The sequence below is a fragment of the Thalassolituus sp. UBA675 genome (genome assembly GCF_002297765.1).
Classification (GTDB): Bacteria; Pseudomonadota; Gammaproteobacteria; order Pseudomonadales; family Oceanobacteraceae; genus Thalassolituus.
Window position 1 is genome coordinate 57672 of record NZ_DBNJ01000008.1, and the last position, 115343, is coordinate 173014.

General features: G+C 51.9%; 103 protein-coding genes, 1 tRNA gene and 1 pseudogene (2 of these 105 cut by a window edge). 57 read left to right on the forward strand and 48 right to left on the reverse strand.

Annotation, left to right across the window (positions count from 1 at the left end):
- The 6 genes from nusA to pnp form a co-directional block, all read left to right on the forward strand.
- A protein-coding gene (gene nusA, locus B3007_RS03255; RefSeq protein ID WP_068443176.1) for a transcription termination factor NusA crosses the window boundary here: on the forward strand, positions 1 to 1340 show its 3' portion. The gene continues 157 nt to the left of window position 1, outside the view; only the last 1340 of its 1497 coding nucleotides appear in the window; its start codon lies off the left edge, out of view; its stop codon occupies positions 1338 to 1340.
- Between the two features lie 26 nt (positions 1341 to 1366).
- A complete protein-coding gene (gene infB, locus B3007_RS03260; RefSeq protein ID WP_301377102.1) occupies positions 1367 to 3895 on the forward strand; it encodes a translation initiation factor IF-2 in 2529 nt (842 codons plus the stop codon).
- Between the two features lie 114 nt (positions 3896 to 4009).
- A complete protein-coding gene (rbfA, locus tag B3007_RS03265) occupies positions 4010 to 4429 on the forward strand; it encodes a 30S ribosome-binding factor RbfA (RefSeq protein ID WP_301377101.1) in 420 nt (139 codons plus the stop codon).
- Position 4430: 1 nt separating this feature from the next.
- Positions 4431 to 5396: a tRNA pseudouridine(55) synthase TruB gene (truB, locus tag B3007_RS03270; RefSeq protein ID WP_301377099.1), complete on the forward strand. Its 966-nt coding sequence runs from the start codon at positions 4431 to 4433 to the stop codon at positions 5394 to 5396.
- A gap of 93 nt (positions 5397 to 5489) precedes the next feature.
- Positions 5490 to 5759: a 30S ribosomal protein S15 gene (gene rpsO / locus B3007_RS03275; RefSeq protein ID WP_076513482.1), complete on the forward strand. Its 270-nt coding sequence runs from the start codon at positions 5490 to 5492 to the stop codon at positions 5757 to 5759.
- A gap of 229 nt (positions 5760 to 5988) precedes the next feature.
- Positions 5989 to 8091, forward strand: coding sequence for a polyribonucleotide nucleotidyltransferase (gene pnp, locus B3007_RS03280; RefSeq protein ID WP_297530386.1), 2103 nt, complete (start codon positions 5989 to 5991; stop codon positions 8089 to 8091).
- Positions 8092 to 8156: 65 nt separating this feature from the next.
- Here pnp and B3007_RS03285 read toward each other — a convergent pair whose 3' ends face one another.
- Positions 8157 to 9863, reverse strand: a complete 1707-nt coding sequence (locus tag B3007_RS03285) for a S8 family serine peptidase (RefSeq protein ID WP_297530384.1) — start codon at positions 9861 to 9863, stop codon at positions 8157 to 8159.
- Positions 9864 to 10148: 285 nt separating this feature from the next.
- Between B3007_RS03285 and B3007_RS03290 the strand changes: the two genes are divergently transcribed.
- Positions 10149 to 11057, forward strand: a complete 909-nt coding sequence (locus tag B3007_RS03290; RefSeq protein WP_297530382.1) for a hypothetical protein — start codon at positions 10149 to 10151, stop codon at positions 11055 to 11057.
- 7 nt (positions 11058 to 11064) lie between these two features.
- Here B3007_RS03290 and B3007_RS03295 read toward each other — a convergent pair whose 3' ends face one another.
- From B3007_RS03295 to B3007_RS03315, 5 genes are all read right to left on the reverse strand, one after another.
- Entirely contained in the window at positions 11065 to 11346 is a 282-nt protein-coding gene (locus tag B3007_RS03295) for a hypothetical protein (protein ID WP_301392212.1), read from the reverse strand.
- 44 nt (positions 11347 to 11390) lie between these two features.
- Positions 11391 to 12215 (reverse strand): PhzF family phenazine biosynthesis protein, encoded by an 825-nt coding sequence (locus tag B3007_RS03300; RefSeq protein WP_301377096.1) that lies wholly within the window; start codon positions 12213 to 12215, stop codon positions 11391 to 11393.
- A gap of 118 nt (positions 12216 to 12333) precedes the next feature.
- Positions 12334 to 13071, reverse strand: a complete 738-nt coding sequence (locus B3007_RS03305; RefSeq protein ID WP_068443201.1) for an MBL fold metallo-hydrolase — start codon at positions 13069 to 13071, stop codon at positions 12334 to 12336.
- Entirely contained in the window at positions 13065 to 13673 is a 609-nt protein-coding gene (locus tag B3007_RS03310) for a hypothetical protein (protein ID WP_076513501.1), read from the reverse strand. The genes B3007_RS03305 and B3007_RS03310 overlap by 7 nt, the downstream gene beginning before the upstream one ends.
- A gap of 52 nt (positions 13674 to 13725) precedes the next feature.
- Positions 13726 to 14889 (reverse strand): DUF3530 family protein, encoded by a 1164-nt coding sequence (locus B3007_RS03315; protein WP_301377092.1) that lies wholly within the window; start codon positions 14887 to 14889, stop codon positions 13726 to 13728.
- Between the two features lie 141 nt (positions 14890 to 15030).
- Here B3007_RS03315 and rpe point away from each other — a divergent pair, with 141 nt between their 5' ends.
- Genes rpe through cmoB form a run of 5 tightly spaced genes read left to right on the forward strand, consistent with a single transcriptional unit; the run spans position 15031 to position 19799 of the window.
- Entirely contained in the window at positions 15031 to 15705 is a 675-nt protein-coding gene (gene rpe, locus B3007_RS03320; RefSeq protein ID WP_301377090.1) for a ribulose-phosphate 3-epimerase, read from the forward strand.
- Between the two features lie 3 nt (positions 15706 to 15708).
- A complete protein-coding gene (locus B3007_RS03325) occupies positions 15709 to 16398 on the forward strand; it encodes a phosphoglycolate phosphatase (RefSeq protein ID WP_301377088.1) in 690 nt (229 codons plus the stop codon).
- Positions 16399 to 16405: 7 nt separating this feature from the next.
- The gene (gene rmuC / locus B3007_RS03330) at positions 16406 to 18037 is read left to right on the forward strand and encodes a DNA recombination protein RmuC (RefSeq protein ID WP_301377086.1); all 1632 of its coding nucleotides are present in this window, start codon (positions 16406 to 16408) and stop codon (positions 18035 to 18037) included.
- Positions 18034 to 18759, forward strand: a complete 726-nt coding sequence (cmoA, locus tag B3007_RS03335) for a carboxy-S-adenosyl-L-methionine synthase CmoA (RefSeq protein ID WP_076513515.1) — start codon at positions 18034 to 18036, stop codon at positions 18757 to 18759. Before rmuC ends, cmoA begins: the two co-directional genes overlap by 4 nt.
- A gap of 35 nt (positions 18760 to 18794) precedes the next feature.
- Entirely contained in the window at positions 18795 to 19799 is a 1005-nt protein-coding gene (gene cmoB / locus B3007_RS03340; RefSeq protein WP_301377084.1) for a tRNA 5-methoxyuridine(34)/uridine 5-oxyacetic acid(34) synthase CmoB, read from the forward strand.
- A 15-nt stretch (positions 19800 to 19814) separates the two neighbouring features.
- On the opposite strand, the gene B3007_RS03345 is transcribed toward cmoB, so the two are convergent.
- Both B3007_RS03345 and B3007_RS03350 read right to left on the reverse strand, forming a co-directional pair.
- Positions 19815 to 20297, reverse strand: a complete 483-nt coding sequence (locus B3007_RS03345) for an NYN domain-containing protein (protein WP_301377082.1) — start codon at positions 20295 to 20297, stop codon at positions 19815 to 19817.
- Positions 20298 to 20335: 38 nt separating this feature from the next.
- Complete coding sequence (locus B3007_RS03350) at positions 20336 to 20620, reverse strand: DUF2061 domain-containing protein (RefSeq protein ID WP_348655034.1); 285 nt, start codon at positions 20618 to 20620, stop codon at positions 20336 to 20338.
- Positions 20621 to 20738: 118 nt separating this feature from the next.
- Between B3007_RS03350 and B3007_RS03355 the strand changes: the two genes are divergently transcribed.
- From B3007_RS03355 to B3007_RS03370, 4 genes are read left to right on the forward strand one after another with little or no spacing between them, the layout of a single operon-like run.
- Positions 20739 to 21203 carry a hypothetical protein gene (locus B3007_RS03355; RefSeq protein ID WP_301377081.1) on the forward strand — a complete coding sequence of 155 codons (465 nt, stop codon included), beginning with the start codon at positions 20739 to 20741 and terminating at the stop codon, positions 21201 to 21203.
- A 26-nt stretch (positions 21204 to 21229) separates the two neighbouring features.
- The gene (locus tag B3007_RS03360) at positions 21230 to 21883 is read left to right on the forward strand and encodes a PspA/IM30 family protein (RefSeq protein ID WP_301377079.1); all 654 of its coding nucleotides are present in this window, start codon (positions 21230 to 21232) and stop codon (positions 21881 to 21883) included.
- Positions 21884 to 22537 carry a YqiJ family protein gene (locus B3007_RS03365; protein WP_301377078.1) on the forward strand — a complete coding sequence of 218 codons (654 nt, stop codon included), beginning with the start codon at positions 21884 to 21886 and terminating at the stop codon, positions 22535 to 22537.
- Between the two features lie 35 nt (positions 22538 to 22572).
- Positions 22573 to 24255, forward strand: coding sequence for a flotillin domain-containing protein (locus B3007_RS03370; protein ID WP_301377077.1), 1683 nt, complete (start codon positions 22573 to 22575; stop codon positions 24253 to 24255).
- A gap of 90 nt (positions 24256 to 24345) precedes the next feature.
- Here the strand turns inward: B3007_RS03370 and B3007_RS03375 are convergent, their stop codons facing one another.
- Positions 24346 to 25329, reverse strand: a complete 984-nt coding sequence (locus B3007_RS03375) for a tRNA dihydrouridine synthase (protein ID WP_301377075.1) — start codon at positions 25327 to 25329, stop codon at positions 24346 to 24348.
- Between the two features lie 230 nt (positions 25330 to 25559).
- On the opposite strand from B3007_RS03375, the gene B3007_RS03380 reads away from it, so the two are divergent.
- The 4 genes from B3007_RS03380 (at position 25560) to B3007_RS03395 (ending at position 29611) form a co-directional block, all read left to right on the forward strand.
- Positions 25560 to 25808 carry an OadG family protein gene (locus B3007_RS03380; RefSeq protein WP_076513536.1) on the forward strand — a complete coding sequence of 83 codons (249 nt, stop codon included), beginning with the start codon at positions 25560 to 25562 and terminating at the stop codon, positions 25806 to 25808.
- 63 nt (positions 25809 to 25871) lie between these two features.
- Complete coding sequence (oadA, locus tag B3007_RS03385; protein ID WP_068443227.1) at positions 25872 to 27653, forward strand: sodium-extruding oxaloacetate decarboxylase subunit alpha; 1782 nt, start codon at positions 25872 to 25874, stop codon at positions 27651 to 27653.
- 13 nt (positions 27654 to 27666) lie between these two features.
- Positions 27667 to 28968, forward strand: a complete 1302-nt coding sequence (locus B3007_RS03390) for a sodium ion-translocating decarboxylase subunit beta (protein WP_301377073.1) — start codon at positions 27667 to 27669, stop codon at positions 28966 to 28968.
- Between the two features lie 151 nt (positions 28969 to 29119).
- Entirely contained in the window at positions 29120 to 29611 is a 492-nt protein-coding gene (locus tag B3007_RS03395; RefSeq protein WP_301377071.1) for an MgtC/SapB family protein, read from the forward strand.
- A gap of 97 nt (positions 29612 to 29708) precedes the next feature.
- Here the strand turns inward: B3007_RS03395 and mqo are convergent, their stop codons facing one another.
- Positions 29709 to 31190, reverse strand: a complete 1482-nt coding sequence (mqo, locus tag B3007_RS03400) for a malate dehydrogenase (quinone) (RefSeq protein ID WP_301377069.1) — start codon at positions 31188 to 31190, stop codon at positions 29709 to 29711.
- A gap of 451 nt (positions 31191 to 31641) precedes the next feature.
- Here mqo and gtfA point away from each other — a divergent pair, with 451 nt between their 5' ends.
- The 3 genes from gtfA (at position 31642) to ggpS (ending at position 36913) form a co-directional block, all read left to right on the forward strand.
- Positions 31642 to 33084, forward strand: a complete 1443-nt coding sequence (gtfA, locus tag B3007_RS03405) for a sucrose phosphorylase (RefSeq protein ID WP_301377068.1) — start codon at positions 31642 to 31644, stop codon at positions 33082 to 33084.
- 36 nt (positions 33085 to 33120) lie between these two features.
- Positions 33121 to 34452 (forward strand): MFS transporter, encoded by a 1332-nt coding sequence (locus tag B3007_RS03410; protein ID WP_068443239.1) that lies wholly within the window; start codon positions 33121 to 33123, stop codon positions 34450 to 34452.
- A 181-nt stretch (positions 34453 to 34633) separates the two neighbouring features.
- On the forward strand, positions 34634 to 36913 hold the full coding sequence (gene ggpS, locus B3007_RS03415) for a glucosylglycerol-phosphate synthase (protein WP_301377065.1): 2280 nt from the start codon (positions 34634 to 34636) through the stop codon (positions 36911 to 36913).
- A 314-nt stretch (positions 36914 to 37227) separates the two neighbouring features.
- On the opposite strand, the gene B3007_RS03420 is transcribed toward ggpS, so the two are convergent.
- The 5 genes from B3007_RS03420 to doeB2 form a co-directional block, all read right to left on the reverse strand.
- A complete protein-coding gene (locus B3007_RS03420; protein ID WP_301377063.1) occupies positions 37228 to 37389 on the reverse strand; it encodes a hypothetical protein in 162 nt (53 codons plus the stop codon).
- Between the two features lie 183 nt (positions 37390 to 37572).
- Positions 37573 to 38931: an NAD-dependent succinate-semialdehyde dehydrogenase gene (locus B3007_RS03425; protein ID WP_301377061.1), complete on the reverse strand. Its 1359-nt coding sequence runs from the start codon at positions 38929 to 38931 to the stop codon at positions 37573 to 37575.
- Positions 38932 to 38943: 12 nt separating this feature from the next.
- On the reverse strand, positions 38944 to 40230 hold the full coding sequence (gene doeA, locus B3007_RS03430; RefSeq protein ID WP_301377060.1) for an ectoine hydrolase: 1287 nt from the start codon (positions 40228 to 40230) through the stop codon (positions 38944 to 38946).
- On the reverse strand, positions 40227 to 41501 hold the full coding sequence (locus tag B3007_RS03435; protein WP_301377058.1) for an aspartate aminotransferase family protein: 1275 nt from the start codon (positions 41499 to 41501) through the stop codon (positions 40227 to 40229). Before B3007_RS03435 ends, doeA begins: the two co-directional genes overlap by 4 nt.
- A gap of 49 nt (positions 41502 to 41550) precedes the next feature.
- A complete protein-coding gene (gene doeB2, locus B3007_RS03440) occupies positions 41551 to 42711 on the reverse strand; it encodes a N(2)-acetyl-L-2,4-diaminobutanoate deacetylase DoeB2 (protein WP_301377056.1) in 1161 nt (386 codons plus the stop codon).
- Positions 42712 to 43198: 487 nt separating this feature from the next.
- Between doeB2 and B3007_RS03445 the strand changes: the two genes are divergently transcribed.
- A complete protein-coding gene (locus B3007_RS03445; RefSeq protein ID WP_301377054.1) occupies positions 43199 to 44497 on the forward strand; it encodes a YncE family protein in 1299 nt (432 codons plus the stop codon).
- A 93-nt stretch (positions 44498 to 44590) separates the two neighbouring features.
- Here B3007_RS03445 and bfr read toward each other — a convergent pair whose 3' ends face one another.
- Together bfr and B3007_RS03455 are read right to left on the reverse strand one after the other, a co-directional pair.
- Positions 44591 to 45070, reverse strand: coding sequence for a bacterioferritin (gene bfr, locus B3007_RS03450; RefSeq protein WP_068435257.1), 480 nt, complete (start codon positions 45068 to 45070; stop codon positions 44591 to 44593).
- Between the two features lie 215 nt (positions 45071 to 45285).
- Positions 45286 to 45486 carry a (2Fe-2S)-binding protein gene (locus B3007_RS03455; RefSeq protein WP_068435260.1) on the reverse strand — a complete coding sequence of 67 codons (201 nt, stop codon included), beginning with the start codon at positions 45484 to 45486 and terminating at the stop codon, positions 45286 to 45288.
- 430 nt (positions 45487 to 45916) lie between these two features.
- On the opposite strand from B3007_RS03455, the gene B3007_RS03460 reads away from it, so the two are divergent.
- Positions 45917 to 48511, forward strand: a complete 2595-nt coding sequence (locus B3007_RS03460) for a putative bifunctional diguanylate cyclase/phosphodiesterase (RefSeq protein ID WP_301377052.1) — start codon at positions 45917 to 45919, stop codon at positions 48509 to 48511.
- Positions 48512 to 48553: 42 nt separating this feature from the next.
- Here the strand turns inward: B3007_RS03460 and gcvP are convergent, their stop codons facing one another.
- The 11 genes from gcvP to bioF all read right to left on the reverse strand — a co-directional run bounded on the left by gcvP (position 48554) and on the right by bioF (position 61713).
- A complete protein-coding gene (gene gcvP / locus B3007_RS03465; protein ID WP_068435264.1) occupies positions 48554 to 51469 on the reverse strand; it encodes an aminomethyl-transferring glycine dehydrogenase in 2916 nt (971 codons plus the stop codon).
- Positions 51470 to 51588: 119 nt separating this feature from the next.
- The gene (gene gcvH / locus B3007_RS03470; RefSeq protein WP_068435266.1) at positions 51589 to 51972 is read right to left on the reverse strand and encodes a glycine cleavage system protein GcvH; all 384 of its coding nucleotides are present in this window, start codon (positions 51970 to 51972) and stop codon (positions 51589 to 51591) included.
- Between the two features lie 33 nt (positions 51973 to 52005).
- A complete protein-coding gene (gene gcvT, locus B3007_RS03475) occupies positions 52006 to 53085 on the reverse strand; it encodes a glycine cleavage system aminomethyltransferase GcvT (RefSeq protein ID WP_068435268.1) in 1080 nt (359 codons plus the stop codon).
- Positions 53086 to 53233: 148 nt separating this feature from the next.
- Positions 53234 to 54298 (reverse strand): helix-turn-helix transcriptional regulator, encoded by a 1065-nt coding sequence (locus tag B3007_RS03480; RefSeq protein ID WP_301377050.1) that lies wholly within the window; start codon positions 54296 to 54298, stop codon positions 53234 to 53236.
- A 196-nt stretch (positions 54299 to 54494) separates the two neighbouring features.
- Complete coding sequence (locus tag B3007_RS03485) at positions 54495 to 56327, reverse strand: cation:proton antiporter (RefSeq protein ID WP_068435272.1); 1833 nt, start codon at positions 56325 to 56327, stop codon at positions 54495 to 54497.
- Between the two features lie 82 nt (positions 56328 to 56409).
- Complete coding sequence (locus tag B3007_RS03490; RefSeq protein WP_068435274.1) at positions 56410 to 57228, reverse strand: TonB family protein; 819 nt, start codon at positions 57226 to 57228, stop codon at positions 56410 to 56412.
- Positions 57225 to 58229 (reverse strand): cyclic nucleotide-binding domain-containing protein, encoded by a 1005-nt coding sequence (locus B3007_RS03495; RefSeq protein ID WP_068435277.1) that lies wholly within the window; start codon positions 58227 to 58229, stop codon positions 57225 to 57227. The genes B3007_RS03490 and B3007_RS03495 overlap by 4 nt, the downstream gene beginning before the upstream one ends.
- 73 nt (positions 58230 to 58302) lie before the next feature.
- On the reverse strand, positions 58303 to 59001 hold the full coding sequence (gene bioD / locus B3007_RS03500; RefSeq protein WP_068435279.1) for a dethiobiotin synthase: 699 nt from the start codon (positions 58999 to 59001) through the stop codon (positions 58303 to 58305).
- The gene (locus tag B3007_RS03505) at positions 58998 to 59804 is read right to left on the reverse strand and encodes a methyltransferase domain-containing protein (protein WP_068435281.1); all 807 of its coding nucleotides are present in this window, start codon (positions 59802 to 59804) and stop codon (positions 58998 to 59000) included. The genes bioD and B3007_RS03505 overlap by 4 nt, the downstream gene beginning before the upstream one ends.
- Complete coding sequence (locus B3007_RS03510; protein ID WP_068435283.1) at positions 59801 to 60556, reverse strand: hypothetical protein; 756 nt, start codon at positions 60554 to 60556, stop codon at positions 59801 to 59803. The genes B3007_RS03505 and B3007_RS03510 overlap by 4 nt, the downstream gene beginning before the upstream one ends.
- Positions 60553 to 61713 carry an 8-amino-7-oxononanoate synthase gene (bioF, locus tag B3007_RS03515; protein ID WP_068435299.1) on the reverse strand — a complete coding sequence of 387 codons (1161 nt, stop codon included), beginning with the start codon at positions 61711 to 61713 and terminating at the stop codon, positions 60553 to 60555. The genes B3007_RS03510 and bioF overlap by 4 nt, the downstream gene beginning before the upstream one ends.
- Before the next feature lie 143 nt (positions 61714 to 61856).
- On the opposite strand from bioF, the gene bioA reads away from it, so the two are divergent.
- Positions 61857 to 63155: an adenosylmethionine--8-amino-7-oxononanoate transaminase gene (bioA, locus tag B3007_RS03520; protein WP_068435285.1), complete on the forward strand. Its 1299-nt coding sequence runs from the start codon at positions 61857 to 61859 to the stop codon at positions 63153 to 63155.
- Positions 63156 to 63209: 54 nt separating this feature from the next.
- Here the strand turns inward: bioA and B3007_RS03525 are convergent, their stop codons facing one another.
- Entirely contained in the window at positions 63210 to 63902 is a 693-nt protein-coding gene (locus B3007_RS03525) for a DUF502 domain-containing protein (RefSeq protein ID WP_068435287.1), read from the reverse strand.
- A 467-nt stretch (positions 63903 to 64369) separates the two neighbouring features.
- Between B3007_RS03525 and mraZ the strand changes: the two genes are divergently transcribed.
- From mraZ to B3007_RS03650, 25 genes are all read left to right on the forward strand, one after another.
- Positions 64370 to 64825, forward strand: coding sequence for a division/cell wall cluster transcriptional repressor MraZ (gene mraZ / locus B3007_RS03530; RefSeq protein ID WP_068435289.1), 456 nt, complete (start codon positions 64370 to 64372; stop codon positions 64823 to 64825).
- Positions 64826 to 64827: 2 nt separating this feature from the next.
- Complete coding sequence (gene rsmH, locus B3007_RS03535) at positions 64828 to 65760, forward strand: 16S rRNA (cytosine(1402)-N(4))-methyltransferase RsmH (protein ID WP_301377173.1); 933 nt, start codon at positions 64828 to 64830, stop codon at positions 65758 to 65760.
- Positions 65757 to 66008: a cell division protein FtsL gene (gene ftsL, locus B3007_RS03540; protein WP_068435293.1), complete on the forward strand. Its 252-nt coding sequence runs from the start codon at positions 65757 to 65759 to the stop codon at positions 66006 to 66008. The genes rsmH and ftsL overlap by 4 nt, the downstream gene beginning before the upstream one ends.
- Positions 66008 to 67726, forward strand: coding sequence for a peptidoglycan D,D-transpeptidase FtsI family protein (locus tag B3007_RS03545; protein ID WP_068435295.1), 1719 nt, complete (start codon positions 66008 to 66010; stop codon positions 67724 to 67726). Before ftsL ends, B3007_RS03545 begins: the two co-directional genes overlap by 1 nt.
- Positions 67723 to 69195, forward strand: coding sequence for a UDP-N-acetylmuramoyl-L-alanyl-D-glutamate--2,6-diaminopimelate ligase (locus B3007_RS03550; protein ID WP_068435297.1), 1473 nt, complete (start codon positions 67723 to 67725; stop codon positions 69193 to 69195). The genes B3007_RS03545 and B3007_RS03550 overlap by 4 nt, the downstream gene beginning before the upstream one ends.
- A complete protein-coding gene (locus tag B3007_RS03555; protein WP_301377042.1) occupies positions 69185 to 70546 on the forward strand; it encodes a UDP-N-acetylmuramoyl-tripeptide--D-alanyl-D-alanine ligase in 1362 nt (453 codons plus the stop codon). The genes B3007_RS03550 and B3007_RS03555 overlap by 11 nt, the downstream gene beginning before the upstream one ends.
- A 2-nt stretch (positions 70547 to 70548) precedes the next feature.
- Positions 70549 to 71631 carry a phospho-N-acetylmuramoyl-pentapeptide-transferase gene (gene mraY / locus B3007_RS03560; RefSeq protein ID WP_068439669.1) on the forward strand — a complete coding sequence of 361 codons (1083 nt, stop codon included), beginning with the start codon at positions 70549 to 70551 and terminating at the stop codon, positions 71629 to 71631.
- A gap of 20 nt (positions 71632 to 71651) precedes the next feature.
- Positions 71652 to 73019: a UDP-N-acetylmuramoyl-L-alanine--D-glutamate ligase gene (gene murD, locus B3007_RS03565; RefSeq protein ID WP_068439671.1), complete on the forward strand. Its 1368-nt coding sequence runs from the start codon at positions 71652 to 71654 to the stop codon at positions 73017 to 73019.
- Entirely contained in the window at positions 73016 to 74179 is a 1164-nt protein-coding gene (gene ftsW / locus B3007_RS03570) for a putative lipid II flippase FtsW (protein ID WP_068439673.1), read from the forward strand. The genes murD and ftsW overlap by 4 nt, the downstream gene beginning before the upstream one ends.
- Positions 74172 to 75242 carry an undecaprenyldiphospho-muramoylpentapeptide beta-N-acetylglucosaminyltransferase gene (murG, locus tag B3007_RS03575; RefSeq protein ID WP_301377037.1) on the forward strand — a complete coding sequence of 357 codons (1071 nt, stop codon included), beginning with the start codon at positions 74172 to 74174 and terminating at the stop codon, positions 75240 to 75242. Before ftsW ends, murG begins: the two co-directional genes overlap by 8 nt.
- Positions 75243 to 75264: 22 nt before the next feature.
- Positions 75265 to 76686, forward strand: coding sequence for a UDP-N-acetylmuramate--L-alanine ligase (murC, locus tag B3007_RS03580; protein ID WP_273092257.1), 1422 nt, complete (start codon positions 75265 to 75267; stop codon positions 76684 to 76686).
- A complete protein-coding gene (locus B3007_RS03585) occupies positions 76683 to 77609 on the forward strand; it encodes a D-alanine--D-alanine ligase (protein ID WP_076513636.1) in 927 nt (308 codons plus the stop codon). Before murC ends, B3007_RS03585 begins: the two co-directional genes overlap by 4 nt.
- Positions 77610 to 77691: 82 nt before the next feature.
- A complete protein-coding gene (locus B3007_RS03590) occupies positions 77692 to 78378 on the forward strand; it encodes a cell division protein FtsQ/DivIB (protein WP_301377036.1) in 687 nt (228 codons plus the stop codon).
- Positions 78378 to 79613, forward strand: a complete 1236-nt coding sequence (ftsA, locus tag B3007_RS03595) for a cell division protein FtsA (protein WP_297532440.1) — start codon at positions 78378 to 78380, stop codon at positions 79611 to 79613. Before B3007_RS03590 ends, ftsA begins: the two co-directional genes overlap by 1 nt.
- A 62-nt stretch (positions 79614 to 79675) precedes the next feature.
- A complete protein-coding gene (ftsZ, locus tag B3007_RS03600) occupies positions 79676 to 80839 on the forward strand; it encodes a cell division protein FtsZ (RefSeq protein ID WP_068439466.1) in 1164 nt (387 codons plus the stop codon).
- Positions 80840 to 80924: 85 nt separating this feature from the next.
- On the forward strand, positions 80925 to 81833 hold the full coding sequence (gene lpxC / locus B3007_RS03605) for a UDP-3-O-acyl-N-acetylglucosamine deacetylase (RefSeq protein WP_068436112.1): 909 nt from the start codon (positions 80925 to 80927) through the stop codon (positions 81831 to 81833).
- 173 nt (positions 81834 to 82006) lie between these two features.
- Positions 82007 to 82936 carry a peptidoglycan DD-metalloendopeptidase family protein gene (locus B3007_RS03610; protein ID WP_301377034.1) on the forward strand — a complete coding sequence of 310 codons (930 nt, stop codon included), beginning with the start codon at positions 82007 to 82009 and terminating at the stop codon, positions 82934 to 82936.
- Positions 82937 to 83052: 116 nt separating this feature from the next.
- A complete protein-coding gene (gene secA, locus B3007_RS03615) occupies positions 83053 to 85791 on the forward strand; it encodes a preprotein translocase subunit SecA (protein ID WP_301377032.1) in 2739 nt (912 codons plus the stop codon).
- A 17-nt stretch (positions 85792 to 85808) separates the two neighbouring features.
- Positions 85809 to 87032 carry a bifunctional glutamate N-acetyltransferase/amino-acid acetyltransferase ArgJ gene (gene argJ / locus B3007_RS03620; protein WP_301377030.1) on the forward strand — a complete coding sequence of 408 codons (1224 nt, stop codon included), beginning with the start codon at positions 85809 to 85811 and terminating at the stop codon, positions 87030 to 87032.
- 16 nt (positions 87033 to 87048) lie between these two features.
- Positions 87049 to 87456: an NUDIX domain-containing protein gene (locus tag B3007_RS03625; protein WP_301377028.1), complete on the forward strand. Its 408-nt coding sequence runs from the start codon at positions 87049 to 87051 to the stop codon at positions 87454 to 87456.
- 141 nt (positions 87457 to 87597) lie between these two features.
- Positions 87598 to 88743: a hypothetical protein gene (locus tag B3007_RS03630; RefSeq protein WP_301377027.1), complete on the forward strand. Its 1146-nt coding sequence runs from the start codon at positions 87598 to 87600 to the stop codon at positions 88741 to 88743.
- Complete coding sequence (locus tag B3007_RS03635; protein ID WP_297532435.1) at positions 88740 to 89666, forward strand: hypothetical protein; 927 nt, start codon at positions 88740 to 88742, stop codon at positions 89664 to 89666. Before B3007_RS03630 ends, B3007_RS03635 begins: the two co-directional genes overlap by 4 nt.
- Positions 89667 to 89724: 58 nt before the next feature.
- Positions 89725 to 90063 carry a DUF2834 domain-containing protein gene (locus tag B3007_RS03640; protein ID WP_068436523.1) on the forward strand — a complete coding sequence of 113 codons (339 nt, stop codon included), beginning with the start codon at positions 89725 to 89727 and terminating at the stop codon, positions 90061 to 90063.
- A 25-nt stretch (positions 90064 to 90088) separates the two neighbouring features.
- The gene (locus B3007_RS03645) at positions 90089 to 90487 is read left to right on the forward strand and encodes a GNAT family N-acetyltransferase (protein WP_068436525.1); all 399 of its coding nucleotides are present in this window, start codon (positions 90089 to 90091) and stop codon (positions 90485 to 90487) included.
- A 109-nt stretch (positions 90488 to 90596) separates the two neighbouring features.
- Complete coding sequence (locus tag B3007_RS03650; RefSeq protein WP_068436527.1) at positions 90597 to 92219, forward strand: acetolactate synthase large subunit; 1623 nt, start codon at positions 90597 to 90599, stop codon at positions 92217 to 92219.
- 16 nt (positions 92220 to 92235) lie between these two features.
- Here the strand turns inward: B3007_RS03650 and B3007_RS03655 are convergent, their stop codons facing one another.
- The 7 genes from B3007_RS03655 to B3007_RS03685 form a co-directional block, all read right to left on the reverse strand.
- The gene (locus tag B3007_RS03655) at positions 92236 to 92580 is read right to left on the reverse strand and encodes a DUF6164 family protein (RefSeq protein WP_301377025.1); all 345 of its coding nucleotides are present in this window, start codon (positions 92578 to 92580) and stop codon (positions 92236 to 92238) included.
- Positions 92561 to 94078: an apolipoprotein N-acyltransferase gene (gene lnt, locus B3007_RS03660; RefSeq protein WP_301377024.1), complete on the reverse strand. Its 1518-nt coding sequence runs from the start codon at positions 94076 to 94078 to the stop codon at positions 92561 to 92563. The genes B3007_RS03655 and lnt overlap by 20 nt, the downstream gene beginning before the upstream one ends.
- A gap of 8 nt (positions 94079 to 94086) precedes the next feature.
- The gene (locus B3007_RS03665) at positions 94087 to 94923 is read right to left on the reverse strand and encodes an HlyC/CorC family transporter (RefSeq protein ID WP_301377023.1); all 837 of its coding nucleotides are present in this window, start codon (positions 94921 to 94923) and stop codon (positions 94087 to 94089) included.
- A gap of 62 nt (positions 94924 to 94985) precedes the next feature.
- A complete protein-coding gene (gene ybeY / locus B3007_RS03670) occupies positions 94986 to 95462 on the reverse strand; it encodes an rRNA maturation RNase YbeY (protein ID WP_301377022.1) in 477 nt (158 codons plus the stop codon).
- Entirely contained in the window at positions 95459 to 96502 is a 1044-nt protein-coding gene (locus tag B3007_RS03675; RefSeq protein ID WP_273087894.1) for a PhoH family protein, read from the reverse strand. The genes ybeY and B3007_RS03675 overlap by 4 nt, the downstream gene beginning before the upstream one ends.
- 80 nt (positions 96503 to 96582) lie before the next feature.
- Entirely contained in the window at positions 96583 to 97932 is a 1350-nt protein-coding gene (gene miaB, locus B3007_RS03680; protein ID WP_273087835.1) for a tRNA (N6-isopentenyl adenosine(37)-C2)-methylthiotransferase MiaB, read from the reverse strand.
- 112 nt (positions 97933 to 98044) lie between these two features.
- Complete coding sequence (locus B3007_RS03685; protein ID WP_301377021.1) at positions 98045 to 98986, reverse strand: hypothetical protein; 942 nt, start codon at positions 98984 to 98986, stop codon at positions 98045 to 98047.
- Positions 98987 to 99293: 307 nt separating this feature from the next.
- Between B3007_RS03685 and B3007_RS03690 the strand changes: the two genes are divergently transcribed.
- Positions 99294 to 99896: a hypothetical protein gene (locus B3007_RS03690; RefSeq protein ID WP_297532418.1), complete on the forward strand. Its 603-nt coding sequence runs from the start codon at positions 99294 to 99296 to the stop codon at positions 99894 to 99896.
- Between the two features lie 36 nt (positions 99897 to 99932).
- On the opposite strand, the gene B3007_RS03695 is transcribed toward B3007_RS03690, so the two are convergent.
- From B3007_RS03695 to B3007_RS03745, 11 genes and pseudogenes are all read right to left on the reverse strand, one after another.
- Positions 99933 to 100109, reverse strand: a complete 177-nt coding sequence (locus tag B3007_RS03695) for a hypothetical protein (protein ID WP_301377020.1) — start codon at positions 100107 to 100109, stop codon at positions 99933 to 99935.
- 16 nt (positions 100110 to 100125) lie between these two features.
- Complete coding sequence (locus tag B3007_RS03700; RefSeq protein WP_301377019.1) at positions 100126 to 100695, reverse strand: TetR/AcrR family transcriptional regulator; 570 nt, start codon at positions 100693 to 100695, stop codon at positions 100126 to 100128.
- 79 nt (positions 100696 to 100774) lie between these two features.
- A pseudogene (locus B3007_RS03705) lies at positions 100775 to 101995 on the reverse strand (multidrug effflux MFS transporter).
- A 143-nt stretch (positions 101996 to 102138) separates the two neighbouring features.
- Positions 102139 to 103230 (reverse strand): redox-regulated ATPase YchF, encoded by a 1092-nt coding sequence (ychF, locus tag B3007_RS03710; protein WP_297532411.1) that lies wholly within the window; start codon positions 103228 to 103230, stop codon positions 102139 to 102141.
- A gap of 56 nt (positions 103231 to 103286) precedes the next feature.
- Positions 103287 to 103874, reverse strand: coding sequence for an aminoacyl-tRNA hydrolase (gene pth / locus B3007_RS03715; RefSeq protein ID WP_297532408.1), 588 nt, complete (start codon positions 103872 to 103874; stop codon positions 103287 to 103289).
- Between the two features lie 83 nt (positions 103875 to 103957).
- Positions 103958 to 104602 carry a 50S ribosomal protein L25/general stress protein Ctc gene (locus tag B3007_RS03720; RefSeq protein WP_297532407.1) on the reverse strand — a complete coding sequence of 215 codons (645 nt, stop codon included), beginning with the start codon at positions 104600 to 104602 and terminating at the stop codon, positions 103958 to 103960.
- A gap of 119 nt (positions 104603 to 104721) precedes the next feature.
- Positions 104722 to 105663, reverse strand: a complete 942-nt coding sequence (locus B3007_RS03725; RefSeq protein ID WP_068442327.1) for a ribose-phosphate pyrophosphokinase — start codon at positions 105661 to 105663, stop codon at positions 104722 to 104724.
- 46 nt (positions 105664 to 105709) lie between these two features.
- Positions 105710 to 105784: transfer RNA gene (locus B3007_RS03730), tRNA-Gln, on the reverse strand.
- A 4-nt stretch (positions 105785 to 105788) separates the two neighbouring features.
- Positions 105789 to 106658: a 4-(cytidine 5'-diphospho)-2-C-methyl-D-erythritol kinase gene (gene ispE / locus B3007_RS03735; protein WP_297532405.1), complete on the reverse strand. Its 870-nt coding sequence runs from the start codon at positions 106656 to 106658 to the stop codon at positions 105789 to 105791.
- On the reverse strand, positions 106651 to 107241 hold the full coding sequence (lolB, locus tag B3007_RS03740) for a lipoprotein insertase outer membrane protein LolB (protein ID WP_076513701.1): 591 nt from the start codon (positions 107239 to 107241) through the stop codon (positions 106651 to 106653). The genes ispE and lolB overlap by 8 nt, the downstream gene beginning before the upstream one ends.
- Position 107242: 1 nt before the next feature.
- Positions 107243 to 108985, reverse strand: coding sequence for a tetratricopeptide repeat protein (locus B3007_RS03745; RefSeq protein ID WP_301377016.1), 1743 nt, complete (start codon positions 108983 to 108985; stop codon positions 107243 to 107245).
- Between the two features lie 141 nt (positions 108986 to 109126).
- Here B3007_RS03745 and hemA point away from each other — a divergent pair, with 141 nt between their 5' ends.
- From hemA to B3007_RS03770, 5 genes are all read left to right on the forward strand, one after another.
- A complete protein-coding gene (gene hemA, locus B3007_RS03750; protein WP_068439434.1) occupies positions 109127 to 110389 on the forward strand; it encodes a glutamyl-tRNA reductase in 1263 nt (420 codons plus the stop codon).
- Positions 110386 to 111471, forward strand: coding sequence for a peptide chain release factor 1 (gene prfA, locus B3007_RS03755; protein ID WP_297532400.1), 1086 nt, complete (start codon positions 110386 to 110388; stop codon positions 111469 to 111471). The genes hemA and prfA overlap by 4 nt, the downstream gene beginning before the upstream one ends.
- Positions 111468 to 112307, forward strand: a complete 840-nt coding sequence (prmC, locus tag B3007_RS03760; protein WP_301377014.1) for a peptide chain release factor N(5)-glutamine methyltransferase — start codon at positions 111468 to 111470, stop codon at positions 112305 to 112307. Before prfA ends, prmC begins: the two co-directional genes overlap by 4 nt.
- The gene (locus B3007_RS03765; protein WP_301377012.1) at positions 112304 to 113098 is read left to right on the forward strand and encodes a HesA/MoeB/ThiF family protein; all 795 of its coding nucleotides are present in this window, start codon (positions 112304 to 112306) and stop codon (positions 113096 to 113098) included. The genes prmC and B3007_RS03765 overlap by 4 nt, the downstream gene beginning before the upstream one ends.
- A 126-nt stretch (positions 113099 to 113224) precedes the next feature.
- Positions 113225 to 114499 carry an NAD(P)/FAD-dependent oxidoreductase gene (locus B3007_RS03770; RefSeq protein ID WP_301377010.1) on the forward strand — a complete coding sequence of 425 codons (1275 nt, stop codon included), beginning with the start codon at positions 113225 to 113227 and terminating at the stop codon, positions 114497 to 114499.
- Positions 114500 to 114633: 134 nt separating this feature from the next.
- Here the strand turns inward: B3007_RS03770 and B3007_RS03775 are convergent, their stop codons facing one another.
- Positions 114634 to 115343, reverse strand: the 3' portion of a protein-coding gene (locus B3007_RS03775) for a phytase (protein WP_301377008.1). 1174 nt of this gene lie beyond the right edge of the window; only the last 710 of its 1884 coding nucleotides appear in the window; its start codon lies beyond the right edge, outside the window; it ends in the stop codon at positions 114634 to 114636.

Below are 115343 nucleotides of genomic sequence, written 5' to 3' on the forward strand. Positions count from 1 at the left end.
AAACTGGCGACTACGAAACTTTCCGTAGCTGGCTGGTTGTAAGCAATGACGTGGTACCAGGTCTTGGTGATGAGCTGACCCTGGAAGAAGCACACGAAATTGATACCAACCTGCAGCCGGGTGATACCTACGAAATTCAGGTAGAAAACCCTGACTTCGGTCGTATTGCCGCACAGGCCGCAAAACAGATCATCGTACAGAAAGTTCGTGAAGCTGAGCGTGCTCAGGTCGTTGAACAGTACGAACACCGTGTCGGCGAGCTGATCGGCGGCACTGTGAAGAAAGTTACTCGTGACAACGTTATTGTCGATCTCGGTAATAACGCTGAAGCATTGATGCCTAAAGATCAGTTGATTGGTCGTGAAATCATGCGTATGGGCGATCGTATACGCGCCATTCTGTTTGATATCCGTCCGGAAAATCGTGGTCCTCAGCTGATGCTGAGCCGTACTGTGCCAGCCATGCTGATTGAGCTGTTCCGTATCGAAGTACCTGAAATTTCAGAAGAAGTGATTGAAATTAAAGGTGCTGCACGTGATCCGGGTTCGCGCGCTAAAATCGCTGTGAAATCTAACGATAAGCGAATCGACCCTGTTGGTGCTTGTGTGGGTATGCGTGGTGCGCGTGTTCAGGCAGTAACCAACGAACTGGGTGGTAACGAGCGTATCGACATTGTTCTGTGGGACGACAACCCAGCGCAGTTGGTAATCAATGCAATGGCTCCGGCTGAAGTTGCGTCGATTGTTGTTGATGAAGAAACCAACTCAATGGATGTTGCCGTTGCAGAAGACAATCTCGCTCAGGCTATTGGCCGGGGTGGTCAGAATGTTCGTCTGGCTTCTGAACTGACGGGTTGGGAAATCAACGTCATGACGGAAGAAGACGCCATCGAGAAACAGAACGAAGAAGCGTCCGGCTTTATTGAAGGCTTTATGAACAGCCTCGATATCGACGAAGACTTCGCGACACTTCTGGTGGAAGAGGGCTTTACGACCCTCGAAGAAATCGCCTACGTACCTATGGAAGAGATGCTCCAGATTGATGGCCTCGATGAGGACATCGTGACAGAGCTGCGTAATCGCGCCAAAGATGTGTTGCTGACCCAGGCGATTGCGTCTGAAGAAGTGCTCGAATCAGCACAGCCGGCGGAAGACCTTCTTAATATGGAAGGCATGGACAAGCATCTGGCATTGGTTCTCGCCAGCAAAGGTATCTGCACGATGGAAGACCTTGCTGAGCAAGCAATTGATGACCTGCTGGATGTCGAAGGGATGACCGAAGAAAAAGCGGGCGAGCTGATCATGACTGCCCGTAAGCCTTGGTTTGAAGGCACTGAATAATCACTCGCCCGGTATAGGAGAAACGTATGGCAGATGTAACAGTTAAAGAGCTAGCCGACGTGGTAGGGACGAGCACAGACCGCCTGCTCTCCCAAATGAAAGAAGCGGGCCTGCCTCAGAGCGCTGAGACTGACACTGTAAATGACGAGCAGAAGCAAAGCCTGCTCGCATTTCTGAAAAAAAGTCACGGCGAAGCTGACGCTGAGCCAAAAAAAATCACTCTGAAGCGTAAAGTTACTACGACTTTAAAAACAGGTCAGGGTGGTAAGAAAGCGGTTAATATCGAAGTGCGTAAGAAGCGTACTTATGTGAAACGCGAAGAAGTTGATGTCGCGGCTGAGAAAGCCCGTCAGGAAGAAGAAGCGCGTATCGCTGCAGAAAAAGAAGCGGCCCTGAAGGCTCAGGCTGAAGCTGAGAAAGCGGCAGCAGAGGAAGCGGAGCGAGCCAAGGCGGCTGCAAGCAAAGCTGAATCAGCGCCAGCGGCAAGCGAGCCTGCACCTAAAGTTGAAGCGAAAGAAGCGCCTAAGAAGAAGGCGGAAGCAAAACCAGCTCCAACGCCTGAAGAAGATGCAGCGCAGAAACGTGCGGCAGCAGAAGCAGCTCAGCAGCGTGACGATCATCGTAAGAAGGCTAAAACGCCAGAGCGTAAGCGCACTGACAAAGATAGCCGCTTCGATAACGAAGACAATAATGGCGGGCGTAATCAGCGTCGACCAAAAGCTAAGCTGAAGACTAAAGGTCGCAGCAGTAATCGTAATGCGAATAACGAGCATGCGTTTACTAAACCGACTGCGCCAGTGGTCCGTGAAGTTGAGCTGCCTGAAACCATTACGGTTGGTGACCTGGCATCCAAGATGTCTGTGAAAGCCGGTGAAGTGATCAAAGAGCTGATGAAAATGGGTGTTATGGCAACCATTAACCAGCCTCTGGATCAGGACACTGCGACTCTGGTCGTCGAAGAAATGGGTCATAAAGTATCTAAGCTGATCGCAGACAACCAGCTTGAGCAGGATGTCACTGAAGCCGTCAACTATGACGGTGACCAGACGACCCGTGCACCGGTTGTTACCGTGATGGGTCACGTTGACCACGGTAAAACGTCACTGCTGGATTACATCCGTAGCTCACGCGTAGCGTCAGGCGAAGCGGGCGGTATTACCCAGCACATTGGTGCATACCACGTTGAAACAGATCACGGCATGGTGTCTTTCCTGGATACACCGGGACACGCAGCGTTTACCTCAATGCGTGCCCGTGGTGCTCAGGCAACAGACGTCGTAATTCTGGTGGTTGCAGCCGATGATGGCGTGATGCCGCAGACCGAAGAAGCCGTTCAGCACGCTAAGTCAGCGGGTGTACCTCTGGTTGTTGCTGTTAACAAGATGGATAAAGAAGGTGTTGATCCGGATCGTGTTAAAAACGAACTGTCAGCACGCGATGTTATTCCGGAAGACTGGGGCGGTGACGTGCCGTTTATCCCTGTCTCTGCAAAAACGGGTATGGGCATCGAGACACTCCTCGAAGCGGTACTTCTACAAGCTGAACTGCTTGAGCTGAAAGCGCACTTCGATGGCCCGGGTCAGGGTGTAGTGGTTGAGTCACGTCTGGATAAAGGTCGTGGTCCGGTTGCAACTCTGCTCGTTCAGAACGGTACTCTGAAGAAGGGCGACGTTGTTCTGGCTGGTACCTGTTACGGTCGCGCTCGTGCGCTGCTGGATGAAAACGGTAAGCAGACTGACTCTGCAGGTCCGTCTATTCCAGTAGAGATCCTCGGCTTGAATGGCACCCCGGATGCTGGTGACAACTTCATGGTTGTCGAGAACGAGAAGAAAGCGCGTGAAGTTGCTGAGTTCCGTGAAACCAAGCTGAAAGAACAGCTTCAGCAGCGTCAGCAGGCCGCGAAACTGGATGCACTGTTTGCCGGTATGGCAGAGGGTGAAGTCGCTGCTCTGAACGTGGTTGTTAAGACTGATGTACGTGGTTCGCTCGAAGCTATCGTGTCTTCACTGCAGAAACTCGCAACTGACGAAGTGAAAGTAAACGTTGTTGCCTCAGGTGTTGGTGGTATCACCGAAACTGACGCCACCCTGGCCGTTGCGGCGGGTGCGGTACTGTTCGGCTTCAACGTCCGTGCCGATAACGCAGCGAAGAAAGTTGTCGAGAACAACGATGTGGATATGCGCTACTACAGCGTTATTTACGATCTGATTGATGACGTGAAACAGGCAATGGCTGGTCTGCTGGCGCCTGAGCTGCGTGAAGAGATCGTCGGTATTGCTGAAGTACGTGACGTATTCAAGTCGCCTAAGTTTGGTCAAATTGCTGGCTGTATGGTGACCGAAGGTACGATTTACCGTAACAAGAAGATCCGCGTACTGCGTGAAAACGTGGTGATCTATGAAGGTGAACTTGAATCCCTGCGTCGCTTCAAAGACGACGTTCAGGAAGTTCGCCAGAGCACAGAGTGCGGTATCGGTGTGAAGAACTATCAGGACGTTCGCCCAGGCGATCAGATTGAAGTCTTCGATGTGAAAGAGGTTGCACGTACTCTGTAATCACGAGTGTGTGAACCATAGACCAGAGCCCGGCCATGCCGGGCTTTGGTGTCTCTGGGCGATGCCCGGAACCCGCATTTACCAGGCCGGAAAGCTGGCCTCAGAGAGATAAAAATGCCTAAAGATTTCAGCCGTACTTCCCGTCTTGGGGAGCAGATCCAGCGCGAAGTTGCGCAGATGATCCAGTTTGAAATGAAAAATCCGAAGCTGGGTATGGTGACCCTGAATTCGGTCAAGGTCGCGAAAGACCTCGGTTATGCCGACATCTACTTCACCGTGATGGGTGCAAAGGGCGAAACCGACGCCGAGATTCGTGCCAACACCAGCAAGATTCTGAACGAAGCCGCAGGCTACCTGCGTTCTCAGCTGGCCAGAATTCTGACCACACGTGTTACGCCACAGCTGCGTTTCCATTACGACGAGACGCTAGAACGTGGTCATCACCTGACGGGCCTGATTAAACAGGCACGTGCAGCAGATGACGCGCGTCATCCAGGCGATGCTGCGAATGACGGGGACGACCGTCAGGACTGATATGGCGCGTAGAAAGAAGGGCCGGGATATTTCCGGCATCCTGGTGGTGAATAAACCGCTTGGGCTCAGTTCCAATCAGGTTCTGCAACGCGTAAAGCGCCTGTATAACGCCAACAAAGCAGGGCACACGGGGGCGCTGGACCCTGAGGCCACCGGTGTCCTACCCATCTGCTTAGGTGAAGCCACCAAGTTCTCACAGTTACTGCTCGATTCAGATAAAGGCTACGACACTCGCGGAGTGCTGGGGCAGGTGCGCAGTACCGGGGATAAAGAAGGCGAGATTCTGCAGGAGCGTCCGGTCCCCGAGCTGAATACTGAAACAATCGAAACTGTGCTCAGCCGGTTTCGTGGTGACGTCGAACAGGTGCCGCCGATGTTTTCCGCGCTCAAGATGGATGGTAAGCCGCTCTATGAGCTGGCACGTCAGGGGATGTCGCAGGAAGAAATGCGCGCTGTCGCTGAAAAGAAGCGTCGCGTTATCCGTATCCACGAATTGACCCTCAGCAGCTACACTCCGGATTCACTTAGCTTGAGTGTGCGTTGTTCCAAGGGCACCTATATCCGCACTTTAGTGGAAGATATCGGCGAAGCTCTGGGTTGTGGTGCCTTCGTTCAGGACCTTCACCGCACGCATTCCGGGCCATACGACGAAGCCATGTCTCATACGCTTGAAGAGCTGGAGCAGATCGTTGAGCAGGGTGGCGAAGACAAAGGTGCCCTGGACGCACTGTTAATGCCTCCTGAAACCGCCTTGCCAGAGACCTGGCCGGAAGTGTCACTAACCCTCGCCGAAGCCGCACGGTTACTGCAAGGACAGGCGATTAAGACTGGCTTAACGGATAACCCTTCTGTACAATTATGGGCCGTTGAATCTGGGGTTCGTATTCTGCTTGGCATTGGCCGGGTTGAGAACGGCGCCATCCGGTCACAGAGACTGATGCAGGTGAGCCTGCCAGATCTGGCCTGAAAAGATTTAACCGTCACATAAGTGACACCGCATACCACTGTAAATGTGCACGGTGGTGATGTGATTTTTTGCACATTAGACGGAGTAAAGAACATGGCACTGTCTGCTGAAAAGAAAGCCGAAATCGTAAAAGAATTCCAGACCGCTGAAGGCGACACTGGTTCTCCTGAAGTTCAGGTTGCACTGCTGACTTACAACATTAATGGTCTGCAGGGTCACTTCAAATCGAACAAGAAGGATCACCATTCACGTCGCGGCCTGATTCGCATGGTTAACCAGCGTCGTAAGCTGCTGGACTACCTGAAAGGCAAAGATGCAAACCGCTACCTTGAGCTGATCAAGAAGCTGGGTCTGCGTCGCTAAGACAGCAAGATAAGGGTCGCCAAGTGCGGCTCTTATTTTTTGTGCTTCTCTGACTCTGTAAATTAAGACCATCCTGCGCAAGCTGTGGTGCCAACCCCGTGTATCAAGTAATCCACGGTGGTGCTTCTAACCATTTATCTTCTTTCGGGTTGTATCGATCGAAGGTCAATGCTTAGAAGCACCGGCAGTGACGTAGGGAATTTACTGTATACATTTAAGGAAAGACTGAATGAGCAATATCCCTGTTGCTAAGACAAAAACCTTCGAATTCGGCGGCCAGACCGTCACTCTCGAAACTGGTCGTATCGCCCGTCAGGCAGACGGCGCTGTGCTGGCCACCATTGGCAAGACTCAGGTGTTGGCGACTGTTGTAGCCGCCAAAACTACTAAGCCGGGCCAGGATTTCTTCCCGCTGTCTGTTCACTACCAGGAAAAAATGTACGCCGCTGGCCGTATCCCTGGTGGTTACCTGAAGCGTGAAGGTCGTCCTTCTGAGAAAGAAACACTGACTTCTCGTCTGATTGACCGTCCTATTCGTCCTCTGTTTCCGGAAGGCTTCCTGAACGAAGTTCAGGTAATTCCAACCGTAATGGCCTCTGAAAAGGGTGTTGATCCGGATATCTGTGCAATGATCGCTGTATCTGCGGCGCTGGCCGTGTCTGGTGTACCTTTCAACGGTCCTATCGGTGCAGCCCGCGTTGGTTTCACTGACGAAGACGGTTACATGCTGAACCCAACTGATGCGCAGCTCGAAGAGTCTCTGCTGGACATGGTTGTGGCGGGTACTAAAGACGCCGTTCTGATGGTTGAATCAGAAGCTGACGAGCTGACCGAAGACGAAATGTTGGGTGCGGTACTGTTCGCACACTCATCTTTCCAGAGCGCGATCACTGCGATCAGCGAGTGGACTGCTGAGCTGGGTGTTGAGCGTTGGGACTGGACTGCGGAAGCCCGTAACGAAGCGCTGTACAACGCTGTTAAAGAAGAAGCTGCGGCTGGCATTGGTGAGGCTTACACCATCTCTGACAAGATGGCTCGTTACGCTAAGCTGGATGAAGTTAAAAAGGCAGCCGTTGAAAAACTGGCAGCGGCTGAAGGCGAAGAAGGCTTCACTGCTGACGAGATCGCCGAGATGGTTGGCGAACTGAAGTACGAAGTGGTTCGTAACCGCGTTATCGAAGGCCAGCCACGTATCGACGGTCGTGACAACGACACCGTACGTCCGCTGACCATCGAAACAGGCGTTCTGAAAACGACTCACGGTTCTGCGATCTTCACCCGTGGTGAAACTCAGGCGATTGTTGCGACTACACTGGGTTCTGCCCGTGACGCACAGATGATCGACTTCCTGCACGGTCTGACAACCGATCCGTTCCTGTTCCACTATAACTTCCCTCCATTCTCTGTGGGTGAAGCGGGTCGTATGGGTTCTCCAGGTCGTCGTGAGATTGGTCACGGTCGTCTGGCCCGCCGCGGTGTTCAGGCAATGATGCCGACTCAGGACGAATTCCCATACACCATCCGTGTTGTATCTGAGATCACTGAATCTAACGGTTCGTCTTCTATGGCGTCTGTGTGTGGCGCATCTCTGGCGCTGATGGATGCAGGTGTGCCGATCAAAGCCCCTGTTGCCGGTATCGCTATGGGTCTGGTTAAAGAAGGCGAGCAGTTCGCTGTACTGACCGACATTCTGGGTGACGAAGATCATCTCGGCGACATGGACTTCAAAGTTGCTGGTACTGACGAAGGTATCACTGCGCTGCAGATGGATATCAAGATCGAAGGTATCACTGAGCAGATCATGGAAATCGCTCTGGAAAAAGCCAAGGCTGCACGTCTGAGCATCCTGAACGACATGAACAAAGTGATCGCAGAGCCTCGTAAAGAGCTGTCTGAGAACGCTCCGACCATGTCTACTATGAAGATCGCCTCTGACAAGATCCGCGACGTGATTGGTAAGGGTGGCGCGACTATTCGTGACATCACCGAGAAGACTGGTGCTTCTGTTGATATCAACGACGACGGTGAGATCAAGATCTTCGCGACTGACAAAGCCAGCGCAGATGCAGCGGTTAACATGATTGAAGGCATCACTGCGGATATCGAAGTTGGCGTTACCTACGAAGGTAAAGTCAGCAAGATCGTTGATTTCGGTGCCTTCATTACCGTACTGCCAGGCAAAGACGGCCTGTTGCACATCTCTCAGATCAGCGAAGAGCGTGTTGAGAACGTCTCTGACTACCTGAGCGAAGGCCAGACCGTTAAGGTTCACGTCATGGACGTTGATCCGAAAGGTCGTGTGAAGCTGACCATGAAAGGTGTTGAGCAGTAAGTTCTGCTGAACGTCTGAAAAAAGCCGCTCAATCGAGCGGCTTTTTTTATGAGAAGATTATGTGATTACTGCACTTCATCCTGAGAAGCAGCGAAGTAATTCAGGCTGCCCCGGTTACCCGGAGTGCGGTCGACGACGGTCAGAGTATAAGTGCCGCTGATACCGTTAGTGGTCGTAGCATACTGCCCGGCAGTGCCAGCCACCGAGGTACGGCTCATGGCTGTTTGCGTACCATCCGGCGCTGTCAGCGTTACACTCAGCTCGTTGTGGTTACTGTGATTGATTACAACGTTTACCTGCCCGTTTTCACCACTATTGCCAACATTCAGGGAGATCCTTGAAACCCCTTCGCGGGTGAAGAACCACCAGTAACGACTTGCGTCATTGAGCGTGACATTGGTAGCACCGCCATAGGTGATTGTTTCAATAATGGGGTCTGGATCTACCGGGTCCGTTGGGTCGGTCGGATCCGTCGGATCGGTAGGTTCACCATCGGTCACGGCCAGTAAGGCCGCATAAGCATCTACCAGACCCGTGCCGCAGCCATCACAGTTTCCAATGAAAGGACGAGCCGTATCCTTCAGAACATCTTCAATGGCCTGAGGCGTGAGGGATGGATTGGCTGAGCGAAGCAGGGCAACAACCCCCGCCACCTGAGGCGCTGCCATTGATGTGCCCTGATATTTTGCGTAAGCCGCGCCTGCACGTCCCTGCGATCCACTATCAACAGTACTGAGGATGCCATCACCGTTGCCACCACCAGGTGCTGCGATATCAACAACATTGCCATAGTTAGAGTAGCTCGCCCGGCTACCGTCGACGCCAACGGAGGCGACGGTGATAACATTATTACAGTTCGCAGGAACTGAACCTGACGCGTCGGTGTTTTCATTACCGGCTGCCACGACCACCACGGCTCCTGCCGCAGTGGCTGCATTAATGGCATCCTGCATAAAGCCCGGGCAGCTGCCCGCACCGCCTAGAGACATATTGATAACATCTGCCGGGTTGTTGTTTGTTGGCAAGCCAGCAACAGGCAGGCCAGCCGCCCACTGCACACCATCGGCGATATCAGAGAGTGATCCGCCACAGGTGCCCAGAACGCGTACCGGAACATGTTTAGCCTGAGGCGCTACGCCAGTGATTCCTAGACCATCATCAGCAGAAGCGTTGGCAATACCGGCGACATGAGATCCATGCCATGATGAGTTGCTGGAATAACCACAGGTCCAGAAAGTGGTGTAGTCTCCTTCGTCAATCGCATTGCTATCACGACCATTGCCATCCCGTGCGCTGCTTGAGCTACTGATCATGTCGTAGCCGGGGAGAAGGTTGTCGTTCAGATCGGGGTGAGGGACATAACCTGTGTCTGCGACCGCGATCACTGCACCGGCACCCAGAGTGATATCCCAGGCGTCCTGGGCATTAATACCTGCCGCAGCACTGAATAGTCCCCATTGCTGACTGAGGTACGGGTCGTTCGGTACCAGGTTGGCCTGAACCTGTATATCCGGCTCTACGGCTTCAATCAGGTTGTAGCGCTGCAGCGCTTCGATCAGGCGGGTGTTGTGGTCAGGAAGATTAATTACCCAGCGGCGACGGTCTGCCATGCGGCGTTTAACGGCCATCTCAGGGAACCACTTCTGAAAGCGTTCCCCGGCATCGTCTTGCGCGACTCTGGTGGTTACGACGTATTGCCCAGCCTGTGCAGGGTTAGCCCCCAGTGCCACTAATGCAGCCAGAGCTGCAGGCACATACTTTTTCATTGTCATTATCGTGTCCTGTTTTTCTTCGTTTTAATTCCATTGCTCAACCCAATATTCCACGCTATTCGAATGCGCATGGCAATGGCATGACGTGCCACGGTTAAGGTGTTAGTGTGTACGCGTGGCGTTCTGGTTTATCCGATGCTGAATGCGAACACAGTGCGACAAGCTTTATAATTGCGTTCGTGATTTTTGCGTTAAGGCCAGATGTGCTACTACACTTATATAGCTGTCTATCATGTCTCTTCGATTGTTCGAAGGCACAACAATAACAATCTGGTTCGTACCGGCATGAAAAACTCGTCAAAACCCTGGTTACTTGGTGGCATCCTGTTGCTACCGGGGGCGCTGATTGCGCTCACTATGCAGTTCCTTTCACCTGAGCTGTTGTCCTCAGATCAACATCAGTCTATTCGTGTCCTGTCTGCATTGCCTCCCTCGGCAGCGGGTGAGGCTGACCTGACGGATATTGGTGGAGATATCTGGTCCAGGGCCTTGAAACCTGTAACGTATACAGAGCGGATTCGTACCGATGAAATGACTGGCAGCCTGACCTTGCAGGTGCTCAAGTACAGGTTCCGCCGGAATCAGCAGATCGCTGCACGGATGCAGTTCGCCCCTGAGTCTGGTGAGCCGCCAAGGGGCTCACACATGTCTTTGGCAGTGACAACCCGTCAGGGAAATTACATCGCTGAGGCAACGCCTGAATGGATCACCACGGGTAACGGCACCGTTGGCAGTGCAATGATTACCCCTGAAGCAGGCTGGCCGGATCAGTTGACCCTCGTTCTGACTCTCAAGGCACCAGAACGTTTACCGATTGAGTCCACGGTCGACATTGAACTCTTCAATCCCAAAGTGCTGATCAAGGGCGTCGGTAATATCTCAAGCGAGGGGGACGAGTGGTTGATCCCTATTATGGCTGAGGTATTCGAGCCTGGGGTGGTTGTCGTATCGGCTCGTTTGCTCGATAAGACAGGTAATCTGGTGACTCATATCCATAGTCGGGGACATTTTGACGAAAGTGGAACTCTTGAGGTCCGGTTGCGCAAAAAGCTTATCGAAGCATCGATGCTGGACGAAGGACTACTGATGACGGATATTTCAGTACGTCATATCGCAGATTCACTTAATGCGGACATGGGCTGGGGAGATTCTGCTCAGGGCAGTTACAGGATTGATCCTGTGTCAGCGCAGTAGTACCGCATCAGATGTACAGGTCGAGCAGTCGGCCTCGATTGTCTTCTACTGACATAGCCGCGACCTCGCCATAGGCTGAGGTTGGTCCAGCTGGTTTTTCACGCTGAAGGCTGTTTGCCATGGCCTCAAGATCGGCTTCATCCGGTATTGCCGGGATATATTCTACCTTTCTGCTATTTTCTCGCTCGTCAATAGTCTGCGTGCTTTGTCTGCGCGCAGAAGTCTCCCCCCGTTCATTATCCTGAACGGGAGGAACAAAGACGGGAGGTAGAATCGTATTTGAAACCATAGCTCAGAGTTTAGCTGGTTTTGACGAGCTGGTGCACTGACTTGTCAGTCGGGTATGCGAATAACGCCCTGCATGTAGTGATAGGTGGTTCCCGTGATCCTGACCCGGCTATCTTTCAGGTCGAGGCTGAGTTGGCCGCCTCGCTGAGATATCTGTCGGGCCTGCAGGCGGTTCTTTCCGAGTTTTTCGGCCCAAAGTGGGGCCAGCGAGCAAAAAGAAGAGCCGGTTACAGGATCTTCGTTAATCCCCTGCCGCGGTGCAAAGAAGCGGCTGACGAAATCAATGCGACCGTGCTGGGCTGGTGCGGTGATGGCCAGAGCAAAGCAATCCAGCTCGGCGAGAGCAGCGAAGTCGGGTGTGCAGTCCTGCACTGCTTTTTCATCCTTCAGAACGGCGATGAGGTCGCGGGACTGCAGGAGCTCAATGACTTCCGTGTTGAGTATTTTACTGACCTTGTTCAGTAATCGTTTGCCCGTGACCGCCTCCGGCGCACGCTCTGGAAACTCAAGACAATAGCGGACAGGAGACTTTTTACTCAGCACGGTGACCGATATATCACCCGCCTGGCAGGTCATGGGAAGTTGTTCTCGTGTATCCCCCAGAATCTGATGGATCACATGGGCTGTCGCCAGCGTTGCGTGCCCACATAAATCGACTTCGCTGGTCGGCGTGAACCAGCGTAAGTGATAGGTGCCGTCTTCCTGTTTAACAAAGAATGTCGTTTCGGAGAGGTTGTTCTCGGTAGCAACTTCCTGCATCTGGCGATCGTCCAGCCAGTCATCAAGCGGAACAACAGCTGCCGGATTGCCACTCAGGGCACTTGAGTTTTTCAGAGTAAAAGCGTCGATCTGAAATATAGGGAGATCCATGCGCGGTGTTCCAGAGAAAATTCGCAGGCATGCTATCACGGCGACTCGTTTAACGGGAGCAGTAACAGAAGAGGTAACGGGAGCGAGTCAGGCTCCCGGGAGTATTATTAATCAGGGATTAGCCTTTGATGGCGACACCGACGGGCAGTTGCTCGAACCAGCGCAGGAAGTCAGCAACGTGTGGTGGCTTGAACAAGCGGCCATGCTGGGGCGCCATGATCTTAATATCGAGTGCACTTACCCGACGGATCCAGTCGTGTTTAGCGGCATCGGAGGGCATCCAGCGCTGGTGAAATTTTTTCATTTTCGGACCGTGCCGCTCCATGCTGTCTACCCACAGCGGGGCTCCGGGTTCTTCGAGGGCGGCACCGACGTCACCGCTCATCAGAATGCCGGCTTTAGCATCCCATACATGAAAATTACCTGAGGAATGCAGGTAGTGCGCGGGAATGAATTGCAGCTGAATACGCCCGAGCGTAATTGTCATGCCTTCATCCGGAATCGCTTTATACGTGATGTTGTTCATACCAAAGTGGCGAATAAAACTTTCCCATAACCATGGAGAATAGAGTTCCGCATTCGGTAGAGCCTGATCCCAGAGCCCGAGAGATGAAATAATGTCAGGATCCTGATGAGAGGCGAACAATTTAGTGATGCCCTCGGCCGGGACGTACTTCAGCACGGAGGACAGCATAGGAGCGAACAGCTCAATACCACCGGGATCAAGGAGAATGGCCTCGTTCCCGCTTTGAATCAGGTATTGGTTGGTATCAATGATGCCATCTGGCTTACCTGGATCACGCGCGAACATAATCCAGCGGTGATCGCCATCTTCATACAAAACGGTGGCTAGCATGCTATTTTCCTTTCCCTGTGGTTCTGGCTGAGCAGACTGTTAGCGCGATTAAGATGGGCTGCAATCCGGTCTGCTGTTTTACGGATGTTGTCGGCAATTACCTCAAGCTGTTCACGGAAATCGCCCGCGGTAGCCGCTTCTACGTGGCTGGAGGTTGCAATCAGGTTTGCAGTTCGAATGTGTTTGTAACTCTCATCGATCTGGCCAATCAGGTCTCTGAGACCGATCTGGAGTTCGTGATTCAGTGCGTCGAGTTGCTTATCGCATTGATTAATATGCGGGCGGATAGAAGCAAGGTGCTCCGGCTTCTGGGCTTCAACCCAGCGAAAATGTGCCATGGCGTTATCCGAATGCCAGGCTGTTACGGCCTGAGTCGATAGTTTCTCAGCGTGATGATTGATCACCCTCGATTGCGAGATAATGGCACTGGCGAGTTCTTCAATAAAATCCGTGATCGCACGGAAGCCAACAGTCTTACTCCCGGCACGAACCGCCAGCGCCCTGGCATTCTTTGCTGTCAGGGCCAGACCTCTGGCTTCTATCATTGCCTGGTGCAACTCGGCGGATACGCTGGCTGCAATTATGAATACTGGCGCGGCCACAATCTCTCTCCATCAGGTGGGTATTCCCACTAAGCTTAGAATAGATTCTGAATTAGGGTAGTTCTGTCCCTGCAGCATTTGTTCGCAGCCAGCCTCTTATCCTTCGAAGTACGGTATTGCTGTCGGCAGAGGCACTGCTGAGGTGAATTTGTTGATAACGGTCGTGATGGCGACGCTTCATTGCGCCCATTCTCTGTTTGTCCTGCCATGAAGAGGACCTCGCCTCTGCGGTAAGGATATCGAGCACGGGAACTTCCAGCGTTTCCAGAACCTGAGAGAGACGCAGAGGGCTCAGAGGGTGTTCTCTCGGATCAACCAGAACCAATACCAGACCGTTTGAGTTTTCAGTCTCACGTTGTCGGGTCTGTACGGCATTCGCAGCCCATACGGCACTGTCACCATGAGCGATAACGACATTGTTCAGCTGGCCGCGGCTGGCCAGATAACCCAGGCCGGAGCGAATGCGCCCGGCAATGCCTTCGGTGTAGGCTTTGCGCTTCTCTTCAGCAGTCAGCCCTGGGGTGGTTTCAGCAGCAGGCGTATCGTCCTGAGAAGTCCCGTCCTGAGAAGGCGCTTGTGATGCGGCTTCTTCCACATCCGTTTCTTCGGTAGCAAGGTTCTCGGCCGGTTCCTGATCTGGCTCAGCATCGGATTCTTGTGCAGTTTCTTCCGTGTTTTCTTCAGTGCTGTCCTCTTCAGAGGGCGGGGCCTCGGGCTCTGTGGGTATACGCACAGGCAGCCGCTCCACTGGTGCGGTTGGCAGTTCAATTGCCAGCGTGGTCCAGCCATAGTCAGTCAGTGCCTCCCGCAGTGGCGCAACCAGTTCGGGCCAGTGAGCATGTTGTTCGATGTCGTGAAGTATCAGTGCGCCACCCTGTGGCCTACCGCTTTGTTCCCGTAGGAATAGTCCATGAAAAGAGTCGGGTCCGGCGACGAGGGTCACAACCTCATCCGAACGTTGAAACAGCGCCAGGTGCTCAATGATGCTCTGGTGTCGTTCTGAGTCGGGGTAAGGGACCGCCCGGACAGGTGCGACGGGGGCAGGACTTCCGGACTCATCCGTTGCCTGTTCTGCCGTTTCCTCCGGCGGAGTACTTTCATTCTCTTCCTCTTCACTGAACGCCGGCAACGAGACGGCAATCAGGAGTAGGCAAGTGGCAAAGCAACAGGCAAACATTGGTTTCATAGCGTCAGAAATATCGCGAATCAAGGACATACATGAACAACAGCAAGAACCGTTCCCCAATACAGAATGGTACGAGGGCCGGATGGCACAGGAAATGGCCTGGTAAATGGCATAGGAGAGGGAGAGCACGTACAATAACGCCAAATTCACTGCCCCCTGGAATCCAAGCCCATGAAGGAATGTCTGATTGCCCCGTCTATCCTGTCCGCCGACTTTGCCCGCTTAGGTGAAGAAGTCGACAACGTTCTGGCAGCCGGTGCCGATGTCGTTCATTTCGATGTGATGGATAACCACTACGTTCCGAATCTTACGATTGGCCCTATGGTGTGTAAGGCTCTGCGTAATCATGGCGTGATCGCGCCCATTGATGTTCACCTGATGGTCAGCCCGGTTGATCGCATGATCGCGGATTTCGCCGAAGCGGGAGCGACCTACATCACCTTCCACCCTGAAGCTTCAGACCATATTGACCGTAGCCTGCAGTTGATTAAATCCGCCGGCTGTAAAGCGGGTCTGGTATTTAACCCGGCAACGCCGTTGCATTACATGGACTACGTCATGGACAAGCTCGATGTTGTCTTGCTGATGTCAGTTAACCCAGGGTTTGGTGGTCAGTCTTTTATTCCTGCGACGCTGGACAAGTTGCGCGAAGCACGTAAAAAGATTGACGAGTCAGGCTACGACATCCGCCTCGAGATCGATGGTGGTGTGAAGGTCGACAATATTGGTGAAATATACGCCGCTGGGGCGGATATGTTCGTTGCCGGTTCTGCGATCTTTAATGCACCAGATTACAAAACCGTCATTGACGACATGCGTGCGGAAATCGCCAAAGCGGGCAGCTGATCCATGTTCAATGCAGACGTCTGCGCTCTGACAGGCGATGGTCAGCCGCAGCTGGTACTGCTTGATCTGGATGGCACTCTGATCGACAGCGTGCCTGATCTGGCAATAGCAACCGACAATATGCTGGTGGCACTGGGTCGTAAGGTGGCGGGTCCTCAACAGGTTGCAGATTGGGTAGGTAACGGTGCGGATATGTTGGTGCGTCGTGCGCTCGCAGAAGGAAACGAAGACGCCGCATTAGCGCTTGATGCTGATCAGGTATCGACCGCGCGACAGTATTTCGATGACGCGTACCTGAAATGTCTTCATCACGCGACCGGCGCGTTTGCCGGTGTGGATAGGTTTCTGCAGACCATTGAATCCAGAAAAGTATTGGTGACGAATAAACCGCGTCTGTTTACTGAGCCCCTGATTCGTTCTCTGGGCTGGCAAACATACTTTGCTTTTCTGCTTTGCGGCGATGACCTCGCTGAAAAGAAGCCATCGCCTGTTCCGGTTCTGCATGCCTGTAAAGAAACGGGCATTAAGCCTTCTCAAACCATCATGATTGGTGACTCCCGCCATGATATTGCCGCAGCGAAAGCGGCAGGCGTTGCGACGGTCGCGGTGACCTACGGGTACAATCATGGCGACGATATCCGTAACAGCGCTCCGGATCTGGTGGTCGACTCATTGAGCGAATTACTTGTTTAGGTAAATCATGACCGAATCTCTCCAATTTCTTTCAGATTCACCGTTACTCGCGGCATTAATAGCGGCTTTTGTTCCTGCTACATTTGCTTTGGGCTGGTTGTTGCGTGAGCGTAAAGCAGCGTCCGACAAAGAAGCGTCAGCGCTGCAGGTTCAGCAACTGACGGCGGACGCAGAGCGCCTGCGCGAAGAAAAGTCCGTGCTGGCTGATCAGCTCAATGCTGAACGGTCGGCTCGTCAGGAAGCAGAAGCCCGTGCCAGTGATTCCGGGCTGGCGCTGGCCAGAGAGCAGGAAAAGCTGTCTGCACTATCGCGTCAGGAACAGCTACTTGAGAAACGACTGGCAGAGCTGGATTCAAAATCGGCACAGCTGCAAGTTCAGCTAAGTGATGTTCAGTCGCGGCTGGCGACCGAACAGGAGGCCCGACAGCAGGAGCAGCGCAGCGCCGATGAAAAGCTTGCGGTTATTAATGAGTCACGTGAGCAGCTGCTAAAAGAGTTTGAAAATCTGTCACAAAAAATCTTTGAGCAGAAAACCAAGCAGTTCAGTGAGCAGAGTCGGCAGGGCATTAATGCCTTGTTGAATCCTTTCCGCGAACAGCTCGAAGGACTGAAGAAAAAAGTAGAGGACGTGTATGTATCCGACGCTAAAGACCGTGCGTCCTTGCAAGCACAGATCGGCGAACTGCATAAGCTGAATCAGCAGATGAGTGCAGAAGCGCACGCTCTGACAACCGCGCTGCGCGGTGAAAAGAAAAAGCAGGGTAACTGGGGCGAGCTTGTACTGGAAACGGTGCTGGAAAAATCCGGATTGCGTGAAGGCGAAGAGTTTGTTCGCGAGCAGTCACTCAATGACGACCAGGGTAAGCGCTATCGCCCGGATGTCATTATTAATCTACCGGACGATAAACACATTATTGTCGATTCTAAAGTCTCGCTGAATGCCTATACCGATATGGTCAATGCCGAAACGGACGCCGAGCGTTCGCAGTATGCGCGCCAGCATGTTGAGGCCATCCGACAGCATATCCGCACTCTGAGCGAAAAAGCTTATCAACAACTCGAAGGTCTGAACTCGCCGGATTTTGTGTTTCTCTTTATGCCGGTAGAGCCTGCGTTTATGGCTGCATTCGAGCAGGACGATACTCTGTTTAATGAAGCGTTTGAGCGTCGGATTGTTGTGGTGACGCCGACAACTCTGCTGGCAACTTTGCGCACGGTAGCCAGTATCTGGGCAATTGAGCGACGTAATAAAAGCACCGAAAAACTCGCCGACCAGGCCGGTAAGATCTATGACAAGCTGGTGATTGTTGCTGAGCGGATGGAAACCATGGGACGTCAGATCAACACAGTTCAGAGTACCTACGACGACACCTGGAAAGCACTCAAAGGCGGACGCGGAAACCTGATTAATCAGGCGGACCAGTTCCGTAAGCTAGGCGTCCGGGCTAAGAAGGAAATGGCAAAATCGCTGGTAGAAGAAGCAAATGCTGAACATGAGTTGCATGAGGCTCAGGCTTTAGAGTCGACTAAACCAGAGTTTAAAGAGTCAGGTCGTCAGTCTGGCTCTGGCTCTGGCGCTGATGAGGATGACTTCTCCCTGACTTCGGCACCTTCAGAGAAAGAGACGTCAGACTCATGAGCGAAAGAGACGATATTTATACCCGGCCGCATGAATCGGTAGCCGACTTTGAGTTTAACAGCGCAGTCGCCCGTGTTTTCCCGGATATGATCAAACGCTCGGTACCCGGATACGCTGAGACCGTGGCGATGTCGGGCATTATTGCAGCCCGCTATGCGCAGCCGGGGACGAACTTATATGACCTGGGCTGTTCTCTGGGGGCGGTGACTCTGGCCATGCGTCATGCACTGAAGAACAGCGATTGCAGAATCATCGGTATTGATAATTCACAGTCTATGCTGGAACGCGCTGGACATTACCTTGCTCTCGACGATGATGGTCCAGAGGTTGACCTGATCTGCGCCGATATTTGTGAACATCCGATAGAAAACGCTTCAGTAACTGCACTAAATTTTGTTCTGCAATTTATAGAACCTGAAAAACGTCTGAGCCTTCTCTCGCGTATTGCAGAGGCTACCTGTGACGGTGGCGCACTTATTCTGTCTGAAAAAATAGCATTTTCAGACAGTGAACAGAGCATTCAGGATACTCTGCACCATGATTTTAAGCGTGCTAACGGCTATTCGGATCTTGAAATAGCACAGAAGCGCAGTGCCATCGAAAACGTACTGATTCCTGAAACTGAAGAAGTGCATCGTGACCGACTGAAAGCAGCTGGTTTCTCTCAGGTGATTCGCTGGTATCAGTGTTTTAATTTTGTTTCTTACCTCGCTGTTAAATAAATAGTTAAATAAAAAGCTAAATAAATCGATAAAAAATGACTGCCGCCGACAACTCTTTGCTGCCATGGTTTGATGATGTTCACGCGTTTCTCTGTGAAGGGAAATTCAGCCCGTGGGGCAATATTCTGCGCGAACAGTTACAGACGTTTCTTCATGATAAAGAACACGGCGACCAGGCGAGATGGCTGGAGGCGCTGGATAGACTCCCAGCAATTACACCAGAAGCGTGTGACCTCACATCCTATGATCTTGCGTTGACCAAAACTCAGCTTGATGATGCACAGCGCGATGCTGTGGAGCAGGGGCTGCGCGGCCTGATGCCGTGGCGTAAAGGCCCATTCCGCTTCTTTGATACCTACGTCGATACTGAATGGCGGTCAGATTGGAAATGGGATCGGGTGGCTCCGCATCTTGCCCCCATAAAAGGGCGCAATATTCTCGATGTCGGCTGTGGTTCTGGCTACCACATGTGGCGCATGCTGGGAGACGGTGCCGGGCGGGTGATTGGTATTGATCCGTCACGCCTGTTTTTAATGCAGTTTCAGGCGTACAAACGCTACGCAGAACGCGCCCATGGGACGTTAAGCATCGATCTCCTGCCGCTACGTATGGAAGACGTGCCACCACGACTACGCGCGTTTGATACCACCTTCTCTATGGGGGTGCTGTATCACCGGAAATCCCCGATTGATCACTTGCAGGAATTACGGGATACATTGCGCCCGGGTGGCCAACTGGTACTCGAAACTCTGGTGATAGATGGTGAGCTGGGTGAAGTACTGATGCCCGAAGATAGGTATGCCATGATGCGTAATGTCTGGTTTTTGCCTTCTGTGGAAACACTGCTTTTATGGTGCCGCCGCGCGGGCTTAAAGAACCCCAGGCTCGTAGATTTGAATCAGACGTCGCTGGAAGAGCAACGCAGCACTGACTGGATGCGCTTTAATTCGCTGCCTGATTTTCTCGATCCGGAAGATCGTAACAAAACGGCGGAAGGCTACCCGGCCCCACTGAGAGTGGTCGTTCTGGCTGAGAGTTAAACCCGGTTTTACTCATTACCCTGAAGGTAACAGGTGCGCCTCTGTAATGGGGATAAACCGGTCTGCGGCGTCGATCAGAGACTTTGCCGTCAGAGCCTCAACGCCGACTACCCAGCATTGCGCACCGTCTCTTCGGGCACGTTTCAGCGCCAGATCAAAATCTCCGTCACCAGATAACAACACGATGATATCTGACGACGGAGCGGCATCCAGCAGGTCGATGGTAATACCGACGTCCCAGTCGCCCTTAGCTGAGCCATCGCGTCTCTGAATATAAGGCTTCAGGCGCACGTGAAAGCCAATGTCTTTCAATATGCGCTGGAAGTTCATCTGCCCGGCATCGCCACGATCAATTGCATACGCGACGGCGGTATGAAGTTCACGGCCCTTTATCAGCTCATCCCACAACGCCCGGTAATTAAAGTGACGCCCGAATTCCTGCCGGCAGGTGTAATAAATGTTCTGTACGTCTGCAAACAGGGAAATTCTGGATGTCATCTGAAGGCCATGGTTAGCGAATATGGGGAGTCAGGATATCAGGCTTTGACCATCGCAGCTCCATTCTGGCTGATATCAAAGGTCTGAGCCGCAACGTGACGGCGGGCCCATATCTTCTCGTGGAAGTAGTACCCGACTGTGTTAATGGCGGGCTCCACGATAGCGATTGCCCCACCAACAATAAAGCTGCCACTCAAGGCGTAAGCCACAGAAAAGGCAATGGCGAAGTGCATAATGGCAAAGCTGATAGTCTTAGTCATGAGGCTGATCTCGCTGTAGGTTGCTTTAAGAACTTTAGAATAGCACTTGAGAATCATTATCATATTTGATCTTATCCATTATCCCGATAGGTGTTCGCTATCACGAAAGTGCTTGACCGATACCTCCAAGGGTGTATACATTTGTATGCAAACAAGGAAAGCCAACCTCAAGGAGAGTAGGGTGCTCAATAAATCCCAATCCATCAGCGTCAGACTGTCTCCGGAAGATTACGCGTATCTTATGCGTATTGAGCAAAATGGTGCTGTCACCCAGAGTGAAAAAGTACGCGAGCTTATTCGTATGGCTCGGGAGCAGGTCGGCTCCGAAAGTTTTGCCCGAGCCTACTTGTCGTCTTCAGAAGTAGCAGCGCCGATCCTTGCAGAATGTAAATCTGACCCTGAATCACGCAGTGATGTTTGTGAAGCCCTGCTCGCTGGGGTAGCAGAGACCGCAGCTTGCGTACAGGCCACGATGCGTGATGATGCCTTTCTGAGAAACCTGGAGCAGAGATTACTCCCTGTAGCTGAGCAATTGGTTAAGCAACTGCTACCTGCTCTGATATCTGAACATGCTAATCGTCTTGAAGACGTCGATGTCGACCGTAAACAGCGGCTTCTTCATTTGATTGAAACTCTGACTGAATAGATTAACGACACACTGAGGAATACATTATGCCGGAAGGATACATCGCAAGAATCGGGCGCCTGGTAGCAGCATCCGCAAATACCCTGATCGATTCGTTGGAGAATGTCGCACCCGTTATGGTAATGGAGCAGACGATCCGCGAAATTGACGAAGCCATTGAAGAAGTCAGGCAGCAGCTAGGCAAGACAGAAGCAGCCCGTTATCTCAGCAGCCAGTCTCTGAATAAAGATAACGCCCGCCATGTTGAGCTTCAGGAGCAGATTGAAATTGCCGTCAACGAAGGTCGCGATGACCTTGCAGAAGCAGCGATCGCTCGTCAGATGGACATAGAGGCCATGCTTCCGGTGGTTGAGAAATCAATTACTGATGCCGATGCTGAAATTGTTGAACTGAATTCTTACATTCAGGCTCTGCAGGCGAAAAAGCGTGAAATGGAAGAAGCGAAGGAAGAGTACCGGAAAGCAGAAGCGCAGGCTTCTGGTGAACCCGGTGTTCCAGGTAGTAGCGAACCCTCCCGCCGTTTAGAGAAAGCTACGGCAGCGTTTAACCGTGTGATGAATAATGCCGGTGCACCGGGCGTCAGTGGAAATCAGGATGCTGCTAAGTTAGCCGAGCTGGAATCACTGTCGCGCAGTAACCGTATTAAAGAACGTCTAGCACGTATTAAGTCGGAATCGTAAATGGAATTTCTGCTCGCCGATAATAATTTCCCGTTCAGTGTCGCTTTGATGCTGATGCTGATTATTGCTCTGACTGAAGGCGTGTTGACGGTCATCGGTGCGGGTATGTCCGAAGCGATAGACAGTCTGCTTCCCGATGTTGAGTTTGATATTGACGGGAATATCAGTTCGGGAGGGGTACTGACCAGTTTTCTTGGCTGGATTCGTTTCGGGCAGGTCCCTGCGTTAGTACTTCTGGTTATCTTTCTCGCTACTTTTGGGCTTGCCGGGTTGGTTCTTCAGTCAGTTCTCGAAAGTATCCTGGGCTTTACGTTACCCGCATTAATTGCTTCGCCCCTGGCAGTCGTTGCTGCGCTACCAATGGTGCGTGGATGCAATGGAGTATTAGCTAAAGTCGTTTTCAAAGACGAGACGGAATCTATTTCCTCCAGCACCTTTGTGGGTCGCGTTGCGGTCATCACCATAGGTGAAGCTCGTCAGAATTCTCCGGCGGAAGCCCGTTTTAAGGATCGTCACGGCACTACCCATTACGTCATGGTCGAGCCAATGGAAGACGTTGTTTTTAAACAGGGCGACAAAGTACTCCTGGTCGAGTCTGCTGGGGCGACGTTTAAAGTGATAGAACCTGCTAACCCGAATCTGGGGCAGGTATAAATATTAGTGAATCCCTCATAAGGAATTGAAGAAAAATGAGTAATCTTGGTTCAATTATTTTTATTTCAGTAGTGTTGTTTGTTGCGCTGCTGGTGGTCGGTATTATTTTTTCCCGGTTATATACCCGAGCGTCTAAAGAACGGTCTTTTGTTCGTACTGGTATGGGCGGACAAAAAGTAATTCTGAATGGTGGGGCAATGGTATTACCGGTACTTCATGAAGTGATTCCGGTAAATATGAATACCTTGCGCCTGGCTGTATCCCGCAAGGAACAGCAGGCACTGATTACTAAAGATCGTATGCGTGTTGATGTTCTGGCTGAATTCTATCTGCGTGTAAAGCCAGAGAATGATGCGATCGCAAACGCCGCTCAGACACTGGGTGCGCGCACGCTTGACCCTGAAGCTCTGAAAGAAATGATCGAGGGTAAATTTGTTGATGCTCTACGCTCCGTAGCGGCTGAAATGGAAATGGCCGAGCTGCACGAGCAGCGCAGCCAGTTCGTTCAGAAAGTGCAGCAGGTCGTGAGTGAAGACCTGTTAAAGAATGGTCTGGAGCTCGAGTCGGTATCGCTCACAGGGCTGGACCAGACTCCGCGTGAATTCTTCCAGCAGGACAATGTGTTCGATGCCGAAGGTCTTTCGAGAATGACCCGCTCCATCGAAGCACGTCGTAAGGAGGTGAACGATGTAGAGCAGGAGACCAGAGTTCAGATTGAAACCAAGAATCTGGAGGCCGAACGCCAGCGTCTCGAAATTCAGCGTGAAGTCCGTTATGCACAAATGGATCAGCAGCGTGAAATTGAAAATCGCGAAGCACAGCAGCAAGCGGATATCGCAAAAGAAAGAGCAGACAAAGAGCGTACTGCATTGCAGGCTGAGATCATTGCAAAACGTGAGGTCGATGAATCCCGTATTGAAGCGGAGCAAACCACTCGTCTGCTGGAAATTGAGAAAGAGCGTCGCCTCCGTGAGCAGGAAATTGAGCGTGAACGCCAACTGGAAGAGCGCGAAATTGAGAAACAGAAATCTCTGGAGATTGCTCAGCAGGAACGTGCCATTGCCGTTGCTCAGAAATCGAAAGAGCAGTCGCTGGCTGATCAGGAAGCTAACGTAGCCCGCTCAGAAGCAGTAAAAGCCGAAGAGAAAGTAACGACTGCGAAGCAGGTAGAAATTGCCGAGCGTGAAAAAGAGATCGAACTGATCGAAGCCAAGAAAGAAGCTGAACGTCAGGCGACGGGTGTGAAAGTATCAGCCGAAGCTGAGAAATTTGCAGCCGAAGACAAAGCCGAGGCGCTGCGCTTGCAGGCACAGGCCGAAGCAGATGCGATTCGCGTCCGGGTTGAAGCTGACCGTGAGAAATACATCGTAGATGCAGAAGGTCAGCGTGCAATGAATGAGGCACTGAACAGCCTCAGCGAAGCACAGATTGCACTGAAGCGTGTATTGAGCCTGCACGAGAGTCTGCCAATGATTATCCGTGAAAGCGTCAAGCCTCTGGAGAATATCGACGGTATGAAGATCGTATCAATCGATGGGCTCAGTGGTTTGGGCGAGGGTGGCCACAAAGGTATTCTGAGTGCAGACAAAGAAGCCGGACTAAGCTTACCTGAGGCTTTGGTCGATAGCGCCCTGAAGCATCGCGCCATGGCACCTTTGGTAGATTCACTGTTAAAAGAAGCCGGTGTGAATGATCTGACGGCAGATCTGAACTCCTGATTTCTATCCTGTTAACTGACCTGCCAACTGGCCTGCACTGCAGGTCAGTTAGCGCGGCAGTTAGACTGGCATTCAGATAAGCAAAGTCCGCTACAGGCTTGAACCGGACGCTTGTTTTATCTTGTTAAAAAATGCTTCCCTCGAGCGTTCGCGCTTTACCGTATCGAAGACGGATTTAATCGTCTCTGAATGCATCGAAAAATAGTGCAGCCATTGTTTCAGCCTGTCCGTGAGCTGCTTATCCGTTAAGTGTTCCAGAGATTCTGATAGTTTCTCCAGCAATCCAAGGTGTTGCTGCCATGTCATGGGCTCATAGCCGGGTTCTTTAATCACCCGCGCCAGATCAGGCGTGGCTACCAGACCCCGTCCAATCATCAAAAGATCAGATTCACTTTCCTGTTGGCATTGTTGTGCCTGCTCAGGCGTCCATATTTCACCATTGGCGAGTACCGGAATATCAACCACTTGCTTGATGTCGGCAATCCATTTCCAGTAAGCCGGTGGCTTATAGCCTTCTGTTTTCGTGCGGGCGTGAACCGTTAACCATTGAATCCCTCCCGAGGCGAGTGCAGATGCATTCTCAAGTGCAAGACTCTTGTCTTTAAAGCCCAGGCGCATTTTAGCACTGACAGGGATGTGCGCTGGCACTGCATCGCGTACCGCACTGGCGATGCGATTCAGGAAGTCCGGGTATTGCAGTAATACAGCGCCGCCCTGGCTGCGGTTGACAGTCTTTGCCGGGCAACCAAAATTCAGGTCAATGGCAAGGGCACCCAGCTCAGCAGCTTTTGCAGCATTGCCTGCCATGAGTTCAGGGTCGCTGCCGAGCAGCTGGACGTGGACTGGTGTGCCTGCGAGGGTGCGCCCGCCGTTGTGTAATTCGGGGCAGAGACGGTAGAACACTTTCGATGGAAACACTTGTTGCGTCACACGGATGAACTCTGTGACGCAATGATCAATGCCGCCTACGGCGGTCAGCAGCTCCCGGAATGTTCCATCCATCAGGCCTTCCATCGGCGCCAGAGCAATATAAGGGCGATGAGTATCTGTGAAAGGCAGGGTTCCGGTAAACATTGATCTGTCTCGGGGAAAGTGTTGTTGAGTGGCGCGCGAGTATACGCGAGCTGTCAGCGCATATGCTACCGCCGACCAGTGCATGAGCGGCCTGTGGCCGTTTTGGGCGGTTGCTTTGGCTGGTCAAGTTAAGTACTCTAGCGCAGCTTGCCGGACTCCGTGGCAGGACGTTTTATGTCTGCCAGACGGATACGGAGAGATCCACAGAGACCAATTTGAGGAGCGCCTGCATGGCTGAGCCAAGCATCGTATCACAAGGTCTGGAGCTGATGATTTTCGGTATGGGCGTCGTATTTGTCTTTCTGACAATGCTGGTGTTCGTTACTGGAGCCATGTCCAGAATTGTGAACAAAATTGCTCCTGAGGTAGAAGTGCCAGCGGCTAAACCAGCCCCAGCGCCACAGACCACAGGGGTGGATCCGCAGTTGTTAAAAGTATTATCTGCGGCAGTAAAAGAGCATCGTGCCCGCCAAAAGTAAGGCGCGATATAAGAAGAACTCAACGTTAATTAACAACGTTTACGGAAGAAAAGGCCATCATCCATGACCGATTCTAAGAAACCATTAGGTATTACCGACGTCGTCCTGCGTGATGCTCACCAGTCTATTCTGGCGACCCGCATGCGTATCGATGACATGCTCCCTATTGCTGAAAAACTCGACCAGGTTGGTTATTGGTCACTTGAGTCCTGGGGCGGCGCAACATTTGACTCCTGCATCCGCTTCCTCGGTGAAGATCCATGGGATCGTATCCGCGAATTCAAGAAAGCAATGCCAAAGACCAAGCATCAGATGCTGCTGCGTGGTCAGAACCTGCTTGGCTACCGTCATTACGCTGACGACGTGGTTGAAAAGTTTGTAGAGCGTGCGGCTACCAATGGCGTAGACGTTTTCCGTGTGTTCGACGCAATGAACGACCCGCGCAACCTTGAGACAGCATTGAAAGCTGTTAAGAAACAAGGCAAGCATGCGCAGGGTACGCTGTCTTACACCACCAGTCCGGTCCACACTCTGGATTCCTGGATTGATCTGGCAAAACAGATCGAAGATATGGGTGCTGATTCCATCGCCATTAAAGATATGGCCGGCATCCTGACGCCGTACCAGGCTTACGAGCTGGTATCTCGTCTGAAGTCACAGACTGACCTTGAAGTTCAGCTGCACGCACACGCGACAGCGGGTATGTCTGACATGACCATTCTGAAAGCGATCGAAGCGGGTATTGACCGCGTTGATACTGCGATCTCTTCTATGTCGATGACCTACGGCCACACGGCAACAGAATCTGTTGTTGCGGCATTGGCGGGTACGGATCGCGACACAGGGCTGGATCTGTTGCTGATCGAAGAAATTGCTGCTTACTTCCGTGACGTCCGTAAGAAGTACGCTAAGTTTGAAGGCGCACTGCGCGGCACTGACAGCCGTATCCTCGTTGCTCAGGTGCCAGGTGGCATGCTGACCAACATGGAAAACCAGCTGCGCGAGCAGGGTGCGTCTGACAAGTTCGACGACGTTCTGAAAGAAATCCCACGCGTTCGTGAAGACCTGGGGCATATCCCTCTGGTGACTCCAACGTCTCAGATTGTTGGTACTCAGGCAGTACTCAACGTTCTGACAGGCGAGCGTTATAAGTCTATCTCGAAAGAGACTCAGGGTATCCTGAAAGGCGAATACGGTGCGGCTCCTGCGGCAATGAACGCTGAGCTTCAGGCTCGTGTTCTGGATGGCAAAGAAGCCATCACCTGTCGTCCGGCTGATCTGATCGAAAACGAACTCGATAAAGTGATCGCTGATGTCGATAAGCTTGCAGCAGAGAAAGGTATCGAGCTGTCTGCCGACAAGATCGACGATGCACTGACCTACGCTATGTTCCCTCAGATTGCGCCTAAGTTCCTTGAGAACCGCAATAACCCAGACGCGTTTGAGCCAGCTCCAAAAGGCGCTGATGAAGACACCTTCACTGTGACTGTTGATGGCAACGAGTACGTTGTTAAAGTTGACGACGGCGGTGACGTGACCGACCTGGCTCCAGTGAATGGCGCGCCGATGTCGTTCGGTGGTGACTCAGGTAACGCTGGTGCTGCGACGTCTTCTCCAGTTGCTGCGGGCGGTGGTGACCCTATCTCTGCTCCACTGGCTGGTAACGTCTGGAAAGTACTGGTTCAGCCAGGCCAGGCTGTGAATGAAGGTGATGTCGTTATCATCCTTGAAGCCATGAAGATGGAAACTGAAGTGCGAGCACCTCGCGCGGGTACCGTCGGCAGTGTGACAGCCACCGAAGGTGCTGCTGTGAAAGTGGGTGACACCCTCTACACACTGGGTTAATGGGAGCTGACTGATGGAAAGTTTACTCCGCCTCTGGAATGACACTGGTATCGCCCACATTGAGGGTGGTCAGGCGTTCATGATGCTGGTTGGCTTCGGTATGCTGTACCTGGCCATCAAGAAAGGTTTTGAACCGCTTCTGCTGCTGCCAATCGCAGTTGGTACTCTGATGGTAAACATCCCGAGTGCTGGCCTGGGTTGGTCTGCGGCTGAAGGTGCAATCCGTTCTGCTGATCCTGCATTGCTTGCTCAGTTCCGAGACCTGTTCGGTCTGGCGGCTGATGCGACTGTGCACAATATACTGGATGCGTATCACAGCGCAGAATCAGCGCTGTACAAGAAGGCGCTCCTGTTGGGTAAAGAAGCTGGTTTTGAAAATGGTATGCTCTACACCTTCTACAGTGTGACAATCGCCAGCGGCGTTGCGCCTCTGTTGATTTTCATGGGTGTTGGCGCAATGACTGACTTTGGTCCGCTTCTGGCTAACCCGAAAACACTGCTGCTCGGTGCTGCTGCTCAGTTTGGTATCTTTGGTACCGTTGCTGGGGCGGTGCTCCTGACCGACGCTGGTCTGATGGACTTTACCGTTCAGCAGGCCGCTGCGATCGGTATTATCGGTGGTGCAGATGGCCCAACCTCGATCTTTATTGCATCTAAGCTGGCTCCTGAGCTGCTCGGTGCGATTGCGGTTGCTGCGTACTCATACATGGCGCTGGTTCCTCTGATTCAGCCTCCGATTATGAAGGCTCTGACCACAGAAGCTGAGCGTAAGATCCAGATGGAACAGCTGCGTACGGTGACAAAAGGCGAGAAAATCGTCTTCCCGATCGCGGTACTGATTCTGGTTGCACTGTTGCTGCCTTCAGCAGCACCGCTGCTGGGGATGTTCTGCTTCGGTAACCTGATGAAAGAATCTGGTGTTGTTGAGCGTCTGAGCGATACCGCACAGAACGCACTGATCAACATCGTGACCATCTTCCTGGGTCTGTCAGTAGGCTACAAAATGAGCTCTGACGCCTTCCTGAATGGCAGCACTCTGGCGATTATCGTTCTGGGTCTGGTTGCGTTCATGGTAGGTACTGCGGCAGGTGTTCTGATGGCTAAGATCATGAATGCTTTGTCCAAAGATCCAATCAACCCACTCATCGGTTCTGCAGGTGTTTCTGCTGTACCTATGGCGGCACGAGTGTCGAACAAAGTGGGTCTGGAAGCCAATGGCCAGAACTTCCTGCTGATGCATGCGATGGGCCCGAACGTTGCGGGTGTTATCGGTTCAGCAGTTGCGGCAGGTGTGATGATCTCGTTCTTCGGATAAGACTCACAACCCTGCAGTTTAAAAAACGGCACCTTTTAAGGTGCCGTTTTTTTTGCCTGTTGTTTGTACTCAGTACGGTCCAGTAGCTACTCAGAGGAACCTCGTAGTGTGCTTTGCGCTCTCAATGGTGAGAGATTAATGGAGTAGTTACATGACAGAGCTTGAATGGACACAAATGTTAAATCACTTTGTGCACCTTGGGATTGCCTTCTTACTGGCCGTACCGGTCGCTGTAAACCGTGAACTCAGAAGCAAAGGTGTTGGCCTGCGCACGTTTCCTCTGGTGTCTGTGGCGTCCTGTGGGTATATGTTGCTGGCGATGCAGGTTTACAACGGTTCCGATGCTGAGGCACGGGTGATGTATGGGCTGATTACCGGGATAGGTTTTATTGGTGGTGGTGCAATACTTAAGAACGGCAGTAATGTGTCAGGTACAGCAACGGCTGCGAGTATCTGGAACACTGGAGCGATTGGTGTCTCCGTGGCGTACAGCTATTACGAAATTGCGATTACCCTGTCGTTGATTAACTTTCTTGTATTGCAGTTTGGTGGTGTGATCAAGCAGGAGACCAGAGCGGTATCCCGAAAGGACGCCGAGCGTGACGTTGAAGAGTCCCAGCGTGCCGCGAAAGAAGGCGAGTAGGGGCGTCGACCAATATCAGGGCTGATCAGTTATTTCGACGGGGTAGCGGAAACAAAAAAGCCAGGCAGGCGCCTGGCTTTTTCAGTTATGCGGGCGTTTACTCGCCGATCTTCAGAGTGCTTAGCACTTCTGAACGGATACGACCAAGGAGTTCTGCATCGTTTTTCAGGGACTCGCCGTAAGAAGGAATCATTTCCTTCAGACGCTTATCCCAGCCTGATGCCATCTTCTCAGGGAAGCAACGCTCCAGCACTTCGATCATCGCCTGTACTGCGACGGATGCGCCCGGAGATGCGCCAAGAAGAGCGGCCAGAGAGCCGTCTTTGGCTGCAACGAGTTCGGTACCGAACTCAAGTTTACCTCGACCGCTGGCGTCTTTCTTGATGATCTGAACGCGTTGACCGGCACGGGCCAGTGTCCAGTCGCCGGCTTTGCAAGCTGGGTAGTAACCGCGCAGAGTACCAACGCGCTCTTTATGTGACTGGCGAACTTCGCTGATCAGATACTTGGTCAGGTCCATATTGTTAAAACCTACATCCATCATAGGCATCAGGTTGCTGACGCTGACAGATTTAAGCAGGTCAAACTTAGAGCCAGACTTCAGGAACTTCATTGTGAAGCCGGCGAATGGGCCAAACAGCAGGGCCGGCTCACCGTTGATAATGCGTGTATCCAGGTGAGGTACTGACATAGGTGGCGCACCAATCGCAGCCTTGCCGTACACCTTAGCGCTGTGCTGAGCAACGATCTCAGGGTCTTTGCAGACCAGCCACTGCCCCGATACTGGGAAACCACCATAGCCATCAGCCTCGTCGATACCTGAAGCCTGCAGGAGTGGAAGAGCACCACCACCGGCGCCGAGGAAGACGAAGTTAGCCTGAATGGTTTTCGATTTGCCTGACTTGCGGTCTTTCACGCGAACGTGCCAGCTTCCGTCTTTAGAATGGTCAAAATCGTTGACTTCATGATTCAGGCAAAGAGTGAAGTTGTCGTCGTTCTGGAGGTTCTTGACCATGTTACGGGCCAGTGAACCGAAGTCGACATCCGTGCCGTGGGCAATGCGGGTTGCAGCAACTTTTTCCGAAGGATCGCGATCCTTCATAACGAGCGGCATCCATTGTTCCAGTACAGCTGGATCTTCGGAGTACTCCATCTCTTTGAACAGATGGTGAGCGCTCAGCTTTTCATGGCGGCGACGCAGGAACTCAACGTTCTCCTCTCCCCAGACAAAGCTGAGGTGTGGCGTTGTATTGATAAAGTTCTTTGGCTCGGGCAGGCCGCCTTCGCGTACCAGATAGCTCCAGAGCTGAAGTGAAATTTCAAAGTTTGCGTTGATCGACAGTGCCCGGTCGATTTCGACATCGCCATCGGCGGTTTGTGGCGTGTAGTTGAGTTCACAGTACCCAGCGTGTCCGGTGCCAGCGTTGTTCCAGCCGTCTGTACTTTCGTGTGCTACGTGGTCGAGGCGTTCAACCAGGGTAATTTGAAGGGATGGGTCCAGTCTGCGTAGCAGTGTGCCCAGGGTTGCGCTCATTGCACCGCCGCCAACCAGCAGTACGTCGACCTTTTCTGTCGTCATTCGGGAATCGCCTTTAATTCAGATACTCTTTCAATGCAGGCAGAAGACCGGGAGCAAGGGGTGTCCTTATTAGCCAGCTTCTGATCCGATACAGAACGGGATATCCGTCTGAACCTGCTCGTCTGTATGAAGAGAATAGACCTGAAAATCAGGCCTGGGCCAGTATCGTGTCTGCACTGGCTCTACATAACATATGTCTTTTCATTCGCTCGCGAAAATACCCGAAAACCCTATACGGGTCAATTGGATAGAGACTTTGTCAGGCTTTGACGACTGGCCCTGAGGCACGCTTCTGAAGCGGGTTTCCGCACCCATTGTCATGCGTTGGAGAGTGTCAGGAACCTTGATCAGCTCCCCCCATCTTAAGAATGACCAGAACGTCGGGCGTAATCGGCCATAGAGGGGTGAATACTCTGTGTCATGCGTTAGGGTGAAATGAGAGGAGGACACTATGTCGTTGAAAAATGCCGTACAACTAATTGCCTATCCAGACCGCATAGGTAAAGACCTGAAAGACCTCGCGGGCTTCATGGAACAATACCTGAGCACTGCGGTGGGTGGCGTCCACATACTGCCGTTTTACCCGTCGAATGCCGATGCTGGCTTTTCACCGTTAACGCACAAAGAGGTTGATCCGGCGTATGGCGGCTGGGCAGACATTGAGCGGATCGCAGCACAGTTCGATATCTGCGCAGACCTGACAGTGAATCACATCTCTGACGAATCGGAAGAATTTAAAGACTTTCTGCAGAAGAAAGACGAGTCGAAGTACTCTGAGCTATTTGTCCGCGTCGATAAAATGGGCGAATTTTCACCGGATGACATGGCGAAAATTCATATTCGCAAAGAGAAAGAACCCTTCCGTGAGGTCACCTTTGCGGACGGCTCAACAGAGCGTGTCTGGTGTACTTTCACCGAGCAACAGATCGATCTTAATTATGAGGCGGATGCTACTTATGAACTGATGGAAGATTACATCGGTTTTCTCGCTTCAAAAGGTGTAAAACTCTTTCGTCTCGATGCCTTTGGCTACACGACTAAACGCGTGGGTAGTACCTGCTTTCTGGTAGAGCCTGATGTTTACCGTAATCTCGATTGGGTGAACTCCGTTGCGCAGAAACACGGAGCGCGCTGTTTACCCGAAGTCCATGACCACAGCAGCTATCAATACGCGATCAGTCGGCGCGATATGCATCCTTACGGCTTTGCTCTGCCTCCTCTGGTGCTCTTCTCGCTGCTTGATGCCAACAGCGTCTATCTCAAGCACTGGCTACGTATGTGTCCGCGCAATATGGTGACCGTGCTGGATACCCACGATGGTATCTGTATTCCGGATGTTGAAGGTGTGCTGCCGGAAGAGAAAATTGCTGCTTTGATCGATAACCTGCAGCAGCGCAGTGCCGATCCGATTATGCGTAAGTCAGCCGCGAATATTCACAGTGTTGGGGCGATTTACCAGATTACCTGTACTTTCTATGACGCACTGATGCAGAACGACGACGCCTACATTGCAGCGCGGGCGATTCAGTTCTTTACGCCGGGTATTCCCCAGGTCTACTACGTTGGCTTGCTGGCCGGTGTTAATGATGAAGAGCTGATGGAAGAAACTGGCGAGCTACGTGATATTAATCGTCATTATTACAGTCTCGAAGAAGCGAAAGAATCACTCACCAGCCCGGTCGTTAAACGCTTACTGAAGCTGATGGAATTCCGCTCTAACTATCCGGCATTTGATGGCCGATTTGAGCTGCATTCAAGTAATGACAGCAGCGTTCATATGGCGTGGCGTCACGGTGAATACTACTGTGAGGTTTTTGTAGATCTTAACTTTAATACTGCAGTATTAAGCTATCTTGATACGGAGACACTGGAAGAAGTGTCTGTCACCTGCTGATCTCTCTGGATCAGAAATTATTCGTTAAGGTATCGCATGCTTAAACAACTCCGACCGGTTCTTTCATTGCTGGCTGGAGTAAGCCTGTTGCTTCTCGGCAGCGGCCTGCTCAACACCTTGCTGGCAGTGCGGGGCAGCGAAGAATCCTTCAGTGATCAGGCCATGGGTTTGATCATGTCGGGTTACTTCGTCGGCTTTTTTGTGGGCACCTTTCTCGCGCTGCCACTGATCCGGCGAGTGGGGCATATCCGTACCTTTGCGATGTGTGCAGCCGTGGGTTCTGTATCTGTACTTCTCCATGATGCGTTTGCCACACCCTGGGCCTGGGGTGGGCTGAGAATCCTGACCGGAACAGCGCTGGTGATTCTCTACACTGTGATTGAGAGCTGGCTGAATGCAACCACACCGCCGCAGAACCGCGGACAGGTGTTTGCCGTCTATATGGTGGTGAACCTCGGGGCATTAGCTGTTTCTCAGCAGTTTATGTCGCTGGCGCCGGCGTCCAGTTATCTGCTTTTCGCACTGGCATCGGTATTGGTGACGCTGTCTCTGGTGCCTGTCACAGGTACACGCTTTGGCCCTCCAGAAGTCCAGCAGGTTAAACGCCTGGGCATACGTTTTCTTTGGCGCATTGCACCTCTGGCGATCAGTGCCGCGTTTCTCTCGGGGCTGGCGATGGGGGCATTCTGGGGGATGAGTGCGCTCTATGCCTCACGGATTGGGTTGCCCACGTCAGAGGTAGCGACCTTCGTTACAGCGGGCATCATCGGTGGTGCTCTACTGCAATATCCGGTGGGGCGCCTGTCCGACAGGTTTGATCGTCGCCGTGTACTGGCGGGGATTGTTGGCGTAGCTGCTGTGTCTGCGTTGCTGATTATCCCGGCGTCGTTTGCCTCGGTGGAATTTCTTTATGGCGCTATCGCTTTGTACGGCGGGTTGGCTTTTGCAGTGTACCCCGTGGCCGTTGCTCATTTGATTGACCATCTGGAAAGCGGGGACATTCTTCCGGGGGGCAGTGCGTTACTCTTGGTGCACGGTATTGGTGCAGCTATTGGACCAGCACTGAGTGGGCAATTGATGTCCATGACCGGCGCAAGTGCACTGCCTGTGTACTTTGCCGCAGTTCAGGGCACTCTGTTCCTGGTGGCGGTATGGAAAATGCATCAACGACAGAAGGACGAGACGACAGGTGAACCAGCTCAGTTCGTACCTATGGTAAGAACGACGCCTACTGCTCTGGAAATGCATCCGGATGACAGTGAGCAATCGCCAGATCTGACTCCAGATGTAACACAGGGAACAAGTGAGGAATCAGACATTCATGAGGAGGATAGGGAACCACCTCCGTCTCAGGCAGCTCAAAGCTGAAAAGCTCCGGCTGTTACTGATTGTACTTCTACAATCGCCCGGTGATACCAGTCGCCCTGACCCGGCGGTACTCCGGAGCATCTCACAATCGCGGTCGCATACTGGTTATTAATTAACCCGCACTGCAGTCGGCAGATCATCGCTGATTGAAATGAGAGCGGTGCGGACAGCGGAGATAATTATGCTACTTGCAACAGATCTTGATGGAACCTTTCTTGGTGGCTCGCAGGAGCAACGTCAGCAGCTTTATCAACTGATTGCTGCGCATCCCGATATTGACCTTATTTTTGTGACTGGCCGGGGGCTGGAATCGGTGATGCCATTGTTGGCAGACCCGACTATTCCACAACCGGAATACATTATCTGTGACGTGGGCTGTACCGTCGTTGATGGCGAGAACCTTCATCCGGTGGTGGAAGTTCAGGGCCGCATTGATGATAAGTGGCCGGGCGAATACACCATTCATGCGGCCGTTGAGCATATTGAAGGTCTGGTGCGTCAGGATGTACCTCAAGAACGTCGTTGCTCTTATTTTGTCGCGCCAGACGTAATGGAAAAGCATCGAGAAGAACTGGAGAAAATCGGCGAATCACTGAATTGCGATGTGCTTTATTCCGCAGATTTGTATCTCGACTTTTTACCGCGCAATGTGAATAAAGGCTCGACGCTGACGGCACTGGTCGAGCACCTGAAGCTGGATAAAGCCGATGTCATGGTCGCAGGTGATACCCTGAATGATCTGTCGATGTATGAATACGATTTCATTGGTGTATGTGTCGGCGAGTCTGAAAAAGGTTTGCTGGAAGCTACCGAAGGCCGTGCTCGTGTTTATCATGCCTCTGCACCGGGAGCTGGCGGTATCCTTGAGGCTATCAGTCATTTTGGCTTCTTAGGTGTTGAGGGGATTGATGCCGAAGGGCGCGATGACATAGAGCCAGGTGCCTCAGATCTGGTGATTGTTTACCACCGCCTACCCTACGAAGAATATATCGAAGATGGCGAAATGAAACGCCGTAATCACCGCTCACCGAATGGCATTATCCCGACGCTTGCCAGTTTCTTTAAAGACGGAAGAAAAGGCGCCTGGGTCGCCTGGTCTATTACCGATCCGTCTTTGAAAGAGTTTGAAGTTCATACCGAAGTCGACAAAGAGCAGTATCCGAATTTAGTTGCGGCGCGTGTTGGGCTGACGAAAGAAGAAGTCGACATTTTTTATAAGCGCTTCTCCAAAGAAGCTTTCTGGCCAACCCTGCATACCTTCTGGGAGCGTGCGACCTTCGTTGAAGATCACTGGAATGTGTTCTGTGAGGTAAACCGTAAGTTCGCTGAGCAGACGGCAAAAGAAGCTGCAGAAGGGGCTACTGTCTGGCTGCATGACTACAACCTCTGGATGGTACCAGCGTATCTGCGCGAAATTCGCCCGGATTTAAATATCGCCTTTTTCCACCATACATACTTCCCCTCGGCTGACGTCTTTAACGTACTGCCATGGAGAAAGGAAATTGTCGGTAGTCTGTTGCAGTGCGATTACATTGGCTTCCACATTCCACGTCAGTCAGAAAACTTTATTGATGTGGCAAAAGGTGTCATGCCGTTTGAAGTGACGGAAAAATCAGGCTGTGCTCCACGTTTCCTGACTTATGGTTGTGCCGTAGGTCTGGATGAAATGACCACAGAAATTAAAGTCAATGATCGTACGATTCGTCTGGGGGCGCATCCCGTTGGGCTGGATCTGAAACGCGTGGATAGCGCGTTAGAAAAACCTGAAATTCAGAATCGCATGAAAGAACTGCGTGAAGAACTACACGGAATTAAATTGGTTCTCTCTGTCGAACGCCTGGATTACACCAAGGGCATACCGGCGAAGCTTGAAGCGTTTGAGCGCTTACTCGAAGATCACCCAGAGCTTCACGGTAAAGTCACTCTGGTGACCGTTTGCGTACCGGCAGCGAAAGAAATGACCGTGTATAACGAATTACAGAATGAGATTGAACAGGCAGTGGGTCGAATTAATGGCCGCTATGCGCATGTCGGTTGGACGCCCGTTCAGTTCTTCTTCCGTGCTGTTCCGTTCGAAGAGCTGGTGGCCTACTACGCAATGGCCGATGTAATGTGGATTACGCCACTTCGTGATGGTCTGAATCTGGTCGCGAAAGAATATGTGGCGACCCAGGGTAAAACTGAAGGCAAGGGCGTGTTGGTGCTGTCTGAATTTGCCGGTGCCGCTGCCGAAGTTAAAGGTGCGGTATTGTGTAACCCGCATGATCCGGCGGAAATGGCAGATACCTGCTACTTTGCATTATCGATGCATCCAGACGATGCGGCGGCACGCATGAATGAAGCCTATGACGTTGTCAGTTACTACGATATTGCTCACTGGGGTCAGGACTTCCTCGACGAGGTAGCCGACAGTGCCCGTAAGAATGGGCGTGGCAGTGCTGACCTGACGGTTGTCGCATGACAACTGTTTTCCGTCACTGCTTCGCAACTCGCCGTGAACACATCCATGTAGGCTCGGTTATGGCATCCATGCCATAAACGGTTGCTCAGCAGAAATGGAAAATAAGATAACCCTGCGCGGATGTCGCGGTGTACCAGAGATCTCTGGAAGGCGTCTCGTGACCGTATGCAGCAGGGATGCTGCATTCGAGACTACAGGGAAGTACTCGTGTCGTGTCATGAGACACATTTCAGTGATCTGGCTTGATTGCGATGTTTATATTGTTTCCCATCACTGCTTTATAACTCGCCGTAAATACATCCATGTAGGCTCGGTTATGGCATCCGTGCCATAAACGGTTGCTCAGCAGCGACGGAAAACAACATACCTTTATGCGGATGTCGCGGTGTATAAAAGATCGCAGGGAAGCGTCGCGTGACCGTATGCAGCAGGGATGCTGCATTCGAGACTACATGGAAGTACTTGTGTCGTGTCACGGGATGCAATCCAGTGATCTGTCTACAATGTGATTTATAACTTGTTTCCCATCACTGCTTCACAACTCGCCGTGAATACATCCCTGTAGGCTCAGTTATGGTATCCACGCCATAAATGGCTGCTCAGCAGTGACGGAAAACAACACATCGATGTCAATGAGCTGAATCTGGTGGGAGCAGCGCTCAGGCTGCCCATATCTGTTTGATATTCACGAACTCGCGAATACCGTGAGGCCCCAGTTCACGTCCGTAACCGGATTTACCTATACCTCCACTAGGAAGTCGGGGATCGGTTTTGACGATCCCATTGATGGCTACCTGGCCTGCGTTTAATTCGCGAGCGGCTCTTTGTGCGCTGGTATCACTGCCGGTCCAGATACTGGACCCAAGGCCATATTCGGTATCGTTGGCAATGACCAGTGCTTCATCGAGGTTCGCTGCTTTGCAGACGGCCAGGACAGGGCCGAAAGTTTCTTCCCGGAAGACTGCCATCTCAGAAGTGACGCCAGCCAGAAGAGTCGGTGGATAGAAGAAGCCCGGCATATCTGGTTTCTCGCCGCCCGTTAAGCACTCAGCGCCATCCTGAATGGAGCGCATCACCTGACTGTGCAATTTGTCGCGTAAGTCTTCGCGCGCTATAGGGCCAATACATTGGTTTTCCTGCGAGGGATCTCCCAGTTCGAGTGCGTCAAAACGTTCGGTTAATTCGCGGCAGACGTCGTCGTAAACGCCAGCTTCAACGATGACACGCTTCGCTGCGATGCACGACTGGCCCGCATTAATCATGCGTGACAGTGTGATGACGTCACAGGCCTTCTGAACATCAGCATCGTTAAGAACAATGCAGGGGTCTGAACCACCCAGTTCAAGAACGGCGGGTTTCAGCCCGGCAGCAGCGCGTGCTGCGACTTTCTGACCGGCGCCACTTGAGCCAGTAAATGAAACGGCTTTAATGCCCGGATGGTCGATGGCATCACCCACGAGTTCGGTTGTGATGGGTAAATTCTGCATAACGCCATCGGGCAGGTTTTTCTGGAAAATTCGCGTTAAACAGGCGGCAGATTCAGGAACGTTTGGGTCGGGTTTCATCACGCAGGTGTTGCCCGCCATTAACGCCGGCGCCAGAAAACGCAGGGCCAGCCAGACTGGTGCGTTCCATGGAAGAATCCCTAACACGGTGCCCAGTGGCTGGTGGCAGACGTAACTGTCGGTGGCGTCGGATGCCAGTGTCTCCGGCTCCAGAAAGGCTTCTCCATTATCGGCGTAATATTCCGCGCAGAAAGCAGATTTTTCCACTTCGCCCAGACCTTCGCGCAACGGCTTGCCCATTTCTTTTGCCATCAGTTGCGCCAGCTCTTCTTTTGACTCGCGCATCTCGGCGGCAATATTGATCAGGCACTTTGCCCGCTCGCTGTAGCTCATCGCCGCCCAGGCTGGAGCTGCTGCAACAGCTTGTCCGACCGTGTCTTCGGCTTCTGCCAGTGTCAGTGTTTCAACTTCAGGCAGGGCAGTGCCGGTTGTAGGATTAATTGGATTAAGCATGGTCATTCCTCCTTAGGCTGTCGCGTCGCTTTTACTGGCTACTTCTTTGCTATTTTCACCGGTGGATGACTTACTTTTTTCTCCTTTTTTTGATCGGGCAGTACCAAGATCAATGGCTGCATTTTTGTGTGTTTCTTCAGGCTTTACAGTAAAATCCCGGTCCAGCGAGAAGAAAGATTCGCAACCGTCTTCTGTGACGTGAATGGTGTCTGAAATACCGCAGGTTTTATCGCCATCTACGCCCCACATCCACGGGATCAGGTGGAAGGTCATACCTTCTTTAAGCACAGTACCGTCACCTTGCTTCAGGCTGACGATATAGCCTTCATCCCAGCTTGGTGGGAAGGCAATACCAATTGAATAGCCTGAGCGGGTTATCAGGCGGGCCCCCACGGTATTATCTGAAATAATATTGCGCACCAGGTTATCAACGTCCGACACTGTCATGCCGGGTTGAACGATGTTGTGCACGGCATCTAGCGCCTTTTTCATGGTCTCCTGTGCCTGGTACATAGAGTCGGGCATATTACCCAGCATGACGGTACGCATCATGGCCGTGTGGTAACGGCGGTAGCAGCCACCCACTTCAAGAAATACATGCTCATCGGGCTGAATAACACGACCTTCCCAGGTCGCATGACCGATCATGGTACGGGGGCCGGACGTCACGTAAGGCATGACCGAGGGAAATTCACCACCGGCGCAGAACATGGCTGCGCTGATGGCAGCACCGACTTCATTCTCGGTGGCACCGGCATGACAGGCTTCGATACCTGCGACCATGCCGGCTTCGGTAGCGACGGCCGCTCGTTTCATGATTTCGATTTCGGCCCGTGATTTACACACCCGTCCTTCTTCAACAATGCCAAAGCAGTCGAGGAGCTTTCCATCTTTAAGTGATGTGTGAATGACATCCTGATGGTAAGCCGGGAAAAAGTAACTGTTACGCTCATAGCCAATACGCTTATTTGCGAGCCCAAATTCGCGCAATGCATCGACCAGCATCTGAATGGCATCACCCGTATCCGGGTACGGTCGTGTGACCTCCACCCAGGTTCGGGCAATAACGTTCGATTCTTCGAGTGCGCGCGTAATCATGAAAGGTTCTTTTTCGAGCGGTACTACCAGGGCCTGAAAAAAGCTGTACCCTGTGGTCTGGTAGTCCGTCAGGTACATGATATTTTCAGGGTCAGAAATAACGACGGCATCCAGGTGTCGTTCCTGAATCCGCTGGCGCAGCTCTTCGATCCGGCGCACGTACTCTTCGTGCGGGAAAGTCATATCATCACGTTCAATCATGCGGCTTTCTCCATAACGCTGCGGACAGATTCAGTCAGAATTTCCAGGCCTGCAATTAAGTCAGATTTTGGGATGGTCAGCGGTGGGATAATTTTCAGGACTTTGCCTCCCGTTCCGCAGGCCGCAATGATTAATCCTTTTTTAAAGCATTCCTGAACCACGGCAGCACTGCGCTCACCGGAACCCATGTCCAACCCGAAGATCATGCCTTTGCCACGTAATTGCAGACTTTTATCCGCGTGGAGCAGTGGCTGCAGGTATTGATCAACCAATACTGATTTATCTTTTACTTCCTTCATGAAGTCGTCATCCCGGAAATAATCGAGGGCAACCTTACCCGCAACGAAGGAGAGGTTCTGGCCTCGGAAAGTCCCTGTGTGCTCACCCGGCGACCAGTGCTTATCCAATTCAGGGTGGACAAGGTTCATCGCCATCGGCGTACCGATACCACCGACCCCTTTTGCCATGCAGACGATATCCGGCATCACGCCCAAATCATCGAAGCTGAAGTAATTACCTGTACGACCGCAGCCGACCTGAATATCGTCAATAATCAGAACCGCACCGAGCTCTTTTGCGAGGGCGGCGACACCTTTCATCCACTCTTTTCCGGCGACATTCACACCACCTTCCGCCTGAATGGTTTCCAGTAAGATGGCCGCAGGCTTGGCCATGCCGCTTGAGGTATTGAGATAACGCGCACGAAGGTGATCGAGAGCTTCAAGGCCACATCCCTGGTTACAACCACTGCAGGGAACTTCGCAGCCAAAGGCTTCGTGGCGGACGTGATTGAGTGGTACGCCAGAGGCGTTACGGAAATACTCGTTTGCTGTAGCAGCCAGCGATCCCAGCGTCATGCCGTGGAAACCCTGGCTGAAGGCCAGAATTTCGGTTCTGCCGGTGGCACGTCGGGCGATTTTCATCGCAGCTTCTACCGCATTGGTTCCGGTTGGCCCCATAAACTGTATGCGGTGCGACATATTGCGCGGCTCAAGAATCAGATCCGTGAAGGTCTGCATAAACTCAGCTTTTGCGCTGGTCTGCATGTCCAGACTATGAAGTACGCCGTCGTTTTTCATATAGTCGATCATGGCGTTAATCATGGCTTCGTTATTGTGGCCAAAATTCAGCACACCTGCGCCAGCAAAGAAGTCGATATATTCCTTGCCAGTATCATCGGTCTGGCGTGCGTTTTTAGCGGTCGTAAAAGTAACAGGGTAAACGCGGCTGTAGCCGCGCACATTTGATTCGCGCTGCTCAAAAATAGTCATGAGTCTGATCCTCTCGTTAATAAATGTTGTTATCGGAGTGGATTGGACCTCAGGGGGGAGTGCGCATCCCAGTTAAACGACAGAACCAACGACAAACATCTTCGATCAGTCGGTCGTTGAAGTCGTAATGTGGGCTATGGCATGGGTAAGGGTTACGGCGACCATCGTCGCTGCCGATCAGTGCAAATGCACCGGGAATTTCCCGTAGATAGTAGCTGAAATCTTCTGAGGCCATGACCGGCATCGGTCGGCCATGATCAAGCGCTTTGTCGCCATAAAGTTCAGTCCAGGCAGCGCGTGCTGCCTGTGCCTGTGCCGGATGATTAATAGTGGCCTGGTAGCGCCCGTGATGTGTTACCTGGCACTCAACACCATAGGCCGCTGCCGTATTTTCTGCGGTCATCGTTATCGACTGATTGATCAGTTCACGGGTTGCTTCGTCAGGCACACGGATGCTGCCAGCGATGGTCGCACTGTCAGCCAATACCGTAGGGGCGCTACCGGCGTTAAACTGGGTAATGCTGACGACGGCGTTTGCCTGGGGCGGTAAGCGGCGGCTGACCACTTGCTGCATGGCGACCACGATGGCAGAGCCGGCTAATACCACATCGTTGCAGACTTCCGGTTGACTGGCGTGTCCACCTTTCCCTGATAAATGGATATCAAACGTACCGTTACCGCACATGACCAGTTCATCAGGGCAGGCCATGGAGCCATAAGGAAATGCGGGCCAGTTGTGCCAGCCATAGATTTCGCTGACGCCTTCGAGTGCGCCCTCGCGAATCATCTCACGGGCACCATGACCGCCTTCTTCGGCGGGTTGAAATAACAGGATAACCTGACGGGATAGTTCGCTCTCGTGCAGTTTTAACCAGCGAGCTGTGGCCAACAGAACAGCGGTATGGCCGTCGTGACCACAGGCGTGCATACAGCCTGAACTGGTCGATGACCAGTCGGCGTCGGTGTCTTCATTGATGGGCAGTGCATCGATATCAGCGCGCAACGCAATGGCAGGGGTTGAACCCTGTTCATTCAGTACGGCTACCGTGCCGGTTGTTGCGCATTTTTTCCAACGTATTCCAAGGTCAGTGAGGACGGTGCGGATTTTTTCTGCTGTCGCATGCTCTTCCCAGCTTAACTCCGGGCGCTGATGCAGTTCGCGACGAATATTTTTCGCGAAGCTTAATGTCTCTTGCCAGTGGTCAGACATAAAGTCTCCTGCCTGTCATGAGAGAGCACTCTTGTACTCTGTCAGCGAATTATCGGCTGATTTTTTTCAATGCCGTAAATTCTTCACTGCAACGTGCAGGCCACTTTTTTAACTGTTTAGGGGGCTAAATTTTTTATCTTTTGAAATCTGAATTTAAAAAAATATTAGTTTTCAATCGCTTGTACTTCAGAAGCTAAAGAAGAATTAAATCAAAGCAGCGGAATCTGTTTAGGCCCCAAAACAGTTCAAACGTCTATCTGGGGCTGCTGATGTAACCTTGTGGTGCATGTGCGCAATATCGGGGCAATGTTTGAGGTGACGGGTAACAGGGGGGATTTTCATTGGTTAACGCCTCTATTCACGCCAGAGTAGACAAGGGATACGTCATATCTGGCCAACCGGTTGAAGGTCTGCAAGCGAAGGAAGTAGCATCATTGATCTGTGTGAAAACACACCATAAAAATAATGATAAATATCTGGGGTTACTATGAACTTCCGTAAAACAGGCCTGACACTGGCGTTTGCGTCAGCGGCGGCCGTATTCTCTGCACCAGCGTCGGCTGGTTGGTTCGACTGGCTCTTTCCTTCGCCTCCTGCTGAAGAGGAAGAAGAGGTCGTTGTTGATCAGCCTGACTACTCTGATGGTTTACGTCCGGCTATTTTCGTAGGTAATAACTGGGACGGTACCATCGATGTAATCGATGGCGACAACTACGAAATCCTGGGCCGCGTTAACGGGATTCCTGATTACGAAGAGCGTATGGAGGAAATCAAAGCTGACTTCTGGCGCTACACGGTATTTCTCGGTATCCGTCAGCTTATTGGTGAAGGTAACGACCAATACGTGGATGACATGTATAGCACTAACGATGGTGAGCTGCTGATCGTATCGCGTCCAAGCTTTGCTGATGTCGTCGCTCTGGATCTGGACAACGGTGAAATCGTCTGGCGTTTCGAAGTTGATGGTGTTCGCTCCGACCACATGGCGCTGTCTCCAGATGGTACTCAGGTAGCGGTATCGGCGTCTACGGGGAGTGTTGTTCATCTTTTGAATGTGTATACGGGTGAAGAAGAAGGTCGCTTCCCCACCGGCAATTCACCGCACGAAAACCTCTATTCGGATGATGGTAAGTATATTTACCACTCGAGTATTGGTTTCGTGTTTATGCCGTTTGATGGCAAGGTTCTGCGCGATACTACGCGTGGTGAGCGTAAGTTCATCGTGTACGACACAGAAGCCGAACAGATCGTTAAAGATATCGACATTAAGGCGAAGCTGGAAGAGGCTGGCCTCGGTGATCTGAGCCCGTCGATTCGCCCGATGGCACACACCAGCGATTATCGCTTCTTCTATTTCCAGTTGTCGTTCCTGCATGGCCTGGTTGAGTTTGATATGGAGACGGAAACCATCACGCGTCTGGCGGAGCTACCGAATATGGTTCCTTACCTGCCTAAGGTTTACTACGTGAATGATTCTGCGCATCACGGACTTGCGATGAGTGCAGATGATTCGGCTCTTTGTGTAGCTGGCACCATGGATGACTACGCGGCGATCGTTGACCGCGAAACGTTCGAGTACACCATTCTGGAAGGTCTGGGTAAGAAGGCCTACTGGGCAGTATCTGACCGCAGTGGTGAGAACTGTCTGATCTCCTGGAGTGAGACTGATCAGGTATCTGTTATCAACTACGCGACTCGTGAAGAGATCAAGCGCATTGATGTGGGTAACCACCCTCAGCGTATCCGTGAAGGTATGTTGAAGGCAGACTGGTTGTCTCTGTACTGATCAGTCAGCCCGGCTCCTCACGGAGCCATTCCTAACATAGAAAAGCCCCGTCAGGTGAACCTGACGGGGCTTTTTTAGTACGCGATAGACTGATCAGTCGTCGTCTTCTTCCAGCTGGGACTGCTGGTAACGCTCGATGCCGATCTTATCGATGAGGCTCAGCTGGGTTTCAAGCCAGTCGACGTGCTCTTCTTCTGATTCAAGGATCTCGTTCAGCATGTCGCGGCTGACGTAGTCTTTGACCTCTTCACAGTAAGCAATTGCATCACGCAGGTCGGGGATGGCCTTCATCTCAAGCTTTAAGTCACACTCGATCATTTCTTTGGTGTTTTCGCCGATCATGAGACGCCCCAGATCCTGAAGATTGGGCAGGCCTTCCAGGAATAGGATGCGCTCGATCAGGACATCTGCGTGTTTCATTTCATCAATTGACTCGTGGTACTCGTGATCTGCAATCTTCTTGAGTCCCCAGTCTTTGTACATGCGCGCATGCAGGAAGTACTGATTGATGGCCACCAGTTCATTGGCCAAAATTGTATTGAGGTGTTCGATAACCTTAGCGTCGCCTTTCATTGCCAGCGTCTCCCTGTGAGTGAGTATGACTCTATTCTGGATACTGATTTGGTCTTGAGTCAAACGATTAGGGAGCTTTGGGGTGAAAAAAATAAGGGACTGAAAACGATTTAGTTTTCAGTCCCTTATTTGGGCTTTCTGCTACCATGAATGAGAGGTATTCATGGCTTAATGTAGGTCGAAATAGTAACGAATCTGGTTACTCAGGCTGACTCTCAGGCAGCCGAGAAAAGGTGACTCATCTGAGCGGCAGTCTGCTTGGCTTCGTTAAAGATGGCCTTGGCATCACGAGCACATTTGCCGCACTGACTTCCGAGACCTGTGCACTCTTTCAATTGGCTCATGCGGGTAGCACCTTGCTCAGCAGCAGCAACGATGTCGCGGTCAGTCACTCCTTTGCAGATACATACGTACATTTAAGCTCACCTGAGTTGTTGTTAAGAAACTGATGCCAGTATAAATACGAATTACTATCAAACGCAAGTTTTTTAGGAGTAAAAGTGCGAATGATTTGTAACAACGAAGCTTCGATTGAAAATTTCAGATCAGGATTCGGAGAGAAGGAGAGATTTACTGACAGCAATGTCAGCCAGACGCCGCTTGCTGAGTAAAGATCAATTAAAAAACGAACAAACGTTAATAGGGTCACATTTTCTGGTGTACACTTGTTTAGAATAAGTGTTGTCAGATGTGGCTCTGATTCATTGGGCTCGCATCCGCGCTCAGGGAAGGCACTGCAAATAATAAAAATACGTTTTGGTGCGCAACAGCATGTTGATGTCGAACTTTTTCCCAAAGAATTTGCGGGCTACTGAAGAGTACGCAGACGAGAGAACTCTTTCGCTGATGAAGAGAGCGATTGCAGGAGCTTTTGTCGCATTGGGCTTCAGCATTGCCGCTCTGTCTATGGTTGCTCTCCGTACGGGTTGGCCCCACTGGGATATCGTATCTGCCCTACTGACTTTCTACCTGGTGCCTGCAGCCTACGCCTACCGTTACATTCGTACGCCGGAAGAGCGGAGGCGCCCAAGGACAGCAAGGCGCAACCTGCTCTACATGTCCATCGCTATGGTTACGCTGTGGAGTATCGTGGGCATGATTATCCTGCCCGGGCTGGATGCCGATACCCGCCTTATTGCGGTGTCTATTTTTATTGTCGTTGTGTATGCGCATTGCCTGCCGTTTGCCCTGTTTCCCTTAATCGGCATGGCGTTGATGGCTCTCAACCTGTTGCCTTTGGCTATCCAGCTGACCTTACTGAATCACGACTCAGTCATAGCCTTCGGACTGTGTGGTGTAATGTTGCTGTTCATGGAGGTGGGGGCTTTCAGCTGGCTCCATCGCAAGGACATGCTCGCATTCAAGAAAAACGAAGTCGACGGCGCTCCTGATCAGGAGCCCGATATGTCAGAGGAGGGCTTTCGTAAGCGCCTCGTCTTCTCTCTGCATGCCAACAGCACCCCCGCAGTAATGATGCAGGCGGTTGCCGCCTTCTTTATGGTCATTACCCTCAGGGTTGAAGCATACGAAAGCCTGCTCTGGTGTTGGTTGCTGGGTTATCTGTCGGTACAGACGTTGCGGACTGCGGGATTCCTGGCACATGTTGAAAACCCACAAAGGCTGCGTCTCCGGGATTGGCGTTTGCTCTTTGGTGCCGGCGTAGTTCTGAATCAGCTTGCCTGGTACAGCTTACTGATACTCTTCCATGACATCATGAGCGGTTTCAGTCTCGGTGTCGTCAGCGGTATGTTCATCGTCATTGCCGTGATCAGTACGGTGGGTATTACCAGCGATCGTCTTCTGCTCTACCTCAACAGTGCTATGTGTCTGGTGCCGCCGGTACTGATCCTGTTCTCAGGTGAAGAGGTCTGGTCGATGGTGTCTCTGGGAATGCTGGCTTCTGTTTCCTTATTGATTGTGGTTGAGAACATCCACCGGTCAGCACTGCATTCACAAAAAGGTCGTCTTCTTCAGCGCCTTACCGAATTTCGTTCCCGTGAAATGGCCGAACTGAACAATGATCTGACGGATGCACGCGAGCGTCTGACTGAGGTTAATGCGAACCTTGAGAAGCAGATCGAGGAGCGCACAGAGGAACTTAACTATCAGGCCACTCACGACATGCTGACCGGCCTCGGCAACCGTTACTATTTCTCACGTAAGGTCAGTGAAGCGCTGAAAGAGCAGAATGATGAGCAGGCAGGTTTTGCTGTGTACCTGCTTGATCTCGACCGCTTTAAAGAGGTGAACGATGGTCTTGGGCATCTTGCTGGTGACCATGTACTGCGCGTCATCGCAGCGCGTATTGCAAACGCTTGTGGCGATCAGGTGATCTGTGCTCGCTGGGGAGGTGATGAGTTTGTCATCCTGGAACGTCGTGATGTCTCTGAAGTTCAGGTTGAAGAGTTCGCTACCCAGCTGGTCGCTGAACTTCGTAAACCTATAGATCTTGATAGTGGCCCGGTGTCTCTCGGTGCCAGTGTCGGTATTGCGCTTTGCCCTGAGCACGGAACCAGTGCAGAGCAGCTCCTCGAACACGCCGATATTGCGGTCTACCGCGCGAAATCACGGAAAACGGGCGTATCTGTTTACGATGATAAGTGGGGCCATGAAGCATCCGAGCGATTGCAGCTGGTGCAGGCCCTTGGCTACGCCATTGATAACGACCAGATCGAAATTGCTATGCAGCCCTTCGTATCCGTAGAAGATGGCAGCCTGACCGGTTTCGAAGCACTGGCGCGTTGGCACGATAATGTTCGCAATGTTGCTATCAGCCCCGGAACCTTTATTCCTCTCGCAGAAGAATCCGGTTTGATGCCTGCAATGGGACGTATGATTCTTCGTAAGGCCTGCCAGACGCTTATGAAAGAGGCGCCTGAGTCTGATTTACGTGTGGCGGTGAACATTTCTGTGATGCAGCTGAGGCAGCACGATTTTGTCGACGATGTTGTGTCTACACTGGCTGAGGCCAATATGCCCGCAAGACGACTGGAGCTCGAACTGACGGAATCTGTGTTTGCTGGTGATGTACTTCAGATCCGCCAGGTTCTGAGCACTCTGCGTAATCTCGGTGTGCGCATCTCTATCGACGATTTTGGTACAGGCTATTCATCAATCAGCTACCTGCGCGATTTCCCGCTGGATACTCTGAAGATTGATCAGTCCTTCGTGGCTGGTCTTAGCAACGGTGGTGAAGGGCTCTTTTCGAGTATTGTCTCGCTGGCGCATGGTTTGAAACTGTCGGTTATTGTCGAGGGTGTTGAGAATCGCCATGACCTCGATAAAGTCCTGTCACTGGGTGGCGAAGAGATACAGGGGTATTTCTTTGCTCATCCTATTGAATCAGACAAGTTGGGTGATTGGTTGGAGAAGCACAGTTCCCGCCCGTTCTCTATGAAACGGCGCCATCTGTCGGTTGCTGTAGATAATCACTCTGGATAATAAAAAAGCCCGCGTACGCGGGCTTTTTTATATCACCGGAACTCAGTCTTCGTAGTTCTCAATCGCAGGGCAAGAGCAGATCAGGTTGCGGTCACCGTATACGTCATCGATACGGCCTACCGTTGGCCAGAACTTATGAGCACCCAGCTCCTTCACAGGGAAAGCAGCGAGCTCCCGTGAGTAAGGGCGCTCCCACTCTCCGGTCACGACTGCCGCGGTATGTGGTGCGTTCTTCAGCGGGTTGTTCTCGGCATCCAGAACGCCGTTCTGCACGGCATCAATTTCAGCTTTGATTGCGATCATAGCGTCAGCGAAGCGATCTATCTCGGCTTTGCTTTCAGATTCCGTAGGTTCGATCATAAAGGTACCCGCTACTGGGAACGACATGGTCGGTGCGTGGAATCCGTAGTCCATCAGACGCTTGGCGATATCCACTTCGGTGATGCCGGTTTCTGCCTTAATCGGGCGCAGATCGACGATACACTCGTGGGCAACACGACCGTTCAGGCCTGAGTACAGAATCGGGTAGTGCGCAGAAAGGCGCTTCGCCAGATAGTTAGCTTTCAGTAGAGCGTTCTGTGTTGCTGTACGCAGGCCTGAACCACCCATCAGGGTGATGTACATCCAGCTGATGGTGAGAATACTGGCAGAGCCATACGGTGCTGCAGAGACTGCACCGTTGCCTTTAGATGCGTCATCAATCGGGCGTACCGCGTGGTTCGCCACGAACGGTGCCAGGTGGGCGGCAACACCAATCGGGCCCATGCCCGGACCACCACCACCGTGCGGGATAGCGAAGGTCTTGTGCAGGTTCATGTGGGAAACGTCTGCACCGATAAAAGCTGGCTGAGTCACACCCACCTGAGCATTCAGGTTAGCGCCGTCCATATACACCTGACCGCCGTGCTGGTGGATCAGGTCGCAGATTTCTTTCACGCCTTTCTCGTACACACCATGTGTCGAAGGGTAGGTCAGCATCAGACACGACAGCTGATCAGACAGCTCTTCCGCTTTCTTCTTCAGGTCGTCGAAATCTACGTTGCCCTGTTCATCACACTCAGTAACAACCACCCGCATCGACGCCATCTGTGCCGATGCCGGGTTAGTACCGTGCGCCGAACGCGGGATCAGACAGACATTACGGTGACCTTCGCCGCGGCTTTCGTGGTATTTCTTGATCGCCAGCAGGCCCGCGTATTCACCCTGTGCACCTGAGTTAGGCTGCATACAGATGGCATCGAAGCCAGTGATATCACGCAGGTAGCCATCCAGTTCAGAAACCAGTTGCTCGTAGCCGGGGGTCTGTTCCTTCGGTGCAAACGGATGGATGTTTGAGAACTCAGGCCAGGTCACCGGGATCATCTCGGTGGTGGCATTCAGCTTCATGGTGCAGGAGCCGAGCGTAATCATCGAGTGATTCATCGCCAGGTCTTTGCTTTCGAGACGCTTCATATAGCGCAGCATCTCGTGTTCGGTGTGGTATTTGTTGAACGTCGGGTGCTCCAGGAAGCTGGTCAGGCGTTGCAGACCTGCGGGCACGCTGTCTGAGCCAGCTTTGACCACGACCTCGTCGAGGTCGTAAACATCAAGTCCGTGGTCAGCGCCGAGGAAAATATCAAAGAGTTCGGCGACATCGCTTGCCGTGGTCTTTTCTCCCAGTGTCACACCCAAGGTGTCATTACCCAAACCGAGTGCTTTATCATCACGGAGATTGACTTCCCGGTCTGTAGCGCGCTTCAGAACATCTTCACGATTGCTGACCTTAAGCGTTAGGGTATCGAACCAGGTTGTGTTGAGAAGTTCGACGTTTTTGCTCTTCAGGCCTGCTGCCAGAATATCGGTCAGTCGATGAATGCGGTTGGCGATGGTCTTCAGACCAGTCGGGCCGTGATATACCGCGTAAAATGAACTGAGGTTTGCGAGCAGCACCTGTGCAGTACAGATGTTGGAGTTCGCCTTTTCACGGCGGATGTGCTGCTCACGGGTTTGCAGAGCCATGCGCAGCGCCTGATTGCCCTGAGCGTCGATAGATACACCGATAATACGGCCCGGAATAGAACGCTTGTAGGCATCCCGGGTCGCAAAGAAAGCAGCGTGTGGTCCGCCAAAGCCCATGGGAACACCAAAGTGCTGAGCGTTACCGAGAACGATGTCCGCACCCATTTCGCCAGGGGCTTTGATCTTGATGAGAGCCATCAGGTCGCTGGCAACCGCGGCCAGAGCGTTCTTTTCATGCAGGGCGCTGATGACATCTGTGAAATCAGTGATTTCCCCCTGACGACCCGGGTACTGGAATAGTGCGCCGAAGACGTCATGGTCTGCCGCTTTCTCAGCAGGGCCAACGATGATGTCCCAGCCGAAGGCTTCTGCGCGAGTACGGACAACGTCGATGGTTTGTGGCAGGCACAGCTCATCAACATAGAAGGTGTTTGATTTGTTCTTGCGGACTGAACGTTTCGCCATGGCCATGGCTTCAGCGGCGGCGGTGCCCTCGTCAAGAAGAGAGGCGTTTGCCAGTTCCATGCCGGTGAAGTCGATGATCATCTGCTGGAAGTTAAGCAGTGCTTCCAGGCGACCTTGAGCGATTTCTGGCTGATACGGAGTGTAAGCCGTGTACCAGCCTGGGTTTTCCAGGACATTGCGCAGGATGACCGGAGGCATGATCACATCGTGATAACCAAGTCCGATATAGCTTTTGAATACTTTATTCTGTGCAGCGACAGACTTCAGGCGGGCCAGAGCCTCGGCTTCGGGGGTGGCTTCTCCGAAGGACAGGAATGCATCGCGCAGAATGTCAGCGGGGACAATTTCGCTGGTTAGTGACTCAAGAGAGTCGGCACCAACGGCAGCCAGCATGTCTGCCTCTTCACGCAGGTCATAGCCTGCACCGTCCGAGGCAATATGGCGACTGACAAAGTTATCGCGCTGTTCCAGTTGTCTGAGAGAAGGAGTACTCATGATTGAACCTGAATGTAAAAGTATCGGCTATATGGGCTGGTGCCCACGCTATATAAGAAGGTAAAACGACAACGCAGAGGAGGCCTCTGCGTTGTTTTAAGCGGGGTCAGAGTAACGTATTACTCACACGCTGCAGCGTAACCGTCCGCATCAAGAAGCTTGTCCAGATCTGCAGCATCCGCCAGCTCCATTTTGAAGAACCAGGCGTCGCCGTATGGGTCTTCGTTTACTTTTTCTGGAGCGTCAGCAAGATCGTCGTTCACAGCGATGATTTTACCGGCCAGAGGAGCGTAGATGTCCGACGCAGCCTTTACTGACTCAACCACGGCAATGTCCTGATCTGCGGTAACTTCGCTGTCTACTTCAGGCAGCTCTACGAAGACGACATCGCCCAGCTGATCCTGAGCAAAGTCGGTGATACCAACAGTGACTGTGCCATCGCTTTCAAGGCGGATCCATTCGTGGGAGGCAACGTATTTCAGATCTGCAGGGATGTTGCTCATGGGGTTTCTCCAGTTAAAAATTTACGATTTATCTCAAAATTGTTTTTGGCCGTTGCGCACGAACGGGAGCTTGATCACACGAACGTCCGTCAGTTTGCCACGCAGGTCTACCTGAGCGGTGTCGCCGGTTGCTGCCGGTACCCGCGCAATTGCAATGGAATACTGTAAGGTTGGCGAAAAAGTGCCGGAAGTAACTTCACCTTCACCGGCGCCTTCCACGACGACTTTCTGGTGAGAACGCATCACGCCACGGGTTTCCAGAACCAGACCCACCTGTTTCATGGCAATACCGGCTGCTTTTTCAGCTTCCAGTGCAGCCCGACCAATAAAGTCGCGACCGGCAGGTTCCCAGGCAACGGTCCAGCCCATACCGGCAATCAGTGGGCTCACAGATTCATCCATATCGTTGCCGTACAGGTTCATCCCCGCTTCAAGGCGGAGGGTGTCGCGGGCACCCAGGCCGCAGGGTTGGACGCCAGCTTCACTCAACTGCTGCCAGAAATCGGCGGCGTCTTCTTTCGGGATCATAATCTCAAGGCCGTCTTCGCCGGTGTAACCTGTGCGGGCATAAAACCAGCCGTGCTGTGGCAGACCCTGGAAGATCTTGAGACCATCGATAAGCTCGGCGGCTTCCGGACGTACCTTCTGAACCATGCCCAGTGCCTCAGGCCCCTGAACAGCGACCATCGCCATTTCAGGGCGTTCGGTGAGGCTGATATCAAAGCCTTTGGTATGGGCCGTCATCCACTCGAGATCTTTCTCACGGGTGGCACAATTGACGACGGTGCGAAACCATCCGTCCATGCGATATACGATCAGGTCGTCGATCACACCGCCGTCGTTGTTCAGCATGCCGGTATAGAGTGCTTTGCCGGTTTCTTTCAGTTTGTCGACATCGTTGGCGAGCAGCTTCTGCAGATAGGCTTTGGCGTCGGGCCCGCGAACGTCGACGATTGTCATGTGCGAAACGTCGAACATGCCAGCGGCTTCGCGCACTGCGTTGTGCTCCTGAATCTGGGAGCCGTAGTGGATGGGCATATCCCAGCCGCCGAAGTCTACGATTTTGCCGCCAGCCTCTAGATGGCAATCATACAAAGGGGTTTTTTTACCCATGTCAGATCCTGATACGTTTGGACGCTCAACGTCCTGAGTTCGGTTGACGACAGAGGTCAACGAAAAGGCGGCAATTATAGCGCTTTAAGAGGCGTGGTTCACACAAAAATGCGATTACGGCACGGGAGCGCCGTAATCCGGGGAGGTATCAGCTGGCGTTGGTGCGATTATCCGGAACAGGCATACCCTGCTTGGCATGGGTAGGCGAGAAGCCGCACCACTTTTTATACGCCTTAGAGAAGTTGGCAACGCTTGAGTAGCCCAGTAATTCAGCGACCTGGCTGACGTTGTACATGCGACGGCTGAGCCAGAAGCTGGCCTGCACCAGGCGCATGTCAGCAAGGAGCTGCTGATAATGGGTTCCTGCTTCCTGAAGGCGACGTTTGCAGGTTCGTTCAGTCAGTCCGAGTTTCTGTGACAACTCATTCAGCGTCGGCGGGTTGGCAAGATCGTTGCGTAACAGGTTTGACGCTTTCTGCGCGACCAGATGCGCTGGGCGAAGTGCGCCCTGCGGCTGAAAATTGGCCGTACGGATAATGAGTGCCTGAGTCAGGAACTGCGAAGGCAGGCGTACCGCGAAGTAAGGAGCACCGAAGGTCACCTTCATTGGCGCGTACTTGGCAAATTCTTCAACGTGCTCAGGCTCAGAATACGGCAGAAATACGGAAAGCTGATCCGTAAGCCCCTGGAGCAGGTTGCTACCAACCGTATAACCGAAGGCAAGCAACAGCTCTGAAAGTTCAGGAGAAGGAACCCGGGTTGGGTCCTGCTTCCAGAAGAACTCGCAGTGACTGACCTGGCCATCATCAAGAATGTGGAGGTCGAACGGTCGCTCTGTAGTACTGATCTGAGCACACATTGACTGGAACAGTTCTAACAGGTTGCCGGCGGTGACCTGGTTCTGCATCGCCATGATCTGACCGTACTCAAGGTAAACTTCGGGCAGCTTTGATGAGAGCTCGCTGTCACTCAGAGTCTTGAGAACCTGAAGAAGGGCGGGTGTACTGCTCTGGAGTCCTTCTCCAGCAGCAGAGAGTTTTGGGGCTGACTTACGCAATTCCTTCTGAGGCATCAACCTGCGCAGGGTCTGTAGAGTCTCTGCGTGCGGTTTTAACGAATACATCTGGAGATTATCTACTACTTTGTTATTAGTGGTGAGTAGCGCCAGAGTGCGCGCAGGTGTCCCATGACACAATGTCATTTTACGCAACATGGTCTCTCTAAAATGGCGCAATATAACTTTTGGTGGTGATGAGGTCAGAAACGACGCGGCTTACCAATATCCTTGTCAGTAAGCATTTAGATTTATAATTGATGGTAAAAAATGCGCCAATGTTGATATTAGGCCCATAATGGCTGTGCTTGGCATTTCAGGCCGGGGCATGATGTGGCCCCTCTGGCAAGAGTGATTAAGTCGTGCGTGAAGCCCCTTGATCATTGGCAGCAACCAGTGCCGGTGTGAAGAGACTGATCACTTTCCAGCCATTTTTAGGCTCAAAATTACTACCAATTTTGCTTGTTAAAACCTTGCCTTCTGGTGTGATTGCGAATAAAGGAATGGCATCTTTGCCGTTTTGCTGTTGAAAATCATTCCAGGTAAATTCGCTGCTCAGTCGGGTGGAATGCAGCTCGGCCCCCTGCGCCAACATGCTGGAAAATTTGCTGTACGTCAGGTCTTTGCTGAACAGATACTGGCCACGGTGCTCTTCACCATCGATATGCATTTCGGACAGTCGCGCATCGACCGATGTGCGCAGTGCATAAATGTTGTGCTGGCCAAATTCATTGCCAAAACGCATCCCTGCAACTGTGTTTATACTGCGCTCCGGTGATAGACCAAGGAGTTTTCCGAGACCAACCAGATCAAGACGCTGCTCTGCGTATTCAGAAACGGGGTTCCCGTAAAAGGTGCGCAGCCCGTCCATGCGTGCCGCACGGATGTTGTCCCAGTTTGAATCCGTGAGAAGCACATCCACTTTGTTCTTTTTAAGTTCCAGTGCAATGGTTCGGGCGATGTTATTTGCCCCAACGATCAGGAAACCGTTGGGTGGTGGCTCGGCAACTCCCAGCCAGCGGGCCATCATGCGCGAGGTAGCACTCTGAAGAACAACCGTGCCAAAAATCACGGAGAAAGTAAGTGGGACGAGTATGGCGGCTTCCGTTTCCCCGGACTGCTCAAGCTTGATGGCGAAGAGAGCGGAAACGGCAGCAGCAACAATACCTCGTGGAGCAATCCAGGACAGCAGAGATTTCTCTTGCCAGCTGAGTGTACTGCCGATGGCTGAAACCCACACAGACAAAGGTCTCGCGACGAACTGCATAATGGCGAGCAGTGCAAACGGCATCCAGCCCAGTGCGATCAGGTCATCGAGTGTCAGGCGAGCGGCCAGAATAATGAAAAGTCCTGAAATCAGTAGAACCGTCAGGTGCTCTTTAAAGTTAAGAATTTCGCCAATGCGGATATCCTTTTGATTTGCCAGCCACATCCCCATCAGCGTGACTGCAAGCAGACCCGATTCGTGAGCAAGCATATTGGCAACGCTGAAGCTCAGAAACACCATAGTAAGGGTGGCCATGTTCTCCAAGTACTCCGGAACCCATCGACGTTTCAGAATAAAACCGAGAATCCAACCCGCAGCGAGGCCGAGTACCGTGCCAGAAGCGATAATTTCAACAAACGCAAGCATCCCGCTTACAGCGCCCTGAGCCTGACCCTGAGCCACGATGAATTCGTATACGACGACCACAAGCAGTGCACCAAGCGGGTCGATCAGGATGCCTTCCCAGCGCAGAATGTTACCAACGTCTGCGTTTGGGCGAACGGTTCTGAGCATGGGTACGATGACGGTCGGGCCGGTGACTACGGTGAGGGCACCAAAGAGGATACTGAGCTCCCAGCTCAGTCCGAACAGGTAATGGGTCGCGATGGCGACGACCGCCCAGGTGATCCCCGCACCTACGGTAATCAACCGCTGTACGACGCCTTTTTGTGAGCGTATTTCTTTCAGGTCGAGGGTGAGACTGCCTTCAAAGAGAATGATCGCGACCGCCAGAGATATCAGCGGAAACAGCAGGTCCCCGAAGAGTGCGTCTGGATTGAACTGTTGAGTCACAGGCCCAATCAGTAAACCGGAGGCCAGTAGAAACAGAATCGCTGGTAACTTTACGCGCCAGGCTAACCACTGACTGGCGAACGAAATCAGACCAATAAACGCAAACGCAATGATGCCACTATCGAACACGGTGTTTCCTTTATATGAAGCGGTGAGAGCGCTTGATTGTAGCGGCGCGCTCTAACCCTGTACAACGCTTATACGTCGTGGCTTAGTCGGTCAGACGTAGGGTGGGGCGGAACAGGTAAGGCTGTGGCAGGTCTGAAGGCACGGCGGGAACTGGGCTGGTGGCCAGAATTGCGCGGCGGGCCCACTCATCGGTTGCTGAATCACCACTGCTGACAATCACGTCAACGGCGGTGATAACGGCTCCGTACTTAATAGTGACCTGTAAGCGGACGTCTCCCTGGATACCCGCCGGATGCGCGGGCAATTTCTGGTTCAGGTGAGCCATGAGGCGCTCATAGTACTTCTGCTCGACCGGATCGCTGAAGCGTTGATCGTCGCCGGCAAACCGGGCTTGTTCAGATGCCGTTGATGAGGTGATGTTGGCAGCAGGTTGTTCTATAGTCCGCACTTGAGAGTCTGGTTTTATTGAATCTGGTGTTGGCGAAGACTTTACCGAGGGAATTGGTTCCGGAGCATCAGGCTTTTGAGTGATTTCAGAGCTGGCCGTTGTGGTGATTGTGTCTGGTGTAGCGGGTGCCTGAGGCTTCACAGGCTTTTGGGTGGCCAGAGGCTCTGTGGCAGTTTCTGGTTCTCTGGCAGGTTCTGGCGTTTCGGCAGGCGCAGGTTCTGGAGGTGTCGATATGGGCTGACTGGGCGTCGATAGCTCACCACGTTGCTCATTTTTGTTTGCGCGTTCAGGGACTTCCGTTCTCAAGGTAGCGAGTATAACCCGAGTGGTTTTTTCGTCTGTTTCCAATCCAAGGTCTGGTAGAAGGATAAGGTGCAGCCCCAGCGACAAAGTGAGCGCCAGCCAGAATCGACGTCGCGCCCAGAGTGACTTCGCTGAGTGTCGGCCCCTCATGCCAGTACGCGAGCGTCGAATCCAGCTTCTGAGAGTATGTACGCTGCTGCTTCAGCGCGCCCACCACCTGTTGTTACGTAGATAAAATCACGCTCCAGCGACTTCAGTGCTTCCCGAAGCTTAGATAGAGGGACATTACGAGCGCGCAACACAGGTGCTGCGCTTGCTTCCTGTGTATGCCTTACATCGAGGATGATTACTCCGGTGTCTGCTTCATCAATCAGGGTCTCGAGTTCGTTTTCACGGATATAACTCAACACTGGCTTTTTCAGTAGGGGGTCAAAGTCTTCTTTTGAGAGTCGAGCGAGTGTTCCGGCCGACGTCATAGTCACGCTGGCATTGCGCGGTAATTCACTCACCAGCGCATCTTCACCGAAAAGATCGCCGGGGCCAAGGGCGGCAAGCGTTTCTTCTGCCTGCTCTGCTTTGCGTGTGACCAGTGCACCGCCTGTTTTGATTACGTAGCAATGTTCACCAATTTCACCTTCACGGATAACGACGTCTCCAAGTGATGCGGGGAGTTCTTCAAAGCGCGAAAGTAGCTTCTGGATATTCGCGGGTGGAATCCGGGTAAAAAGATCTGAGGTGATCAGTCTTTCGAGCCAGTCGCTTTCTTCATCGTGTTGGCTACGGCTTTCTGACTGGCGGAATTCAGACCAGGTTGAAATCAGTTCAAGATACGCACGCTTTACCGATACCAGCTGGCAAGGCGTTCGGGTAATGCCGGTGTAGCGATGCACGACATGTGTGTTATCCAATGCCATGAAGTTTTCATCGCTGTCGGCATCGACACCATTGATATTGAAATCATCGTCGGCGAGGTCGATACCGCCGCTGAGCAGGAAGTGGCATTCGTCGTCAGACTGGCCGCGTTTAAACAGAATTTTTCTCGCGGGAAGCGTGTGCTCGCGGAAGTGAGGCGTCAGTTCTTCAATGATGTCTTCGGACCATTCATCGAAGGGGATGAAATGCTGCAGTCTTTTACTGAGCGGCGTTTCCATGAAATCTCTGTCGATTGTCTCTTTGATATTCTGAAACTATAGCAAGCTGCCGTAACTTCGTCACTGTAACCGGTCAATCCGGCCAGTGCAGACGGTCCGACACCTGTTTCAGTGAGTCCTCATCGAAAGGATCAATACCTCGAATGTGGGGTATGGTTCCCAGATGCTGTATACCGCGCTGGTGGAACCATTGTGTCAGATAGCGCAGATTTTCCTGCTGGGCTTCCATATCCGGATCGACAGAATTAGCGACCCATCCTGCAACCACTAATCCGCGTTGACGAATCGCCTCAACGGTCAGGCAGGCGTGATTGATGCAGCCGAGCTTAAGACCGATGACCAGTATCACCGGCAGGTTCTGGCTGGCAGCAAAGTCGGCCAATGTCTCGGTGTCGTTGAGGGGAACGAGCCAGCCTCCGGCGCCTTCGATCAACTGCAGTTCGGCGGTCTGTGTTAAGCCGTTCTCGCACGCTGCGATCAGTGAGTGGCAATTCAGGCTCAGGCCCGCTTCTTTTGCAGCAATATGAGGCGCAATGGCTGGCTCCAGCGTGATCGGGTTGTGGACCTCATACGCGAGGTTGCCTGACGAGTATTTCTGATGAAGAAGCGCATCCCGATTTCTGAGCCCGTTGTCTGTCTGGTCAGAGCCTGAAGCAATTGGCTTCAGACCGAAGCTGGTGTGTCCGTCGAGAACAGCTCGCTGCAGAAGTGCTGCGCTGATCAGTGTTTTGCCAGCGTCTGTATCGGTACCTGTCAGAAAATAGCGCTTCATGGTTTTGGCTCTGTAGGGTGTTCTGGGTGTGCCGCGGCATAGATCCAGAGCACTTCGTAGCTCAGTGGATAGGCGGTTTGCCCCATGTGTTGGGTAGTCGGATAGTGCCTGCTCAGTGCCTCAATGGCTGCGCGGCCGCCCAGGCCAGTCCGGCGGCCTGCGTTCACATTGGTCGCGCCTATGGCTTTCAGGCTGCGTAGCAAGTCAGGCACGGAATCGTAGTATTCGGTCAGGCAGTCCTGCTCAAAGACAATGTCTGTGAAACCAGCCTGCGTTAACGCATGGTTCAGACGTTCGGGAGCTTCGAATTCATTCACATGAGGGTGATCATCAATCGCTCTCCAGGCCTGCTGTAGCTCTTTCTGAGTGCCCGGGAGTAAGGTTGCTATGGCAATACGGCTCCCCGGTTTCAGTACTCGTCGCCATTCTTTGAGTGTTTTATCCGGTGCTTCGCTCCATTGCAGCATCAGGCTGGAGATCAGGCCGTCTGCCGAGCAGTCGGGTAGAGGAAGGTCGTCCGCATCGGCGAGCAGCAGGTCAGTCTGAGGATCTGTGTGATTGGCGGCGGCTTCTAACATGCCTTCGGCGAGGTCGATTCCGGTAACCTGATTGGCACCTTTTAAGCGCAGGTGCGGCAGGGCGACGCCGGTACCACAACCGATATCGAGCCAGTGTCCTGACAGTGTGGGCAGTTGATTGAGCAACGCCGTGACAGCGCGCTGCTGAATGCTGGCGGCGTGATCATAACTCTGAGCGGCACGACTGAAATGCTGCGCGACCTGACGTTTATCGCGGCGCGTCATGGCATTTCCTCTGGTTTGGCTGATTCATGCTGTAGCTGCTCTGCCAGCTGATGCAGCCTTTCCAGTAAGTGATGCTTACCTTCTGTCGTAAGAAAGAAGGCATGGCTCTCTCCCGGGCTGAGTTCAACAGGGGGCATCTGAGAAGGCTTCAGCGCGTCTGCGTGACCGTACAAATGCAGGCTGCGGGGTGAGGGGGGAAGAACTTCGTACCTTAGCCATTCAAGTGTGCGGTTAAGCTCGCTCTGTACGAGGTGTTGGCTGCTCTTTAACTGCTTGATCAGGGAACGTGCTTCAGAGCTGCCCTGCGCACACAAGCCGGTGAAGCGTTTCAGTGTTGTCTCTGCGTTCGATGTTAAAGACTGAGAAAATGCTTCAAAGTCTTCTCTCAGCATACCCTTGCCGGTCTCATCTGAAAGAAAGCGCTTGCCTGTTGCCAGGGTGACAAGGAACTGACTTTTAGTATCTGCTATGCCACCGAAGGCTGCGGCTGCAAGTGCGCCGCCCAATGACCAGCCTATCCAGATGGCAGATGAGCCTTCGGGGTTGTCTGTACAGGGTGCGGTCGCCGCAAGTTGTGATGCTGCAGCTTCGAAGCTGCAATCATTACTGAGGTAGTCGGCTCCCCAGTGATGCCCGGGCAGTGAGTCGAAGAAGGGCGCGAAAACGTCAGCGCGGAAGCTCCAGCCGGGGAGCCAGAGCCAGTTCAGGTCGCTGCCTTGAATAGACTGGAGCTTTTGCCAGAGCGGTGTCATGACTCATCACCTGCAAATGCTGATTCAAGCGACGTGAGCAGAGTCTCGATATCCTCGGTTGTATGAGCAGCGGTGAGGGTGACACGCAGGCGGGCTTCTCCCTGCGGAACGGTAGGTGGCCGTATCGCGGAGATCCAGATGCCCTGATTTTTAAGTCGGTCACTGATGCGCAGAGCCCTGTCGCTGGCGCCAGTCAGCAGTGGCTGCACCGGGCTTTCTGAGGCCATCAGTGGCAGTCCCCGTGCTTTGGCGCCACTGCGGAACTGCTCGATACGATCGGTCAGAGCCTCGCGCAGCTTGTTGTCTTTCGCCCGCTCAAGATTCCCGAGCATTGCCTGAGCAACGGCTGGTGGCATTGCTGTGGTGTAGATATAGGAGCGCGAGAACTGAATCAGATACTCAATGAGCTCTTCACTACCGGCGACAAAGGCTCCGTATCCTCCTAGCGCCTTACCCAGAGTGCCTATGTACACCGGCAGGACATCCTGTGAGAGGTTGAAGTGCTCTCTGACTCCCTGACCATGCTGCCCGAGAACACCGATGCCGTGCGCATCATCAATCATCAGTAAAGCGTTGTGGTGCCGGCTGAGTTCCGCGAGTCTGGCAACGTCTGCGAGATCGCCATCCATACTGAAAATACTGTCGCTGACGACCAGACAATCACCGGTAGCAGCTTCAAGCAGCTCGTTCAGTTGTTGATAGTCGCAGTGGCGGTAACGGGTCATTTTAGCGCGACTGAGCTGAGCGCCGTCGAGCAGCGAGGCGTGGTTCAGTTTGTCCTGCAGTATCAGGTCACCCCGCTGAGCCAGCGCACTGATGACACCAACGTTGGCCATATAACCTGTGGAGAAGAGTAAGGCTCTTGGGTAACCAGAAAACTCCGCAAGTGCGTCTTCGAGATCATGATGAGCACGCGTGTGGCCGCAAACGAGGTGGGACGCGCCACTGCCAAATTGCCATTCCTGAGCAGCGCGGGCGAGGTCTTCGCCGCCAGTATTGGCCAGGCCAAGATAGTCGTTGCTGCAGAAATTCAGCAATTGAGAACTTCCACATGTCACGTGTGTGCTTTGCGGAGATTGCAGCGTCTGCCGTTGGCGCAACAGGTGTGTCTCTTTTCTTTGCTGAAGAGCAGACGCAAAACGGTCTTGCCAACTCATAGATAACTCCGCCAGTAAGTGCCCGTATCTTATTCCGTCGTGATCAGTGGTCAACTGCGGATCAGTAGTCTGGTTTACAGGTGGCATAAAACTGCGTCATCCTAAGGCCTGACGGGAGTACAGCCAGAATCTCAGGAGAACACATGACCTCTCATTTCATACAACCCGACCTTAATTATGACCGTGAGCATGTCTGGCATCCGTACAGTTCAATGACTGATCCTGGGTATACCTGGCCGGTGGTCAGTGCTTCAGGGGTGCGACTGAAACTTCAGGACGGTCGGGAATTGATTGATGGCATGTCGAGCTGGTGGTGCACGGTTCATGGCTACAATCATCCGGTATTAAATGCGGCGCTGAACGAACAGGCTGAACGGATGAGTCATGTCATGTTCGGCGGTCTTACGCATGGACCGGCGATTGAGCTGGCACGGCGCCTTGTCGCTCTGACGCCCGACGGACTGGAAAAAGTGTTTATTGCGGACTCCGGCTCGGTGTCGGTCGAGATCGCGATTAAAATGGCCATTCAGTACCAGCATGCACGGGGTGAAACGACAAGAACCCGCTTGCTGGCACTGGAGCGCGGTTACCATGGCGACACGCTCGGAGCCATGTCTGTCTGTGATCCCAAGCGGGGAATGCATCACCTCTTCAGCGGTATTCTGCCCGAGCAGTTTTTCGTTCCTGCGCCTCAGACGCGGTTTGAAGAAGAATGGAACCCTGATGACATTGCGCCTTTGAGAGAATCTCTCGAAAAGAATCATAAGAGCATTGCGGCCCTGATTCTTGAACCCGTTGTTCAGGGGGCAGGGGGCATGCGCTTCTATCACCCAGAGTATCTGCGTCAGGCACGCGCCCTATGTGATGAGTTTGGTGTTCTGCTGATCGCTGATGAGATCGCAACGGGCTTTGGACGATCCGGTAAGCTGTTTGCCTGTGAATATGCAGGTATCAGCCCTGACATTATGTGCGTCGGCAAGGCCATTACCGGTGGGTACATGACGCTCGCGGCGACACTGGCGACTACCGAAGTCGCAGAGACCATCAGTCGTGGTGAGGCCGGCTGCTTTATGCATGGGCCAACCTTCATGGCTAATCCGTTGGCGTGCCGTGTTGCCTGTGCCAGTCTTGATCTGCTGATGGAGAACAACTGGAAAGAGCAGGTATCAGGAATTGAGCAGGGACTTAAGACGGGTCTGAGTCGAGCCTCTGAGCTGAATGGTGTCGCGGACGTGCGGGTATTGGGCGCCATCGGCGTAATTGAACTGAAAGATCCGGTCGATGTGAAGCGACTTCAGCCTGCCTGTGTCGATCGTGGTATCTGGGTGCGGCCCTTCGCACACAACTTCTATGTTATGCCGCCATACATCATGCGTGACGGCGATCTTGCTTTCCTGACCAGTAACATGGTTGGCGCACTGGCCCAGACTCTGGGCGAATAACTGGACCAGGGCCAGAAGGTAAGCCTTAGATTTGATTATCCTGGCGCCCCTGGTTCAGACATTGCCTGTCTGGGGGTGTTCTTTTTGTGGTTCAGCTTGATCGTCGGCAGCTGGGGCGTTTTCAGCTGCAGTATTATGGTCATCGTGATGACGATGACGCGCCTGGCTTTGTGAAATACCCGCCGTTACTGCAAAGCGCATGGCATCTTCGACTGACCAGTCAACGTACGTAAGACGGTCTTCCGGTAGAAACAGCGTATATCCACCCACCATATAGCTCATCGGCAGATAAACGGGCAGCAGATTATCGGCATGGACACTTTCTGATACTTGTTCTGGGACGTGATCTGCGGTCACGAAGCCTACAAGCTGACCAATCCCAGGCATTTCGACCAGAACCACCTTTTGTGCTTTTGGCTTGTCGCCGTCAAACATGGCCGCGAAATCTTTAACTGCGCCGTACAGGGTTTTTACCAACGGCAATCGCAGAAATGCGTCTTCTACATACTGATAGACCCAGTTGATTGGATTCAACTGGAAAGCCAGACCCACCGCAAGCAGAGTCACGAGCATAACCACGACACCCATGCCAGGGAAAAGAACCAGATTAGGGTGAAGTAATTCTAATGCACGGATACCGAGGTCATTGAGTGAGGTCAGTGCTGACCATAACAACCAGACGGTTACCAGCAGTGGCAGAAGCACCATGGAACCTTTGATGAAGGGCTTAAACAATAACTGTTTCATTATCAGCGGCACATTCCTTGGGGAGTCAGAGGAGTGTAAAACGTCTAACCCCGCATTGTCCCTATGTTTCCGGCGACTCTGGCGAATTTTCAGCAGAAACATGAATGTTATCTTTCCCAACACTTCTGACAGGCCATAGCAGCCCTAAGAACTTAAGTTTGTTAGTGGTCACTCTCATATAATAAAATTGTCTAAAACCGTGTAAGTGGCTACTAACTTAACAAGTTACTTTAACTATCAAGCGCAGGTGGGGTGCTTCGTTTGGGTTTTATCCCCCACTTACTCCCACCATTTCCCCCACCTTGGCTAAGTCCTTGTGTTTATTAAAAAAAATAGGTGATTTCACACCATTCAAACGCTTGCAAAGGGGCAGTCTGATTCCTATAGTGTCTAATTGTGGAGAATAGTGGGTAATTGTGGGAAATTGGTGATGTTAGTACTTACCCACATGGATTAAGGACGGACGCATGTTTCGCGGTTTAAACACGATCAATCTGGACGCCAAAGGGCGCCTGGCGATCCCGGCTAAGTTCCGGGAACGCCTGGCGGTGCTTTGTGGTGGCCATATGGTTGTGACGATCGATACCGAAGAGCGTTCTCTACTTATCTATCCCGTCAATGAATGGGAAGAAATCGAAGCGAAAATCACCTCCCTGCCAACGTTTGACCCGCGTGCACGTCGTATTCAGCGCTTGCTCGTTGGTCATGCTACGGATGTAGAAATCGACGGCAGTGGCCGGATTCTGCTTCCGGCTGCGTTGCGTGAGTACGCTGGCCTTGAAAAAGAAACAGTTTTGATCGGTCAGGGTAAGAAGCTGGAGCTATGGAGTAAGGACTCCTGGGAAGGTACCCGGGATGAATATCTGGAGCAGGTGAACGACGAGAGTCAGCTGTCCGAGCAAATTATGAGTATTTCCCTGTGACCATTTCGCCTGAGTTAGCACATACCACTGTTCTTCTGCATGAAACGGTGGACGGATGCGTAACCGACCCAGATGGGACTTATGTTGACGGCACATTTGGTCGGGGTGGTCACAGTCGTCAGCTGCTCAGCAAATTGGGTGATCAGGGGCGTCTCATCGGTTTCGATAAAGATCCTCGAGCCATTGAAAGTGGTAATGAACTGGCGGCTGAGGATGGGCGCTTTCAGATAGTGCAGTCCAGTTTTGCTGATATGAAGTCTGCGCTTGCTGCGCTGGGTATTGAGAAAGTGAACGGCATTCTTCTGGATCTGGGGGTTTCGTCCCCACAGTTAGATGATGCTGAACGCGGTTTTAGTTTTATGAAAGACGGCCCACTCGATATGCGCATGAATCCTGACGCTGGAATAAGCGCTGCAGAGTGGGTGGCTACAACGCCCGAGGCTGAGATTGCCCGAGTACTGAAAGAGTACGGTGAAGAACGCTTTGCGAAACGCATGGCAAGAGTGCTCGTTGAAAAGCGTAAGAACGAAGAAATTAATCGCACGCTGCAGCTCGCAGAAATTATTAAACATGCAAATCCCGCATGGGAAAAACACAAACATCCAGCGACCCGTGCTTTTCAGGCGATACGAATCGCGGTGAATAACGAGTTGGGTGATCTGGAAAATGTCCTGGCTGACAGTGTCGATCTTCTCCTGCCTGCTGGGCGTTTGTCAGTGATTAGTTTTCACTCTTTAGAAGATCGCATGGTGAAACGCTTTATCCGTGCGCAGGAAAAGGGAAAGGAATTACCACCGGGCCTGCCTGTAATGGAAGATCAGCTCGGCAAAACAATGAAAAAAATCGGCAAGGCAATTATGCCGGACAGGGATGAAATAGATCGTAATCCACGCGCTCGCAGTGCGGTATTGAGAATCGCTGAGCGCCTGGCATGACATGGGGAAGTGCAGTGCTCTGGGGCGCGGTGCTTATATCTGCAATATCGCAGTTAAGTGTCGTTACCTGGAACCGGGATTTACTACAGGTATGGCAAAAAGCTGATGCTGAACGTCAGGCAATGGCAGAGGAGCACAGTCGTCTGGTGTTGGAAAAAAGCACACTAACGGCACATGGACGAATAGACACGCTGGCGCGTAAGCGTCTGGGTATGAAAGAACCAGAACACACACGGGTTTTCCGCTGATGGCACATGAACAACAAGAGTTGAAAGAAGGTATTCAACGCTGGCGCTTCGCGCTGGTGCTGGGTGCGTTTGCTCTTCTGCTTTTCGTTGTTGCTGCGCGCCTGGTTATGTTACACACAGTGGAGCAGCCGTTCCTGTTTGAGCAGGGCGAAAAAAGAACCGTACGCAGTGAAGTTCAGCCAGCCTCTCGTGGAATGATAGTAGATCGTCACGGTGAACCTTTGGCAGTCAGTACGCCTGTCACTACGCTGTGGGTAAACCCTCAGCAAGTAAATACTTCGGAATTATCTCAGGTAGCCCCTCTTCTTGAGATTAATGCCGCAGAACTGAAACGTCGTGTCGAACGTGCGCAGCGTCAGGGGCGTAGTTTTTATTTCGTAAAGCGTCAGGTTGAGCCTGAAATTGCCTCTCGTGTTCTCGGTAAAAAAATTGCCGGTTTATATGGCGATACTGATTACCGTCGTTACTATCCTGCCGCTGAAGTTACTTCTCATACGCTGGGTCTGGTTAATATTGACGGCAAAGGTCAGGAAGGTCTTGAACTTGCCTTTGATGACTACCTGTCTGGAAAAGAAGGGTCCCGTCAGGTCGTAAAAGATCTTTATGGCAATGTTATTAAACAGCTTGGTGTAAAAGCAGTCGCTGAGCCGGGCCATGACCTGCAACTGACCATCGATCTGCGTCTGCAGTATATTGCCTATCGTGAATTAAAAGCGGTGGTGCAGTCACATAAAGCGACGGCTGGCAGCGCAGTTATGCTGGATGCAAAAACTGGTGAAGTGCTGGCACTTGTCAGTCAGCCATCATACAACCCGAATAATCGTGCGGATCTTAAACCGGGCAATATGCGTAATCGTGCGGTAGCTGACCTGGTTGAGCCGGGATCAACGATGAAACCTTTCACCGTGGCCGCCGCCATCGAAAGTGGCCGCTATTCACCAGGTACCAAAGTAGATACCTCTCCGGGTTGGATCAGAGTTAAGCGAAAAGCGATTCGTGACCATCGTAATTATGGTGAGCTGGACCTTACGGGAATTATTACTAAATCAAGTAACGTTGGCGTATCGAAATTAGCACAGGATCTCGGCGCAGATTCTATGTGGCAGTTTTTCGATCTCGCTGGCCTGGGGCGCCCCGGCACATTGGGCTTTCCAGGGGAAGCCGTGGGGAGTATGCCTTACCCCGAACAAATGGATGACCTTCGCCTTTCGACCGTATCTTATGGATACGGTCTTTCCGTATCTCCGTTACAGCTTGCAGAATCCTACACCAGCTTTACCGATGGCTGTCGCGAGCATGTTTCTTTGCTGATGTCGCAAGTGGGTCAACAGCCCTGTGAGCGCGTTATGTCAGAGAAAACCGCACGCCAGATACTCGATATGCTGGGCACAGTTGTTGGTCCGAAAGGAACCGGTAAGCGTGCTGCTGTTGAGGGTTATCTGGTTGGCGGAAAGACTGGTACCGCTCATAAAGTGGGTCGTGGAGGCTATGAAGATTCTGAATACACTGCGGTATTCGCTGGTATTGCCCCGATCTCGGACCCAGAGCTTGTCCTGGTCGTCATAGTCGATGAACCTCAGGGGAAAGAGTATTACGGCGGCGAAGTTGCGGCGCCGGTTTTTGCCCGCGTTATGGAGCAGGCTTTACGCTTACGTCAGGTAATACCGGATGCTCCGGTTGAAGATGAATGGCTGCAGGTTGCTGGAGGTTCAAGATGAAAATCTCTGAATTAACCGCTGGTACCATGTTTATGCCACCTGAGTGGGATCGGGAATTTAATCACATCCATGCCGATAGCCGAGATATCAAACCCGGCGACTTGTTTATTGCGCGTAAGGGACACTCGTCTCACGGACAGGAATTTATCTCTGCTGCAATTGAAGCCGGCGCAGTCGCTATTTTTTCTGAAAATGCAGAAATGTTCCGTTGTGAAGCTGGAAACGTACCGGTTTTCCCGGTATCTGAATTAGAAAAGCAATTGCCGGGCTGGCTCAAGAAGCGCTATCCGGGTTACGAGTCGCTGACTCTATACGGCGTGACCGGAACGAACGGAAAATCATCCGTTACTCAGTTTATCGCCCAGCTGGCCGCCGCTAACGGTAAACGCTGTGGCGTTATCGGTACGCTGGGCAATGGCTTTTTCCCTGATTTTGAAGAAACGAAAAATACGACACCTGACATATGTGTTGTGTACCGCTTGCTCGATCAGTTCGCACAATCTGGTGCTGATTCTGCTGCGCTTGAAGTGTCATCGCATGGTCTGCATCAGGGACGTGTTGCTGGGTTGATTTTCGACGTTGCTGTCTTGACTAACATTACCCAAGACCATCTCGATTATCACGGTGATATGGCAAACTATTTTGCCGCAAAGGCAGCACTTTTTGATAAAGATAAAGCGAGATCGGCCGTTATAAATATTGATGATGAGTATGGTGCTCGTCTGATCAATATGCCGACTCTCTGTGATCACTATCTGACACTTTCCTCTAAGAAAAACATCAGTGCGGATGTGGTTTTTCATAAGGTAGTCGCTACAGCGGATGGCATGAAAGCGGAACTTCAGACTCCTTGGGGAACGGAAGATGTTTACTTACCACTTCTCGGCGAGTTTAACGTTGCGAATCTGGCTGCTGCTGTTACCGCCTTGGCTGTGACTGGTGAAGATTTCGGTAATTTGTTGATTAAAGCTGAAACTCTACAACCGGTAGCCGGTCGAATGGCGCTCTACACGAAACCGGGTGCATGCAAAGCGGTTATCGATTTTGCCCATACGCCAGATGCTATTGGCGTTGCGATAAAAAGCCTCGCTCCATTGAGTAAATCGTTATCTCTTGTCTTTGGCTGCGGTGGTGATCGCGACAGAACTAAACGGGCCCCTATGGCTAGTGCCGCATCTTTGGCTGATAACGTTTGGCTGACAGATGACAATCCCCGTACTGAATCTGCGGAACAAATTTTTAACGACGTTTCTGATTCTCCAGACGCGTCGGATTTTACGTATATGCATGACCGCGCTGCGGCGATTACTGCTGCTATCGAAGCCACACCAGAAGATGGTGTTCTGTTGATTACGGGTAAAGGTCATGAGAATTATCAGGACATCATGGGCGTTAAGCATAATTACAGTGATGAAGCAGTGTTGCTGTCACTAGGTTACCAACGCGCTGGAGGTGGATATGCTTCGTAATCCTTCTCTGGCAGAAATTGTAGAAATTACGGGTGGAGAACTGCTCTCAGAAGGTGCTCACGGACAATGTCTGGCGGTCTCTACTGATACTCGTACTATCCAGAAAGGCAGCCTGTATATTCCTCTGAAGGGTGATCGTTTCGACGGCCATAACTTTGCTGAAAATGCTCGTGAAGCCGGTGCTCTGGCAATGCTGACTGAACGCGAGCTGGCCGTTGATCTGCCTCAGATAAAAGTAAAAGACACTCTGCTTGCTTTGGCGGATATCGCAGCGTGGCATCGTGATCAGTTTAATGGGCGAGTCGTTGCAGTAACCGGAAGCGCTGGCAAGACAACCGTTAAGCAATTGATGGGGTCAGTATTAAATCAACGATATAAGACCCTGATTACACAGGGCAATCTGAATAATCATATCGGAGCCCCACTGACTCTGTTGTCCCTGCAGCCGGAGCATGAGGCTGCAATGATTGAACTGGGTGCCAGTGCTGTGGGAGAAATTGCCTATACCGCACGCCTTACCCGCCCTGAAGTTGGCATTCTGACCAACGTGGTGCCTGCGCATCTCGAAGGGTTTGGCTCGATTGACCATATTGCATTGACCAAGGGCGAGTTAATTGATGCCGTGACGCCATCGGGCACCATGGTACTCAATGCCGACGATCATTATTTCACTCAATGGCTGAGTCGTGCGACTGCTCTCAACGTTATCTCTTTTGGTTTCAGCGATAGAGCTGATGTTACTGCTAAAGATATCTGTGAGTCGCTGACGGGAAGTGAGTTTACCCTGGTGCTTCCAGACGAGTCGGTCTCTGTTTCTCTTTCGCTGTCTGGTTTGCATAACGTTCGTAACGCATTGGCTGTCGCTGCCGCAGCATCCAGCCTTGGCTTTTCATCAGTCGAAATCAAAGCAGGACTTGAGCAGTCTGCTGCTGTTGCAGGGCGTCTTGAGCGCTGCGAGGGTCAGCGAGGTCAGATTATTTTTAATGATGCTTATAACGCAAATCCTGAGTCTTTCTGCGCTGCTATAGACGTTCTTAAACTGGCAGAGGGCCGGCGAATACTGGTCATGGGAGACATGGGTGAACTGGGCGATGCTGCGACTGAAATGCACGTCCGGGTGGGGAGCTATGCGAAGGATCAGAATATTGAATGCCTTGTAGCGACTGGCGCTTTGAGCAAGTCGGCGGTAGAGGCATTCGGTGACAACGGACACTGGTTTGAAAGCCGCGAAGCCGTTACTGAATTTCTAACAAAAACAACTAAAAGCGGCGACACCTTGTTGGTCAAAGGGTCCCGTAGTGCAGGAATGGATCAGGTGGTTCGTTCGCTGGCAGATAAAGAGGAAGACTGACTATGTTGCTATGGCTGGGTGAATGGCTTGCACAGTACCACTCCGGATTCGGCGTGGTAACTTATCTGACGCTGAGAGCAATATTTTCAGTAGGTACAGCGCTTGCGGTTGCGCTGCTTTTAGGACCGATAGTTATTCGAAAATTACGCGAATATCAGATTGGTCAGGCGATTCGTGAGGTTGGCCCTAAATCTCATCTCAGTAAAGCGGGCACGCCAACCATGGGCGGTGCATTAATTCTGTTGTCTATTGCCCTGAGTACATTGCTCTGGGGGGATCTCGAGAACCGTTACGTCTGGTTAGTGCTGATTCTTACACTGGCCTTTGGTGCGATTGGCTGGGTGGATGACTACCGCAAAGTTGTGGAAAAAAATTCCCGAGGTCTGCCTGGTCGCTGGAAGTATTTCTGGCAGTCGGTTCTGGCACTGATTGCCGGTGCATATCTCTTCTACAGCGCACAGTCTCCGCAGGAAACTCAGCTGGTTGTTCCATTCTTTAAAGACGTTATGCCACAGCTGGGACTGATGTTTGTTGTGCTCACTTATTTTGTGGTGGTCGGTTCCAGTAACGCGGTAAACCTGACGGATGGTCTTGATGGTCTGGCCATTATGCCGACAGTGATGGTGGCTGCAGCATTGGGTGTATGCGCCTATCTCGCAGGGAACGTTAACTTTGCAGACTACCTGCACATTCCTTACATCGCTGACTCTGGTGAGCTTGCAGTATTCTGTGCGGCGATTGTCGGTGCGGGTATCGGCTTTCTCTGGTTTAACACCTATCCGGCTCAGGTATTTATGGGGGATGTAGGTTCTCTGGCGCTCGGGGCTGCATTGGGGATTGTTGCAGTGGTTATCCGACAGGAAATCGTTCTTTTCATCATGGGCGGTATCTTTGTGGCAGAAACAGTTTCGGTCATTCTGCAGGTTGCTTCATTCAAGCTTACCGGCCGTCGTATTTTCCGTATGGCGCCACTGCATCATCACTTTGAACTTAAAGGCTGGCCTGAACCACGTGTCATTGTGCGCTTCTGGATCATTACCATCATTCTGGTATTGATCGGCCTGGCAACGTTAAAAATTCGCTGATTGCGAAGGTATCAACTGAAATGACGACAGCAACCGTGAACACTAAACACTACCTCATCGTTGGCCTTGGGCTGACTGGGTTGTCGTGTGCGCGTTTCTGTCAGTCCCGTGGCTATAAATTCAGCCTGTGTGATACACGAACTGAGCTACCAACCATTGAGAGCATCCGTAGCGAGTTTCCGGGCGTCGAAATTGCTTTGGGGCTCCCGGATGTCGAAACGCTCTCACAGTATGATGAATTGGTGGTCAGCCCTGGAATTAATGTAAATACTCCTGTTTTTATTGCTGCGGCTGAGCGCGGAGTCACTATTTCTGGAGATGTTCAGTTATTTGCTGAGAATCGTACCCAGCCAGTGATTGCGATTACCGGTTCTAATGGCAAAAGCACGGTCACCAGTCTTGTAGCGGATATGCTGAACGCAGCAGGAGTAAAAGCGGCAGCCTGTGGGAATATTGGTGTTCCCGTTCTGGATCTGTTGACGGAACCCGCCAATATTGATGTTTATGTCGCAGAGCTTTCGAGTTTTCAGTTAGAAACTACGCGGAATCTGGGGGCGGAAGTCGCGGGTATCCTGAATATCTCGCCAGATCACATGGATCGTTATGCTGGTATGGCGGATTATGAAAGAGCCAAACAGCGTATTTTTCAGAATGCTAAGCATGCAGTGATTAACGGCGATGATGACCATACATTACCGGCGCTGTCTGTACCTCAGTCTTCCACAAAGTTTTCTCTGCGTAGTCCGGCCAGCAACGACTTCGGTATTACCTACGAGGGTGATGAACTGTGGTTGGCCCATGGTAGTGAGCGTTTGATTAAAGCGACGGAGCTTTCCATTCGAGGTATGCACAACGTTGCTAATGCGCTGGCTGCTCTGGCCTTCATCGACGCATTGAAGCCAGATCTGAATATTAATCTGAAAAAATGTCTCACTGGCTTGAAGAACTTCAAAGGCCTCGACCACCGTTGCCAGCATGTGGCCTTACTGAAGGGCGTTGAATACATCAACGATTCAAAAGGTACTAATGAAGGCTCTACCGTTGCTGCGATTCAGGGCCTTGAGCCAGTTACCTCGGGTGACCTTTGGTTAATTGCCGGTGGCGAAAGCAAAGGTCAGACGTTTGCGGAATTGGCAGCTGCCTGCGAGAAGCAGGTGGCCGGTGTTTATCTTTACGGTGCCGACCGGGCGATTATGCAATCTGCGCTGCCAGCGACAGTGGTAAACGGTGTATTCAATACTCTGGCCGAGGCATTGGCTGCAGCGAGTGAGAATGCCGCTGCAGGGGATACCGTGCTCTTTTCGCCCGCATGCGCAAGCTTTGATCAATTCCGCAATTACGTTCATCGCGGTGAATTTTTCCGCAGCTGTGTGGAGGCATTGTCATGAATATGGATGCACTCCGTTGGCAACAGAACAGTTCATTATTTTACCCATGGCTAGCCTTGTTGGTACTTGGCTGGTTGATGGTCGCCTCGGCATCGACAGGTATTGCTGAGGACTACACGGGTAATCCTGCATATTTCGCAATTCGACATGCTGTCTATCTTGCTGCTGGAATCGCAGTCGCGTTCGCAACTTCTCAGATTTCTATGGCACGTTGGGCTAAGTTCGATGGCTTGCTGCTTCTTGCCGGCATACTCGGATTGATACTGGTCTTTGTGCCGGGTATTGGCCACGAGGTAAACGGCAGTCAGCGTTGGTTGAATCTGGGCATTATTAAAATTCAGGCCTCAGAGCTGGCGAAGGTCGGCGCAGTTTTTTATGTCGCCGGGTACCTGGTGCGTCGGGAAGATGAAGTGAAAAGTCAGTGGTCGGGCTTCCTGAAACCACTGGGTATTTTAGGTGCGATGGTTGGCCTTTTACTTATGGAGCCTGACTTCGGTGCCGTCGTAGTTTTGCTTGGAGCAGCCATGATCATGCTGTTCCTTGGAGGCGTTAAGGCCGGGCAATTTTTCCTGCTGACGTTTGCCACCATTGTGATTGGTGTACTGGTTGTGGGAAGTGAAGATTATCGGGTTAATCGTCTGCTTGCGTATCTCAACCCATGGGCGCCTGAACATGTCTACGGTACGGGCTATCAGTTGACACAATCATTGATCGCGTTTGGTCGTGGCGAGTTATTTGGGGTTGGTTTTGGTGAAAGTGTTCAAAAACTATTTTATCTCCCCGAGGCACATACCGATTTTGTTTTTGCGATCTGGGCTGAAGAAACGGGTCTGATTGGCGGACTGGTTGCGCTTGGTTTGCTGGGCTATCTGGTTGCGTGTATCTGGAATATCGCCTGGGAAGCACAGAAGCAGGGGCTGATGTATGCCTCGTACGTGGCTACCGGTCTTGCTGCGCTTCTTGGGCTGCAGATTGTTATTAATCTCGGCGTAAATACAGGCCTCCTTCCGACCAAGGGCCTTACTCTGCCTTTCTTCAGCTACGGCGGTAGTAGCTTAATGATGTGCTGCGCCATGGTGGGTATTGTCATGCGTGTCACCTATGAAACTCAATTGGCACGTCAGGGGAATCAATCAGAACAGGAGGACGAAAGTGAGTAAAGTGGTCCTCATGATGGCAGGGGGAACCGGTGGTCATGTTTTTCCGGCACTTGCTGTTGCCCATGCGCTAAAAGAGCAGGGATATGAAATCCATTGGTTAGGAACATCCGCCGGCATCGAAGCGGACCTCGTGCCTGCTAATGGATTTCCTTTACATACGATTAATATTGCGGGGCTTCGCGGTAAAGGGAAGCTCGGTTTGATCGGTGCTCCACTTAAAATAATGAAAGCGGTCGCTCAGGCGCTTTCGGTTATTCGTAAAATAAAGCCGCTTGTGGTTGTCGGACTGGGTGGTTATGCGACAGGGCCTGGTGGAATTGCGGCCTGGCTGAAGGGAATTCCTCTCCTGATCCATGAACAGAATGCATATGCGGGTATGACTAATAAGCTGTTGCAACGTTTTTCGGCCGTCACGATGCAGGCATTTCCCGGAGCCCTTGATGGTGCACTTGTCACTGGAAATCCGGTTCGCAAAGAAGTCGCTCAGATTCCTGCACCCGATGTGCGTGAATTCCATGAAGGCAGATTACGTGTGTTAGTGGTCGGTGGCAGTCTTGGTGCCGTTGCTCTGAATAATGCGGTTTTCGAAGCCATGAGCATGCTTTCTCCGGAGCAGCGCCCGGATTTACGACACCAGGTTGGCAAAAGAAATATCGATGAAGTACAGGCTATGTATGCCGAGTCAGGTGTTGAAGCGGAAGTCACGGCTTTTATTGACGATATGGCCGCTGCGTATTCCTGGGCTGATCTTGTTGTGTGTCGTTCTGGCGCACTCACTGTTTCAGAAGTCGCAGCGGCGGGTTGCGCTGCCATCTTCGTTCCATTTCCGTATGCCGTTGATGATCACCAGACAGTTAATGCTCAGTACCTGCAAAAAGAAGGTGCTGCGATTATTCGTCAACAGAACGAATTGACGCCTGGCTGGTTGTCGCAGCAATGGTTACAGCTCGAACAGGATCGTGCTTTGTTGCGCGATATGTCGATTAAAGCTCGTGGGTTAGCTATGACCGATGCCACAGAGAAAGTTGTTGAGCAGGTCAGGAGGTTTGCACGTGAGCAATAAACACCCCTCAGATTTAGTGAATATGATTCCAGAAATGCGCCGGATTCGAGTAATCCATTTTGTGGGCATTGGCGGTGCTGGTATGTGCGGTATTGCTGAAGTGCTGCTGAACCAGGGTTACCGGATTACAGGGTCTGACCTGAAAGACTCTGTCGTAACTCAGCGTCTCCAGACTCTTGGTGCAGAAGTTTTTATTGGTCACAAAGAAGAGAATATCAGCGAAGCAGATGTACTCGTAGTATCTACCGCGATTGACGAGTCAAACCCCGAAGTAAGCGCTGCACTTGCGCGCCGGGTACCGATTGTTCGTCGTGCAGAAATGCTGGCTGAGCTGATGCGTTTCCGTCATGGAATTGCAGTTGCCGGAACACACGGTAAGACCACAACAACCAGCCTTGTGACCTCTGTACTCGCTGAAGCAAAACTTGATCCTACGTTCGTTATTGGTGGCAAGTTGAATAGCGCTGGTGCGAATGCCCGTCTTGGATTAAGCCGTTATCTGGTTGCCGAAGCAGACGAAAGTGATGCGAGCTTCCTTCATCTGCAACCTATGGTTTCTATAGTCACTAATATTGATGCCGACCACATGAGCACGTACGGCGGTGACTTTGAGAAACTAAAAAATACCTTTGTTGAGTTTCTGCACAACTTACCTTTCTATGGTCTCGCTGTTGTTTGCATTGATGACGACAATGTCAGAAGTATTCTGCCAGGCCTGAGCCGTCAGGTAACAACCTATGGTTTCTCCGATGATGCAGACTATCGTGCTACAGATCTCAAGCAGGACGGTATATTCACCAGTTTTAATGTTCATCGCTCGGGTAAAGAAGAACCTCTTTCAGTTCGTATGCGGATGCCGGGAAAACACAATGTTCTGAATGCGCTTGCAGCGATTGCTGTTGCCGAAGATGAAGGTGTTGATGAGCAGTCAATTGTACGTGCGCTGGAACAATTCGAAGGCGTTGGTCGCCGCTTCCAGATAAACGGTACTGTGCCGCTGGGAGATGGCGATGTCATGCTGGTAGATGATTACGGTCATCATCCTCGTGAACTTGAGGTCACTCTTGATGCTATTCGCAAAGGGTTCCCGGATCGCCGTCTGGTTATGGTATTTCAGCCCCATCGTTACTCACGTACCCGTGATCTCTATGAAGATTTCGTTCGTGTTCTCAGTGATGCCGATGCGCTTCTGTTGATGGAAGTGTATCCGGCCGGCGAAAAACCGATCGCAGGCGCTGATGGCCGCTCAATGTGCGGCACTATCCGTCAGCGCGGTCCTGTTGATCCGGTATTTATTGAGCGCGATGAATCGCTCAAAACACCTCTGCAGACAATACTTCGCCCCGGCGATCTCTTGTTAACTCAGGGCGCCGGCGACATTGGCGGTATCGCGGTAAATATCGCTGAAAACCTGAGTGACTGGTTAAAGGAGGTTGACGCGTGAGCATCGAATCTCTGGGAAAAATTGCCGTATTAATGGGCGGCACCTCTGCGGAGCGGAAGGTTTCATTACGTAGCGGGAATGCCGTTGCTGATGCACTTGAGAGTGTGGGGGGCAACGTTGTTCGTGTCGATATTCAAGGGCATGCCATCAGTCAGCTGACTGAACTGGATTTTGATGTTGCCTTTATCGCTTTGCATGGCCGTGGCGGAGAAGACGGAACTATTCAGGGTGTGCTTGAGTGGCTTGATAAACCATACACAGGCAGTGGCGTCATGGCGTCTGCTCTCGCAATGGATAAGTGGCGCACAAAAATGATCTGGATGGCGGCTCAGTTACCGACGCCAAATGCCTATTTATTAGATGCGAGCTCAGACTGGGTAGCGATCAATGAAGCTCTTGATGCTAACGCTATTGTTAAGCCCGCCCGCGAAGGTTCAAGTATTGGTATGCGGCGCGTGCACAATGCAGAAGATCTGAAATCAAGTTATGAATTTGCCAGTGAATACGATGGTCTTGTGCTGGCGGAGCGCTGGGTTGAAGGGCGCGAATTCACAGTGGCTATTGTCGATGGTGAAGCATTGCCCGTGATTCAGTTGCGTACTTCCCACGAGTTCTACGACTACGACGCTAAATATCAGTCGAACGATACTGAATACTTATTGCCATGTGGCTTGAGTGAAAGCGAAGAGAAAGCGCTTCAGTCCCTCGCACTCAAAGCGTTTGATGTGCTTGGCGCAGCCGGGTGGGGACGTATTGACGTAATGCAGGATGCTGATGGTGCTTTCTGGTTACTTGAGGCCAATACAAGCCCGGGTATGACAGATCACAGCCTGGTTCCCATGGCAGCAAAGGCATCAGGTATGGACTTTTCTGAGTTGGTAACTCGCCTGCTGGCGGAAGCGGTGGAGCGTCATGGCCACTAAGAAGGCAGCAGCACGACGCGGCGCTACGAAAAAGGTCGAAAAACAGCCTAAGCGGAAAATTCAGCTCAGGTTGCCGGCCTGGATGTCGGTGAATACGCTTGGCTGGGCGGTGCTACCCGTTGTTCTACTTGGTTTGTTCTTTGGTGGACGCCAGATGATGGATCAGTGGCTGATTGAAAGGATCGAAGTAAAGGGAAATCTGGTTGTCTGGTCACCTGATGATATTAAAAATCAGGTCAGTTGGGTGCTTGGAGATGGCTTTTATTCTGCGGATCTTAATTCGGTATATGACAGTATTTTAAATATGCCTTTGATACACAATGTACAGGTCAGAAAACGCTGGCCAGATCGTATTGAAATTAATGTATCTGAGGATATTCCCATGGCGGTTTGGAATGGGAGTCAAATAATTGGAATTAATGGCGATTTAATGTCGATACCTGAGCATTTTAACGTCGATAAACTGGCGGCTATAGATGGAAATGACGAATATCTCGACGAATCCATTAAGAGCTTCCGTTTAGTACAGCAGGTAATGGGTGGCAGTAATATTAAAATTCAACGCCTTGATATCTCTGATACAGGGTCGATGAGTCTTCACTTAAGCAATGAGTGGGATGTTTTTATTGGCAGCGCTCATCTTGAGAAGAGAGCCTTGAGGCTGAAGAAATTACTAACAGGGCTGCCTGCTGACGAAGTCAGTGCAGTTGATTTGAGATACGGAAAAGGCGCTGCGATTCAGTGGCGTACTGAGCAGGAGAAAGGTTGATGAGCACAACGCAGCAGAAGCGAATGCTGGTCGGGCTGGACATAGGAACTTCGAAAGTCGTCGCGATCGTTGGTGAAGTAGACGTCGACGGCAATATTGAAGTTGTTGGTCTTGGCAGCTGCCCAAGTCGCGGTCTGAAAAAAGGCGTCGTAGTGAACATCGAATCTACGGTTCATTCGATTCAGCGTGCGATTGAAGAAGCCGAACTGATGGCTGGTTGTACTATCCATTCTGTCTATGTAGGCATCGCTGGAAGTCACATTCACTCAATGAACTCTAACGGGATTGTTGCAGTAAAAGATCGGGAAGTAACACCGATGGATATCGAGCGAGTTATTGATGCCGCGCAAGCTGTAGCGATACCGCAGGACCAGTCGATCCTGCATGTCCTGCCCCAGGAATATGTCGTCGACAGCCAGGAAGGAATTAAAGAACCTGTTGGTATGGCAGGTGTCCGCCTTGAGGCCAAGGTGCACCTCGTGACAGGGTCAGTCAACGCTATTCAGAATATTGAGCGCTGCGTACAGCGCTGCAACCTCGAAACAGACGACATCATTCTGGAGCAGTTGGCATCGAGTTATTCGGTACTGACTGACGATGAGCGTGAGCTTGGCGTTTGCATGGTCGACATCGGTGGTGGCACAACGGATATCGCAATTTTTACTGAAGGTGCAATACGTCACACCGCTGTTATTCCGATCGCCGGTGATCAGGTAACGAATGACATTGCCATGGCATTGCGTACGCCTACTCAGCATGCCGAAAAAATTAAAATGAAGTATGCATGTGCGCTTACACAATTAGCCAAAGCGGACGAAACTGTGAAAGTGCCCAGTGTGGGAGACAGACCGCCACGGGATCTTTCCCGTCAGGCTTTAGCTGAAGTTGTTGAGCCTCGTTACGACGAACTGTTTACCCTGATTCAGGCGGAATTAAGACGCAGTGGTTTTGAGGATCTTATTGCCGCTGGGGTTGTCCTTACAGGTGGCACTTCGAAAATGGAAGGTGTCGTAGAACTGGCCGAAGAAATCTTTCATATGCCAGTTCGTCTTGCTCGTCCTGTGGGGGTTTCCGGCCTGTCAGGAGAGATAGATAATCCGATTTATTCCACCTCGGTTGGGTTGCTTTTATATGCTGCCGGACAGGAATATAAAAAATCCCGAAATAAAGTGGTTCAGGAAGATAAAAAAAATCCATTTGGCCGCATAAAAGAATGGATTAAAGATAATTTTTAATATTAAATATACTCGCGCGGAAAATAGGAGATAATGCTATGTCTCATACAAGAGAAGGTGATATGTTCGAGCTTGCAGATGATGTGCAGCAGAATGCAGTAATAAAAGTAATCGGTGTTGGTGGTGGCGGCGGTAACGCTGTTCAGCACATGGTCGAAAGCCAGATTGATGGTGTCGATTTTATTTGCGCTAACACAGATGCTCAGGCGCTGCGTAATGTTGATTCTCGTTCAGTAATTCAATTGGGCAACGGCCTGACCAAAGGTCTGGGCGCGGGTGCGAATCCGAACGTTGGCCGTGAAGCGGCAATGGAAGACCGTGAGCGTATCGCAGAAGCTCTGCGTGGAGCAGACATGGTATTCATTACTGCAGGTATGGGAGGCGGCACCGGAACCGGTGGTGCTCCAGTAGTTGCAGAAGTTGCAAAAGAACTCGGTATTCTTACCGTAGCGGTGGTAACCAAGCCATTCCCGTTTGAAGGGAAAAAGCGCATGGCAATCGCTGGTCAGGGCCTCGAACAGCTTTCTGAGCATGTAGACTCCCTGATTACTATTCCAAATGAGAAACTCCTTTCCGTTCTGGGCAAAGGTACGTCTCTTCTTGATGCCTTTAAAGCGGCGAACGATGTCCTTCAGGGCGCGGTTCAGGGCATCGCCGATCTGATTACCCGTCCAGGTATGATCAACGTCGACTTTGCAGACGTACGCACTGTTATGTCTGAAATGGGACAAGCGATGATGGGCACCGGTAGTGCGACTGGTGAAAACCGTGCACGCGAAGCCGCTGAAAAAGCCATCGGCAGCCCACTGTTAGAAGATGTCGATCTTCGTGGCGCCAAAGGTATTCTGGTAAACGTAACTGCTGGCTTTGACCTGTCACTGGGTGAGTTCAGTGAAGTGGGTGAGACGGTTGAAGAGTTTGCCTCTGAAAACGCGACTGTTGTTGTCGGTACAGTGATTGATCCTGACCTGACTGACGAGCTGCGTGTGACTGTAGTTGCAACTGGTTTGGGGGAATCTCAGGTAGTTGAGGAACCAAAGCCGACAAAGGTTGTCGATAATACGGCTCAGAGCCGTGCACCTGAAACCTCTTCAGACTATCGTGAGCTTGATCGTCCGACGGTTAGCCGTCAGGCGGGCAACGCAGCTCGGAAGCTGGACTCAGGCGAGAACCCGGATATGGACTACCTCGATATCCCAGCATTCTTGCGTCGCCAGGCTGATTAACAAACACACACTGGCGTGTTAGTAATCTGCTGGTATAATAGACGGCAATTGTACGATAAATGTTCAATAATGTCAGGAATGTCCAATGATAAGACAACGCACTCTTAATAACACCATCCGCGCGACCGGCGTGGGGCTGCACTCAGGTGAGAAAGTTTACCTGACGCTGAAGCCTGCCCCGGTGGATAGTGGCATTATCTTCCGCCGCGTTGATCTTGATCCGATCATCGACATTCCAGCGACTGCCTTGCAGGTAGGTGAAACCACCTTGTCTACAACGCTGGTCAAAGACAACGCGAAAGTCGATACAGTTGAGCACTTGCTTTCAGCAATGGCTGGCTTGGGTATTGATAATGCGATTGTTGAACTGAGCGCGCAGGAAGTACCTATTATGGATGGTAGTTCTGGCCCGTTCGTGTTCCTGCTGCAATCTGCGGGTATTGCTGAGCAGGAAGCACCGAAGAAGTTCATTCGTATCAAGCGCAAAGTTGAGGTGCGTGAAGGCGATAAAATCGCTTCATTTGTGCCTTATGAAGGTTTCAAAGTGAGTTTCGAGATTGATTTTGATCACCCTGTTTTCCGCCAGAGTGTTCAGACTGCCAGTCTTGATTTCTCATCGACTTCTTACGTCAAAGAAGTTAGCCGCGCTCGCACATTTGGCTTTACCAAAGACCTGGAGTACATGCGTTCTAAGAACCTGGCTCTGGGAGGTAGCGTTAAAAATGCGATCGTTGTAGACGATTATCGTGTACTCAATGAAGATGGTCTGCGCTACGACGACGAGTTCGTTAAGCACAAGATCCTGGATGCGGTTGGTGACCTTTACCTTCTTGGTCACAGCCTGATCGGTGAGTTTGTTGGCCATAAATCTGGTCACGGTCTCAACAACCGACTCCTGCGTGAGCTGCTTCAGCAGGAAGATGCCTGGGAATTTGTTGAGTTTACAGATACAGAAACCTCGCCAATCACTTACATGAGACCTGCTGCTGGTTAACGTAAGTACACAAATCTGGCTTGTTTCATTGTTTATCGAGGCCATACTCATGTAATCATCGCTAACAGGATGGTTTATGATATGGCCTTACTTGTATTTGCAGCTTTAAGATTTGCAAATCCAGAAGGTGGCAAAAGCCAGAGTAAGGTACAGATTCAGTAGTCATTGTATCCATGAACATTATTATTGTTGGCCGTCGCCACGGTGAATCGAGAAATATCAAACTGACCAGTACGGTGAAACACCTGTTACTGGGTCTTTTGTTTGCCCTGCCTATGGCAATGGGTGCTGCGGGCTATTGGCTTGCTGAGCGCCTGAGTGGTGATATGGCTTTGGCCCCAGATGCCGCTAAAGCCTGGGAGCGCGATCTCGTAGAGCAGCGTGAAGAGCTGCAGGCTTTAAGGCATTCTGCAGAGCAGGAAATGGCTGCGCTTACTGTGCGGCTGGCTGAAATCCAGAGCCGTGTTATGCGTATTGATGCGGTAGGCGAACGCCTGGTTGATTCTGCTGGCCTGCCAACAGACGAATTTGATTTTGGTGTTGCCCCATCGGTGGGTGGTCCTATTGCTGCACCAGAGAGCAATTATCAGGTTCCTGAAATCTCTAACGCGATTCAGCAACTCGCAGATCGTATTACCAGCCGCGAGCAGCAGCTCGATATCCTTGATGATCTCTTCGCAGCTCAGAAACTTAGCGAAGATACCTTCGTCGCAGGGCGACCGATCACTAAAGGCTGGATGTCATCGCGTTATGGCTACCGTGCGGACCCTTTTACAGGTCGTTCCGCGTGGCATGCAGGTGTCGACTTTGCCGGTAAAGACGGCTCTGACATCGTCGCAGTGGCGGCAGGTGTTGTCACATATTCAGGTCCACGCTACGGCTACGGTAATCTGGTCGAAGTGAACCACGGTAACGGCTACAAAACCCGTTACGCGCATTGTAAAGAGATCAAAGTCAGTGTCGGTGATATCGTTCGCAAGAGCGATGTGATTGCACTGATGGGCAGTACTGGCCGCTCAACTGGTCCGCATGTACACTTCGAAGTCTTCAAAAACGGACGCAGCGTCGACCCTGCTGCCTACATTCATCGACGTCCTCGCTGAATAAAACCCTCTCCCATCTTGTCAACACCCCGGCAACTCAGTAGCCTTTAGCACTTTGCTTTACGCTATGCCCGGGCATCGTCGTACCAGAATATTTTACGGACAGACACAACCTCATGATTGGTAACATTTTCCGCAAAGTTTTCGGCAGTAAGAACAGCCGTGAACTCAAACGTATGGGCAAGATCGTCGCCCGCATCAACGCGCTCGAAGAAGGCATGAAAGCACTCAGCGATGAGCAGCTGGGTGCAAAAACAGGCGAATTCCGCGAGGCTATCCAGAAAGGTAAGTCGCTGGACGATCTCCTGCCCGAAGCATTCGCTGTTTGTCGCGAAGCCAGTCGCCGCGTAATGGGGATGCGCCATTTCGACGTCCAGTTGATTGGTGGTATCTCGCTGCATGAAGGGCGTATCGCCGAGATGCGTACCGGTGAGGGTAAGACCCTGGTAGCGACACTGCCTTCTTATCTGAACGCGCTGACGGGTAAGAGTGTTCACGTTGTGACCGTGAACGACTATCTGGCTCGCCGTGATGGAGACTGGAACCGTCCACTGTTTGAATTCCTTGGTATGACCGTAGGCACGGTCGTTCCGGGCATGGCGCCACAGGACAAGAAACCACAATACGAGTGTGACGTTGTTTACGGTACCAACAACGAGTTCGGTTTCGATTACCTGCGCGACAATATGGCGTTCTCCAAAGAGCAGAAAGTTCAGCGTGACCTCGCCTTTGCCATTGTGGATGAGGTCGACTCGATCCTGATTGATGAAGCGCGTACGCCACTGATTATCTCTGGTCCGGCGGATGACCATTCAGAACTGTATCGCCAGATCAACGAGCTGATTCCTCAGTTGCGTCAGGGTGAAGCATCCGAAGATGACAGCCAGCCAGTTGACGGGCATTTCTTTGTAGATGAGAAAAGCCGTTCTATAGAACTGACTGAAGAAGGTCATGAGTTCGTAGAAGAAATGCTGACGAATGCCGGTGTTCTGCAGGAAGGTGACAGTCTTTATTCTGCGGGTAACCTGAGTCTGCTGCACCATGTGCATTCGGCCCTGAAAGCGCACGCCGTGTTCCAGAAAAACGTCGACTACATCGTTCAGAACGGGCAAGTGGTCATCGTTGATGAGCACACCGGGCGTACCATGCCAGGCCGTCGCTGGAGTGAAGGTCTGCACCAGGCCGTAGAAGCGAAAGAAGGTCTGAAGATTCAGGCAGAAAGCCAGACGCTGGCTTCAACGACGTTCCAGAATTTCTTCCGTCTGTATGACAAGCTTTCTGGTATGACGGGGACAGCGGACACCGAAGCGTTCGAATTTAATCAGATTTACGGTCTGGATGTTGTTGTTATTCCGACCAACCGTCCGGTTCAGCGTATTGACTATAACGATGTGATTTATGCTTCTCAGCGTGAGAAGCACGATGCAGTCGTTGAAGAAATTCGCGAGATTACCGCTCAGGGTCGACCTGTTCTGGTCGGTACCGCCTCGATTGAGTCGTCAGAATACATCTCTGGTGTACTCAAGAAAGCTAAGGTTGAGCACAACGTTCTTAACGCGAAAGAAAATGAGCGTGAGGCTCAGATCATCGCTGATGCGGGTCGTCCGGGAGCGGTAACCATCGCAACTAACATGGCCGGTCGTGGTACCGACATTATGCTTGGTGGTAACTGGGAATCTGAGGTTGATGCTCTCGATAACCCTGACCCTGCAACGATTGAGCGTATTAAAGCGGAATGGAAGGAGCGCCATGATGCGGTGCTTGAAGCCGGTGGTCTGCACATCATTGGTACTGAGCGCCATGAATCCCGTCGTATCGACAATCAGCTGCGTGGTCGTGCTGGTCGTCAGGGTGATAAAGGTTCAACGCGTTTCTTCCTGTCTCTTGAAGATAGCCTGATGCGCATCTTTATGTCTGACCGCATGCGTAACATGATGCAGGCACTGGGCATGAAAGACGGTGAATCTATCGAGCACCGTATGGTGACCAATGCTGTAGAAAAGGCACAGCGTAAAGTTGAAGGACGCAACTTCGATATTCGTAAACAGCTGCTTGAATATGATGACGTTGCCAATGACCAGCGCCGTGTTGTCTATGGTCAGCGTAACGACCTGATGGAAATGGGCGATATTTCTGACGTCATCAGTAACATCCGAGAAGATGTTGTTAATGAAGCCATCAGCGATTACATCCCACCACAGAGCTTGTCTGAACAATGGGATATTGAAGGTCTTGAACGTCACCTGCTGGCTCAGTTCGCAATTGAGCTTCCTGTGCAGAAGTGGCTGGATGACGACACGAAGCTATACGAAGAAAATCTCCGTGAGCGTATCCTCGACGAGATAAATAAAGCCTATGCGGAAAAAGAAGCGACCATTGGTGCTGAAACCATGCGCCAGGTCGAGCGTCAGATGATGCTTCAGGTGCTCGATAATCTCTGGAAAGAACACCTCGCGACTATGGATCATCTGCGTCAGGGTATTCATCTGCGTAGTTACGGACAGAAAAACCCGAAACAGGAATACAAACGTGAGGCTTTCGGACTGTTTGAAGAGCTGCTCAGTAGTATCAAACATGACACTATCCGTGTGCTGAGCCACATTCGTATCCGCCGCGAAGAAGAGATCAAAGAAGAAGAAGAGCGCCGTCGTCTGGAAGCAGAAGCGCAGATGGCACGCGCGCAATTCCAGCATGAAGACGCAGATTCTGCACTGGGGAGCGATGACGCACCCGCAGCAGAAGGCGAAGACCAGGCCAAGCCCTTCGTACGCGATGGCGACAAAGTGGGTCGTAATGATCCGTGCCCATGTGGCTCGGGTAAAAAATACAAACATTGCCACGGCAAAATTGCCTGAGGATAGATTGATCGAAAATGGCCGTTAATTTCACTGTTTTTGAAGATTTTGCAGTTGTAAAAGGTGTTCGTCTGGGCGTTGCTCAAGCAGGAGTGCGTAAGAAAGACCGCGACGACATGGTGATTTTCGAACTGGCAGAAGGCACTGAGGTCGCCGGGGTATTCACGACGAATGCTTTCTGCGCTGCCCCTGTGCATATCTGCCGACGCAATCTTGAAAAGGCGAGCCCGCGTTATCTGTTGGTCAATACCGGTAACGCGAACGCAGGTACTGGCCCTAAGGGCTTTAAAAACGCTGAGCTTTCTTGCGAGATGCTAGCAAAAGCCACAGGCGTTGCGCCTGAACAAGTACTGCCATTCTCAACCGGCGTCATCGGCGAGCCATTGAATATGGAAGCGTTTGAACGTGGTATTCCTGCAGCGCTTGAGAACCTCACCGAAGCCAACTGGGCACGCGCGGGTCGTGGCATTATGACCACAGACACACTGCCTAAAGGCTACAGCAAGCAGATTGAAATCGACGGCAAAACCGTGACCATTACTGGCCTGTCAAAAGGCGCGGGTATGATCATGCCGAACATGGCGACCATGCTTGGTTTTATTGCAACGGACGCAAAAATTCCGGCTGCGGTAATGCAAGGCTGGGCACGTAAATTGGCAGATAAGTCTTTTAACCGTATTACTATCGACGGTGATACCTCTACTAATGACTCCTGTATGCTGATGGCAACCGGGCAGTCTGGCGTTGTGGTAGATGACAGCGACGAAGGCAGTAAAGCGGGGGAAGCCGTATTTACTGCACTGGAAGAAGTCTTCCGCGTATTGGCGCAAGCTATTGTGCGTGATGGCGAGGGCGCGACCAAGTTCGTCACTATCGACGTAGAGAGCGCTGCGAGCCAGAAAGAAGCTTTAGATGTCGCTTACACTGTCGCGCATTCTCCTCTGGTAAAAACCGCGTTATACGCCTCTGACGCTAACTGGGGACGTATCCTGGCCGCAGTAGGGCGCTCTGGTGTTCAGAACTTCGATCTCGATAAAGTACAGATTTATCTGGATGATGTTCAGATCGTTGAAGACGGTGGACGTTGCGACAGCTACACCGAAGAAAAAGGTGCAGCCGTTCTGGCACAGTCTGAATTCACCATCAGAATTCAACTCGGGCGCGGCGACGTCAATGAGCGTCTCTGGACGTGTGACCTGTCGCACGAATACGTTTCAATTAACGCCGACTATCGTTCCTGATTAAGCGGTTTAACTTATGAAACAAGTGCATGTTGCTGTTGCCGTGGCGGTCGTTAATGAGGATATCCTTATTGCACGACGTCCGGACGACAAACATCAGGGTGGCCTCTGGGAGTTTCCCGGAGGCAAAGTTGAAGCCGGTGAAACGACCGCTGATGCTCTGGTGCGTGAACTTGATGAGGAAGTCGCACTTCCCGTAACAACAGAACACATGTCTCCTCTGATGGAAATTCCTTTCAACTACTCGGATAAATCCGTTCTCCTTGAAGTGCTATGGGTCGACGTGCCTATGAATAATGCACTGCTTGCCCATGGTGCAGAAGGGCAGGAAGTCTGCTGGGTGCATTACTCTAAGCTCGCAGATTTCCAATTTCCTGAGGCCAATGGACCGATTCTTGATGCGGTTTTAGCTCGGCTGGGCTAAGCCCGTTGATGTCATTCCAGAAGCTTTTCAAAGTGATGTCAGTTGGGTATGCTCCCGCAGTATATATTTCGTGAATTTTGCAAAGGGTCTGTCACTTATCCTCGATAGACAGGCTCATGACATCGACAAGGGACTGATAACATGGCTTTGGTAAAAACTACTAAGGGATTAGAGCTTGGTACTCCAGGCATAGGAAAAACGCTCATTTTGGCCCCAAAATACGAGGCCGCAGGTCAGATTTTGGACAAGGCTGCCGAGGATGGCCACTACTATCCTATGATGGCAATGAAGCAGCTCCGCGCATTATCAACCGGGTTGAGCGGCAAAGATAATGTTTTTATCCCCAATATTAATGACTTCAAAACTAATAGCTTTCAGAAAGTAATGGTATTTGTGCCTGGCATCGTGGCCATGGTGGAACGCCGCTCAGATGATAAGCTAGTCATATCGCGGCTGGACTTGAGTGAAGATTACGACCGTATTGCGAGAGAAATCAAGAATAAGCCCGGTGTCTACAGCGTTAAGAAAGATCAAAGCAAGCTCAGTGTAGAGTATCGAGAAAGCAACTCTATTACTGATAAAGAAAACAGATGCGTGGTGATATCGAGTGATTCGTACAGTGATCCTCTTAAGGCGGCAAGTGAAGCACAACAAAGGTTGAAACCTTTGTTCGGAGATCAGGTCGCAAAGTGGTGTGATTTCGATCTGTTTTATTCCCCGGCTGGTGCTAAGCACAAAGGCATGCGCAATTACAATGCGGCATTGAATACCCAAACGTACGCTTATGCAGGATTGCTGGCGGATGCGATGGAGAGAGCTAAAAACCAACAGGGGGTGGCATGGGCTTCTGAGCGTTACGGATCTATCGTGCTTACTCAGGCACTCATGACCTTAGCCGCAAAGAACCTTTCCTTCAAAGAGCAAGGGCATAGCGTAAAAATGAGGTGGTCAAAATCAGATCCGCAAGATGCCTATAGTGCAGCGATGAAATTAGGTATGGATCCAGATAAAAGTCTGATGAATAGCGGGCTGCGCGCTAGTTTAAGTGCTGCACAGGCGAACTACGCACGAGTGATGGATAAAAATGATGACTATTCATGGCAGGATTATGGCGCGGAACTAGTTAATGGCACCATGACGGCCAATGGTTTAGTGAGTGCCGGATTGCTTCTCGGGGGAGTTGTTGTGAGTTCCCCAACGTTGACTACAGCCGGTACCGTGACTGGAGCTGTGGGAGCAATAAAGTTTTTCTATGATAAAGCGAGTCAGAGCTGGGGGCGCGGATGAAGAAGATGCTGGATTGGCTAAGATTCTTCCCCTTTGCTAGCTATAATCAGTTTGCTCGACCAAATATCGAAGAGATTCAGGGGCCTTATTTTTCTAAACTCAGGGATAACTCGTGGCGTTTTGGAGATACTTCTTTTCATTTTAGAGCGCCGTGGGCTAACCCCATATTGGGTTTCGATGGTCTGGGCCGTAGTGTAAAGTCTATGACTCCGGGCCGTCGGAATATATTCACAGGACGCTGGCAGCGTGTATATGGAAGCTCTGGAACATCTCCCAGGATTAAGGATCAATGGTGGTTTTATGCGAAGGATTGGTACTTTGTTGGCCCTTGGTTTACTGGAGAAGAGGGACGTTTAACAGCGACTGCAGTATTGATTGATACCCATCAAGATGATGACTTAAGTGTTTTTCACTCTAAGGTATTTGAATCGACGGTGTGTGATTTGTTTGATTATGCATACGGCTATCGACGATCAGGTCAAAAGCCGCACTATCGGGCCCCGCTAAACTGGCACCTAAAGGCACTCTCTACAAGCATTCAGGCCATCGTATGTGATCTTCACGAGATTCATAATGGCGGCATAGATAATCCTGAAGTAATACGTTCTGTGTATTTTCCTGTGTCTGCACACCAATTTGTTGAGATTAGCTTTTCTTTCATCGGGCTGGATATACACGATGAAGTCAGAGCTAAGCCGATTTTTGCTTTGTGTGACTCAATTATCGATTCAATGCGGTTAGAGGTTGGTCAATCGACTCAAGCCGAGTGGGATAAGGTACAGGAAACCTGCCCTGATATGACTCTGTCTGACAGTATGGGCGAGTTCAAGTGGCCTCTGTTTGAGAATGAAGCGGATAATGAGCCTGATGAGAAGGATATTACTCCAAGTGGCGAACCAAATAGGGTGACCTTTAAGTCATAATAGTCCAATAGATTATGTTGCTAAAAATCGTATAGCGCCATACTTTCTTAGGAATTTTATGTCTGAAGCTATATTCAGAAGTTTACTGATCGCCGCTGCTGTCTTCTTTTCGGTATTCTTTGCTGTCGTCGTGATTCCCCCTCTGGTTGCCAACCCGGATATTTGGGGGGCATTTGCAGCGGGCTTCGTGAATCCGTATTCCAGTGGATACTCCACAGATGTTCTTGTGTGCTGGTTTGTACTTGCCGTTTGGGTTGTATATGAAGCTAAGGCGTATTCAATTCGTCACGGATGGATTTGCCTGCTTATTGGTATTGTTCCCGGTGTTGCGGTTGGTTTCGCTCTTTATCTTTTGCTTCGGAGCAAACAGCTTAAGCAAACAATCAAAAATGAATAGATGCTAGCCAGAGTAGCCCATAGATATGACTATTGAATATAAGATCAATGCCCCCGTTACCACAGAGCAGTTCCTGAGGGTACTTGAAACGTCTACGCTCGGGGAGCGCCGCCCTGTTCAGGATAGAGCCCGCATCGAAGGCATGATTACCAACAGCAACCTTGTGGTTACTGCGTGGGTTGGGGACGAGTTAGTCGGTATTGCCCGAAGCATGACGGATTTTTATTATGCCTGCTATTTGTCAGACTTGGCGGTGAGCAGAGATTATCAGGCGGCAGGGATAGGTAAGGAGCTTCAGGCTCTGACAAAAAAGCAGTTACAACCTGGCTGTAAGATTATATTGATTGCCGCCCCCGCAGCGAATACTTATTACGAACACATAGGTTATCAGAGCAATTCACGTTGTTGGGTGTTGGACTCATAGTTTATTCAGCGGCCGCCCTCTAAATTAAAAGAAACTATTTCCTTCTTAGCCTCTCCTATATTCGTTAACCTATACAAAACCAGTACAAGTGACATCGGAGATAGGGCAGATGAATACAGCGCAGGCGTTGATCAAGAGTCTTGAAGCAGAAGGTGTTAAGTACGTTTTCGGTGTGCCCGGAGAGGAAAATCTGGCCGTTCTTGAGGCGATCCGCGATTCTTCCCTTGAATATATCGTCACCCGACACGAGCAGGGTGCTGCATTTGCAGCAGCAACCATTGGACGCCTGACCGGAAACCCTGCAGTTTGTCTTACCACGCTTGGCCCGGGTGCAACCAATGCCGTGACAGGTGTTGCCTATGCCCAGCTGGGCGCGATGCCGTTTATCCTGCTTACCGGTCAGAAGCCCATCCGCCATAGTAAACAGGGCGCTTTTCAGATTATCGACGTGGTTGATCTGATGGGGCCGATCACTAAGTTTTCTAAGCAGCTCGTTGAAGGTTCCATGGCGGCGGCAACGGTCAGAGAGGCCGTGAGGCTGGCGACGGAAGAGCGTCCTGGTGCTGTGATGCTGGAAGTGCCAGAAGACATTGCCAGCGAGAAAATTAAATACCGCCCCCTTCCAATTTCTAAACCACGACGCCCGGTGGCGGAAGAAAAAGCAATTGAGCATGTGGTGTCTTTGCTTGAGAAGGCGACCCGCCCTATCCTGATTGTCGGCGCAGGCAGTAATCGAAAACGTACTTCACGAATTCTTACTGAGCTGGTTCAGACCTACGATATCCCTTTTGTACCGACGCAGATGGGTAAGGGAGTTATTTCAGAATCCTTGCCACAATACGCCGGCACGGCAGCATTAAGTAGCGATGATTACGTGCACAGCACCATCGAGAAAGCTGATCTGGTTATTAATATTGGCCACGATGTTGTAGAAAAACCGCCGTTTATTATGACGGGGGAGCGCCCGGTGGTTCACATTAACTTCGAGTCGGCGGAAGTGAACGATATTTACTATCCGCAGTGTGAAGTCATTGGCGATATCGCCAATGCCATCTGGCAGATTACTCAGGCTTTAAAAACGAAAGATCTGAGTCATTGGGATACGCAATTCCACAAAGAAGCAAAACAGAAACTCGATGATTGGTTCGAACAGAGTGTAGCTTCCGCTGAAACTATCACCCCTCAGGTGCTCGTTAACGCGACCCGTACGGGTATCGATAACGACGGCATCCTCACGCTCGATAACGGCATGTACAAAATCTGGTTTGCCCGTCACTACGAAACCTATATGGAAAATACTCTACTGCTCGATAACGCGCTAGCGACGATGGGCGCGGGGTTACCATCAGCCATTGGTGCGAAAACCATATACCCGGATAAGCAGGTCGTCACCGTGGTTGGCGATGGCGGTTTTATGATGAACTCGCAGGAACTCGAGACTGCCGTACGCATGAACCTTGATTTGGTTGTGGTTATTCTGAATGACGAGTCTTTGCAGATGATTCGTTGGAAACAGGGTAAAGAGGGGCTGCAGGATTACGGACTCGAATTTAATAACCCGGATTTTATAAAGTACGCTGAAAGTTACGGAGCCAAAGGTCACCGAGTAGCTACGGTGATGGAGTACAAAGAGACCCTGGATCTGGCGTTGAAGAAAGGCGGTGTACACGTGCTGGATGTCGCGATCGACTACAGCAAAAACTCGGATGATCTGGTGATAAATCAGTCCTGAGAAATGTAGCTGGCGATCAGTCAGTAAAGGCCCCAAGAAATGGCAGTACCGATAAACCTATGATCGCTGCAATGGCGATCAGGGTTAAGATAAAACTGGTCGGGCGCTCATAGAAGCGCTGACTCATGGTTGGTATCGGGTGCTGCCGTACTTCTTCCAGCCAGTCTTCCTGAATTTTATCGAGAAGAACTCGGGCGCCGGTGTAGTCGTCTTCGTTTTTTAACCAGATGGCTGCAAGTGAAATACCCCAGCGGCCTTGATTGGTTTCGTAGTAATCAATGTTGGCTTCATCCAGACGCTCGCGAACAAAGTTTGCTTCTTCTTCGGTTACGCCGTTGAGCTTAAAGAGCAGTTTCGCCACGACCTTTCCTTTGAATAAGGATTGCAAGTGCAATCAGGGTGAATGCGAAACACAGCAGTGGCAATACACCGATTTTCATATACAGGGTTTCGCCCGTGCGACGCTCTGCAACCGAGCTGAAACTGGTGCGTTCACTGACTGGGATACGGTCTGTGATTTCACCTTTGTGGTTCACCAGTGCTGAAATACCTGTGTTAGTCGAGCGCAGAATCCAGCGGCCGGTTTCAAGTGCCCGCATCTGTGCCAGCGCCATATGTTGCTTAGGTCCGAGTGAATCCCCAAACCAGGCATCGTTGCTGATGGTTACCAGCAGGTCGGCATTCTTTGCGGTTTCCAGCACCAGGTCTGGGTAAGCAATTTCGTAGCAGATATAGGGAGCGACTATGGCCAGTTCGGTTGAGTCACCTTGATGCACGGTGACTTTCAGCAGGTCCTGATCGATTTCACCGGCGCGGAAGCTGGACATAGGCAGATCAAAAAACGGAATGAGGCCACGGATCGCACTTTCAAGCGGAATATATTCGCCAAACGGTACCAGTCGTTGCTTGTGGTAAACGCCTTCGCCATCACCAAAAGCGATGATGCTGTTGTGGTATTCGCCTTCTAACTCGGTACCGCGTGGCCAGCGAAACGGAATACCAGTAATGACAGTGCTGTTATTTTCCTGCAGCTCTTCGGCAAATAATTCCATGTAAGGCTGATAGCGTTGATAGAGCAGAGTGATTGCAGTCTCTGGCCACAGAATCAGATCATTACCCAGCAGTGGTCGGGTATCTGCCTGATAGCGATCGATGGTCGGGAAGATTTCTTCGTTTAGCCATTTGCGGTTCTGTTCCACATTCCCCTGAACGACACCTACGGACATAGTGCCGGTCGCGTGGGTCCAGTTAACCTGCTTCAGTGCGTCGCCCGCTGGCCACAGTAAAAGGGGCATTAAATACACCCAGTTGCGGGTCTGCACGACAATGACCAGTGAGGCCGCTGTCAGAGCCAGAATAAACGAAATAACGTAAGCACCTGACACTGGCGCCCAGCCGGACAGCCAGGTAAAGAGGTGAGCGTCGCCGGCGTACAACCAGGGGAAGCCGGTTAAGAACCAGCTTCGACACCATTCCTGTAAGAGCCAGAAGCTTGCGAAACTGAATGTCGCCAATGAGTGCCCACTGAGTTTCTGACGTAACAAAAACCAAAACCCGGGGATGAGTGCGAGAAAGCCTGCAAAGAGAGCGACAGCCGGCACCGCTAACCAGGCGGGTGTGCCACCGTGGTCATGCATGCTGACGTAAATCCACGAGACCCCTAAGCCGAACTGCCCAAGGCCGAACAACCAGGCGCGCTTAAAGGCGGCTTTGCCCGTGTCGCTTTTCTGCAGCGCATAAAACAGAGCGCCAAGGCTGACGAGGCCCAAAGGCCACAGGAAATAGGGGGCGAGCGCAAACGGAAACAGCGCGCCTCCCACTAGGGCGGTCCATGATGGCAGGGCGGCGCGTGTGAACATAATCGGGCTCAGTCGTCGGTATGAACTTCAAGCAGGTTAATCTGACGGCTGGTGCCGTTGATCACACGGAATTTCATACCCTCAATGCGGATGCTCTCATTACATTCAGGCACCCGGCCGAAATGATGTGTGACGATGCCGCCAATAGTATCGAAGTCAGCGTTAGGTAGCTTCGCATCCAGCGCTTCGTTGAAGTCGCTCAGTGGCGTCAGTGCTTTTACGGTGTAGATACCCGGATCGACTTCTTTGATGTTGTTTTCTTCGTCGTCGAAGTCGTGCTCGTCTTCGATGTCGCCAACGATCTGTTCCAGAACGTCTTCAATCGTCACCAGACCTGCAACGCCGCCGAATTCGTCGACCACAATGGCCATGTGGTTACGGTTCGAGCGGAATTCGCGCAGCAGCACGTTAAGGCGTTTGCTCTCAGGAACAAAGATGGCCGGGCGCAGAATATCGCGCACGCGGAAATCATCGGCGTTGTCTTTAACCACCAACGGCAGCAGGTCTTTGGCGAGCAGAATACCGCTGACTTCGTTCGGGTTTTCGCTGATCACAGGGAAGCGCGAGTGCGCTGAATCGATAATACGTGGCAGGTACTCTTTCAGGCTTTCGTTTTCCTGAATGGAGGTCATCTGCGAGCGAGGAATCATGATGTCGCGAACCTGCATGTCTGAGACTTGCAGCGCGCCTTCAATAATAGTGAGCGTTTCGGTGTCGACGATGCTGCGGTCAGCCGCTTCTCGTACGATGTCTTTCAGGTCCTGCCGGGTGCGTGGTTCGTCCGTAAACAGGTCGCTTATTTTTTCCAGCCAACTTCGGGGTTGGCCCGATCGGTCTTCGCTCATGATGCCTCTTTTCTCCGGATGGGATACGTCAGACCGGAGGTAATTTCCTATGTGTAAACTGCTTACTCAGTATCCGCAGCGTATGGGTCGGGATAGCCGAGCGAAGCCAGCAAGTCGCGCTCCAGCGCTTCCATTTCTTCGGCTTCGTCGTCCTTTATATGGTCGTACCCCAGTAAATGCAAGCAACCGTGGATTACCATATGCGCCCAGTGGGCTTCGGTTGTCTTTTCCTGTTCTTTTGCTTCCTGCTCAACAACACCGACACAGATGACGAGATCACCCAGTAACTCAAGCGGTATGCCCGGGGGCATTTCAAAAGGAAACGACAGCACGTTGGTGGGCTTGTCTTTGCCGCGATACTCACTGTTCAGAGCCTGACTTTCTTCTTCGTCGGTCAGGCGAATGGTCAGCTCGGGTTCCTCAAAATCAGTACGGCCTTTAAGAGCAGTGCTTGCCCATAGGGTGAGCTGCTCTTCGGTCGGCAAGGTATTGAGGTGCTCGATACTTTCAGCAAGCTGAACATCTAACAGCAGGTTCATTCGCCGTGATCTTCGCTTGGATGACTTGCCTGAGCAGCGAGTGCATCGGCCTTGGCCTGCGCTTTTTCAGCAGCGCGGCGCGCGTCTTCTTTCTCGTCGTGTTTGTCGTACGCATCAACGATCCGCTGAACCAGTGGGTGGCGTACTACGTCACGGTTATTAAAGCGGGTGATGCCGATGCCTTCGACGCCGTCGAGCACTTCCAGACCGTGTTTCAGGCCCGAATACACACCTCGCGGCAGGTCGACCTGGGTGATGTCGCCGGTAATCACGGCTTTAGAGCCAAAGCCAACCCGGGTCAGGAACATTTTCATCTGTTCTTTCGTGGTGTTCTGACTTTCATCGAGAATCACAAACGAATGGCTCAGAGTCCGACCACGCATGTAAGCCAGTGGGGCGATCTCAATCTGATTGCGTTCAATCATCTTGGTAACGGCTTCAAAACCCAGCATCTCGTACAGAGCGTCATATAACGGGCGCAGGTACGGATCAATTTTCTGAGCCAGGTCACCGGGCAGGAAGCCGAGCTTTTCACCGGCCTCAACCGCAGGGCGCACCAGCAGAATACGTTTCACATCATCGCGCATCAGGGCTTCAACGGCGGTGGCAACGGCAAGGAAGGTTTTGCCCGTACCGGCCGGGCCTATACCGAAGTTGATGTCGTATTTGCGTACCTGATCCAGATACTCAAGCTGGTTCTCGCCTCTGGGCTTAATCACCGCCAGTGGAGTCTTGATGATGCCTTTGTCGGCGTCGTAGGTGCGCTTACCGCGCTGCGACGGCCGGGCACTGTCTTCCTGTAGAAACAGGTGAATCAGGTCGGGGCTGATTTCAGTGCCTTTGCCGGTTTCTTTGTAGAGGCGCTGCAGTAAGTCGGCGGCACGTTTGGCCGGGCCGACTTTGCCCTCGATCTGAAAGCGGTTGCCGCGATTAAAAATGTCCAGCTCGTAATGATCAGCAATCTGCTTGATATGTCCGTCCAGATTGCCGCACAGGTTTGCGAGACGACTGGCGTCATCCGGCTCCAGAGTAAAACTCACGGCATGCTGTTTAGCGGTCGGTTCAGGGCTTGTGCTGCTTTGCTGCTCGTCGGACAAATTGACCTCGATATGATGGTTGATCAGTACGCTTGCGACGCGTCAATGATGACGCCACGCAGGCTGTTCGGGTAGGCATCTTCAATGCTGACCCGGACGAATTTTCCGATCATAGACTGATCGTCACACTTAAAGTTTACCACCCGGTTGTTTTCGGTGCGGCCTTGAAGCTCGCCTGGGTCTTTCTTAGACACGCCAGTCACCAGAATGACTTCTTCACGTCCGACCATGCGGCGGCTGATCTGCTGTGCATTCTGCACAATACGGTCCTGCAGTATCTTCAGACGTTGCTTCTTCAGTGATTCGGGGGTGTCATCATCCAGCTGCGCTGCTGGGGTACCAGGGCGGGCGCTGTAAACAAAGCTGAATGAGGTGTCAAAACCGATCTCGTCGATCAGTTTCATGGTGTCGAGAAAGTCTTCTTCCGTCTCACCCGGGAAGCCGATGATAAAGTCGGATGAAATTGAGATATCAGGGCGCAGTTCGCGCAGACGGCGGATCTTATCGATATAAAGATCAATTTCGTGGCCACGTTTCATGGCTGCAAGAATGCGGTTAGAGCCGCTCTGAACCGGCAGGTGTATGTGGCTGACCAGCTCAGGAACTTCCGCGTAAACCTCGATCAAGCTGTCGCTGAACTCGACCGGATGAGACGTTGTAAATCGGATGCGGTCAATGCCATCGATTTCGGCTACCTGAGTAATCAGTTCGGCCAGGTCTGCATAGTCATCATCGCCCGTGTCACCCTGATAGGCGTTCACGTTCTGCCCAAGCAGGTTAATTTCACGCACGCCCTGAGCTGCGAGCACTTCACATTCTTTCAGCACGTCAGCCAATGGGCGGCTGACTTCTTCGCCGCGGGTGTAGGGTACGACGCAGAAGGTGCAGTATTTCGAGCAGCCTTCCATCACTGACACAAACGCCGAGCTGCCTTCAGACTTAGGGGCAGGCAGATGATCGAACTTCTCGATTTCGGGGAAAGTGACGTCCACAACCTGAATCGCATTACTGGCCTTGTTCACCATCTCTGGCAGGCGGTGCAGCGTCTGTGGGCCAAAGACCATATCCACAAAAGGCGCGCGTTTCATGATGGCGTCGCCTTCCTGGGAGGCCACACAGCCGCCGACGCCAATCTTAAGATCCGGATTGGTCGTTTTCAGGTTCTTCCAGCGGCCCAGTTCATGGAAGACTTTCTCTTGTGCCTTCTCACGGATAGAGCAGGTATTCAGCAGAATGACGTCAGCCTCTTCAGGGTTGTCCGTGACCACCATTTTATGGCTTTCACCCAGCATGTCGGCCATACGTGATGAATCGTATTCGTTCATCTGGCAACCGTGGGTTTTGATGTAAAGCTTTTTCGCCTGTTCAGTCATACTGCTGTGTCTGGTCGTTCAAAAAAAGGGGCGACAGTATACAGCCTCTGCTCACTTATTCGCCAGTGCTGAGACTGAGAAAGCCGGGTTGTCGCCCCTGTGAATCCGTGGGTCAGCGCTGAATTACACCTTCAATTTCTTCAGCCAGCTGACGCGATTGCTCATCCATGGGCAGGTGACGGATATCCGGGTATTTCAAAGCGACAGCGATGTTGTATAACCAGCGCTCGATACGCAACACCAAGGCTTCAGCATTGTCTTTATCTGCGTCCAGAACCTCATTGCTCATTGCCAGAATGATCTGGGCATGGTCGGCAGCGGTTTTTGCTGCTTCCCGCTGCGCAGCGATCTCTGCGTCAGCCCGGGGGGCTTTGCTGATGAGGTCTTCTGCGGAAGCCAGCGCTGTTGTTGCTGTGCTGAAACTGCGCGGGATCAGCTTTTCTGCACCCGCTTCACGCATAGCGGCAATCCGGTTCCGGGTCTGTTGTAGCTGGATAAAACCGATGGTACGGACTTCAAGGTCGTGCATATCCAGCAGAAGCTGGCGTTGTGTCTGGCTGGCGCTTGCTGGTGCGCCAGTGGTCTCTAAAGTCCGGATAATACCGTCGAGATCTTCATTGACCGCGCGATACTCACTTGGGTAATAGGTATCGGCGCGGATACTGTTCAGAACCTCGAGATGCGCCAGAGAGGGCGCAAGGGTCTCTCTGGCAACTAAGGTGTGATCCTGCGCCTTCTCAAACGTAGCCAGGGCCGTTAATGCCAGTTCTCTGACTTCGTTGTCAGCTTTGCCTTTGTCACGGGCCTGCTTCGCATCGTTGAGATAGTCGTTGGCAGAGTCAGTCATGGCCGGTGCAAAGCGGTAAGTTTCCTGAGCTTTGGCCTGGCTTTTCTGCTGTTCGGCCTCTTTGATCAAGGTCGCCCCGGAGCGCACCGTACTGACAGCCTCCCGGCTGGCACGGTCCTGAATTCTATCGAGCCCCTGTGGCGTTGAGGCACAACCCGCCAGAACCGTTGTGGCGAACAGAACTCCAATGAGCGGATAACGGGTCATAAGAACAATCTCCATCGGCAGACCTTGATTACGCTAGAAATGGACGCAGTCTATCATGGAGCACAGAGCGGCTCTGCTTTAATCAGCGCTGCCCCGGCAGAACAGGAATATGCAGGGAGTTCCCGACGGCCTGTTATGACCGCTTTGACGCCTCTCTGTGTGAACTGCAGCAGCTTTACACAATATGGGGCTTGTGTCGGAAGGTGACGGTTGCTATACATTCAGACAGGTGTTGCAGAAAGGGGGACACGGCTCAGACTGCCTGTTACAGGCCAAACCCGATCCAGGTGAATAAGGAGTTGACCTTATGAACGCAGAAATGCAACCGCTTTACTGGCGTATTCAGAATAACGATAACTCAGGCTTTGACGCGGTCAGTCTGCTGATGCCAGCGGGAGAAGGCGAGCCAGCGACTCTCGTACCTACCGAAGTTAGTTTTTGCTCCCGCCGGTCTGGCACGCAAGCAGTTGATGTGCGCTGGACGGACGAAGACTCCGACCTGTTCCTGCACTTGCTGGAACGTGTATCCGATGACCATGCCGATGAAACAGAAGAGGGGATGGTTCTGGATATCAACGATGGTGTCGTTCAGGGGATTGTTCAGCTCGTCGCACTTGCACGTTTTAAAACACCCTGGCCCAGCGATGATCTGGTTGCCGGTGACGTGAACACTGTCCGCGAAGACATCGAAATCGGAGATCTGGTTGCTATTCACACCCACTATGGATGTCCGATGGCAATCGTGGTCGGTATGGATTCTATTGATCTGACGTGTATCTTACTTGAAGACATCGAAGCAGAGGGCGTTTCGATTGTCCCTGAACACAGTGTCTTTGTGATTAACCGAGACAGTGCATTGCCGCCAGCCTTTGCTGAAAGCGATACAGGGGAAGACGCCGTATTCCATTAATTAATTGATTGGTAATGGAATACGGGAGAGGGCTGTTTATTTTGCAGCAGCCCCTTCGCTGTTGCGGGTGCGCCGGCGTTCGAGCGCAATATTGCCAATCAGGTCGTAGTAGTCAGTACTCGCAGTTGCCTTGGCTGCGCGTCGCATAGACTCATTCGCTGCGCTCGTGCTAGCTGGTGTCTGCTTCTCTGCATCAATCAGTGCTGTAGCCATCTTACTCTCCTGAATATCAGTCGCGTTTCTCTATTGCTCCCCAGCATATGCTGAGCAGCATTTCGTCGGTCACTTCCGTGGGTACCGCACAGGGCGCGTTACGATCGGTACGTAACAGCGTCGAAATTCCGCCGTACACAAATACCCCCAGGACATCGTCGGGGATATCTTTAATCAGTCCTTCTTCCCTACCGCGCTCGAACAGAGGATCAATCTTCTCTTTCAGGCGACGCTTTCCTTGTTCCTGCAGCTCACCACGTATTGCAGGGGCAACGCTTAACTGATCAAGGAGCAGGGCGTCTCGGGGAACTTCACGCATGTAGTGATATAGATTGAGCCACACGCTGTTCAATTGTTCCCTTACGCTTGCGTTTTCATCGACATCCTTCAGGCAAGCGTCTGAAAAACGCTCCATCAGGGTCAGGTAGACATCTTCTATCAGCTCTTCCTTGGTTTCGAAGTAACGGTAGATAGTTCCCGCGCCACAACAGGCTTCTTTGGCAACCATTGAAATTGGCGTTGCCTGAAGGCCGTTCTCTGCAATCAGATCGCAGGTGGCGGTGATGATAAGTTCGCGTTTATCCATTTTCTTCATAAAGCGGAATGAACGTTCATTCTGATACTCCTGAGCAATTTACTCAAGTATTGATTGTTGCTTGTATGCATCAGTCTGTTGCGGATGCGTGAATGCCGCTCTGACTTGCCTCTGATTGGCTGGCTTTGCGAGCGAAGAGCAGAAATACCAGTGCGAGAGAGGCGGTCAGCAGGGACACCTCCATCATCGGTACTGGCGTATGGTCGTGGAGTTTTCCCCATAGGAGTCCCGCGAGAGCGCCGCCACTGAACTGTATGACGCCCATCAGTGCCGTGGCTGACCCTGCAACCTCACGGAAATACTGCATGACGGTGCCCATGGTATTGGCTGTGATCAGGCCCAGAGAGCCGACATAGATCATCAGTAGCGGCAGAACCACAGGGAGCTTGAAGTGAGGCGACAGAGCAAGTAGCAGTAGCGCCAGTGCTGACGCGAACTGCAACAGAATTCCTGCGGTCAGCAGCCGCTGCGGAGACCAGTAACGGAGCCAGAATATATTCAGCCGGTTCATCAGCATGATGACAATGACATTCGCACCGAATAACCAGGGGAATGTCTGCTCGTTCTGTTCAAAGTGTTCCAGATACAGGTACGGCGATGCGGTGATAAATACAAACATGCCACTGTATGCACTTGCCAGCATCAGAATATACCGACGTGCGACGCGGTGCTTCAGGACAGTCGCATACCCCGCCCACGGCGAACGCTTAATCCTCCGGTGAGGAGGGTGGCTCTCAGGAAGTTGCCAGACCAGAATTCAGATAAGAATGGCGGCGTAGGCACTGAGAATACCGAAGATACTTCTCCAGCCGCTGAAGGTCAGTACCAGAGATCCTAACAAAGGCGCAGCGAGTGGAGCGGCCATCATGATCATGGCTACCATAGACAGTACTCTGGCAATGTCAGTGCCATCGAAATGGTCACGGACAATGGCGGTCGAGTTCACGACGGCAAGTCCACCGCCTATTGCCTGCAAGCCGCGGAGCAGTAACAGACCATCAAGAGAACTTACGTGGGTCAGAGCAACGCTGGCGATGCCAAATAAGGTTAAGCCCAGAAAAATGACTGGTCGGCGGCCAACGCGGTCAGAGAGTGGGCCACCCGTAATCTGACCGAGCGCAAACCCAAGCAGGAAGGTGCTGACAGAGAGCTCGACATGATGAATGTCACTGCTTAACGACCCAGCCATGGCTGCCATCGCGGGCAGGTACATATCGATGGAGAGCGGACCAATGGCGGTCAGCATGGCCAGCAGAAGTGGCAGTGGTAGTCGGAATGCAGGAGTCGTCATAAATCACCGGGCAGTTTACAGCCTCTAGTCTAGTTGTTTCGCTGGTGAATTAAGAGAGTGGGAAAATGAATTGATTGTTCCAATAAGTTTGGCTTCCGGGAGAACCCCTGAAGCCAAACCTTGATAAACGACTTTTGCGTTGATCAGACGTTGAAGCGGAAGTGGATAACGTCGCCGTCTTTGACGATGTACTCTTTACCCTCTAAGCGCCACTTACCGGCTTCCTTCGCACCGTTTTCGCCGTTGTACTCAATGAAGTCGTCGTAGCCAACCACCTCGGCACGGATGAAGCCGCGCTCAAAGTCAGTGTGAATCGCAGCGGCCGCACGCGGTGCCGTTGAGCCTACTTTGATGGTCCAGGCGCGTACTTCTTTAACACCTGCGGTAAAGTAGGTCTGTAGGCCCAGAAGTTGATAACCAGCGCGGATAACGCGGTCCAGCCCCGGTTCTTCCATGCCCATCATTTCCAGGAAGTCGGCCTTTTCGTCGTCTTCCAGTTCTGAAATTTCGGCTTCAATCTTGTTGCATACCACGACCACTGAAGCACCTTCTGATGCAGCGACTTCGCGTACTGTATCCAGATAAGGATTATCCTCAAAGCCTTCTTCTGAAACGTTGGCGATGTACATGGTTGGTTTGGTGGTCAGAAGATGGAATTGACGTGCAACACGTTTCTCATCGTCGTCCATATCCAGCATGCGCGCGGTTTTGCCTTCTTCAAAATGAGGAATCAGCTTCTCAAGCAGGGCCTTCTGAGCGATGGCGTCTTTATCACCACCTTTCGCGGTGCGGGTGACTCGCTGCAGCTGTTTCTCACATGAATCAAGGTCAGCCAGCACCAGCTCAGTATTGATGATGTCGATATCGGCCGCAGGGTCTACCTGATTCGCTACGTGAATAACGTTGTCGTCTTCGAAGCAGCGTACAACGTGCGCAATCGCGTCTGTTTCGCGGATGTTGGCCAGAAACTGGTTACCCAGACCTTCACCTTTTGATGCACCAGCGACCAGGCCTGCGATATCGACGAATTCCATGGCGGTTGGAATGACTTTCTCAGGGTTAACGATCGCTGCCAGTGCATCAAGGCGTGGATCGGGCATGTTCACCATGCCAGTGTTAGGCTCAATGGTACAGAAGGGGAAGTTCTCTGCCGCGATGCCTGATTTGGTCAGAGCGTTGAAGAGTGTTGATTTACCGACGTTGGGCAGACCAACGATTCCGCATTTAAAGCCCATTTCTGTATCCCGATCGTATGTTTGGTTGGTGTATCTGATTACTTGTGGCGGGTATTTTACCCTTTAAAGCTGTGAAGTCGATTCATAGCTTTCGGCAAGTCACCGGCGATCGCATCTGGCAGTACACGTATTGCCTCATCGATGACACTGTCGATGGCTTGTTGTTCTGCTTTGCTGGCGCGTCCCAGTACATGACCGGTGACCAGATTTTTATCACCCGGGTGACCAATACCGACCCGCAGGCGATGGAAATCTTTCTGATTGCTCATACGAGCGATGATATCGCGAAGACCGTTCTGTCCACCGTGACCGCCTCCGGTTTTGAACTTGGCAACGCCAGGGGGCATGTCCAGTTCGTCATGGACGACCAGAATTTCGCTGGTTTTGATTTTGTAGAAGTTCGCTAATGCGGCTACCGCCTGACCACTGCGATTCATAAAGGTCGTTGGCATAAGGAGATAGCATTCCTGACCGCCAATGCGCCCTTTGCCAGAGAGTCCGAAGAATTTTTTGTCTGGTGAAAGCGTGATGCCTTCCTGTCGGGCGAGGCGTTCAACCAGCCAGAAACCGGCATTGTGGCGGGTGTTTTCGTATTCTGCGCCTGGGTTGCCAAGGCCTACGATTAAGCGAATTGGATCAGCCATACAATGTCCATTCGATATCAGTGTGATAAATAGCAGACAATAAAAAAGCGGGGACAAGCCCCGCTTTTCTCTGAGCGCAACGATTACTCGTCGCCGCCTTCAGCTTCAGCGTCTTCAGCTTCGTCTTCTTTCGAACCTTTAGGCTCGATTACAGAAACAACTGAAGTATCGTGTTCTTCACCGTGTGACAGTGCCAGAGACTCAACGCCTTTAGGCAGTTTCAGGTCAGACAGGTGGATTACACCGCCAACTTCAACGTCAGCCATGTCGATTTCGATGTACTCTGGCAGGTCGCCAGCGGCACATACGATTTCAAGGGTGTTCATCTGGTGCATAATCTTACCGCCGCCGAGCTTAACGCCTTTACAGGTGTCTTCGTTCAGGAAGTGCAGTGGAACGGTAGTAGTGATCTTAGAAGACTTGCTTACGCGCTGGAAGTCAGCGTGCCAGATCAGGTTCTTCGCAGGGTGACGCTGCAGATCCTTCAGGATTACAGTTTCGTCTTTTCCATCAACAGACAGAGTGATCATTGAGCTGTAGAAAGCTTCTGATTCCAGAGCTTTGTTCAGTTCATTCGCCTTCAGAGTGATAGGCGTAGGCTTACGGTCGTTACCACCGGCTTTACCGCCGTAGATGATTGCTGGAACGCCGTTCTCGCGACGCAGGCGGCGGCTCGCACCTTTCCCCGCATCTTCGCGAGTTACAGCAGACAAAGTGAAGTCTGACATAGTGATTTCCTCATTTCAGGATGTAAAAACCGCCGGAGTTTGCGACCAACGCCGGCGGTCGTTATAGCAACACCTTGTGGTGTTGCCGATAATCAGTTCGTTGTTCTTAAGCTCGCGGCTTAACGGAACATCGCACTGATGGATTCTTCGTTGTTTACGCGACGGATCGACTCTGCCAGCAGACCTGCAATGGTCAGTTGGCGGATCGTGCCGGTTGCGCGGGCGGCTTCAGACAGAGGGATAGTGTCAGTCACTACCAGCTCGTCGAGCTCTGCACTGGCAAGGCGTTCAATCGCGGGCCCGGATAGTACAGGATGCGTACAGTAGGCGACAACCTTTTTCGCACCAAATTCTTTCAATGCTTTCGCTGCCTGACACAGGGTACCGGCGGTATCGACCATGTCATCGACCAGAACACAGGTACGGTCTTTCACATCACCGATGATGTGCATGACTTCAGATACGTTCGCTTTAGGGCGGCGTTTGTCGATAATCGCGAGGTCAACGTTAAGCTGCTTAGCGATCGCCCGTGCACGAACAACACCACCGATGTCTGGTGATACAACGATCAGATCTTCAAAGTTCTGACGTTCCATATCGTCCAGCAGGATAGGGGAGCCATACACGTTATCCACAGGGATATCGAAGAAGCCCTGAATCTGGTCAGCGTGCAGGTCAACAGTCAGAACACGGTCAATACCAGAACCTGACATCATGTCAGCTACGGCGCGCGCAGAAATAGGCACACGAGCACTGCGTGGACGACGATCCTGACGGGCGTAGCCAAAATATGGAACAACGGCTGTGATACGGCTTGCGGATGCACGACGCAGACCGTCGGCCATCAGCAGCATTTCCATCAGGTTGTCATTGGTTGGTGCGCAGGTAGGCTGCAGGATAAAAACGTCTTTACCGCGAACGTTTTCATTAATTTCGACGGTTATCTCACCATCACTGAATTTGCCCACGGTGGCTTCGCCAAGGGAAAGATCGAGACGCTCGACGACGAGCTTAGCCAGTTCCGGATTTGCATTACCGGTAAATACCATCAACTTAGACACAGTCGTCCCCTTGATGCAGTGATTTCAAAGATGGAGGAGATAGAATTGGCTGAGGTGGCAGGACTCGAACCTGCGAATGACGGGATCAAAACCCGTTGCCTTACCACTTGGCGACACCCCAGCATTTAAGACGGTCTGAATAATACCTTATGCGTCGTTGAAAGGTTAGTTCCTTTCGCAACAAAGGCCACATACTCAGCCGGTAACTGGTCAGAAACCTGTCTGGCTTCTGTCTCAGAACCGAAGCTTGAAAATATGCAAGCTCCAGTGCCCGTCATCTTAGCAAAGGAAAATTTATTTAGCAAATTCAATGCTTTACCTATTTCTGGGTAGAGCATCGTGACGACTTGCTGGCAGTCATTTCTGCCCCCTTGCCTCAACGCGGTGCGAATATTAATGACCTCTGTATCCCGGGTCAAGCCCTCGTGTGAGAAAATTTTTGCAGTATTTACATGTACTTGCGGACAGACCACCAGAAACCAGGGTTCGTCGAGCTCTGGCACCGGGGTCAGGACTTCACCAACGCCTTCGGCAAAGGCCGCTTCGCCGCGGATAAATACGGGCACATCGGCGCCAAGCGCCAGCCCCATATCTGCCAGCTCATCAAGGCTCAGGTTGAGCTGCCATAGGTGGTTGAGCGCGAGCAATGTGGTCGCAGCGTCTGAGCTTCCGCCACCCAGCCCGCCTCCCATGGGCAGAATCTTCTTAAGCTGAATGTCTGCTCCGGATGTTTCGCCGGTCGCACGGGACTGCAGCAGTCTTGCCGCTTTGATTATCAGATTGTTTTCGAAAGGAACGTCATCGATGGCGGGGCTGAGAGTTAACTCGCTATCGTCGCGCACCCGGAACGACAGCTCGTCGCCATAGTCCAGAAATTGAAACAGGGTCTGCAGATTGTGGTAGCCGTCCGCCCGACGTCCGGTGATATGCAGAAACAGATTGAGCTTGGCAGGCGCAGGGAGAGTCAGCCACTTGTCGTCGTTTCGCTCAGTCATGCAGAGTCCACTCACGGATAGAAAAGGTAAAACGGAAATCGTGGCCACTCACTTTGACCAGACCCGGCAGCCAGTAGCCATTCTGATTTGAGTAGCGCTTGTAGGTGATGGTCCAGCCGTACTGTTCCATGCGTGACAGAAGGCCACTCTCGTCGTACTCAGTGTTGGCATTGCCGTTCGGACTGGCCTGGCCTTTTACCCAATAGCGGATATCAGACACCGGAAAATTCCAGCCGAGATAGAGCAACATCAGTTCTTCCGGTGATTCGGCATGACGAGGTTCGTCCCAGCCGGGAAGAGTGAGTGCAGCGGAGCGTTTATCGCCGGTCAGTCGTGTTGCTCCCTGCCCGAGTGGGCCGGCGATATACAGATCAAACTCGCGTTGATTCTGTTTCCAGTCCATGTAGCCAGTCGCGCTGTCATCGGGTGTGATAACCGACATTTTGCCGCGGACCTGCCAGTGCTGAACGTCATTAAGACTGTCTTGTAGAGCATCACTGCCTCCCTGGGGAAGAAACGAAGCACAGGCTGACATCAGCAGAATTGCGGCCGCAAGAGGCAGCCGGGTAAGAAAACGAAGCATGTTATAAATCCGACGGGTCGACACCAAGGCGTTGTAAAGTCTCATTAATGACCTCGCTCTCTGGTTCGAGTTCAAGCCCCTTTGCCCAGATGTCATAAGCAGATTCTTTATCGCCGGTAGCCCAGTACCATTCGCCCAGATGCGCCGCGATCTCGTGGTCGTTCATACGGTTCCAGGCATCAAGTAGAAGAGGGCCAGCCTCGTTCAGCTTACCCTCACGAAAGTACAGCCAACCGAGGCTATCTATGATGGCCGGATTGTCGGGCTGGAGCGCAATGGCACGTTCAATCAGAGGCTCGGCTTCATCAAACCGGTCGGTTTTATTGGCAAGGCTGTAGCCCAGTGCGTTAAGTGCTTCGGCATGATCCGGGTTCTGTTCAATGATCTGGCGCAGATCACTTTCCAGCAACGCCATATTCCCGAGTCGCTCGGCCAGCATGGCACGCGTATAGCGCAGGTTGGTGTCTTCTGGTTCGGCTTTCAGGGCGATGGAGACACTCTCGAACGCCTCCTGTTGGCGTCCGGCTTTGATTAAAATATCCGTTTCAAGGCGACGGAGCTGCCCCGCGTATTGAGGGAATTCGGCACTGCGTTCCTGCAGGTAGCTGGTGGCCGCATCAGGTCCCTGCTCCTGATTGAGAAGCTGCGCAGCAGCCAGTTGCGCAGGCAGGAACTCGCGACTGTCGCCAATCTGGCGGTAGTAACTGATCGCCAGATCTGGATCATTCTCACTGGCAGCAATGCGCCCCAGGTAATAACTGGCTTCTGATTGTTTATCACTGCTATTGAGCAATTCACGCAAAAGCGGTTTTGCTTCACTGTAGTTTTCGAGTTCTTCCTCGAGCAGTGCCAGCGAGAGAATGATCTGGTCGTCGTTAGGATATTGTCGGTTGATGGCAGCAAAGGCATTGCGTGCCTCACGAACGTCACCTGACTGCAGGAGCATGCGAGCGCGTAACACCGCGATCTGTTTGTTGTCGGGGTGATCATCCAGCAGCTTATCCAGCCAGTCGATGGCTTCATCAACGCGCTGATTACGAGCCAGAATACGTGCCTTCTGAACAGCCGCCGGCAGTAGCCCCGGCTCAAGTTTCAGGGCCTGATCAATGCGTTGGATAGCAGCATCATCCTGCCCCAGAGACTGGAGTAACAATGCCTGACCGTACACGAGATTACCGCTTTCGGGATAGGTCGGCGTCAGTGCGTCGAGGGCATCCAGCCGCTCACTGCGTATAACTTCATCATTGGATAGTAAGGCAGCTGCATAGAAATCAAACTGCGCCACGCCAGTCATTTCGTAAAAGCGGGCATAAAGGTCGAGGCTTTGATCAAATTCTTTGCGGCCCAGAGCAACCTGAGCGGCGGCCTGCACCGCGCCTGGGTCATCGGGCTCTACTTCCAGCCATATCTCAGAGGCTTCAGCGGCAAACCCTGCGGCGCCAATGTACTGAGCGATACGCAGAGCACGTTCCGCGACATTAGGATCGCGGGTTTTGCGGGCCTGATCGAGATAATGAAAGAGCGCAACGTCGTAGCGTTGACGTTGTCCGGCCATCTCAGCAACCAGCAGTGAATACATGGTATTTGCCGGAATGGCTTTGTACTCGACAATTTTTTCCGGGGGCGCAGTAGCAGGCTCCTCGGGAGACTTTGAATTCAGTGAGGCGCAGGCCGCGGTAACAGCGGTCAGGCCCAGTGTGAGGAGCGTCCGTCCGACGCGCCAGAACTGTTCAGCGTTGGCCATGGTGTGGTTTATCAGCAGATCCGGTATGCAACTATGTCGTTATTTAGGGTTACTTGGACAGGTAAGTCAAAGATTTAGCGGGAAAATTCCCGTATGGCTGTTTATAATCGCGGCTTTTAGGCGAGGAACTCTGGCGGCAGAATGAGTATCTGGGCATTGGGCATTAACCACAAAACCGCTCCTGTTGCTGTACGCGAACGGGTGGCGTTTGATCCTGCCGGTATGCCTGATGTATTGAAAAACCTTCGCGCCCTGGATTGTGTCTCTGAAGTCGTTGTTCTATCGACCTGTAACCGCACTGAAATTTACTGCACCGCAGACGATCGCTGTCCTGATCTGATCGGCCACTGGCTTGAACAGAATCAGGAGATCGGCCGCACGGACCTTGAAGCCTCTCTTTATTCTCTCGAAAACGACGACGCGGTATCGCACACCATGCGCGTGGCCAGTGGTCTGGATTCGCTGGTACTTGGCGAACCACAGATTCTGGGCCAGATGAAATCGGCATTTGCAGTGGCTCAGGAGGCCGGCACGGTCGGGTCTGAGCTAGGCCGTCTTTTCCGTCAGACATTCTCAATCGCTAAGCGTGTCCGTACTGATACTGCTATCGGCCAGAACCCTGTTTCAGTCGCTTTTGCGGCTGTGCGTATGGCGCAGCATATCTTTGCGGATATGAAAAATAGCCGCGCCTTACTGATTGGTGCAGGTGAAACCATAGAGTTAGTTGCCCGACATCTTCGCCAGGCGGGTGTTGAGCACCTGACTCTGGCAAATCGTACGCTGGCGCGCGCACAGACGCTGGCGCAAGAGTTTCATGCAGAAGCGGTGTTGCTGGAAGATATCCCCGTGGTGCTGCCGGATGCTGACATCGTGATTTCATCGACGGCCAGCCCACTGCCGATCCTTGGCAAAGGGATGGTTGAGAAGGCGCTGAAAAAGCGCCGTCACAAGCCCATGTTTATGGTCGATATTGCAGTACCACGCGATATTGAAGCAGAAGTGGGTGAGCTCTCTGACGTTTACCTCTACAGCGTTGATGATCTCAGGGACATCATTGAAGAAAATGTCCGTTCGAGAGAGGATGCTGCTCAGCAGGCGGAAGAGCTGATTGAAGCTGGCGTTGAGCATTACATGCGCGAGCTGAAAGCGCTCGATGCCGTCAGCACTCTCACTGACGTGCGTAGCTACGTTGAAACATTACGGGATGAGCAGCTTGAGAAAGCTCTGAAGCAGATTCAGAATGGCGGAGACCCCGAAAAAGTTCTGCGTACGTTTGCTCATACGTTCGGCAATAAAATGCTGCATAAACCCATGACGGCTCTGCGCCGTGCTGGCGCCGAAGGGCGTCGTGAAGTTCTCGACTGGAGTCGCGAACTGTTCGATCTGGATAACTCAAACGAATGAAACCTTCGATACTGCAAAAACTGGAAAGCCTCAGAGACCGCTACGAAGAGGTTGGACACCTGTTGTCTGACCCTGACGTGATTAGCGATCAGGATAAATTCCGTAATCTTTCCAAGGAATATGCAGAGCTGGAAGAAGTCGCCAAAGCGTATTCAGATTATGAACAGGCAGTCTCTGATCAGGAAGAAGCGGAAGTACTGGCCAGTGATGATGACCCCGATATGCGGGCCATGGGCCAGGAAGAGCTTGATTCCGCCAAGGTCGCGATTGCAGATCTGGAATCCAGAATTGAAATTCTGTTGTTGCCAAAAGACCCGGATGACGGCCGCAATGTGATTGTCGAAATCCGCGCGGGTACCGGCGGCGATGAAGCCGCAATTTTCTCCGGTGACCTCTACCGTATGTACACCCGCTTTGCTGAAACCCAGGGGTGGCGTACAGAAATGATGAGCGCCAACGAAGGCGAGCACGGTGGTTTTAAAGAGGTGATCGTGCGTATCAGTGGTACCGATGTGTATTCACGTCTGAAGTTCGAATCCGGCGCTCATCGTGTCCAGCGTGTTCCAGAAACCGAAAGCCAGGGGCGCATTCATACCTCGGCCTGTACCGTTGCTGTGATGCCTGAAGTCGAAAGCGAAGATGAAGTCGACATCAACAAAAACGACCTGCGTATTGATACCTTCCGCGCTTCCGGCGCGGGTGGTCAGCACGTAAACAAAACAGATTCGGCGATTCGTATTACTCACTTGCCCACGGGCGTTGTGGTTGAATGTCAGGATGAGCGCTCGCAGCATAAGAATAAGGCCAAAGCCATGGCTATGCTGGCGACCCGCCTACGCGACGCCCAGCGCATTGCCGCTCAGGCAGAGCAGGCCGCCACCCGTAAATCCCTGGTCGGCTCGGGCGATCGCTCGGAGCGTATCCGTACCTACAACTATCCTCAGGGCCGGGTTACCGACCACCGCATTAATCTGACCCTCTACAAGCTGGATGAAATCGTACAGGGCGATCTGTCACCAGTGATTGAACCTCTGATTCACGAGCATCAGGCCAATCTGCTGGCTGAAATGGCGGGGCAGTGAGCAGCGTTAGCGACTGGCTGGCTCGGGCTCAGACTTCATTGACCGACAGTGAGTCCCCTCGTGCGGATGCAGAACTGCTGCTGATGCATGTGTTGGATGTGAATCGCGCCTGGCTTTATACATGGCCAGAAAAGTCGCTGACAGAGTCGCAGCAAGACTCGCTCAACAAATTATTAGCCCGCCGTATTGAGGGGCATCCCATAGCGCATCTTACGGGTGTCAGAGAGTTCTGGTCCTTACCGCTCAGAGTTGCACCTTCGACACTTATCCCAAGGCCGGATACAGAAACTCTGATTGAATGGGTGCTGGATCTTGATCTGCCAGATGCCGCAAGGGCTATTGATCTTGGTACCGGCACAGGCGCGATTGCGCTGGCCATTAAAAGTGAATATCCCGCCTGGTCTGTTGAAGCCGTGGAGTTCGATGTCGACGCCTATGCGCTGGCGCAGAGCAACGCCTCGCGTCTGGAGCTTGATGTTCATCTGATTCATGGCAGCTGGTTTGAGCGCGTCAACGGCCACTTCGATCTGATTGTCTCAAACCCGCCTTATATTGATCCTGATGATAACCATCTCGCTGAGGGCGACGTGCGTTTTGAGCCTGCCTCGGCACTGGTGGCTGAGCAGTCAGGGCTGGCGGATCTGTTTCATATTATTGATCACGCTCCTGACTATCTGAAACCTGACGGCTGGTTGTTGCTGGAACATGGGTACGATCAGGCTGAGGCGGTGTGTGACTACTTACGTCAAAGAGGCTTCGTGAATGTACAGAACCGCTGTGATCTGGGCGGCAATCCAAGGATCAGCGGTGGGCGAATGCCGGGAGTGCCTGAATGAAGGATGATCAACTGCTTCGTTATAGCCGCCATATTCTGCTCCCTGAGGTAGATATAGAGGGGCAGGAAGCCATTTCCAGAGCGACGGTTGTAGTCATAGGGCTGGGTGGTCTCGGATCACCGGTGGCGCTGTATCTGGCTGCATCCGGAGTTGGACATCTGATTCTGGTAGACGACGATCAGGTTGAGGTTTCAAACCTGCAGCGGCAGGTGATTCATGACACGGCCTCAGTGGGGATGAGCAAGGTAGCGTCTGCGGCACAGCGCTGTCAGGCGGTTAATCCGGACGTAAAGATATCCTGCTATGTTCAGCGTGCCGACTCTGAGTGGTTGAGCCAGCAGGATTGGTTGAGCTCAGAGGACGGGTTAAACGGACAGGGCAGTTCACATGACGGGCTGACGGTCATCGTCGACTGTTCAGATAACGCCGCGATCCGTTACGCGATCAACGAAGTCTGCTTGCAGAAGTGCATCCCCTGGGTATCCGGTGCCGCCGTTGCCCTGAATGGCCAGGTCGCTGTGTTTGACCCGCGCCAGCAAGGTTCGCCCTGTTACCGGTGCCTGTATCCATCGTTGAAAGATGACACTCTAACCTGCTCGGAAAACGGAATTCTCTCTCCAGTAGTGGGAGTCATAGGGACGACTCAGGTGGTTGAGGCGTTGCGCCTGATCGTCGGCTTTGGTTCTCCACAGCACGGTTATCTCCGAACATATGATGCCGGCACAGGGGACTGGCAGCGCTGGAAAGTGCCAGCTCGTCAGACCTGTTCGTGCCACAGCGATAACCTCTAACTTCCGTTCCCACCACAGAACTTCTGTCGCCTGGCTTCTCTGCCTGTTCTTATACTTTATTACTATATGGTTATTTTAGAAAATAGGAGTAATCTAAAAGGAAGTACTGAATCCGGAGGGACTCTCATGGCACGTGTAGTAATTCTTGGCGCAGGCACCGGCGGAATGGCTGGTTCTTATGAAATTCGTGAGTTGTTGGGCAAAGAGCATCAGGTCACCGTCATCAACGAGCGCGAGGATTTCTGGTTCGTCCCGTCTAATCCTTGGATCGCTGTGGGTTGGCGCAAGCGCCCGGATACCAGTTTTCCCATCCGACCTTATCTGGAAAAGAAAGGCATCGAATTCATTGCCCAGGCGGTGACGGCAATTAATCCGGATGAAAACCAGCTGACCCTGGCCGACGGATCAACTGAAGCCTACGATTATCTGGTCATTGCTACTGGACCTAAGCTGAACTTCGCTGCGGTTGAAGGTGCTGGCCCTCACGGGGGATTTACACAGTCTATCTGCGCGCTCGACCACGCAGAAACCTGCCTTGATGATGTTGATAAATTATCGAATGACCCGGGTCATGTGATCGTTGGCGCGATGCCCGGCGCTTCTTGCTTTGGCCCTGCGTATGAGTACGCCTTTATCCTCGATAAAGAACTCAGAAACCGTAAGGTACGGGATCGGGTTCCAATGACTTATGTAACCAGTGAGCCTTATATCGGCCATTTGGGGCTTGGCGGTGTTGGTGACTCGAAGTCGATGCTTGAGAGTGAGTTACGTAATCGTCACATTAAATGGATTACCAACGCCAAGGTAACCAAAGTGGGTGACGGCGTTATGTATGTCGAAGAACTGAACGATGACGGCTCACTGAAAAAAGAGCACGAACTGCCATTTAATCACTCCATGATGTTGCCTTCATTTGCGGGCGTTGATCCTGTTGCTGCCGTCGAAGGGCTGTGCAATCCGAAAGGGTTTGTTCTGATTGATGAGCATCAGCGCAATCCAAAATGGAGCAATATTTATTCGGCGGGTGTATGCGTCGCAATTCCTCCGGTTGAGGAAACCCCTGTGCCGACGGGTACGCCGAAAACCGGGTACATGATTGAATCTATGATGACGGCCATTGCGCATAACTTAAAAGCTGACATCGAAGGGGGAGTGGCAGATGCCAAGGGCACTTGGAGTGCTATCTGTCTTGCGGATATGGGCGATACCGGCGCGGCGTTTGTCGCGATTCCTCAGATTCCCCCAAGAAATGTCACCTGGTTCAAAAAAGGAAAGTGGGTGCACCTCGCCAAAGTCGCGTTTGAAAAATACTTCATGCATAAAATGAAAACAGGTTCATCTGAGCCCGTCTTCGAGAAATATACCTTGAAGGCGCTCGGGATTAATCGATTAAAAGATTAGCGCCAGCGCGCCTTACTGGTAAAAAGAAAAAGCCCGGAAATCAATGATGGTAATTAGCTAGGGTTATCAACTAGGGTAATTAACCAAGTTGGCAACCGGGCTTTCTTTTTTCTGTTTACACCTATCTGCGGTGCTCAGAGGTTGAGTTCACGCGCAATGTCTGACCAGCTCACCAGCTTGTAATTCTGGTTTTCCGTGGGCATCACATTTCGACCATCCTGAACGACCAGCAAACCATCCGGATAGTTACTTCCGAGGGCTGCTGAGGTTACGTCGAGTCCGTCGGTTTCCGATGCTCCATCAATTCCCGCGGCGGCGTTCATTGCGATGTTAAACCGGCCAACATACTCATAAGGCGCTTCACTTGAATAAAGCACGTAGCTGTCGTCGCCCTGACTACTGACCACCAGATAACTTGTTTCGGTACCGTGATAAATGGACATGCCTTCGACATCGGCAACGAGGTTGTCATCGACTTCAATGATCAACTTCGGGTCTGGTGCATTATCTGCAGAGATGGATGTCAGCCAGACCCCGGCTGCCTCTTCGCCGACAAAAAGGCGATTGTTTTTATCATCGGCAACGCAGCCTTCTGGTTGAGAAGGAAGAGCGAACTCCCTTATCCGCTTCGCTGACCAGATGTCGTTTTCAGTAATGATTTTATACTGCTCGTAGCGACCGTCCTGATCATTAATAAAGACGTAAGTGCCCTGATTGGTCTGAGCCATGCACAGGCCGTAGACATCATCCAGTTGGGTTTTTATATCACTCACCCAGGAAACGTGCCCTGAAGTCTGATCGATGGCAAACAGGCTGATGGCGCTCAGGTCCCGGTGACTGGCGG

Coding starts and splice junctions, on each gene's coding strand:
- gcvH (WP_068435266.1), bottom strand. CDS start 51,972: ATGAGCAACATCCCTGCAGATCTGAAATACGTTGCCTCCCACGAATGG.
- B3007_RS03555 (WP_301377042.1), top strand. CDS start 69,185: ATGCTTCGTAATCCTTCTCTGGCAGAAATTGTAGAAATTACGGGTGGA.
- B3007_RS03505 (WP_068435281.1), bottom strand. CDS start 59,804: ATGACGCGCCGCGATAAACGTCAGGTCGCGCAGCATTTCAGTCGTGCC.
- B3007_RS03380 (WP_076513536.1), top strand. CDS start 25,560: ATGGCTGAGCCAAGCATCGTATCACAAGGTCTGGAGCTGATGATTTTC.
- cmoA (WP_076513515.1), top strand. CDS start 18,034: ATGAGCGAAAGAGACGATATTTATACCCGGCCGCATGAATCGGTAGCC.
- truB (WP_301377099.1), top strand. CDS start 4,431: ATGGCGCGTAGAAAGAAGGGCCGGGATATTTCCGGCATCCTGGTGGTG.
- B3007_RS03635 (WP_297532435.1), top strand. CDS start 88,740: ATGAAGAAGATGCTGGATTGGCTAAGATTCTTCCCCTTTGCTAGCTAT.
- B3007_RS03625 (WP_301377028.1), top strand. CDS start 87,049: ATGAAACAAGTGCATGTTGCTGTTGCCGTGGCGGTCGTTAATGAGGAT.
- ftsL (WP_068435293.1), top strand. CDS start 65,757: ATGACATGGGGAAGTGCAGTGCTCTGGGGCGCGGTGCTTATATCTGCA.
- B3007_RS03770 (WP_301377010.1), top strand. CDS start 113,225: ATGGCACGTGTAGTAATTCTTGGCGCAGGCACCGGCGGAATGGCTGGT.
- ftsW (WP_068439673.1), top strand. CDS start 73,016: ATGAATATGGATGCACTCCGTTGGCAACAGAACAGTTCATTATTTTAC.
- infB (WP_301377102.1), top strand. CDS start 1,367: ATGGCAGATGTAACAGTTAAAGAGCTAGCCGACGTGGTAGGGACGAGC.
- B3007_RS03455 (WP_068435260.1), bottom strand. CDS start 45,486: ATGTACGTATGTATCTGCAAAGGAGTGACTGACCGCGACATCGTTGCT.
- B3007_RS03425 (WP_301377061.1), bottom strand. CDS start 38,931: ATGCTTAATCCAATTAATCCTACAACCGGCACTGCCCTGCCTGAAGTT.
- prfA (WP_297532400.1), top strand. CDS start 110,386: ATGAAACCTTCGATACTGCAAAAACTGGAAAGCCTCAGAGACCGCTAC.
- B3007_RS03305 (WP_068443201.1), bottom strand. CDS start 13,071: ATGCTAGCCACCGTTTTGTATGAAGATGGCGATCACCGCTGGATTATG.
- rpsO (WP_076513482.1), top strand. CDS start 5,490: ATGGCACTGTCTGCTGAAAAGAAAGCCGAAATCGTAAAAGAATTCCAG.
- ybeY (WP_301377022.1), bottom strand. CDS start 95,462: ATGAACCTGCTGTTAGATGTTCAGCTTGCTGAAAGTATCGAGCACCTC.
- B3007_RS03665 (WP_301377023.1), bottom strand. CDS start 94,923: ATGAGCGAAGACCGATCGGGCCAACCCCGAAGTTGGCTGGAAAAAATA.
- B3007_RS03370 (WP_301377077.1), top strand. CDS start 22,573: ATGAGTAATCTTGGTTCAATTATTTTTATTTCAGTAGTGTTGTTTGTT.
- ispE (WP_297532405.1), bottom strand. CDS start 106,658: ATGACTGAGCGAAACGACGACAAGTGGCTGACTCTCCCTGCGCCTGCC.
- B3007_RS03495 (WP_068435277.1), bottom strand. CDS start 58,229: ATGGAAACGCCGCTCAGTAAAAGACTGCAGCATTTCATCCCCTTCGAT.
- rmuC (WP_301377086.1), top strand. CDS start 16,406: ATGACCGAATCTCTCCAATTTCTTTCAGATTCACCGTTACTCGCGGCA.
- rbfA (WP_301377101.1), top strand. CDS start 4,010: ATGCCTAAAGATTTCAGCCGTACTTCCCGTCTTGGGGAGCAGATCCAG.
- B3007_RS03690 (WP_297532418.1), top strand. CDS start 99,294: ATGAACGCAGAAATGCAACCGCTTTACTGGCGTATTCAGAATAACGAT.
- B3007_RS03685 (WP_301377021.1), bottom strand. CDS start 98,986: ATGACCCGTTATCCGCTCATTGGAGTTCTGTTCGCCACAACGGTTCTG.
- doeB2 (WP_301377056.1), bottom strand. CDS start 42,711: ATGTCTGACCACTGGCAAGAGACATTAAGCTTCGCGAAAAATATTCGT.
- B3007_RS03630 (WP_301377027.1), top strand. CDS start 87,598: ATGGCTTTGGTAAAAACTACTAAGGGATTAGAGCTTGGTACTCCAGGC.
- B3007_RS03700 (WP_301377019.1), bottom strand. CDS start 100,695: ATGGATAAACGCGAACTTATCATCACCGCCACCTGCGATCTGATTGCA.
- B3007_RS03300 (WP_301377096.1), bottom strand. CDS start 12,215: ATGGATCTCCCTATATTTCAGATCGACGCTTTTACTCTGAAAAACTCA.
- ftsZ (WP_068439466.1), top strand. CDS start 79,676: ATGTTCGAGCTTGCAGATGATGTGCAGCAGAATGCAGTAATAAAAGTA.
- ggpS (WP_301377065.1), top strand. CDS start 34,634: ATGCTACTTGCAACAGATCTTGATGGAACCTTTCTTGGTGGCTCGCAG.
- B3007_RS03610 (WP_301377034.1), top strand. CDS start 82,007: ATGAACATTATTATTGTTGGCCGTCGCCACGGTGAATCGAGAAATATC.
- B3007_RS03525 (WP_068435287.1), bottom strand. CDS start 63,902: ATGAAACAGTTATTGTTTAAGCCCTTCATCAAAGGTTCCATGGTGCTT.
- secA (WP_301377032.1), top strand. CDS start 83,053: ATGATTGGTAACATTTTCCGCAAAGTTTTCGGCAGTAAGAACAGCCGT.
- mqo (WP_301377069.1), bottom strand. CDS start 31,190: ATGACGACAGAAAAGGTCGACGTACTGCTGGTTGGCGGCGGTGCAATG.
- B3007_RS03510 (WP_068435283.1), bottom strand. CDS start 60,556: ATGACACCGCTCTGGCAAAAGCTCCAGTCTATTCAAGGCAGCGACCTG.
- ychF (WP_297532411.1), bottom strand. CDS start 103,230: ATGGGCTTTAAATGCGGAATCGTTGGTCTGCCCAACGTCGGTAAATCA.
- B3007_RS03290 (WP_297530382.1), top strand. CDS start 10,149: ATGAAAAACTCGTCAAAACCCTGGTTACTTGGTGGCATCCTGTTGCTA.
- argJ (WP_301377030.1), top strand. CDS start 85,809: ATGGCCGTTAATTTCACTGTTTTTGAAGATTTTGCAGTTGTAAAAGGT.
- hemA (WP_068439434.1), top strand. CDS start 109,127: ATGAGTATCTGGGCATTGGGCATTAACCACAAAACCGCTCCTGTTGCT.
- murD (WP_068439671.1), top strand. CDS start 71,652: ATGACGACAGCAACCGTGAACACTAAACACTACCTCATCGTTGGCCTT.
- B3007_RS03695 (WP_301377020.1), bottom strand. CDS start 100,109: ATGGCTACAGCACTGATTGATGCAGAGAAGCAGACACCAGCTAGCACG.
- B3007_RS03345 (WP_301377082.1), bottom strand. CDS start 20,297: ATGACATCCAGAATTTCCCTGTTTGCAGACGTACAGAACATTTATTAC.
- B3007_RS03295 (WP_301392212.1), bottom strand. CDS start 11,346: ATGGTTTCAAATACGATTCTACCTCCCGTCTTTGTTCCTCCCGTTCAG.
- B3007_RS03445 (WP_301377054.1), top strand. CDS start 43,199: ATGAACTTCCGTAAAACAGGCCTGACACTGGCGTTTGCGTCAGCGGCG.
- pnp (WP_297530386.1), top strand. CDS start 5,989: ATGAGCAATATCCCTGTTGCTAAGACAAAAACCTTCGAATTCGGCGGC.
- bioF (WP_068435299.1), bottom strand. CDS start 61,713: ATGAGTTGGCAAGACCGTTTTGCGTCTGCTCTTCAGCAAAGAAAAGAG.
- B3007_RS03480 (WP_301377050.1), bottom strand. CDS start 54,298: ATGTTGCGTAAAATGACATTGTGTCATGGGACACCTGCGCGCACTCTG.
- murC (WP_273092257.1), top strand. CDS start 75,265: ATGATTCCAGAAATGCGCCGGATTCGAGTAATCCATTTTGTGGGCATT.
- mraY (WP_068439669.1), top strand. CDS start 70,549: ATGTTGCTATGGCTGGGTGAATGGCTTGCACAGTACCACTCCGGATTC.
- B3007_RS03650 (WP_068436527.1), top strand. CDS start 90,597: ATGAATACAGCGCAGGCGTTGATCAAGAGTCTTGAAGCAGAAGGTGTT.
- bioD (WP_068435279.1), bottom strand. CDS start 59,001: ATGAAGCGCTATTTTCTGACAGGTACCGATACAGACGCTGGCAAAACA.
- cmoB (WP_301377084.1), top strand. CDS start 18,795: ATGACTGCCGCCGACAACTCTTTGCTGCCATGGTTTGATGATGTTCAC.
- B3007_RS03435 (WP_301377058.1), bottom strand. CDS start 41,501: ATGACTATTTTTGAGCAGCGCGAATCAAATGTGCGCGGCTACAGCCGC.
- B3007_RS03640 (WP_068436523.1), top strand. CDS start 89,725: ATGTCTGAAGCTATATTCAGAAGTTTACTGATCGCCGCTGCTGTCTTC.
- B3007_RS03390 (WP_301377073.1), top strand. CDS start 27,667: ATGGAAAGTTTACTCCGCCTCTGGAATGACACTGGTATCGCCCACATT.
- gtfA (WP_301377068.1), top strand. CDS start 31,642: ATGTCGTTGAAAAATGCCGTACAACTAATTGCCTATCCAGACCGCATA.
- B3007_RS03645 (WP_068436525.1), top strand. CDS start 90,089: ATGACTATTGAATATAAGATCAATGCCCCCGTTACCACAGAGCAGTTC.
- gcvP (WP_068435264.1), bottom strand. CDS start 51,469: ATGAGTACTCCTTCTCTCAGACAACTGGAACAGCGCGATAACTTTGTC.
- B3007_RS03315 (WP_301377092.1), bottom strand. CDS start 14,889: ATGTCCTTGATTCGCGATATTTCTGACGCTATGAAACCAATGTTTGCC.
- doeA (WP_301377060.1), bottom strand. CDS start 40,230: ATGATTGAACGTGATGATATGACTTTCCCGCACGAAGAGTACGTGCGC.
- lpxC (WP_068436112.1), top strand. CDS start 80,925: ATGATAAGACAACGCACTCTTAATAACACCATCCGCGCGACCGGCGTG.
- B3007_RS03360 (WP_301377079.1), top strand. CDS start 21,230: ATGCCGGAAGGATACATCGCAAGAATCGGGCGCCTGGTAGCAGCATCC.
- gcvT (WP_068435268.1), bottom strand. CDS start 53,085: ATGGGTAAAAAAACCCCTTTGTATGATTGCCATCTAGAGGCTGGCGGC.
- mraZ (WP_068435289.1), top strand. CDS start 64,370: ATGTTTCGCGGTTTAAACACGATCAATCTGGACGCCAAAGGGCGCCTG.
- B3007_RS03545 (WP_068435295.1), top strand. CDS start 66,008: ATGGCACATGAACAACAAGAGTTGAAAGAAGGTATTCAACGCTGGCGC.
- B3007_RS03720 (WP_297532407.1), bottom strand. CDS start 104,602: ATGTCAGACTTCACTTTGTCTGCTGTAACTCGCGAAGATGCGGGGAAA.
- bfr (WP_068435257.1), bottom strand. CDS start 45,070: ATGAAAGGCGACGCTAAGGTTATCGAACACCTCAATACAATTTTGGCC.
- ftsA (WP_297532440.1), top strand. CDS start 78,378: ATGAGCACAACGCAGCAGAAGCGAATGCTGGTCGGGCTGGACATAGGA.
- pth (WP_297532408.1), bottom strand. CDS start 103,874: ATGGCTGATCCAATTCGCTTAATCGTAGGCCTTGGCAACCCAGGCGCA.
- rpe (WP_301377090.1), top strand. CDS start 15,031: ATGAAGGAATGTCTGATTGCCCCGTCTATCCTGTCCGCCGACTTTGCC.
- miaB (WP_273087835.1), bottom strand. CDS start 97,932: ATGACTGAACAGGCGAAAAAGCTTTACATCAAAACCCACGGTTGCCAG.
- B3007_RS03365 (WP_301377078.1), top strand. CDS start 21,884: ATGGAATTTCTGCTCGCCGATAATAATTTCCCGTTCAGTGTCGCTTTG.
- oadA (WP_068443227.1), top strand. CDS start 25,872: ATGACCGATTCTAAGAAACCATTAGGTATTACCGACGTCGTCCTGCGT.
- B3007_RS03350 (WP_348655034.1), bottom strand. CDS start 20,620: ATGATAATGATTCTCAAGTGCTATTCTAAAGTTCTTAAAGCAACCTAC.
- B3007_RS03745 (WP_301377016.1), bottom strand. CDS start 108,985: ATGGCCAACGCTGAACAGTTCTGGCGCGTCGGACGGACGCTCCTCACA.
- B3007_RS03460 (WP_301377052.1), top strand. CDS start 45,917: ATGAAGAGAGCGATTGCAGGAGCTTTTGTCGCATTGGGCTTCAGCATT.
- B3007_RS03590 (WP_301377036.1), top strand. CDS start 77,692: ATGTCGGTGAATACGCTTGGCTGGGCGGTGCTACCCGTTGTTCTACTT.
- B3007_RS03395 (WP_301377071.1), top strand. CDS start 29,120: ATGACAGAGCTTGAATGGACACAAATGTTAAATCACTTTGTGCACCTT.
- bioA (WP_068435285.1), top strand. CDS start 61,857: ATGACCTCTCATTTCATACAACCCGACCTTAATTATGACCGTGAGCAT.
- lolB (WP_076513701.1), bottom strand. CDS start 107,241: ATGCTTCGTTTTCTTACCCGGCTGCCTCTTGCGGCCGCAATTCTGCTG.
- lnt (WP_301377024.1), bottom strand. CDS start 94,078: ATGTTCACACGCGCCGCCCTGCCATCATGGACCGCCCTAGTGGGAGGC.
- B3007_RS03550 (WP_068435297.1), top strand. CDS start 67,723: ATGAAAATCTCTGAATTAACCGCTGGTACCATGTTTATGCCACCTGAG.
- B3007_RS03765 (WP_301377012.1), top strand. CDS start 112,304: ATGAAGGATGATCAACTGCTTCGTTATAGCCGCCATATTCTGCTCCCT.
- B3007_RS03410 (WP_068443239.1), top strand. CDS start 33,121: ATGCTTAAACAACTCCGACCGGTTCTTTCATTGCTGGCTGGAGTAAGC.
- B3007_RS03490 (WP_068435274.1), bottom strand. CDS start 57,228: ATGAGGGGCCGACACTCAGCGAAGTCACTCTGGGCGCGACGTCGATTC.
- B3007_RS03375 (WP_301377075.1), bottom strand. CDS start 25,329: ATGTTTACCGGAACCCTGCCTTTCACAGATACTCATCGCCCTTATATT.
- B3007_RS03285 (WP_297530384.1), bottom strand. CDS start 9,863: ATGACAATGAAAAAGTATGTGCCTGCAGCTCTGGCTGCATTAGTGGCA.
- B3007_RS03325 (WP_301377088.1), top strand. CDS start 15,709: ATGTTCAATGCAGACGTCTGCGCTCTGACAGGCGATGGTCAGCCGCAG.